The following is a 111,653-nucleotide window of genomic DNA, read 5'->3' as shown; positions in this document are numbered from 1 at the left end:
TCCGCAGCGTCGCCGCCGACCCGCTCGCGGCCGATCTGGACCAGGACCGGCACGCAGAAGGGGGAAGGGCGCGTCAGCGGCTGATGCCGGATCCGGCCCTCGATCCGCGCCAGCATCTGGCCCAGCCGCGCCACGTCCAGCAGACCGGAGGCGGCGTCGGCGCGGGCGGTCTTCAGCAGCAGATGATCGGGTTGATGGCGGCGCAGCACGTCGTAGATCAGGTCGGTGGAGAAGGTCACTTGCCGCCCGGTCTTCTCGGCGCCCGGTTGACGACGTTCGATCAAGCCAGAGATCAGGGCGCAGTTGCGGAAAGAGCGCTTCATCATGAAGCTTTCCTCGAGCCAGGCTTCCAGGTCGTCGCCCAGCATGTCGGACTGGAACAGGGCGTCCAGGTCGATCTGGTCCATCGGCTTGATCGACCAGATAGCCAGGGAATAGTCGGTGACGACAAAGCCCAGCGGCCCGACGCCCAGCCGGTCCAGCCGCCGGGTCAGCAGCATGCACAGGGTGGTGTGGGCCAGATTGCCCTCGAACGGATAGGCGACCAGGAAATGCCGGCTGCCGCGCGGGAAGGTCTCGACCAGCATGGATCCGGCGTCGGGAATGGCGGATCGTTCGGCCTGGAGCTCCAGCCATTCCTGAACATCAGGCGGCAGGACGCGCCAGTGATCGGGGTCCTGAACCATGGTGCGCACCCGGTCGGCCAGGGAGGTGGACAGGGGAAATTTGGACCCGCCCCAGGACGGGATCTTGGGCTCCTTGTCATTGGCGTGGCTGACCAGGGCGTCGGTCCCGACAATGCCTTGAAACGCCCAGACCTGGCCCGCGAACAGGAAGGTGTCGCCGGGCGTCAGCTGTTCGAAATACCATTCCTCGGCCTCGCCCACCTTGCGGCCCGCGACCAGCTGGCGCGAGGCCCCGCCGCGACGGCCGGCGACGCGCACGTTCAGGGTTCCCGCTGAGACGATAGCGCCGACATTCATCCGGTGCCGCTGGGCGATGTGCTGGTTGCGCACCTTCCAGCGGCCGTCCGGCGTGCGGACGATGCGGGCGAACCGGTCGTAGGTGCGAAGCGCATAGCCGCCGGTGGCGACGAAATCGACCACCTCCTCGAACTGCTCCCAGGTCAGGTCGCGATAGGGACCGCAGCCTGTGATTTCGTCATACAGGGCCTGCATGTCGAAGGCCTCGGAACAGGCGACGCCCATGATGTGCTGGGCCAGCGTGTCCAGCGTGCCGATATGGATCGGCTCCCAGTCGAAGGCGTTGTCGGCCACCGCCTCGCGCGCCGCCTGGCATTCCAGCATCTCGAACCGGCTGGCCGGCACCAGAAGGGCGCGCGAGGGCTCGTCCAGCCGGTGATTGGCGCGGCCGATCCGCTGGACCAGACGGCTTGAGCCCTTGGGCGCGGCCATCTGGATGACCAGGTCCACATCGCCCCAGTCGATGCCCAGGTCGAGGGTCGAGGTGCAGACTACGGCCCGCAGATCGCCGCGCGCCATGGCCGCCTCGACCTTGCGCCTCTGCTCCGCCGCGAGCGAGCCGTGGTGCAGGCCGATCGGCAGATTGTCGTCGTTGATCGCCCAGAGCTGCTGGAAGACGAACTCGGATTGCCAGCGGGTGTTGACGAAGATCAGGGCCAGACCCGCACGCTGGATGGTGGCGTAGACCTCGGGAATGGCGTGCTGTCCGGTGTGGCCGGCCCAGGGGACCTTGCCCTCGGAGATCAGGACATCGATCACGGCCGGCGCGCCGGGGTCGCCCTTGACGAGCACGACTCCTTCTCCCCTTGCGGGAGAAGGTGGGCCCGAAGGGCTCGGATGAGGGGTCGGTTCGGCCTCGACGGCGGGCGCCGGTACGTTCGGAAGCAACCCCACATCCGTCTCGCTGCGCGAGCTGCCTTCTCCCGCAAGGGGAGAAGGAAGTCTCGGCGCCAGCCACCCCCGGATCAGGTTCGGGTCTTCGATAGTCGCGCTAAGACCCACACGGCGCATCCCCGGCGAGAAGCTTTGCAGCCGCCCCAGCCCCAGCGACAGCAGGTCCCCACGCTTGCCGCTCCAGATCGCGTGGACCTCGTCCAGCACGACGCATTTCAGGTCGGCGAAATAGGACCGCGCCCCTTCCCAGGCGCAGAACAGAGCCAGTTGTTCGGGCGTGGTCAGCAGGATGTCCGGCGGGAAGTCACGCTGGCGCTGGCGCTTGGACTGTTTGGTGTCGCCCGTTCGGGTTTCGACATGGATGTTCAGCCCGATCTCGCGGATCGGGGTCATCAGATTGCGCTCGACGTCGGTGGTCAGGGCCTTCAGCGGCGACAGATAAAGGGTGTGGACGCCCGACCCCGGTCCCGTCTGCGGCTTGGGGCCGCGTTCCGCCAGGTCGATCAGACTGGGCAGAAACCCGGCCAGGGTCTTGCCCCCGCCGGTCGGCGCGACCAGCAGGGCGTGCGCGCCTGCTTGGCCGGCAGCGACCATCTCCAGCTGATGGCGCCGAGGCGACCAGCCGCGCTTAGCGAACCAGTCGGCGAACAGGGGAGGAAGCGTCGTCATCCGCTCCACGGCGACAGCAGGCGGCAGCCGCTGTGTTCGAAGTGGCGGGTGTTGCGGGTGACGAGGGTCAGATCGTGGACCAGGGCGGTCGCCGCGATCAGTTCGTCGATCACGCCGGGCGTCAGGCCCTGCCTCCGATGTGCGTCGCTGACGGCGCCCCATCGCCGCGCGACGTCGATATCGACGGGCAGGATCCGCTTTCGATAGACCGACAGGATCAGATCCCGCCGCTTCGAAAGCTCGGCGCGCTTTGGACTTTCAGGCAGGTTCAGAATGCCGCGATCCATCTCGCCCAGTAGAAGAACGCTTAGAAAAATTCCCTCTTGCCGGTCCGCAGTTTCCGCCTGCTGGTCGTGCCACGCCATGAAGCCGGGATCGGGGCGAGGCTTGCCCAGTTCGCTGATGGCGTTGGTGTCGAGCAGAAACCTCAAAAATCAGCCTCGCGCGCCGGCCGAGGGTCGCGGGTAAGATCGACGTCAGACCAGTCCATGCCACGGAGAATCTCCAGCATGGTCGGTTTGCGCTTCTGCATCTCCTGGAAACGATTCAGGGGGATCACGACCAAAGGATCGTGGCCTTCAACCTCCAGCCTTTGAGGGCCGTCAGTCTCGACACGAGCGGCGAGCGCTTCCAACCACGCATCGGGATCAATCGGCTTGTTCACGGCGATCTCCTCGTTCGGACGACATATAGAGCCACAAGACGCGCGAGACCAGATGTTCCCGTTCCGTTTCGCGGTCGTCGTCGCTATGTTGAGGCTGTGTCCGACGAATCCGTCATTGAAGAATCCCACGTGAACAGCGCCGAGCCCTGGCTCGACCTTCCGCCGGCGCTCGCCACCCCGCCGGGGGCGGGGGCGGTGTGCGATGAGGCGGGGGCGAGGAAGATTGGGCGGGGGGCGGCCGAAGGGTTGTTCACCGGCGGGCGGGTGCTGGTGGCCCATGCGTCGCTGACGGCGCGGCGGCTGGGACTGACGCCGCCGCCTCGGTCGGGCGAACTGATGGATGTGCTGGAGCTGTACGCCTTCGTGCGGCCGGCGCAGTTCTGTGCGCCTTCGCCGACAGGGCTGGCCCTGTCGCTGGGGCTGTCGGAGCCGAAGTCGCCCGAGGCGCAGGCGGCGGTATTGCGCGAGGCGGCGGCCGTGCTGCTGCGCGAACTGGCGGCGGCCGCCTATCCTGAACGCGAGGCCGCCTATGTGCTGGCCCTGACCCTGCAACGCGCCGGCTGGGCCTGGGGCGAGCGGGTGGTGCAGGCGCTGGAGGCGGGCGGGGTGCGGGCCCGTCAGCATCGCGGGTCCGGCCTGGACGTCTGGAGCCGACTGACGGAGTGGGAGGACGAAGCGCCGCGCGGCGAGGCGGGATCGGCGCCGGTCGACAGCGAGAGCGCGCGCATCCGGCTGGCCAAACTGTTGCAGGCTTCGGGGTTGGACGAGACACGGCCGACCCAGTCCGACTATGCCGCCGAGGCTGCCTTCGCCTTTTCGCCGCGTAACGAGGAGGGGCGGCCGCGGGTGCTGTTGGCTGAGGCGGGGACCGGCACGGGCAAGACCCTGGGCTATCTGGCGCCGGCCTCGCTGTGGGCTGAGCGGAACCAGGGGGCGGCCTGGATCTCGACCTATACGCGGGCTCTGCAACGCCAGATCGACCGCGAGAGCCAGTCGCTGTGGCCCGATCCGGAGGAGCGGCGCAAGAAGACCGTGATCCGCAAGGGGCGTGAGAACTATCTGTGCGTTCTCAATCTTCAGGACATGGTCCAGGCGGCCCAGTTGGGGAATGGCGACCTGATCGGCCTGGCCCTGGCGGGGCGCTGGGCCGTGCATACGCGCGACGGGGACATGACCGGCGGGGATTTTCCCGGCTGGCTGCCCGGCCTGTTCGCCATGCCGCCCGCCCATGCGGCGGGGGCGGCCAATCTGGTGGACCGGCGCGGCGAGTGCGTCCACGCCGCCTGTCCTCATTATCGCAGCTGTTTCGTCGAGAAGACCATCCGCGCCAGCCGCCGGGCGGACCTGGTCATCGCCAATCATGCCCTGGTGCTGACCCAGGCGGCGTTCGACGGCGCGCGCTCGGCCCGGGGCCAGAAGCAGGACGGCGAGACGGCGGCCTTGAAACGCATCGTCTTTGACGAGGGCCACCACCTGTTCGACGCCGCCGACAGCGCCTTTTCCGCCTGTCTGTCGGGGCAGGAGGCGGCTGAGTTGCGTCGCTGGATCCGCGGTCCGGAAGGGCGAGGCCGGCGCGGGCGCGGCCTGGAGCAGCGGCTGGGCGACATGGTCGGGGACAATGAGGCGGCGCTGAAGGCCTTGCAGGACGCCATACGCGCCTCGGCCGCGCTGCCGGGTGAGGGCGTGTCGGGCCGGGTCGCTCCGGCGTCGGGCGAGGTCAATCCGATCGGTCCTATCGAGGCCTTCCTGGCGGCCGCCCTGGATCAGTTGCGCGCGCGCACGGCCGAGAACAGTCCGTATGGCGGCGCGGAGTTCGGCATGGAGTGTTCACTCAAGCCGGTGACCGATCCGGTGGCGGAGACGGCGCGGGCGGCGGCCCAGGCTCTGGCCGCCATCGAGGCGCCCCTGCTGGCCCTGTCGCGGCATCTGGAGGATATTCTGGATGACGAGGCGGCCGAGCTGGACGGGTCGCAGCGGTCGCGGATCGAGGGCGCGTTGCGCGGGCTGGACCGGCGCGCACGGATGACTTTGCCGGGCTGGCGCTCGATGCTGGCGGCGCTGGAGGACGGCGGGGACGAGCCTGACCCGGATTTTGTCGACTGGCTGTCGGCAGAGACCGCTTTCGGCCGCATTCACGATGTGGCCCTGCGCCGCCACTGGATCGACCCGACCGTGCCGCTGGAGGCGGCGGTGATCGCGCCGTCGCACGGGGTGCTGGTCACCTCCGCCACCCTGTCCGACCCTTTGCAGGAGGACCCGTTCGATCTGGCGCGTTTGCGGACCGGCTCGGCCCGGCTGATCGAGCCGCCGCGCACCCTGAAGGTCGAGAGCCCGTTCGACTATGCGGCCAATAGCCGGGTCATCGTCGTCAACGATCTGGTCAAGGACGATCCGCGCCAGACGGCGGCGGCGATGCGCGAGCTGTTTCTGGCCGCCGGCGGCGGGGGGCTGGGCCTGTTCACCGCCATTCGCCGGTTGAAGGCGGTCTATGAGCGGCTGGGGCCGGATCTGGCCAGGGCGGGGGTGCCGCTGTACGCGCAACACGTCGATCCGCTGGAGGTCGGCGCTCTGGTCGACATGTTCCGGGTCGAAGAGAACGCCTGTCTGCTGGGCACGGACGCGGTGCGGGACGGGGTGGATGTGCCGGGGCGGTCGTTGCGCGTGCTGGCGTTTGACCGCGTGCCCTGGCCGCGGCCGGACCTGCTGCACAAGGCGCGGCGCGAACGGCTGGGCGGCCAGTTCTCCCAGGGCAAGGGATATGACGACGCCCTGGCCCGCGCCCGCATCGCCCAGGCCTTCGGGCGGCTGATCCGGCGCGGGGACGACAAGGGGGTGTTCCTGATGCTGGACGCCGCCACTCCGACACGGCTGTTCGCCAGCCTGCCGCCGGGGACCGAGGTCCAACGGATGGGCCTGGCCGATGCGGTGGCTCTGACCCGCAGTTTCTTGAACCCCGAGACTTGAGATGTCGAAGACTACGCCTGCGACCGTCGCCCTGACCAAGGCGGGTATCGCCTTCGAACTGTTCGCCTATGACTATGATCCCGACGCGCCGCGCGTGGGCTTGCAGGCGGCCCAGGCTTTGGGAATGGCCCCGGAACAGGTGTTCAAAACCCTGATGACCCTCGTGGACGGAGCGCCTGCCTGCGCCATCGCGCCGTCGGACTGCGAGGTCAGCATGAAGAAGTTGGCGGCCGCCGTCGGCGGCAAGTCGGCGCAGATGATGAAGCCTGCCGATGCGGAACGGCTGACGGGGTACAAGGTCGGCGGCGTCAGCCCCTTTGGACAACGCAAGACCGTGCCGACGGTGATGGACGAGACGGCCGTTCTGTTCGATCAGATATTGATCAACGGCGGTCAGCGCGGGCTGTTGCTGGGCATAGCGCCTGAAGCGGCGGCCCGGGCGGCGGGAGCCAGGCTGGTCGATATCACGGCCTGAACGCCTTGGGCGACCGTCGTACCTTGGGGTATAGTCGTCTCGACCCTGGAGTTTGAATGACTGAAGCACCGACCCAGCGACACAGCCGCGCGGGCCTCTACGCCCCCTTCATCATCGCGCTGATCGCCCTGGCCGGCTGGACAGGGTGGTGGTTCTATCTGACGCGCCAGATCGACAAGGGGCTGGAAGCCCAGGCGGTGACGATGCGCCAGGCGGGCTGGGACGTGCGCTACGCCGACAAGCGGATCGTCGGCTGGCCGTTCCGCGCCAATGTGAAACTGACCCAGGTGACGATCGCGGCTCCGTCCGGTCATGCCGTCGCAGCGCCTGAATTGAACGCCGAGGCCAACGCCTATCAGCCGACCAAATGGGTCGTCGTGGCCCCGGAAGGCCTGACCCTGACCCGCGCCGGCAAGGGCAAGGTGGCGGTCAGGGGCGACGCCATCCGCATGAGCGCCAGCGGCATCGATCAACGCTGGCCCAATCTGGCGCTGGAGCTGGTCAATCCGGTCTTCACCGCCCAGGCCGACGGCGAACCCTTCCCCATCGCTCGCGCGGCGCGGATCGAATTCTATTCCCGGCCCCATCTGGAAGGCTCCACGACCCCGAGCGACGACATCGACGTGATGTTCCGTCTGGTGGACGGTCAGGGACGGCGCGACGGTCCGGTCGAGGGGTTCGCCCAGGACGGCCAACTGACCACCCAACTGGAGGCCACCATCGGTCGGGCCGACTTGCTGAAGCTCGGGGATGCGGCCGGGGTCTTCTCACAATGGACCAAGGGCGGGGGGACGTTCCGCAAGGTGCGGGGCGATCTTCAGGCGGGCGACAGTCGCGCCACCCTGAGCAGCGAGGTGCTGCGCGCCGATGCGAACGGACGGCTGACCGGCGAGGTGGCCTTGCAGTCGCGCAAGCCCTTGCCGGCCTTGTCCGGGCTGCTGGAGACGCGCCAGGGGCCGGTGAACCGGGTCGGGGCCGCCGGCGCGGCTGCGGTCGCGGGGGCGGCCGACGCCGCCGGGCGCGAAGACATGGCTCTGACCATCATCTTCCGGGACGGCCGCACCTGGCTGGGGCCCTTCCCCCTGGCCCCGGCGCCCAAGCTGTTCTGATGGGGCTGCTGGAAGAACCTCAGGATGACGCCGTCCTGTCGGGGCTGGATCGGGCGGTGGTCGAGGCTGTCCGGGCCAGGGTCGCCGCCGGTCCGCGCGACCGGTTCGACGCTGGGGTTCTGGCTCTGCGCGAGCTGACGGCGGACGCCGGATCTGTCGAACGGGCGGCGTTGAAAGCCGTGTGGGGACGGATCGAGGCGGCGACGGGGCCGGCGCTGGTGACATGCGGTGGTCTGGCCCAGGCCCTGGCGACTGACCGCTATGGTCTCGGCGCCCGCCCCCTGTCCGCTGACGACGCCCTAAAGGCGGTTGAAGGCGGATCGCGCGCCTTGCTCGATCTGACTTTGGATCGGCCCTGGTGGGGACGGCTGCTGGCGCGTCCCGAAATGAAGATCGTCGCCGCCCTGCCCGACGACGGCCGGGCGCGGCCCCAGGCCTTTCTGGTGTCCAAGGAAACTTCGGGACCGACCGGCGACGACCGCACCTTCTGGGTCACAGACAGCGGCTGGTCTGACGCCAAGATCGTGGAAGCTCTGGGCGAGGCCGGGCTGATCGCCGATCCCCTTGCGGCGGCGGGCGGCTTGAAGCTGTTCGTGTTGACGGGCTATGTGCAGGCCGAGGACGGACGGCTGATCAACGCCCCCGGCCGATTGACCGGCGTCATCGGCGCCGCCCCCATCTTCTGAGTTCAAGGCTTTCCATGACCGACGCGCGCGCGCCCCAAGGCCCCCAGGCAAAGCCCGGCATTCTCGACATCGCCCCCTATGTCGGCGGCAAGTCGTCTATCGCCGGCGTCGCCGAGCCGATGAAACTATCCTCGAACGAGAACATGCTGGGCGCCGGCGAGAAGGCGCGCGCGGCCTATGAGGCGGCGATCAAGAACATCCACATCTACCCGGACGGTCGTGCGACCAAGCTTCGCGATGCGGTGGCGGAGAAGCATGGGCTGGAGTCCGAGCGGCTGATCTTCGGCAATGGTTCGGACGAGGTCTTCGCCCTGCTGAACCAGACCTATCTGACGGCGGGCGACAATATCGTCTGCGGCCAGTACGGCTTCCTGGCCTATCGGATCAGCGCCCTGGGCTGCGAGGCCCAGGTCAAGCTGGCTCCGGAGCCAAACTTCAAGGCCGAGGTCGACGCACTGCTGGCCCAGGTCGATGAGCGGACGAAGATCGTCTATGTCTCCAACCCGTCGAACCCGACCGGCAGCTACAACACCGGCGAGGAAATCCGCCGCCTGCACGCAGCCCTGCCGGCCGATGTCATTCTGGTGATCGATGAGGCCTATGCGGAATATGTGACCGAGGCCGACTGGGAGACCGCCTTCCCTCTGGCCAAGGGGGCCGAGAACATCGTCGTCACCCGCACCTTCTCCAAGATCCACGGTCTGGGCGGTTTGCGCATCGGCTTCGGCTATGCGCCGCTGAAGGTGGCCGAAGCCATCGACCGCATCCGCCTGCCGTTCAACGTCTCCGTGCCGGGGCTGGAGGCCGCGACCGCCGCCCTGTTCGACGAGGCGCACCAGACGGCGTCGCGCGAGTTGGTGTCGAACTGGAAGCCGCGCCTGACCCAGGCCCTGCGCGGCTTCGGCCTGGAAGTCCTACCCAGCGCCGGCAACTTTGTGCTGGTGGTGTTCGAAGGGGCTGAACGCGCCGCCGCCGCCAACGACCATCTAAACACTCGGGGCGTCATCGTGCGCCCGGTCGGCGGTTATGGCCTGCCTCAGGCGCTGCGCATCACCATCGGCACGGAAGATCAGAACCGGGCCGTGATCGACGCGCTCAGCGAGTTCGCGGCGACCTGATCGGTCGCCGCCTTTTCCTCAGCCGCCGAAGCGACGGGCGAAGAAGACGCCCGTGCGGATGGTGTCGTCTTCCTGGGACAGGGGGCTGTCGGCGATGTCGCCCAGGCGGCGTTCGTAGTTGACCAGGGCGCCGGCGCCCCATTTGTCGTTGATCGGGACCAGCAGGAACAGGCTGGCGCCCGCGCCTTGCAGGCCGCTGCCCGGCGAATAGGCGTCGATGCCGTTGCGGGCGGCCTCTTCGGCGCTGACGCCGTAATAGGCGTCGGCCAGCTTGGCGTCGCCGCCGCGGGCGTAGACCGAGACATTCATCAGCCCGACCGGCGTCCGGCGCTGGTGGCCGACGGAAGCGTAGTATTCCGTGCCCTCGCTGACGTCCGAAACGTCGCGGCTGACCCGACCGCCGACCACGATATTGCCCGGCAGGCGTTTGAAGGCATAGGCGGCCATGTCGGCCCCGAAGCCAGGACGATCCAGATCCAGCCCTTCGATATCATCAGGCGAGAAGCGCGGACGAAGTTGCAGGCCGGCGCGGAAATCGTCGGTCTTGATCGCGTTCCAGCCCAGACCATCGACGGCGTTTATAGAGATCACGTCGCGATAGTTGGCCGAGATCCAGGGCACGACCTGGGTCTCGGATCCCGTGTCCCCGCCGCTGTCCTTGCTGTAGAGGGCGCCGACGCCCAGATCGACGGTCCAGCCCTGGGGGGTGGGGCGGATCTGTTCATAGGGCTGGGACTGGGCCAGAGCCCCGCCCGCGAAGGCGGAGGTCGCCGCCGCCGTGAGGGCCAGGGTGCAAAGACGAAGGGCGCGCGAAGACGGGACGAAGGACATGGGGGCGAGTTCCTTGAACAATATCGGTCAGTCGATATGTTTGAACTTGGGCTCCAGCAAGGCCGCAGACGCCGTCTCTATGCGATGTTCCAGTAACGTCATCATCGCTCCGCGTTTCAATCCTGAAGGGATAGGCTCCAGGAATTCGAACACCACCTTGCCCGGATAGCGGCGGAAGCCGTGGGCGGGCCAATGGACGCCGGAGTTGGTGGCGACGGGCCAGCAGGGGCCTTCCAGATCGCGATAGATGGCGGCGACGCCGGGCTTGTAGTCGCCGGGCACGCCGGGGTCGTTGCGGGTGCCCTCCGGGAAGATGACGATCTGGCGGCCTTCGGACAGGCGGTCGCGGGCCTGTCGCGTCATGTCCTTCAGCGCCTTGGCGTGGCCGGCGCGATCGACGGCGATCATCTTGGCCTTCCAGGCGAACCAGCCGAAGAAGGGCAGGGGCATCAGCTCCTTCTTCATTACGAAACAGGCGTCGGGCAGGACCGCCAGCAGGGCGACGATGTCCAGCATCCCCTGGTGTTTCGATGCGATCAGGGCCGCGCCCGACGGCGCGTGCTCAAGCCCCCGCACCTCGACCTTGACCCCTGCGATCCAGCGCAGGCCGAACAGGACGATCTTCGCCCAGAGTTTGCAGACGCCCTGCGCATAACGGTGCGGCGCCAGGAGGATGGGCGACAGGCCGATGGCGACGATCGGCATCGACAGATAGAGCCAGGCGGTGAAGAGCAGGGAACGCAGGGTGTTCACTTAGGCGGGCGCCTTTTCGGGGGGAATGTCAGAGACAGAAGTGTCGGGTGCGGGGGCGTCGGATGCAGGGGCGTCGCGGCTGAGGCGACGCACCGCCTCCCGGCCTAGAGCCGTCAGGTATTTCATATATTCGAGCGTCATCCGACGCGCCGTCACCGTCGCACGCCACCAGTGCCTGTTGTCCAGCGACGGGGTCGAGACGGCGTAGGGGGTCAGTTTGACGCCCGGCAGCTGGCCCCGGATCTCCACCAGCGAGCGAGGCATATGATAGTCGGAGGTAACGACGATCAGGTCGTCATAACCCTTGGCCCGCGCCCAGGCCGCGATCTCCTGGGCGTTGCCGACGGTGTCCTCGGCTTCGAAGCCCAGGTCGACGCAGCAGTTGAACAGGCGGCTGGAGCCTGGCGTCAGCTCGCGCAGCTCGCGACGACGGACCTCGCGATTGACGCCCGAGATCAGGACACGCTGGCCCTTGCCCTGTTCCAGCAGGCGGATGGCGGCGTTGACGCGTTCGGCCGAGGGGCCGGTCAGGGCCACGATGGCGTCTGCCGTGGCGGGATCTTCGGCGGGGGTCAGTTCGCGCACCCGGTGCGCGAAGGCGAACAGGCCGACCAGCCAGATCAGGACGACGATGCCGACAACGACGAGCAGTCTCATGCCTTCCTCCTGCCTGAGCCCAGCACCTGCATGGCGGCGAATCTGGCCGCCACAAGCGCCACCGTAGCCGCCAGCAGCGGACATGGCGAGAGCAGCAGCAGGTCGCCCCAGGTCACCGGCAATGCCTGGGTCAGGCCGTCCGATCCGCCCAGGAACCGCAGAAACGCCAGCAGCAGGCCCGCAGAGCCTGCTCCAATGGCGCCGGCGCCGGCCGCGATAAGAGCGAAACGCCGCTGGAACAGCCAGGCGATGCGTCCGTCGGTGGCGCCGTTCAGGCTGAGGGTCTCGATCACGCCGCGCCCGGCCGCCAGGCCGGCGCGGGTGGCGTAGGCGATGGCGGCGGCGGCGGCGAAGGCGGTGGCCAGGAAGGCGGCGCCGGCCAGGGCGGTGATCAAGGCCGCCGAACGTTCGACCTCGCCGCGCCACAGGCTGTGATCATCGACGGTGGCGTCCAGCCCGGCCTCGGCCAGGGCGCGGCTCAGGGTCACGGGGCTGGCGGGGGCGTCGGGCTTCAGCCGCACCGTCACCAGATGGGGCAGGGGCAGATCCGGCAGGACCGCGTCGCCCAGCCAGGGCCGCAACAGATCCTCGGCCGCCTTGCGATCCAGGGCCGCCGCCTCTTCGACCCCTTCGACGCCGGACAGGGTTTCGGCCGCGCGCGCGGCGGCGGTGTCGCCGCTTTCGCCGACGCGAGGGCGGACCTGAACCGTGGCCTCCGACCCTAGTTGGCGCGCCCAGCCATGGGCGGCCCGGTCGGCGGCGGAGGCGGCGACGGCAGCCAGGCACGCCAGGAAACACAGAACGGCGATGACGGTCATCAGCCAGGGCTCGCCTGCGGCGGCGGGCGGCAGCAGGCCGGGGCGTCCCGTCGAAAGGCGGAAGTCGGACAGACGGATCATGCCGCAGCCCTTTGGGCCTTGCTGAGCCGCCCCTGGTCCAGCCTCAACACCTGAGCGCCCGACCGTTCGGCCAGGGCCTGGTCATGGCTGGCGATCAGGACGGTGGCGCCCAGACGGTTCAGCGACTGGAACAGGCGCAAAAGCTTGTCGGCCATGACGGCGTCCACGCTGCCGGTCGGTTCGTCGGCGACGATCAGGCCGGGCCGGGTGATGACGGCGCGGGCGATGGCCAGACGCTGCTTCTCTCCGCCGGACAGGGCCGGGGGACGGGCGTCCATCCGGCGGCCCAGGCCGACCCATTTCAGCATCTCTTCCACATCGGCGGCGTAGTCGGCCTCGCGTCCACCCGCCAGCCGCAAGGGCAGGGCGGCGTTGTCGAAGGCGGACAGATGGTCCAGCAGGCGGAAATCCTGGAACACCACCCCCATGCGGCGGCGAAAGGCCGGGATGTCGCGTCGGTCGATGTCTGAGACGTCTGCCCCGAACAGGTGAATGGTTCCCGTGGTCGGTCGGTCGGCCAGGGTCAGAAGACGCAACAACGAAGACTTTCCGGCTCCGGACGGCCCGGTAAGGAAGTGGAAAGAGCCTCGCGTCAGAATGAGGTTAACGTCTCGCAGCACGTCGGGCGCGTCCACATAGCCGAAACCCACGCCCGACAGGCGGACGGTCTCGGTCACGGGGGCGGAATCGGCGGCGCTGGTTGGCGAGGACGGCATTGAGTTTGTTTCAGGGACAGGGTGCGAAATCGCGCCTTACAGGAGGGGGCGACAGCCTCGCAGTCAGCCACATGATACTGACCTGCCCCGCCTGCGCCACCAGCTATTTCATTCCCGACGACGCCGTGGGCGCGAACGGGCGCAAGGTGCGCTGCAAATCGTGCGGCGAAGTCTGGCGCGCGACCAACGACGAACCGCTGGAACTGAGCGTCGCGCCCGAGCCGCGCGTCATTTCTACGCCCGATGGGGAACACGCTTCCGAACCCGCCAGTCTGGCCGAGACCCCGGCCCCTGAACTGCCCAAGGCCTTCCGCGCCCGCGCCGAACAGCAGCGTCGCCTGCGCCGCGCCGCGACCCATGGCGTGGTCTGGGCCGGCCTGGCCAGCGCCTTTGTCGGGGTGATCGTTTCGGCCTTCCTGTTCCGGATCGAGGTGGTCGAGGCCTTCCCGCGCGCTGCGGCCGCCTATGCCGCCGTCGGCGCGCCGGTGAATCCTGTCGGCCTGGACTTCGAGGCCATGACCGCCAAGGAGGTCGCCGTCCATCCGGGGATGGTTCTGGTCTCCGGCGCCCTGCGCAATGTCCGCGACGCCGAGATCGTGGCCCCGCCGGTCCGTGTCGCCCTGCTGGACGAGCACGGCGCAGAGGTCGGGTTCAAGATCGTGACCATTGACGCCGCCCCGGTCTTGCCGGGCAAGGTCCAGGGGTTTGCCGTCCTTATCCCCGATCCCGGCGGTCACGCGGCCGACATCGGCGTCAATTTCGTGACGGCGGAGGCGCCCCACGCCAAGCCGGCCAAGGATCACGGATCTGATGGCCATGCTGCGCCGGCCAAGGCGCATGGGGAAGGTCACGGCGAGGATCACGCTGCGCCGGCGCATCCCCCGGCAGACGCTCATGCGCCGGTCGATGCTCATCCCCCGGCTGACCATGCCCCGGCAGACGCCCATGCGGAGCTTGCGCCCGCCTCCAACGGCCTGCGTTCGGCCGTGGCGCCGGGGCTCGGCGGGCGTGGTGCGGGCGCGCCGATCGACGCTCGGCCCATTCCCGTGGTGGACAGAGGTCATGGCGAGGCGGTATCCGCCTCGCATGGCTGATCTCTCTCCCGAGCCGACCGTCCTCCTGGCCGAGGCCGACATCGCCCGCGTCGTCGCGGATCTCGCCGCGCGCATCGCGCCGGCCATCGACGACGAGACGGTCGCCGCCGTCCTGCTGACCGGCGGCCTGTGGTTCGCCGCCGACCTGACCCGCGCCCTGGCGCGCGTCGGCCGCAATGTCCGGTTCGACGCCCTGTGGCTGGCCTCCTACGGCGACGACAAGACCAGCCGCGGCAAGATCGACGTCTATGCGCCGTTCCAGCGTCCCATCGCTGGGCGAAAGGTGCTGATCCTTGACGACGTCTTCGACACCGGTCTGTCCCTGGCCGAGGCTGTGCGGATCGCCCGCGAGGCCGGAGCGTCCGAAGTCCTGACCTGCGTCTTTGCCCGCAAGCCCTGGCCCGCCCCCCGAGCGCCCGAGCCGGACTTCGTCGGCTGGGAGGCGCCGAACCGGTTTCTGGTGGGCTATGGGCTGGATAATGCGGGCGGCCTGCGCGGCCTCCCGGACATCTGCGCGCTGGATTAGTCGCTTCAGCGATAGAGAGAGGCGCGGTTCAGCGGCAACCCCGACTTACCCGCGCGTCGCTTCTGGGCCACGGTCTGGTAGACGAGGATGGAGCCGCGTTCGAAGCCCTTGGCGCACATGGCGAAGAATATGAGCCACAGGCGGGTGCGCTCCTCTCCAACCATGGCGATGGCCTCGTCTCTGCGGGCCATCAGGCGGCGGGACCATTCGGCGGTGGTGGCCTGAAAATGTTCACGCAGGTTCTCGACGTCCAGCACCTCGAAACCCAGGCGGCCGAGGTTGGTCACGGTCATGCCGATGGTGTCCAACTCTCCGCCCGGGAAGATGAAGCGGCCGATTGTGCGCGTTGCGGTCGTCTGGGGGGTGATGTTGCCGATATCGCGGCCGCCGCGGCGGACGGAGGCCTGGTGGAAATACAGGCCTCCCGGCTTCAGCAGGCGATGCATCTCCAGGAAATGACGGTCGTGATTGGCGAAGCCGACGTGTTCGAACATCTCCACCTGGCTGATGGCGTCGAACTGTCCGGTCATCTCCAGGTCGCGATAGTCCTTGAGTTCCAGGGTGATCCGGTCTTGCAGGCCTAGGCGAACGATCTTGGCGTTGGCGAAGGCGAGCTGTTCCTCCGACAGGGTCACGCCGTGGACCTTGACGCCATAGTGCCGCGCCGCCCAGCATGACAGACCGCCCCAGCCGCAGCCGATGTCGAGCAGGGTTTGACCGGGTTTGAGGCGGAGCTTCCTGCAGATGAGATCCAGCTTGCGGGTCTGGGCATCCTCCAGCGACTGGTCCGCGTCGGCGTAACAGGCGCTGGAGTAGACCATCTCTGGATCTAGGAAGAGGCCGTAGAAGTCGTTGCCTACATCATAGTGGAAGGCGATGAAGTCCTTGTCGGTGCGGGCGGACTTGTCCTTACGCTGGCCGGCCTCGCCGGTGGGATCATAGGCGGCGTCGCCGACGGGGCGGGCCTTGCCTGCTAACAGGAAGGGGATCAATGCGCGCGCGATCAGCCCCTTGTTGACCCGACGCGGCAGATGGACGGCGCGGCCATGGTCCCAGCGATCAGCCGCTTCCAGGGGCGAGCCGCCCTCGATGCGCACGTCGCCGGTGGCGTAGAGCTCGAACAGGGTCATCAGGCTGGGCTTCAGCACCAGCCGTCGTACGGCGGAGGGGTCGGACAGCACGATGCGGATGTCGTCCCTGGCGTCAGGACCCAGAGGAAGGATTTCGCCGGTCCAGAGCTGCAACGACAGATCAGCCTGTAGATGTCCCGCAATATGCGCAACGATCCGACGCGCGGCGGCCGTGCGCGAATCCTGGCCGCCTGTAGCGACGGTGGTCATGTGATCTTGTCCCCGAATTTCATGCAGGTCGTGACCTTACCGAATTGATCGAACGGCGCTAGATGATGGGGCGAAATGCTGCGGCGCCTGAATTTCCGCCGTGTGCGGCGTTGACTCCGAGACGCCCTTCCGTATATGTCGCCGCTCTTCGCCCCCGGGGGTCTCTCCGGAGGGCGTCTTCATTTTTGCGTTTGCGCTGAGGCTTCAACATGTACGCGGTGATCAAGACCGGCGGCAAGCAGTACCGGGTCCAACCGGGCGATACGATTGTCGTCGAAAAGCTCGATGGCGACGCCGGCTCGGAGCTGAAGTTCGACAGCGTCCTGATGCTGGGCGGCGACAAGGGCGTGACCCTGGGCGCTCCCCTGATCGACGGCGCCTTCGTCGGCGCGACCCTGGTCGAGACCCGCAAGGGTGAGAAGATCAAGATCTTCAAGAAGACCCGTCGTCAGGGCTATCGCCGCACCAACGGCCACCGCCAGATGGAATCGGTCCTGCGCATCACCGGCATCGAAGGCGCCGGCGAGACCGCCAAGTGGGACGGCAAGGTCGATCTGACGACCAAGGCCGAGATCAACCTGCGGGCCCGCAACCTGGCCACCCGCGGCGCGACTTCCGCTCTGGGTTCGACCGAGACGGTCGTGACCGACGTGGACGGCGCCGAGGTCAAGGGCGTCGTGGTCGAGAGCTCGGTTCCCGCCAAGAAGGCCCCGGCCAAGAAGAAGGCTGCGCCCAAGGCTGAAGCCGCCGGCGACGAAGCCTAAGACATTCACCGGCGCCTCACCGCGCCAGACCAGTTAAGAGAGACGTCCTCAAGTAGGCCGAAAGGCCGGTAGGACACTCAGGAAAGACGGAGCGGCAAGATGGCTCACAAGAAATCCGGTGGTTCGTCGCGTAACGGTCGCGACTCCGAGTCGAAGCGCCTGGGCGTGAAGAAGTATGGCGGCGAGCGCGTGCTGGCCGGCAACATCATCGTGCGCCAACGCGGCACCACCTTCCACCCGGGTGAGAACATCGGCATGGGCCGCGACCACACCCTGTTCGCCCTGACGCACGGCGCGGTGAAATTCACCAAAAAAGCGGGCGGCCGTTGTTACGTGTCGATCCTCGCGGCGAATGACGACGCCGCTCAGGCGCTCGCCGCCGAGTAACGCAGTCTGGAAAACTCCGGATCGCGTTGCTCCTCCAAGCAGCCGATCCGGACCAGGGAAGATATTCCGCGGGGAGTCTGGATCACCAGGCTCCCCGTTTGCGTTTCCCCGCCTCGAAGACCGTCCGAGCCCTCCAAGGAGGCGGTCAATGAGAGAGGCGACCGCCCATGTGCGTCATAGAAACCTCCCCCGTCGTCGAGACGCGGCGTCTGGTGCTGCGCGCGCCTGCGCCCCAGGACGCGCCCCGGATCGCGGCCCTGGCCAATGATCTGGACATCGCACGGATGACCAAGCGGATGCCGCATCCGTTCCGCGTTCAGGACGCCGACGACTTTGTGCTTCAGGTCGCGGCGCAGGATCCGGCGCGGGCCAACACCTTTGTCATCGAGCATGAGGCGGCGGGGCCGGTCGGGGTCATCGGCCTGTTCGAGGGCGAGGATCGCGTGCCCGAGGCCGGCTATTGGATTGGGCGCGACTATTGGGGGCGGGGCTTCGCCACTGAGGCCCTGGACGCCGCCCTGGTCTGGGCCAGCCGCAAGTGGAAGCGTCGGGCGCTGGTCGCCGGGCATTTCGCCGACAATCCGGCGTCGGGCCGGGTGCTGGAAAAGGCCGGCTTCCTCTACACCGGCGAGACGCGTCGGTCTTGGAGCCTGGCGCGGCGGGCCGAGGCGGATACGCGGATGATGGTCTGGCTGGCCTGATCTAGCCGGCGGCCAGGCCGGGGCCGAAGACGGCGGCGGCGCCCAGGACGCCGGCGACCAGCATGGCTGCCGCTCCAGCGACAAAGGCGGTGGCCGTGCGGGCCCGGCGACGGCGCATGCCGCCTGCGCGGTATTTGCGGATCAGGATCATGGGGCCTCGGGTAAAGGCCTCGGACCCGATGATGTTGTGCTGGGACAAGAAGGCGCTCCCCGACTGTCTCGTGAGCAGGGATCTGTCCGGGGTCGGAGTGGTCAGAAGATGGCGATCCGCGTTACCCCGGTCGCGTCTTCGTGAGCGGGGTCAGCCGCAGAAGACCAGCCGCCCATTGTAAGTCCGGTAGTAGCCGCTGGCGGGGTCATAGGAGCGGTAGGCGCTGCGGCACCAGTCGATGCGACGCGCATCACGGCCTCCATGGCCATAGGCCGAGCCGCCGCCGGGGTAGATCAGGTCCGGCCGACCATAGGCGCCGGGATAGACGCTGGGGCCGGACCCATAGCCGGAGACGCGGTAGCGGCGCGGATGGGCCGGGCGCTGGTCCCGCCAGGCGGCGCCGCAGTCGGTGCGGCCGGCGTCCCAATAGTCGTCGCAGCGGTAGTCGCCCGGTCGGTCGGCCTGACCGTTGAAGTCGTAGCGGGCGCCGTAGTTCGGGGAGCGATAGCTGTCCCGCCCCTGATAGGCCCCGTGGTCGTAGCGGGGCGGGGGCTCGTACCAGGTCTGGGCCACGGCCGGGACGGAGAACAGGGCCGTGGCGACGGCGGCGATCAGGGCGAGTCTCATGATGAATCCCCAGGACGGCCCTCGGGCCGGGGCGGATGGGAACGCTTACTGGAGACGCTTACGGGGCAGGGTTACGGACTACAGGGTGATATTGACGACGCGGCCGCCCCGGGTGTCAACGCGGCGCATCAGCACCAGGGGGGCTTCGTCGCCGGTGCGGACCGGAACGATCAGGAACCAGCCGCCGTCGGGCAGGCCGCTGAAGCGGAAACGGCCGTTCTCGCAGGTCTCGGAGCGGACGAAACCGCTGTAGTTGGCATTGGCGTCGGGCACGGTGCGGGCGCGGACCACGGCGGCGGGCACGGCGGCCCGGTCGGTCGAGCCGTACAGGGTGCGGAAGCGGGCGCGGGTATAGGGGGTGTCGGGCGTCAGGCCGGCCGAGGCGACGCAGGCGTAGGTCTTGCCGTCCTGAACATAGACGACGCGGCCCTCGATGGCGGCCTGGCCCGAACGTTCCGACCAGGCGAAGTCGGCCGGGTTGAAGGCGGCGGGGCCGCTGACGGGTGCGCCGCCGGGATAGGTGGTGGGGGCGCAGGCCGATACGGCGGCTGCGGCCAGGACGGCGGCGAGAACGGCGCGGGGGGCGAGGGGACGGATCGACATGGGCTTCCTCCGGAAATCCGGGCCGCCCTGGGGGAGGCGGGGCCGGAATGATCGTGGACCGGTCGCGGGGGTGCGACGGCCCTCTATCGCACGACCGACAACGCCTGTTCCACGGTCAAGGTTGCACCCTCTGGACCAGGAACCGACAAAGGGCGAAAGAGGCGGGAGATTTCGTCGGGCGCGCCGCCCGGCGTCCTGTTCTGGAGTGCGCCTATGACCGTCACCTTCGCCGATATCGAGGCGGCCAGGGGCCGAATCGCCGGTCAGGTGGACCGGACCCCCACCCGCTACTCGCGCAAGCTGTCGCAGCTGACGGGGGCGGAGGTCTGGGTCAAGTTCGACAATCTGCACTTCACCGGCAGCTTCAAGGAACGCGGCGCGCTGAACCGACTGCTGATGCTGACGCCGGAGGAGCGCAAGCGGGGGGTGGTCGCGGCCAGCGCCGGGAACCATGCCCAGGCCCTGGCCTATCACGGCGGGCGGCTGGGGGTGCCGGTCACCATCGTGATGCCTGAGGGGACGCCCTTCGCCAAGATCAACGGCACCCGGTCGCACGGGGCGACGGTGGTGATCCAGGGCCTGGACTTCACCGGCTCGACCGAGGAGGCCAAGCGGCTGGAGGCGGAGAAGGGCTTCGTCTTCGTCTCGGCGTTTGACGACGAAGGGATCGTGGCGGGCCAGGGGGTGTGCGCCATCGAGTTCCTGGAGGACGCGCCGGACCTGGAGGCCCTGCTGATCCCCATCGGCGGGGGCGGGCTGATCGCCGGCTGCGCCATCGCGGCCAAGGCGATGAAGCCGAACATCAAGGTGTTCGGGGTCGAGGCGGCCCGTTATCCGTCCTTCACGGCGCGCCGCGCCGGCAAGCCGCCGGTCTGCACCGGACAGACCATCGCCGAGGGCATCGCCATCAAGGCGGTGGGCGACATCCCCTTCGCCCTGGCCAACCCCTTGGTGGACGAGGTCTTCGTCTGCGAGGAGGCGGACTTCGAACGGGCCGTCGCCCACTATGTCACCTATGAGAAGACGGTGTCGGAGGGGGCGGGCGCCGGCGGTCTGGCGGCCCTGTTGGCCTATCCCGAGCGGTTCAAGGGGATGAAGGTCGGGCTGGAGCTGTGCGGCGGCAATATCGATGCGCGGATGCTGGCCGTGGTGCTGAACCGCGAGATGGTCCGTGAACGGAGATTGATCGTCTACCGCATCCTCGGCGACGACCGGCCGGGCATGTTGTCGGCCATGGCGGCGGTGATCGGGGGGCTGGGCGGCAACATCATCGACGTGGTCCACAATCGGTTGGCGCTGGACGTGCCGGCCAAGGGCGCCGAGTTCGACATCATGGTCGAAACGCGCGATAGCGCCCACGCCGATGAGATCGGCGAGGCCTTGAAGGAACGCGGCTATGAACTTCGGATGGGGTAGGGCGGCGCTGGTCGCGGCCTTCTTGATGGCGGGCTGCGGCCGGTCGGAACCGGTCGATCCGAACGCGGGCAAGGCGGAAGCCGCCGCCTTCATGGAGAAGAACGCCGGGGAAGAGGGCGTCCAGACCTTGCCCAGCGGGTTGCAGTACCGGGTGGTTCAGTCAGGACCGGCGGGCGGGGTCAGCCCGGATCGGAACGACCTGGTCAAGGTCGACTACGAGGGCAAGCTGAGCGACGACACGGTGTTCGACAGCTCGTTCGCGCGCGGGGCGCCGGCGGTGTTCACGCCGGAAACCGTGGTGCCCGGCTGGACCGAGGCCTTGCAGAAGATGCGCGTCGGCGACGAGTGGATCCTGTTCGTGCCGCCGGCCCTGGGTTACGGCGAGGTCGGCGGGGGCAGCGATATTCCGCCCAACGCCGTGCTGATCTTCCGGCTGAAGCTGCTGGACGTGGCGCCTGTGCCGGGTGGTGGTTCGGCTTCGCCGACGGCGATGGGCTGAGTTCTCATCCCTGTCGCGGAGCGGCGTGGCGGCTGCGTCCACGCTGCGCTTCTCCGAAGGTTCGCGCAGACCCGCAAGCTTCTTCCAACGTCGTCTTGAAAAATCGGGGGAATCGGCTGTCATAGTGTGTCGCTAATCGAGCGAAATACGTCGTGAGACGATAGGAGAGACAAATGTTTACATCGGTGACGATCATCGATCTGGAAGCGGTTTACGTTGACTACGTGCCGAGCCAACCGCACGGCGATTTTTCAAGCTCACAGAGCGCCGCAGCTTATGAGCAGGGCTTGCTCACACGCTCACAAGCTATGACTGCGAGTTGGCAGTCGGCCGTCCGGCCAAAACCTCCGTCGCCTGTCTGGAGGTAGGCGCTCGGCGTCTGTGCGGCGTCGGGCAGTCTCTCCACCACGCCCATTGGGAGCCGTCTCCTCCTCACGATGCGGGGAGGAGACGGCTCCACTCTTCGATAACCATGGGGTCTTGTTCCGTCGTTGCGTCGCGAAGGGCTGTGAACGCATCGCCAGGCATGAGTTGCGACAGGGCCCAGACGGCCGCGCCGCGCACCAGAGGGACGGGGTCGGCCAGCAGGGCCTGGGTCGGGGCGATCAGGCTCGGGTCGTCTGAATTGCCGACCGCATAGAGGACGTTCCTCAGAAATCGGTCGCGGCCGATCCGCTTGACTGGGCTCTTGGTGAACAGGGCGCGGAAGGCGGCGTCGTCGAGCGCCAGCAGATCGGCCAGGCGCGGGCTTTGGAAGGCGGGGCGGGGCGCCAGCCGGATCTCGCGGGCTTCCTGCGCGAACTTGTTCCACGGACAGACGGCCAGACAGTCGTCGCAACCATAGATGCGCGAGCCGGTCAGGGTGCGGAACTCCACCGGCCAGGGCCCGGCGAATTCGATGGTCAGGTAGGAAAGGCAGCGCCGGGCGTCGAGCTGGAACGGGGCGGGGAAAGCCTTGGTCGGGCAGGCGTCGAGACAGGCGGTGCAACGGCCGCAGTGTTCGGTCTCGGCCGCGTCCGGTTCGATCTCGGCGACGGTCAGGATCGTGCCCAGGAACAGCCAGTTGCCGTGGGTGCGGCTGAGCAGATTGGTGTGTTTGCCCTGCCAGCCCAGTCCGGCGCGCTGGGCCAGGGGTTTTTCCATCAGGGGGGCGGTGTCGACGAAGACCTTGATGTCGGCGCCGTTGCGGGCCGCGATCTGACCCGCCAGCTGTTTCAGCCGCCCCTTGATGACCTCGTGATAGTCGTCGCCGCGCGCATAGACCGAGATATAGGCGGCGGAACGGTCGGCCAGCTGATCCAGCGGGTTGTCGTCAGGGCCGTAGTTCATGCCTAATACGATGGCGGTTTTCGCCTCGTCCCACATGGCGGTGGGGTGCTGGCGGCGGTCCAGCGTGGTCTGCATCCACTCCATGTCGCCATGCCGGCCCTCGTCCACGAAATGGCGCAGCCGCTCGCCCGCCGGCCAGGCGTCGGCGGCCGAGGCGAAGCGGCAGACGTCAAAGCCGAGCTCGGCCGCGCGCTGGCGGATGAAGGTTTTCAGGCGGTCGGACACGGGCGGGGGATAGCATAGTTTTCGTCCCCCCTGCGCGGGGAGGCCGCGCTCTATGTCTCTTCCGGTCGTCATCCTAGGCCTTGTGCCTAGGATCCATACTTCCGGTCTTAAAGGGTGCGCACCGGCTTCTCCCGAGTTTATGGATCCTAGGCACAAGGCCTAGGATGACGGGTTTTAAGAGGTGCGCGCTAGGGCCATGCCCCCGAGGGATTTGGGGGCGGTCATTCGTCCGAGGCGGGCGCGCCGTCGAACAGTTCCAGGATCTGGGCGCGGATGTCTGTGGGCCAAGGCGTGATCAGGGCGGCGAGCCGGTCGCGGTCGCCGGCGAACAGGGCGCGGCTGGCCTCTTCGAAATGGGGGGCGTCGCCGGCCATCTCGACCATGAAGCCATAGGCGGCGTCGGTGCGGCGGCGCCGCGCGTCGTCGTCCGCGCCGGTCTTGCGGGCCTGGTCCACCAGACGGCGTAGCGCGGCCGAAGCGCCGCCCGGCTGGGTCGCCAGCCAGTCCCATTGACGGGGCAGCAGGGTGACCTCGCGCGCGGCGACGCCCAGGCGCGGGCGGCCACGCTTGGGAGCCGGAGCAGGTTCTGTCTCGCGGAGGTCCAGATCGACCGGCCGACCGGTCGCCAGATCGAACACGCGCAGCGCGGCTTGAGGTGAGGCCGCCAGGGCTTTGCGGAAGGCGGCCGCCATAGCGGCGTCCGAGCCTCTGGCTATGCGGCGGGGGCCGTCGAACAGAACCAGATCGCGATCTTCGTCGCTCATGTATTTACCCGGATGAAATTAGCTGCCATGTTTATACCCGGATAAATAAGAGAGCGCCATGACCCAGACAAGCCGCAAGAGCCTCATCGCCGAATACAAGGAGCGGCCGACCATCGCCGGGGTCTATGCCGTGATCTGCAGCGCGACGGGTCAGGCGTGGGTCGGCAAGAGCCGCCACATCGACACCGAACAGAACGGGTTGTGGTTCGCGCTGCGCCACGGCGGCAGCCCCTATCGGTCATTGCAGGCGGCTTGGAAGGCGCATGCGCCCGAGGATTTCCGGTTCGAGCAGTTGGACCGACTGCCGGAGGACATCTCGGACCTGCGGCGCAAGGATGAGCTGGTCAGTCGGGCGAAGCTGTGGATCGCGCGGTTGGGTGCGGAGGCGCTTTAGGGGGCTTTTGCCTTTCGTCATTCCGGGCGCAGCGCAGCGGAGACCCGGAACCCAGCGGCGCCGAAGGCGAAATCCATCCGACGCGCGATGCTGGACCAGCGAGTCCGCGACAGGTTCGCGCTCTCGCGCGCCGCTGGGTTCCGGGTCTGCGGGCCAAGCGGCCCTCCGCCCGGAATGACGAAAGGGGGTTTTAGAAATCCAAATCCGCGTACCAGGCGGACGGCGGCACGCCGACGAAGCGGTCGGCCAGCAGGGGGCGGAAGCAGGGGCGGGATTTGAGTTTGGAGTACCAGGTCTTGAGCGCGGGCCAGTTGGCCCACTGGATCTCGCCGAAATAGTCGAGGACCGACAGGTGGGCGGCGGCGATCAGGTCGGCCTGGCTGAGACGTCGGCCAGCCAGCCAGTCGCGGGCGGCGACAAGCTCTTCCAGCATGGCGAGGTGGGACTTGAGGGCGTCGCGGCCGTGGCGCAGGGCGCGGGCTTCGGGCGGGCCGAGCTTGAGCAGGGGTTTCTCCATCCGCTCGTGCAGCAGGACGGCGTCGACTTCATCAGTGAAGCGGCGCTCGAACCAGCCGGTCAGGCGGCGGGCCTCGGCCCGTTCGGCGGCGTCGGCGGGCAGCAGAAGGGGGGATTTCTGCTGATCCTCGATCCAGCCCAGGACGGCGGGCAGTTCGCACAGGGTCAGGGGACGGCCGCGGTCGGTGGTCTGGACGACCGGCGGCAGGCCCGAGGGGTTCAGGTTATTGACCGGGCAGTCGTCTTCCCACGGACGAACCGGGGTGTCGGTCCATTCTATCCGCGCCTCGCCCAGGGCCAGGCGCGCGGCGCGTGAGGCGGGCTGGAAGGCGAAGTGGAACAGGACGGTGGACTCGGACATCGCCGAAGGATGCGCAGACATCCGTTAATGTCCGTTTACCGGATCAGGACCAGGGGCCCTTCGGATGGGGTTGAAGCGGCGTCTGGGAGGCCTGATTAGCTGCGTCGGACGGGGGCGCGCTCCCGGTCGCCTCGGCCGGTTGGGGGCGGGCGCGGCCGCGCGGGTCGGCGTGGATCAGGATGTCGGCGCTGGGATAGTGGCTGAGGATGCGGTTCTCGGCCTCGACGACGATGGCGTGGGCGGCGTCCAGCGTCAGCTCGGGATCCAGATCGACGTGCATCTGGACCATCATCACCTGGCCGGCCATGCGGGTCCGCAGCTGATGGACGCCCGAGATGCGCGGATCGGCCAGGACGGCGTGGGTGACGGCGGCGCGGTCGGACTCGGGCGCGGCGCGGTCCAGCAGGTGGTCGGCGGCCGCTCTCAGCATGCCGGTCGCGCCCCAGAACAGCCAGACGGCGACCACCAGGCCGGCGGCGGCGTCCAGGCCCGGCGCGCCCAGGAAGGCGCCGGAGATCACCCCGATCAGCACCACCAGATTGGCGGCCAGGTCGGCGGCGTAGTGGGCGCGGTCGCCGGCGACGGCCAGGGAGCCGGTCTTCTTCATCGCCAGGGTCTGCATCCAGACCAGCCAGGCGGTGATGGCGATGGAGACGATGACTACGCCGGTCGCCCAGCCGCCGGAGGTGACGGGGCGCGGGTCGAAGATGCGCTGAAGCCCCTCCCAGCCGATGAATACGGCCGAGGCGAAGACCAGACCGGCCTGGACCAGGGCGGCGAGCGCCTCGCCCTTGCCCCGGCCGTAGCGGTGGTGCTCGTCCGGCGGGGCGGCGGCCCAGCGGACGGCGTAGAAGGTGGCGAGGGAGGCGACCAGATCCAGCACCGAGTCCGCCAGGGTGGCCAGGATGGAGACCGAGCCCGAGGCGCCCAGGGCGAAGGCCTTCAGCGTGATCAGCACCAGGGCGACCCCGACCGACAGCCGCGTGATGCGCCGGGTCGCCAGATGGGCGTCCTCGATCGGCTGTGGCGCGGGCGGAGAGGCGTGCGGCGTCGTCATCAGGCTCCCTTGTCGCGCAATCATGGCCGAAAGCCAACCTTGGCGCCCAAAACGAGCGCCCCAACTGGATCAGGCGGAGCGTTAGCGCTAAGGATAGGAAACGGCGCTATGTCGGTTTCCGTTCTCTACTTGTGGCATCGGTCGTGGAGACGACATGAGCGCTGACGAACGTTGGATCGCGAGAAGCGAGGCCCTGACCCGACTGGGGGTGAAGGCCCAAACCCTGTACGCCTATGTCAGCCGGGGCCGGATCGCGGCCCGACCTGATCCGACCGATCCCCGCCGCAGCCTGTACGCCGTGTCCGACGTCGCGCGGATGTGCGGCGAGGGCGGAGAAGTCGGTCAGGTCGGGGGAGCGGAACTGCGTGCGCCGGTCGTCGGCGCGGCGGCGCGGGGCGAGGCGGACATTCAGTCGTCGGTGTCCCTGATCGTGGACGGGCGGCTGTTCTATCGCGGCCTGGACGCGGTCCAGATGTCCGAGGCCGCCACGGTGGAAGCGACGGCGCGCACCCTGTGGGACGCGCGCGAGATCGACCCCTTCATCGACCTGAAGCCCCGGATCGACCCCATCGTCGGCGGCTCCACCCAGCGGCGGGTGCTGGCCGTGCTGGGCCGGCGCGCCATCGAGGACCGCTCGTTGCGGGCGCATGATGCGGCCAGCCTGAAACGCGAGGCGGCCTCGCTGCTGAACGAGGTGGTGGACAGCGTGTCCGGGCCGGGGCCGCGACTGTATCTGCACCAGCGGCTGGCGCGCGGGTTCAAGACGGCCGAGCGCGACAGCCATCTGATCCGCAGGACCATGGTGCTGGGCGCCGAACAGGGTCTGGACGCGGCTGTGCTGGCGGCGCGGGCGGCGGCCGGCGGCGGCGCGCCCCTGGCCGGCGCCGCACTGGCGGGCGTGACCACGCTTTCGGGCCGGGCCCTGGCCGAGTTGGACGAGGTGACCGCCTATGTCGGCGAGGCGCGGCGCGATCCGACCGGGGCCGCCCGGCGCTGGATCGGGCTGAGGGGCGGCGTGCCCGGCTTTGGTGCGGCGGCCGAGTTCGGCCGGGTCGATCCGCGCGTTGCGGCTCTGCTGGATCCGGCGGGCCTGCCGGCCGATCTGAAGGCGGTGTGGACCGAGGGCGAGGCGGCGGGCGGACAGCCGGCGAGCTTCGCCCTGGCCCTGGCCCTGACGGCGCGGCGGCTGGACCTGGGGCCGACCGGGGCGGGCGACCTGCTGGTGCTGGGGCGGCTGGTGGGTCTTCTGGCCCATGCGGTGGATCAGGCCATGGACGGCTCGCCTATCCGGGCCCGATTGCGCTATGTGGGGCCTGAGCCGGGCTCCCACTGACGCCGGCTCTGCGGGGATCACATGTCTGACTGGCTTGCGGCGATCATTCTCGGTCTGGTCGAAGGACTGACCGAGTTCATTCCGGTGTCCTCGACGGGGCACATGCTTCTGCTCGGCCATTTCATGGGGTTCGAGAGCTCGGGCAAGACGTTCGAGATCGTCATTCAGCTGGGCGCCCTGCTGGCCATCGTCAGCGTCTATTTCAAGCGGCTATGGACCCTGGCGACGCGCTGGCCCTTCGATCCCGAGGCGCGGCGGTTCCTGATCGGGCTGCTGGTCGCGTTCGCGCCGGCGGTGGTGATCGGCTTCCTGGCCTATGATTTCATCAAGACCGTGCTGTTCGAGACGCCCCAGGTGGTGTGCATCGCCCTGATCGTCGGCGGGATCATCCTGCTGCTGCTGGACCGGATGGACAAGCGGCCTCAGTGGTTGGACGCCAACCAGTATCCGATGCGGATCTATTTCCTGATCGGCCTGTTCCAGTGCCTGGCCATGATCCCCGGCGTGTCGCGCTCGGGCGCCACCATCGCCGGCGGCCTGCTGCTGAAGACTGACAAGCGGTCGGCGGCCGAGTTCAGCTTCTTCCTGGCCCTGCCCACCATGGGGGCGGCGGTGGCCTATGACCTGCTGAAGAACCACAAGACGCTGGATTTCAGCGACGTCGGCCTGATCATGGTGGGCTTCCTCGTGGCCTTCCTGACCGCGCTGGTGGTGGTGCGGTTCCTGCTGGACTTCGTGTCCAAGCACGGCTTCGGCCCCTTCGCCTGGTGGCGGATCGTGGTCGGGGTGGTCGGGCTGGCGCTGTTGCAGGCGGGGTTCTGATCTTCCCCATCCCCGTCACCCTCGGGCTGGTCCCGAGGGCCTACGGCGAGGGCGGATACGGGCTGGTGTAGTGATCGCCGGCTGTTGACCACGTTATAAAATCAGCTCCGCCCAACCGTGAGCCCTCGGGACAAGCCCGAGGGTGACGGGTCTTGGGGCGGGGTGGAGAGGCTGGCGATTCTCGTTCCCAGCCTCTAAGGGCGGGGCATGAGCACGCTTCTTTACGGCCGACCGCCGGTCGTCTTTGATCCGCCCAGCACTGGAGCTGGGGCGGCGATCCAGACCTCGCCCCTGATACCCGGCTCCACCGCGCTGGAGACCGTGCCCGAGGGTTCGGTCGAGGATGTCATGATCTACGCTCCGCCCGGGGTGCTGGAGCGTCGCTATGTGCTGGCCCTGGCGCTGAGGGCGCTGAAGGTCGGCGGGCGGCTGGACGTCATGGCGCTCAAGGACAAGGGTGGGTCGCGGCTGAAGAAGGAGCTGACCGGCTTCGGCGTTGAGGTGGGCGAGACGGCCAAGGCGCACCACCGGCGCTGTATCGTGATCAAGCCCGAGACGATGGCCGGGATCGATGAGGCCATAGCCGAGGGCGCGCCGCGGATCGTGCCGGGGCTGGAGGCCTGGTCGCAGCCGGGCATCTTCGCCTGGGACCGGATCGATGCGGGCTCGGCCCTGCTGGCGCAGCATATGCCGGCGCTGAAGGGGGCGGGCGTCGATCTGGGCTGCGGCTATGGGGCATTGGCGACGGTGGCCCTGAAGTCGGCGGCGGTGACGTCGCTGCGGCTGATCGACCTGGATCGCCGGGCCGTCGAGGCGGCGAAGAAGAATGTCGAAGACCCGCGCGCGAGCGTCGAATGGGCCGATGTGCGGACGATGGCGGCGGAGGGTGAACTGAACTTCGTCGTCAGCAATCCGCCCTTCCACGACGGCGGGGCCGAGGATCGCCGGCTGGGCCAGGCCTTTATCCGCAAGGCGGCGGAGTTGTTGAAGAAGGGCGGGGTCGCCTGGATCGTGGCGAACCGGCACCTGCCGTATGAGGCCGAACTGAATGCGGCGTTCAACCGGGTGCGGCTGGTCGCGGATGCGGGCGGGTACAAGCTGTTTGAGGCGGTGAAGTGAGCCGCTTTTCTCTGAGCCGTCATCCTCGCCCTTGTGGCGAGGATCCAGACGCCCGGTGTTCGACGGGAGTGCTGTCTGCCGACGCGCCGGGAGTCTGGATCCTAGGGACAAGCCCTAGGATGACGGGTGTTGGGGGCGCGGCGTGACCAAGATCCCCACCTCTCGCGTCGACCGCCTGCTGGGGGCGATGGGCTATGGGTCGCGGGCCGAGATGGCGCGGATGGCCAAGGCCGGGGGGATCGTGCTGGACGGCGCGGACCTGACGGATGTGTCCAAGCGTATTCCGGTGACGCGCGATCTGCCGACGCGGATGGAGATCGACGGCGAGCCGCTGGACCCGGTTCAGGGTCTGGTGATCCTGTTGAACAAGCCGCTGGGCATGACCTGTTCGCACAAGGAAGAGGGGGCGCTGGTCTATGACATTCTGCCGGGGCGCTGGCGGTCGCGCGATCCGGCCATCTCGACCATCGGGCGGCTGGACAAGCAGACGACGGGCCTGTTGCTGCTGACCGACGATGGTGACCTGCTGCACCGGGTGATCAGTCCCAAACGCCATGTGGCCAAGGTCTATCGCGCCGGGCTGGCGCGGCCGTTGACGGGGACGGAAGGGGCGCTGTTCGCCTCGGGCGAACTGGTGCTGGAGGGTGAGGACAAGCCGCTGGCGCCGGCCGTGCTGGAGGTGGTGTCCCCGACCGAGGCCCTGCTGACGGTGACGGAGGGCCGCTATCACCAGGTGCGGCGCATGTTCGCCGCCGCCGGCAATCACGTGGAGACCCTGCACCGCGAGCGGCTGGGCGGGCTGGTCCTGCCGGCCGATCTGACGCCGGGTCAGTGGCGGCTGCTGAGCCCCGAGGAGATCGCGTCGATCTTCGTCTGAGCCGGCCGGCGTTGACGATCCGTGCGGCGATGACATGTGGCGAATTCTGACGGCGTTATTTACCTCGGGTAGCAGGCCTTTGTGGTCGGGTCGTGAACGCGATATGATGGCGCCATGAGCCACTATTCGGTGACAGAAGCGCAGGCGGACTTGGCCCGCCTTATAGAAGCCGCCGAGCGGGGGGAATTGGTTGTCATTGACCGCCCTGATCCGGACGTCGAGGTGAATATCGTGGCGCGGCGTATCCGCCCCGATGGGCCGCACGATATCGAATGGCTGAGATCTGTGCGCGTCCAGCCGCGTCGTGGGCCGGTGAATACGGCTGCGGCCCTAGCGGAAATGAAGGAAGAACGCGGCCGGTGAGCGTCTATCTGGACGCCAGCGTCATCGTGCCCTTGTTCGTGCAGGAAAAGACCAGCGATGCCGTGCTGGCTTGGTTGTCTTCGGTCGAGAGAGCGATCGTGTCCGATTGGGCGATCGCCGAGGTGTCGTCAGCCATGTCGCATCACGTCCGCCGCAGAAGCCTGGATCCCGACGAACGCGATCTGGCCGAGACCAAGTTCAACATCTGGCTGGATCAGGCGGCGGCTGTGAGAGAGGTCGAGCCCGAGGATGTGATGGCCTGTCGCTTCCTGCTGCACCGGCATGCGCGATTGCGGACGCCGGACGCCCTGCACCTGGCCATAGTGCAGCGACTGGAATGCGATCTCGCCACCTATGATCGTGATCTGGCCGAGGCCGCTCTTCGGGATGGGGTAAAGGTGATCGCGCCATGAAGACAGCCATCAAGATCTGCGGCCTGACCACGGCCGACACCCTGGACGCCGCCCTGGACGGTGGGGCGGATTTCGTGGGGGCGGTGGTGTTTCCCAAGAGCCCGCGCCATCTGGCGCCCGAGGCGGCGGCGCGACTGTTCGAACGGGCGCGGGGGCGGGCGAAGATCGTGGCGGTGACGGTCGATCCGGACGATGCCTTGCTGGAAGAGATCGCACGGACGCTGAAGCCCGATTTCATCCAGTTGCACGGGGCGGAGACGCCGGCGCGGGCGGAAACCGTGCGCGCCTTGACGGGCGCGGGGGTGATCAAGGCCCTGCCGATCCGGCATGGCGACGACTTCTTCGCCGCCGACGAATGGGATTATCACGCCGACCATCTGATGTTCGACGCCAAGCCGCCCGAGGGCTCGGTCCTGCCGGGCGGGGTCGGGCATAGTTTCGACTGGACCCTGTTGGCGGACCGGGCGTTTCGCCATCCCTGGTTCCTGGCGGGCGGGCTGAATCCCGAGAATGTGGCCGAGGCGCTGCGGGTCACCGGGGCGCCGATGGTGGATGTGTCCTCTGGCGTCGAAAGCGCGCCGGGTGTTAAGGACGCCGACCGGATCGCGGCCTTCATCCAAAACGCGCGCCGGTCGTAATTACGACGCCTCTCCGCGTGAAAGTTGGACTCGTGAACGCTCAGACCCCCATTAAGGCCCCCATCCAGACCCCTGATCCCACTCAGCCGTTGTCCAACGCCTATGCCTGGCCGGACGCGCAGGGACGGTTCGGGCCCTATGGCGGGCAGTTTGTGGCCGAGACCCTGATGCCGCTGATCCACGAGCTGGCCGCGGCCTATAAGGCGGCCAAGGCGGACCCCAGCTTCCAGGCCGAGTTGGACGGCTTCCTGACCCATTATGTCGGGCGCGAGAGCCCGCTGTATTTCGCCGAACGCCTGACTGAACATTTCGGCGGGGCGCGGATCTGGCTGAAGCGCGAGGACCTGAACCATACGGGCGCGCACAAGATCAATAATTGCATGGGCCAGATCCTGCTGGCCCGCCGCATGGGCAAGACCCGGATCATCGCTGAGACCGGCGCCGGTCAGCACGGCGTGGCGTCAGCCACCGTGTCGGCGCGGTTCGGCCTGCCCTGCACCGTCTATATGGGGGCGGTGGACGTCGAGCGGCAGCAGCCGAACGTGTTCCGCATGCGCCTGCTGGGGACCGAAGTCTTTCCCGTCACCGCCGGCGCCGCGACCCTGAAAGACGCGATGAACGAGGCGATGCGCGATTGGGTCACCAACGTCTCGGACACCTATTACATCATCGGCACGGCGGCTGGGCCGCACCCCTATCCGGCCATGGTGCGCGATTTCCAGTCGGTGATCGGCAAGGAGATCAAGACCCAGTCGATGGCCCAGATGGGCAAGCTGCCCGAGGCCGTCGTGGCCTGTATCGGCGGCGGGTCGAACGCCATCGGCGCCTTCCACCCCTTCATCGACGATGCGGCCGTGCGCCTGATCGGGGTCGAGGCGGCGGGGCATGGGCTTGATACGCCGGACCACGCGGCCTCGCTGAAGGGCGGCCGGTCGGGCGTGCTGCACGGCAACCGGACCTATCTGCTGCAAGACGACGACGGAAACATCGTCGAGGGGCATTCGATCTCGGCCGGGCTGGACTATCCCGGCATTGGGCCGGAACACGCCTGGCTGCACGACATCGGCCGGGCTGAATATCGGTCGGCGACGGACAATGAGGCGCTGGAGGCGTTCCAGCTGTGCTCGAAGCTGGAAGGAATCATCCCGGCGCTGGAGCCGGCCCATGCCCTGGCGCGGACGGGCGAAGTGGCGCGCGAAGTCGGCAAGGGCGGCGATGTCGTCCTGCTGATGTCGGGACGGGGCGACAAGGACATCTTCCAGGTCGCCAAACATCTGGGAGTGGAACTGTGATCCGTAGCCTGCTGGCGGCGACCGCCGCGCTGAGCCTCGCCACAGCCGTTCAGGCCCAGACGGCGGCGACTGCACCGGCTCAGGTCCAGCCCGCCGATGTCGCCCTGCTGCCGGGCGCGCAGCTTTCGCCCGATTGCGGCGGTCTGAACAATCTGGCCGGCCGGGCCTGGTGCGTCACCGCGCCCCTGGGTCAGGTCGGCGCCCTGGCCGAGGCCTATATCGCCGATCTGGAGACCAAGGGCTGGCTGGCGGCGGGCGGCGACGAGAACCGCGTCGTCCTGATCAAGCGTCGCGAGGGCGGCGGTTGCGACGGTATGCAGATGGTCGCCTTCTACGACACCACCAAGACCGCCGTCGCCGAACTGCCCGGCTATCTGGGCTTCGCCGTCGTGCCCGGCGACGTGTGCGCCCAGGCTGCGGCTGAGAAGCCTGCTTCGGAAACCACGCCGCAATGACTACCGCCCGTATCGACGCCTGTTTCGCCGCGCTGAAGGCCGAGGGCCGCGCGGCCTTTATTCCCTATGTGATGGGAGGCGATCCGTCGCGTGAGGAGGCGCTGGCGATCCTGAAAGGGCTGCCCGCCGCCGGGGCCGACATCATCGAACTGGGCTTTCCGTTCAGCGACCCGATGGCTGAGGGGCCGCCGATCCAGCGGGCGGCGATCCGGGGGCTGAAGGCCGGGTTCGGGCTGCGCTCGACCATGGATCTGGCGCGGGAGTTCCGTAAGGGCGACGACGCCACGCCGATCATCCTGATGGGCTATCTGAACCCGATCGAGAGCCTGGGCTATGACGCCTTCGCCGCCTATGCGGCCGACTGCGGCATCGACGGGCTGATCGTGGTGGACTGCCCGCCGGAAGAGGCCGGGCCGCTGATCGAAGCGCTGGACAAGGTGTCGATCTCGCTGATCCGCCTGGCCACGCCGACCTCGGACGACGAACGGCTGAAGATCGTGGTCCAGGGCACGTCGGGCTTTGTCTATTATGTCGCCGTCGCGGGCGTGACCGGCGTCAAGGAGGCGAACGCAGACGTGGTGGCGCCGGCGGTGGAGCGGGTGCGCAAGGCCTCGGGCCTGCCGGTCGCGGTCGGCTTCGGTGTCAAGACGCCGGAGCGGGCGGCCGAGATCGCGCGGGTGGCCGATGCGGTGGTGGTCGGTTCGGCCCTGGTGGACGAGGTGGCGGCGGCGCTGGAGGCCGGAGAACCGGCTGCGCCGCGCGTGCTGGCCCGGGTCAAGGCGCTGGGCGACGCGGTTCGGTCGGTCGTAACTAGTGCTTCCGTGGCGGAAACCGTCTAAGAGCCCGCGCATGGTCGACAAGAACAAACCTCAGGAAAAACGCGGCGGCTGGCTGAGCCGTTTCGCGCCCGGCGTCCGCAAGATCGTTTCGCGCCGCGACACCCCCGACAATCTGTGGGTCAAGGACCCCGACACGGGCGAGATGCTGTATCGCTCGGATCTGGAGGCGTCGCTGTGGGTGACGCCGTCTGGCCGGCACATGCGGATCGACGCGCCGACACGGCTGAAGGCCACCTTCGACGGCGGCCAGTATGAGTCCATCGACACGCCGGACGTGCCGGAAGACCCGCTGAAATTCTCGGACGGCAAGCCGTACAAGGACCGTCTGAGCGCAGCGCGCAAGGCGGCGGGTCGCAAGGACACCATGGCTATCGGCTATGGCGTCGTCGGCGGCCAGGAGGCCGTGGTGATCGTTCAGGACTTCACCTTCATGGGCGGGTCGCTGGGCATGGCGGCCGGCGAGGCCTTCATCAAGGCCGCGCGCGAGGCCGTGGCCCGCAAGGTTCCGATGATCTGTTTCACCGCCGCCGGCGGCGCCCGGATGCAGGAAGGCGCCCTGTCGCTGATGCAGATGGCGCGCACCACCCTGGCCATCGAAGAACTGAAGAACGCCAAGCTGCCCTATGCCGTGGTCCTGACCGACCCGACGACAGGGGGCGTGACCGCCTCCTACGCCATGTTGGGCGACGTGCATTTAGCCGAGCCGGGCGCCCTGATCGGCTTCGCCGGTCCCCGGGTGATCGAGGCCACCATCCGCGAAAAACTGCCGCCGGGCTTCCAGCGCGCTGAATATCTGCAGGAAAAGGGCATGGTTGATCGGGTGGTTGTCCGCGCCGACCTGCCGCGCGTCCTGGGTCAGATCCTGTCCATGCTGATGGGCGGAAACCGCCAGGCGGCCTGACATTTATCTCGTCATCCTAGGCCTTGTGCCTAGGATCCATAAACACCGACGGCAGGGCCGGTGGCTCTGCTCTCGAAACCGGGCGTATGGATCCTAGGCACAAGGCCTAGGATAACGTTCGGAGTGGGACGAACAAGGCGTGGCGATGGACCCGATTTCCGAGCGGCTGCGCGCCCGACATCCGCAGCGGATCGACTTGTCGCTGGATCGGATGAAGGCCCTGTGCGCAGCGCTGGGCGATCCGCAGCACAGGCTGCCGCCGGTGGTTCATGTGGCGGGGACGAACGGCAAGGGGTCCACCGTGGCCATGATCCGGGCCATCGCCGAGGCGGCGGGTCTGAAGGTCCATGCCTATACCTCGCCCCATCTGGTGCGGTTCAACGAGCGGATCCGGCTGGCGGGGCGGTTGATTGAGGACGATCAGCTGAACGCCATCCTCGACCGGATCGAGGCGGTCGCCGGCGAGGCGACGGTGTTCGAGAGCACCACCGCCGCCGCCTTTCTGGCCATGGCCGAGACGCCGGCCGACCTGGCCATAATCGAGGTCGGCCTGGGCGGGGTGCTGGACGCCACCAATGTGATCGAACGGCCGCTGCTGAGCGTGATCATGCCGGTCGATTATGATCATGCGGAATTCCTGGGCACGGACCTGGCCGGAATCGCGGCCGAGAAGGCCGGGGTGCTGAAGGCGGGGGCGCCGGGCGTGATCGCGCGTCAGCAGGAGGTGGCCATGGCCGCCATCGAACGCGCCGCCCAGGCGGTCCATGCGCCCCTGACGGTGATGGGCGTCGATTTCGACGCCTGGGCCGAGCGCGGCGGCATGGTGTTCCAGAACCAGGAGCGGTTTCTGGACCTGCCCGCGCCGGGGCTGGCGGGCGCGCACCAGATCGACAATGCGGGGGTCGCCGTGGCGGCGGCGCTGGAGCTGGATCTGCCCGAGACCGCCATCGCCGAGGGGCTGAAGGCCGTGCGCTGGCCGGCGCGGCTGCAACGGATATCCGCCGGCCCTTACGGCGAGGCGGCCAAGGCGGCGGAGGCGGAGCTGTGGCTGGACGGGGGGCATAATCCCCACGCCGGGCGCGCCCTGGCGGCGTTTCTGGCCGAGCGACAGGCGCGGGCGCCGCGTCCGCTGGCCCTGGTCTGCGGCATGTTGGCGAATAAGGATGCGGGCGGGTTCTTCGCGGCGCTGAAGGACAGTCAGGCCACGGTCTTCACGGTCGGCTTCGACGGGGCGGCGGCGGAGCCGGCGGCCCTGGCGGCCGTGGCGCGCGGGCATGGGCTGGCGGCGACGCCGGCGGGGTCGGTCGGCGAGGCGGTGGATATGGCCTTGCGGTTCGGCGCGGGCCGGGTGGCGATCTGCGGGTCGCTGTATCTCGCGGGCGAGGTGCTGGGGGCCAGCCGGGACACCTGGCCGGAGTGATTATCCCTCCCCTTTATGGGGAGGGGCGGCGCAGCGGAGCGTAGCCGGGGTGGGGCAGTCAGGACCTCGCTCACGCCCGTTCGGGCCCCACCCTGATCGCTGCGCGATCGTCCCTCCCCATGAAGGGGAGGGAGAGTCTTTACTTGCTCATCCAGGGACGGGACTTGCCGGCGGCGATGCGGGCGTTCTGTTCGCGTTGGAAACGGCCGCCGCGCGGGGCCTGGGGCCGGGCGTCGAGCGCCGCCTTCTTCAGGCGCAGGGCGCGCTGGACGGGGGTTTCGTCGGCGGGGGCGGAGGGGTCCGGGGTTTGATCGTCGTGGCTCATGGGGCCTGACCTACCACACTGGAGCAGGCTTCGTCCCGAAGACGTGAAGCTGCGGCCAGATGACCGGGTTGCCGCGTCTCTTTGTTAGCGCTACCAAGCCGAAAACAACAGCGGATGGAAACCATGGATCGGATGAAGATGTCAGGCCGAGCGGGGCTTGCCCTGATCGCGGCGCTTGGGCTGTTGGCCGGGCCGGCGGCGGCGCAGGATCTGTCAGGCGCTCGTCCCATCGTGGTGGACGCCAAGGGGGCGACGACCGCGCGCGACCGCATGGCCGACTTCTCGGTCGGGGCCGACTATCCCGGCACGACCGGCCGCGAGGACGCCCTGGCCCAGCTGAAGACGGTGCAGGACGAACTGGGCTTCCGCTACATCCGCTTCCACGACATCTTCCACGACGACATGGGCGTGTACCGTGAGGTGGATGGCCGTCCGGTCTATGACTGGACCCGCGTCGATCAGCTTTACGACCGGCTGCTGGGCATGGGGCTGAAGCCCTTTATCGAACTGGGCTTCACGCCGGATGCGATGAAGACCTCGGACCAGACCATCTTCCACTGGAAGGGCAATACCTCCCATCCGCAGCCGGAGAAGTGGAGCGGGCTGATCGATGCCTTCGTGCGCCATCTGATCGGCCGCTATGGCGCCGAGGAGGTGCGGTCCTGGTATTTCGAGTTCTGGAACGAGCCCAACCTGGACGGCTTCTGGGAACGGGCCGATCAGGCCGCCTATTTCGACTACTACGGACGGACGGTCCGGGCCATTAAGGCGGTGGATCCGACGCTGCGGGTCGGCGGGCCGTCGACGGCGGGCTCGGCCTGGGTGCCCGAGTTCCTGGCCTATGCCGACCAGCATCAACTGCCGGTCGATTTCGTGACCACCCACACCTATGGGGTAGAGGGCGGCTTCCTGGACGAGAAGGGCGAGGGCGACAACAAGCTGTCGCGGGCGCCCGACGCCGTGGTCTCGGATGTGCGCAAGGTGAGGGGCGAGATCGAGGCCTCGACCCGGCCGGGCCTGCCGCTGTTCTTCACAGAATGGAGCACCAGCTATAATCCGCGTGATCCGATCCACGACGACTATTTCGGCGCCTCCTACATCCTGACCAAGCTGCACGAGAGCGAGGGCCTGGTTCAGGGCATGAGCTACTGGGCCTACAGCGACCTGTTCGAGGAGCCGGGCCCGCAGACCAAGCCGTTCGAAGGCGGGTTCGGCCTGATGAACCCGCAAGGGGTCCGCAAGCCGACCTTCTTCGCCTACAAATATCTGAACAGCCTGGGCGACCGGGAGCTGCCGACCGGCGACGCCCAGAGCATCGCGGCGCTGAAGGGCGAGACGGTGCAGGTGCTGGCCTGGCGCTATGAACTGCCGGATCAGCCGATCAGCAACCGGCCCTTCTTCCGTCAGGTGCGCGAGCCGTCGTCGGCGCCGCCGCTGGACATCGTCGTTCAGAACCTGACGCCCGGCGTCCACCGGGCGACGGTGCGGCGGGTCGGGTTCCAGTCCAACGACGCCTATACGGCCTATCTGGAAATGGGGGCGCCGGCTTCGCTGGACGCCGTCCAGTTGCAGCGGTTGAACGACCTGACGCGCGATACGCCCGAGGAGCGGTCCATCACTGTCGGGGCCGACGGCCGGGGGCGGCTGAGCGTGCCGATGAAGACCTATGACGTGGTGCTGGTGGAGATCGACCCGGCCCAGCCGTAAGGCAGATACGAAAACGCCCGCCGGTCTGAACCGGCGGGCGTTGAACTTCAGCAGGGCGAAAGGATCAGGCGTCGGCCTTGACGCCGGCTTCGGCCAGCCATTCGACGATCTTGCCCTTGGGCATGGCGCCGACCTTCATCGAGGTCATCTGGCCGTCCTTGAACAGCATCAGGGTCGGGATGCCCTTCACGCCCAATTTTGACGGGGTCATGGGGCTGTCGTCGATATTGATCTTGGCCACGGTGACCTGACCGCCCAGTTCGTCGGCGATCTGTTCCAGCGCCGGGCCGATCTGTTTGCAGGGGCCGCACCATTCGGCCCAGAAGTCCACCAGGACGGGGGTGGAGGATTTCAGAACGTCAGCGTCGAAGCTTTCGTCCGTGACTTTAACAGTCGCCATGAATGGCTCCCTGGGGCGCGGTCGCCGGGCCCGTAGGGGCGAGCGGCTTGAGCGCATGTTGATATTGTCCGGTCTGTCCGGGTTCGGTGGCAGATGTGGGAGCGAATCGCGGGCAATTCAACTGTCCGCCAACGCCGCGTCCAGCATGGCCTGCGGGATGGGCATCAGCTTGGGGCCGTCGGTCCAAACCAGGGCGGCCTCGACCGGGCGGTCGGGATAGAGGCGTTTCAGCACGGCGACATAGACGGCCGCCTGCAAGACATAGGCGGGATCGACCCGGTCCAGGGCGTCGGGGGCGGGGCGGTTGGTCTTGTAGTCGATGACCAGCACCCGGTCGGGCGTAACCACCAGCCGGTCGATGCGGCCGTTGATCGCCACGTTCGACGGGCCAGGCAGGGCGCCGGTCAGGGCGACCTCGGCGCGGGAGCCGGGGCCGAAGACGGGGGCGAAGCGGGCGTCGTCCAGCACCGAGAAGGCGGCGGCGATCATTTCGGCGCGTTGGGTCTGGTCCAGATCGGTCTCGCGCGCCAGCAGGCGCCGCGCGGCGTCGGGGCGGTCAGCGGGCGCGATCTCGGGCAGGCGCTCCAGCAGCCGGTGGATCAGGTCGCCGCGGCGGAACCGGCCCAGGGCTGCGCCGCCGGCCGCGCTGCGGGCCAGGGGCGAGGGGGCGGGGATGCGGATCGAGCCCTCCATCCGCGACGGCGAGGCGAAGCGGGCGGCGGCGTCGGCGGGGGGCGGCGTGACGGCCCAGGCGGGAAGGGCGTCGGCCGATTGAGCGACGGCTGCGGCGACGGGACGGCGTTCGGGATCGACGCCGAAGCGGCGGACGCCGTTCTCGACCTCGCGCACCTGATCATCCAGCCGGTCGAAGGTTTCTTCGATCACCGACCACCAGCTGCCGGGTTCGGCGCCCCGGCTGGAGGCGCGGCCCATGACGATGACCCGGTCGCGGGCGCGGGTCAGGGCGACATAGAGCAGGCGCAGGGTCTCGTCGTCGGTGCGGGCCTGGCGAGCTGCGCGGGCGTCGGCCGAGGCGGAGCAGTCGTCCTTGGCCGAGCCGGGGGCCATCAGCCAGGCTTCGCCTTCGCCCTCGCCATTTTCGCTTCTTGGGACGGCCGGCATCAGGGACGGCCCCTGGGCCTTCGCCTTCATCGTGGTGTCGGGCAGGATGACGATGGGCGCCTCCAGCCCCTTGGCGCCATGGACGGTCATGACGCGGACCTCGCCGCGCGCCCCTTCCAGTTCGCGTTTCACCTCGACGTCGGCGGCCTCGAGCTGGGCCAAACAGGTCTCCAGGTCGATGGCGCCGCGGTTCTCGGCGGCCAGCACCTGGTTCAGGGTTTCGTCGACGGCTTCCTCGGCCTCGCGGCCCAGCCGGGCCAGGATGCGGGCGCGGCCGGACCGGCCGGTGTCGTCCACGCGGTTCAGGGCCTGGGAGAAGAAGGCGAAGGGATCGCCGCCGCGCGCGGCGATGACGGCCTGGAGCATGTCGCGGGCGCGGGTCCATTCGGGGCGTTCGTGCGCCCGGTCGCGCAGGTCGCGCCACAGCTGGCCGCCTTTCCGGTTCTCGCGCCCGGCGAGGGCGTAGAGGCCGTCCTCGTCCACGTCGCACAGGGGGCTGCGCAGCACCTCGGCCAGGGACAGGTCGTCGTCGGGGAAGAGCGCAAATCGGGCCAGGGCGATCAGGTCGTCGAAGACGATATGGCTGGACAGCTTCAGCCGGTCGGCGCCTGCGACGGGGACGCCCTCGGTCTTCAGCGCGCGGATGATCTCCTCGAAGGTGGCGTCGCGACGGCGGACCAGAACGATATAGTCGCCGTAGCCGGCGGGACGCAGGTCGCGGGTGCGGCTGTCGAAGACGGCCAGGCCGCTTTCGACCTGGCGGCGGATCTCGCGGGCCAGGTCGCGGGCCAGGCGTTTCCTGGCGCTGCCGGCGCTCTCCTGATCGACCGGATCGTCCCAGGCGTCGGTTTCGGGCGCGGGTTCGTCGAGGAACAGGGGCCACAGGTCGATGGCGCCGTGCTGGCCGATCCGCGCCGGGATATGACGGGCAATGTCGCCTTGCGGGCCGGTCAGGGCGCGGGTGCGGTCGGGGTCGGCGAAGACGGCGTCGACAAAGGCCAGAACCTCTTCGGTCGAGCGGTAGGAGGTGTTCAGCTCGGGTCCGCGGTATTCCAGCCCCGCCCCTATCGCCAGCTGACTGTAGACATCTCGTTCCTGGCGCAGACGTTCGGGCCGGGCGCCCTGGAAGGAGTAGATCGACTGTTTCTCGTCGCCGACGGCGAAGACGGTGCGGCCTGACGTCTGGCCGGAATAGAACTCCCCGGTCAGGGCGCGGACGATGGCCCATTGCTCCGGCGCGGTGTCCTGGGCCTCGTCGATCAGGACGTGGTCGACCCCGCCGTCCAGCTTGTACAACACCCAGGCGGCGGCCCCGCTGCGGGTCAGAAGGGCGGCGGCGCGGGCGACCAGGTCGGGGAAGTCCAGGGCGCCGCGCTGGGCCTTTGCGGCCTCGTAAAAGGCGGCGTGGGCGCGGGCCAGGGTCAGGACCTTGATCGTGTCGTCGGCGATCCGCGCCTTGCGCAGGGCCTCGCGGGTGGCGAGGAATTTGGTCTGGAGGTCCAGCAGCCAGCCGACCGCGCCTTGCGGCGCCGACTTGGTGCCCATGCTCTTTCGCGGCTCGCCCGCCTGGGTGCAGAAGACGCCGGCTAAGGCCGCAAACCCGGCGTGGGGCGGGGCGGCGACGCTCATGGCGTCGGCGATCTTGCGGTCGTTGGTCGAGCCGGTCTCCATGGCCTCGGCCATGCGGTTCCATTCGGCGGGATCGATCCAGGCGACGAAGTCGTGTTCCAATTCTTCGGGACTGCGGCCCGCCTCGGCGCCGGTGAGAGCGTAGGGATCGGGCGCGGTTCCGGCCTCGGCCCGGTCGATATAGTCCAGCAGATCGGCGCGCTTGGCCTCGATCATCGACAGCAGGGCTTGGAATCTCTGCCAGTCCAGTTCGACGGCGAAATGGCTGTAGGCCGAGCCGATGGGGCCGTCGGGAGCAGCGACGGCGGCGCGGGCCAGGTCCTCGCGCGCAGCATGGCTGAGGGCGGTGGCGGCCTGGTCTTCCAGCACGGTGAAGCGGGGCGAGACCCCGGCCTCGAGCGGGAAGCGGCGCAGCAGTTTTTCGCAGAAGGCGTGGATGGTCTGGATCTTCAGCCCGCCCGGCGTCTCCAGCGCGCGGGCGAACAGTTTGCGGGCGCGGGAAAGCGCCGCGTGATCCATCGCCTGCGGATCGCCGTCGTCCAGACGGGCCAGTTCGCGCAACAGGGCGGCGTCGTCCAGCACGGCCCAGCCGCCCAGCTGGTCGAACAGCCGGGCCTGCATCTCGGCGGCGGCGGCCTTGGTGTAGGTGACGCACAGGATGGCGCCGGGGTCGACCTGATCCAGCAGCAGCCGCGCCACCCGGTTGACCAGGGTGGTGGTCTTGCCCGAGCCGGCGTTGGCGGTGACGAAGACGGTCAGGCGCGGATCGGCGGCGACGATCTGGGGGGAGTGGACGGTCATTCGCTGTCCTCGCCGTCGCCGATGACCGACCATTCCCAGACGCGGGCCAGATGGTCGTAGTTGCCGCCCTGGTTGCCCATGAACTGGGGCGCGGCCCAGGAGACATAGGGGGTGTTCGGGTCGTCGAAGCGGGCGATGCGGCGCTTCAGCCCATCCAGCGCCGCCTGGGCCAGGTCGGCGGCCTCGGCGCCCGAGGCGCGGGTGATGACCTCGCCCGCCGTCTTGCGCCCGACCACGCGGACATAGGTCAGTTCGTCGGGCGTGACCGGGCCGTTGGTGTCCTTGAACCCGCCGTCGGCCAGGATGGCGGCGGTCAGGGTCAGTTGCGGGGCGAAGCCGGACTTGACCTGTTTGGCGCTGGGGGCTGCGCCGGTTTTGAAGTCCATCACCGCCGCCCCGTCGGAGGCCAGCTCGATCCGGTCGGCGAAGGCCTTGACGGTGAAGGGGCCGGCGGGGGCGTCGAAGGTCATGGTCCCCTGTTGCTCGACCAGGATGTCGATGCCCCGCGCGCGGCGGCGGCGCTCGAAATCGGTCAGCCAGCGTGCGCAGTTGCGGGCCAGGGGCGCCTCGCGCGCCATGGCGGCGTCCTCGAAGCCGCGCGCGCCCAGTTCACGCAGCAGATGGTCGTGCAGGACGGCTTCGCAGTCGTCGGGCAGGTCGTCGGGCCAGTCCAGGGTCAGCCGTTCGACGGCGGCGTGGACGGCGTTGCCACGGGCGAGCGCTTCGGCAGAAGCGCCGGGGCGCTCCATCGCCTCAAGCCCCAGCACCCACAGGGCGTAGATGGCGTAGGGGTCGCGCACCCAGCGTTCGATGCGGGTGACATAGAGGCTGCGCGGACGGCGATGGACCGGCGGGCGCGGCTCGGGCCGTTTGGCGAAGCGCGGCGGGCCGGGCGGGGGGGCGTCCAGGGCGCGGGTCCAGTCCAGAACGGTGCGGGGGCGGGGCAGCTCGACCGGCGTCTCGACGGAATGGGCGCCGCGCGTCAGCATCTCCAGCCGCCACAGCCAGCGCGAACGCACGGCGGGTTGCCCGCCGCGTCGTTCGCTATGAACCAGGATCACCTCGTCGGCGCAGGCGGCCTGGACGAAGTCCTGGGCCGTCTGGCCCAGGCGGCGTTCTGGCGGGGGCAGGCCCAGGGCCTTGCGCATCGGACGCGACAGGAAGGGGTCGGTCGGGGCGGCCTGGGGCCAGACGCCTTCTTCTAAGCCCGCCAGGATCATCCGGTCGGCGCGCACCAGCCGCGCCTCGATGGCCCCGAGGATACGCAGCGACGGATGGGTAGCGCCGCCTGTGCGGACCACGGTCTCGCGCACCAGGGACGTGGTCAGCTCGGCCAGGTCGGCTCGGTCGATACGGCCCAGGGCGGCGCCGCCCTCGATCAGGCCGGACAGGAGGGCGGCGGCGGCCTCGCCGTCCGGGCCGGCCCAGGCGTCCTGGCCGGCCAGGGTCTCGATCAGGCGCGTCAGGGCGGAGGCGGCCGTGTTCAGCTCGGCCTCGGGGGCGAAGGCGGCGGTCGCGACCTCGACGGTGGTTTGCAGATGGTCGACCAGGCGGGTGGCGGCCGACAGGCGTTCCCGTTTCCACTCGGGCGGAGCCTTGCCGCGCCGGTCAGGCTGAACGGCTTCCAGCATACGGCGGCGCACGGCGGCGAAGTCGCGGGGGCGGGGGCCGCGCAGGGCGTGCTCCTCCAGCGCGGCGACGGCGGCGGCTTGAGGGGCGTCGCCCAGGTCGAACCGGGCCAACGGGTGTTTGACGATGGCCAGCAGCAGATGGGGCTGGACCGGATCGGCGATCCAGCGGGCGCACAGATCGACCAGGGCACCGGCGGGCAGGCGGGACAGGGGGCTGCCGGCCGAGGAGTCGGGGATGACGCCCCAGCGTTCCAGCCGGGCGGCGACGCGGCGGCCCAGGGCCTGATCCGGCGTCACCAGCGCGCAGGTCTTGCCCGGCGTCTCCAGCGTCTCGCGCATCATTAGGGCGATGGCGGCGGCGGCCTCTTCCTCGGCGCGGACGGTCAGCAGGGACAGGCCTTGCAGGCCTTCGGCGATGGGGTCGCGGGCCTCGCCGCGCGCGGCGGCGGTCGAGCGGAGGTCGCGGATGGCGCGGCGCCAGTCGTCGGTGGCCTCGGCGGGGCGCAGGGCCTCGTTGACCAGGCGTTGGCGGGCCTGGCCACGGGCGAGGGCGGCGGGGGGCTGGGACGGGGCGAACCAGGGTCGGACATCGGCGCGGGCGACCTCGACCCGGTCCAACAGTCGTTTCATCGCGCTTTGCGGGTGCTGTTCGTCCAGCCGGTCCCAGACCGCCGCGTCCAGATCGAGGTCGAGGCCGGGCAGGACGACGCAGCCCAGGGGCGCCCTGGCCACGGCCTTCAGCACGTCGCCGGCGGCGGGAACGGTGCCGGTCGAACCTGCGGCGATCACGGCCTGGGTCGGGGGCGTGTGGTCCCACAGTTCGGCGAGGCGGCGCAGCAGGGTCGCGCGGCGCCAGGCGGGATCGACCAGGCCCAGCTCGGCCAGGCGTTTCGGCCAGGCCTCGACCGCCAGGCCCAGGAACTCGGCTGACCGTTCCCAGTGCTCGGCCATTTCGCCGTCGACCAGGGTCGCAATCCGTTCGGGGTTCTGGATTTCTTCCAGCTGGCAGGAATCGAGGAAGCCGCCGAGCGCATCGGCCAGATCCAGGGCCCGCATCGGCGTCAGGCCGCTGTCGAACTGTTCGACGATCATCCGCGCCATTTCGAACCGGCGGGTCAGGGCGGGGATGGCGGGCGGCAGGTCTAGGCCGAGGGCGCCGGGGGTGAAGGGGGGCTCGTCCTCTTCCAGATCGCCCAACGGCCGGACCTGAGGCAGCAGGATGGGGCGGCCCTGGGACAGTTTCGACAGGGCGCCGGTGAAGGCGCGGGCGGCGCGGCGGTTGGGCAGGAGGATGGTGGCGTCCGACAGGGTCTCGGGCGGCAGATCGCCCAGCCAGTCGAGGACGCCGGCGGCCAGGTCTTCGAGGAAGGGCCGGTGGGCGGGGACGGCGTACCAGCGGGGGCTGGACGCGGCGAAGGGATCGAAGGGAGACGTGGCGGCCATGGTCATACCCCTCCCTCACAATCCGTCATCCTCGGGCTTGTCCCGAGGATCCATAGACTCGGTCGCGGCCGGTGCGCTCCCTTTGAAACCGGGCGTAGGGATCCTTGGGGCAAGCCCGAGGATGACGAGGAAAAAACAGGTGTCGTCACCCCAATCCCGCCAGTTTCGCCTCGGCCTGATCCCGCGCCACGGGATCGCCGACGTGCATCCAGTCGCCGTCCAGGACGCAGCCGAACAGGCGCCCTTCTGCGGCGGACTTGCGCCACAGGGGGCTGAGGGAGAAGGGGCCGTCGGGGCCGTGGTCGGCATAGCCGGGGCGGGTGATGTGGACGCCCATATAGGCGAAGGGGGCGGACGGGGCGTCGCCGCGGAAGGTCAGTCTCCCATCGTCGGCCAGGAAGAAATCGCCGTCGCCCTCGAAGCCGATGGAGCCCTCGCGGCGGGCCAGCAGCAGGGCGGCGTCCATCGTGTCCGGGTTCCACAGGCGGATCAGATCGGTCAGGGCGTCGCCACGGTCGATCCAGACGCTGTCGATATTGGCGACGAAGACGGGATCCTCGCCCAGCAGGGGATGGGCCTTCTTCAGCCCGCCGCCGGTTTCCAGCAGTTCGGCGCGTTCGTCAGAGATGACGATCCGGGGGCCGCGTCCACGCGCGGCCAGATGAGCCTCCAGCCGGTCGGCGAACCAGTGGACGTTGACCACGGCGGTCTCGACCCCTGCGCCCGCCAATCGGTCCAGCACATGGTCGATCAGGGCGCGGCCAGCCACTTCGACCAGGGCCTTGGGCCGGTCGTCGGTCAGGGGACGCATCCGGGTGCCCAGGCCGGCGGCGAGGACCATTGCGGTCTGGGGAGCAGTCATGCGCGCACCTCGGCCGAGACGTGTCGGTCGAACCAGCGGGCGACGGGCGCCAGGGCCGGCTGTTCCAGATTGGCGTTCAGATGCCGCCACATCCGCGGCAGGAACTGGCGGTAACGGGGCTTGCCGTCGCGGGCGATCAGCCGGGCGAAGATGCCGATGATCCGCGCTTCGTTCAGGGCGGCCAGCCCGGCGTAGTCGGCCATGAAGGCGGCGCGATCCACTTTGGGGCGCAGGGCGAAATAGCGGTCCAGGGCCTCGGCCTCCAGCGCCGGCGACACGTCGCGGCGGGCGTCCTGAAGCAGGGAGTGCAGGTCCCAGGAGGGGTGGGCGCGCACCGCGTCCTGGAAGTCGATCATGCCGACGCGGGCGGGGCCCTGGCGCTCGGGCAGCCAGATCAGGTTCTCGGCGTGATAGTCGCGGTGGGCCATGACCGAGGCCCCCGCTGCGCCCGAGGCGACCAGGGGCGCCCAGGCCTCGCGCCAGTCGGCGACGGCGGCGGCGTCGAAGGCGACGCGGTCGTCCAGACGGGGCAGCCATTCGACGAACAGGTCGGCCCCGCCCTGAAGCGCCGTCTCGTCATAGGTCAGCATGGGCCAGTCGCCGCCGGGGCCGTGCAGGGTCTGCGGCGGGTTTCCGGCGTCGTGCAGGGCGGCCAGGGCCTCGATGGCCGTCAGATAGAGAGGCGTCTCGTCGGCGCCGTCCTCGATCACCCGGGCGAACAGGGCGTCGCCGAAATCCTCCAGCACGGCCAGGCCGTTCGGGGCGTCCAGCGCCGGGATTTCGGGGGCGGACAGGCCCAGCGACTTCAGATGGGCGGCTACGGCGGCGAAGGCCTCGATCCGGCCGGCGGACAGGCGGGCGACGGCGTTCCAGCCGGCGGCCTGACGCTGTTGCGGCGTCCAGGATGGGTCGGCGGGCGGGCTTTCGGCGGCGGGCGCCTGGTCCATCAGCATCAGGCTGGCGCCGCCCGGCGTGGTCAGCCGCTCGTAGCGCCGCGTCGAGGCGTCGCCGGGCAGGGGCGCGCGCGCCGCCTCGGCCAGGCCGGCGCACTTCAGGAAGTCGAGGCGAAGCTGTTCGCGGTCAGAAACGGACATGGTCGATCAGGTCTTCCCACCGGCCTGCGCCGGAAACGGTCGCAACACGGCCGTCGCCGTGTTCGGAAATTTCGATGACCAGCCGGTCCGGGCCCAGGAACCGCTCGGGCGCCTCGCCCAGACGCTCGGGCCATTCGATGATGGCGCAGCCCTCGTCCAGCGCCTCGTCCAGACCAATCTCGAACGCCTCTTCCGGCCGGGTCAGGCGATAGAGGTCGAAATGGGCGACGGGCGGGTCGGACTCGTAGAACTGGACCAGGGTGAAGGTCGGGCTGGGCACGTCCTCGTCCGGCGTGGTCAGGGCGCGGATCAGGCCGCGCGCCAGGGTGGACTTGCCCATGCCCAGCGGCCCGTACAGCAGCAGGCTGTCGCCGGGCTCAAGCAGAGGGGCGATGGCGTGGCCCAGACGGGTGGTGGCCTCGGCGTCGGGGAGTTCGATCTTCATGGGAACACCGCGTCGGGATCAGCGGCCAGGGTCCGTTCGGTGAAATGTTTCAGGGCCACGGTGGCCTTGACGGCGTCCACGTCCAGGCGGTCGGGCGGGATCGGCTGACCGACCCCAACGCCGAACGGCTTGGCCGCCTTATTGAGCAGTTCGTGGAACAGGGTCACGTCGCGCAGCTCCTGCGAGACCTTGTCGAACAGGTGGAACAGCCGGCTGTAGGGGCCGGTCACGTGCATGGGAATGACCGGCGCGCCGTATTTGCGCGCCAGGGAGGCGGCGGTGGGCGCCCATTCGGGATCGGTCAGGACGCCGTCCTTCTCGCGGGCCAGACGGCCGGCGGGGAACATGACGACGCAGCGTTCGGCCTCGAAGGCGTCTCTCGCGGCGTTCAGGGTGGCGCGGGTCTTTTCGCGGGTGCGCTTGTCGTGGACCCATTCGACGGGGATCACCGTCTCGGCCAGTCGCGGCGAGACGCGCAGGGCGTCGGCGTTGGCGAAGAAGATGGCGTCGGGGCGGCGCTGGCGGACGGCGTCATAGACCGCCACCCCGTCGGCGATGCCGGTGGGATGATTGGCGACCACGACGCACCGGCCGGTCGCGGGCAGGCGATCCAGATGGGTGGTGGACACCTTCAGGTTCAACAGGTCCGAGACATAGTCCAGCGTCTCCGCCCCCGACAGATCCCGGATGGCGTCGGCCATCCGCACCGCCGCCCCGTAGTTCAGCACAGAATACAAGCCCGGCCTCACCACCGGCCACAGCGGCGAGGCGGTCAGACGCGGGGCGCGCTCGGCGATGAGGACATCGACGACATGGGGCGAGCGGCGAACGGGAAGGGCGGCGGAATTCATGGACGACCGCTTGTCGCCGGTTCGGGGAAAGGGAGCAAGCCTACCAGAGACGCGCCACGCCGAAGCTGTCGAACACCTGTTCATTGGAGACGAGCGTCAGGTTGTTGATCAGGCCCTGTGCGATCAGCAGCCGGTCGAACGGGTCGCGGTGCTCGCCCGCCATCCGACCGGCCAGGCTTGCTTCCTGCCAACTCACGGGCAGTTCAGCGAAGGCCTCGTTTTGCATGACTTGAACAAAGTGCTCGGCCAGAACTTGGCCGTTGGGGAGTTTGCCGATGCGGTATTTGATGGCGATCTCGATTGCCGAAACGCTGCTTACGAAGACGGTTTCAGCATTTCGGATCGCATGGCGTGCCGTCTGCGACAGCCGCTCGTTGTCCCAAACCCACCACATCAAGGCATGGGTATCGAGCAGGATGTTCAATCGCCACGCCCTTCCCAGAGGCGAAGTTCTTCTTCGGGGAGCGGGTCGAAGAAGCTGTCGTCAAATCCCCCGATGCCCTTCAGCCGACCCGGCTTGCGTTCAGGTTTCGCGGCCGGTTCGAAAGGCACAATCCGCACTGCGGGCTTGTCGCCGCGCGCAATGACGACCTCTTCGCCACGTTCGGCGGCGGCGATCAGTTTGGAGAGATGGGTCTTGGCGTGATGGACGGTGACAGTGGTCATGTCGCGCTCCTTGGTCCAAGCAACTTAGCTAACTTCTGAGCTGTCAGCAACTTCCGCCCGGCGAACGGTGGTGCTACGCCTCGCCGCTGCAAGTTTTGCGAGGAATGCTCCATGCGCCACCGTTCCCTCCTGTCCGCCGCTTGTGCAGCGGTCGCCCTGATGAGCGCCGCCCCGGCCCTGGCCCAGGTTCCGCCCGCCCCGGTTCCGGCTGCGCCCGCGACGCCCGACGCCTTCACCTATCGCGACATGATCACCGCCAACCGGCTGGGCGATCCGCAGGTGTCGCCGGACGGCCGCTATGTCGTCTATTCGGTGACGACGACGGATGTGGAGGCGAACCGCCGCGCCGGCAGTCTGTGGCTGCTGGACCTGGAGACGCCTGACGTGGCGCCCCGCCGCCTGGCCATCTCGGACCAGGGCGCCAACACCGCCCGCTGGGGCGGGGACGGCAATCTGTATTTCCTGTCGGGCAAGTCGGGCGCCAGCCAGGTCTGGCGCGTGGCCTCGCCGACGGCGACGCCGGTGCAGGTGACCAATCTGCCTTTGGATGTGAACGCCTATCGGATCAGCCCGAGCGGCGACAAGGTGGCCGTGTCCCTGGCCGTCTATCCGAACGCGGCCGACCTGAACGCCTCGGTTGAACTGGGCAAGGCGGCCGCCGAGCGGAAAACGACCGGCCAGGTCTATGACCGGATGTTCGTACGCCACTGGGATACGTGGAACGACCACACTCAAAACCATCTATTCGTCCAGTCGATCGGCCGCAACGGCCAGACGACCGGGAACCCGGTCTGGGTGACAAAGGGCTTCGACGGCGACACCCCGTCCAAGCCGTTCGGCGACGAGAGCGACTTCGTCTTTACCCCCGCAGGCGACTCCATCGTCTTCTCGGCGCGTCTGGCCGGAAAGAGTGAGCCCTGGAGCACCAATTTCGACCTGTGGAAGACCAACGGCCTGACCGGCGATGGGACCTTCTCGAACCTGACGCCCGACAATCCGGCGTGGGATGCGGGTCCGGTGTTTTCGCCGGATGGTCGGACCCTGGCCTATCGCGCCATGGCGCGTCCGGGCTTCGAGGCCGATCGCTATCAGATCGTGCTGATGGATGTTCAGTCGGGCCAGACGCGTGAGATCGCGTCGAACTGGGATCGTTCGGCCGACACCCTGCAATGGTCGCGCGACGGACAGACCCTGTACACGACCGCCGGCGACGTCGGCTCGACCAAGCTGTTCGCCGTGGACACGCGCAATGGCGTGGTGACCCCGGTCACCGGCCCCGGCCATGTCTCGGCCTTCCAGCAGACGCCGTCGGGCTTCGTCTTCGCCCAGGACAGTCTGAAGTCGCCCAGCGATCTGTATTTCAAGACCTATCTGGGTCGTGAAATGCCGCGCCGCCTGACCCAGGCCAATCCGGCCTTGGAGGCCAAGGCCTTCGGCGAATACGAGCAGTTCAGCTTCCCCGGCTGGAACAACGAAACCGTGCACGGCTATGTCATCAAGCCGGTGGGCTATGAGGAAGGCAAGAAATACCCCGTCGCCTTCCTGATCCACGGCGGACCGCAGGGTTCGTTCGGCGACGGCTGGTCCTATCGCTGGAACCCCGAGACCTACGCCGGCGCCGGCTATGCGGTGGTGATGATCGATTTCCACGGCTCGACCGGTTACGGCCAGGCTTTCACCGACGCCATCAGCCAGCACTGGGGCGACCGCCCGCTGGAAGACCTGCAAAAGGGCTGGGCCGCCGCCCAGCAGAAATACGCCTTCCTGGACGGATCCAACGCCTGCGCCCTGGGCGCGTCCTACGGCGGCTATATGATCAACTGGATCGCCGGCAACTGGTCCAATGAATTCAAGTGCCTGGTCAATCACGACGGCGTCTTCGACACCTTCGGCATGGGTTATTCGACCGAGGAGCTGTGGTTCACCGAGTGGGAGTACGGCGGCACGCCGTGGGACAAGCCGGAGGGCTATCAGAAGTTCAACCCCGCCAACCATGTCGAGAACTGGAAGACGCCGATGCTGGTGGTGCAGGGCGACCTGGACTTCCGCATCCCGACGGCCCAGGGCCTGTCCACCTATACGGCGCTGCAACGTCGGGGCATCGACAGCCGCTTGATCGTCTTCCCGAACGAGAACCACTGGGTGCTGAAGCCGGCCAACAGCCTGCAATGGCACAATGAGGTGTTCGGCTGGCTGAACAAATACCTGACCCCGGCCCAATAGGTCGGGTCATCTCCAGAACGAAAGAGGGGCGCAGCCGCAAGGCCGCGCCCCTTTTTTTAACTGCGTCGCCTCAGGTGTCAGAGCGAGGCGCGGGTCTGGGTCATGGAGATCAGACGGTCGTACTGCCGCTCGGTCATGCAGCGCGGGGCGGCCCAGCGTTGGCCGGCTTGGCGGGCGGCGACGGCCTCCTGTGCGGTGACGAAGACCGGTGCTGCGCCGAACTCGCGCTGATAGGCGCGCCGTGTCGCCGCGTCGGTGGCGCAGACCATGACGGACTGAAGCGTGGCGGTGCGGGCTGTATCGGCGCGCGACGCCTGGGCCAGGCTGGGGGTGGCGACCGCGGCCAGAGCGGCGGCGATCAGGATGGGCGTTACGAAACGGGTCATCGGGCATCCTCCTATGGCCTGAATTAAGATCAGGACTCTGACGAAATATGCGCCGATTTTTTGCGTTGTAAAGTTTTTACGACAACTGAGGTTTGTTCGGACGATAATATCTTCCAGCCTCAAGGGCCGTGTCGTTTGGTGGCGCCAAACCGGCCGTGGCGCGTTTGTCCAGATGACAGAGCCGGCGTCTGGGCCAAAATGCTGAAATCGAACGAATTCTGGTCGAAGCTGCGTCGTCAGGGCGTAGCGCCGGCGGTCGTGCGTGCGCGCGAATTGCGGGATTGGGTTCGGGCGAACGATCCCGTCTATGCCGCTGTTCGCCGACCCGGTCGGGCTGAGGCCTGGGCGGGCGGGATCGGCCTGATGTTGATCGGACTGGTGGTGCTGGTCCTGATTCTGTTCGACTGGAACATGTTGCGTGGCCCGATCGGACGGTGGGCGTCGGCCGAATATGATCGCGAGATCGCGCTGCGCGGCGATCTGGACGTCCACCTCTTCAGCTGGACTCCGTCCGTGGTGGTGCGCGGGCTGAAAATCGGCGGGCCAGAGTGGGCGCGGGACCGCGACACCGCCGACGTCGAGGAAATCCGCGCCTCAGTGCGGCTGCGCAAACTGTTCGCCGGTCAGATCGAGATGCCGCTGCTCAGTTTCACCCGGCCCGAAGTGGTGCTGATCGCGGCGGAGGACGGTCGCAAGAGCTGGGAACTGAACCCCGACAAGCCTGATACGGGCGAGGGCATGAAGCTGCCGGTCATCCAGCAGTTGGTCATCATCGACGGCCGTCTGGTCTTCGACGAACGTCGCCGGGATCTGAAGCTGGAAGCGGTCGTCGATGCGCGCGAAGGACAGGACGGGGCGGCGGGCTTTGTCCTGGAGGGCGAGGGCACGGTGAACAGCTCGCCGTTGAAGCTGCGGATCCAGGGCGGGCCCTTCATCAATATCCGCCGCGATCGGCCCTATCAGTTCGAGGCGAGCGTCAGCGGCGCGGGCTCCAGCCTGGAGGCGAAAGGCGCCGTCGTCCGGCCGTTCGACCTGGGCCGGTTCGACGCCACCCTGACCCTGGAGGGGCGGGATCTGTCTGACCTCTATCTGCTGACCGGCGTGACCCTGCCCAACACGCCGCCCTATCGTCTGGCCGGCGCGTTGAAGCGGGACGAGAACATCTGGACCTTCGATGATTTCAACGGCCGGGTCGGGGCCTCGGACCTGGCGGGGAATGTGCGGGTGGATGCGGCCGAGCGGCTGCGGGTCGATGCGCGGCTGACGTCGCGCCGGCTGGACATCGACGACCTGGCCGCCGTCCTGGGCGCGCGTACCCAGACAAATGCGGCCGGCACCAATACCGAGGCCCCGGTCGCGGTCGGCGGCAAGCTGCTGCCGGACGCGCCCCTACAGACCGAGCGCCTGCGGACCATGGACGGCAGCCTGACCTATCGCGCCGCCACGGTGAAGGCGAATGATCTGGACGTGCGGGCGGTGAACCTGGGGGCCGAGTTGAAGGATGGGATCCTCAATCTCGATCCGGTCAGCTTTAATTTCAATCGCGGTGAGCTGAACGGCACGGCGCGGATCAACGCCACGCGCGACGCCCCCTACAGCGTGGTCGACTTCCGCCTGGCCGGCTATCCGCTGGAATCGATCATCCCGGCGCGCGGCGGGGCCGCCCCCCTGACAGGCCGGGCGCTGGGGCGCGCCAAGCTGGAGGGACCGGGGGCCTCGATCCATGATTTCGCGGCGGCGTCGAAAGGCTCGCTCAGCCTGGTGGTGCCCAATGGTCAGATGCGGTCCGCCTTCGCCGAACTGCTGGGCATCAACGCCAGCGCCGGTCTGTTGAAACTGCTGCGGGGCGATCAATCGACGGCCCAGATCCGCTGCGCCGTGGCCGATTTCGACGTCCGTTCCGGCACGGCGACGGCCAAGACCCTGGTCATCGATACCGATGTCGTCCTGGCCCAGGGGACGGGCTCGATCAATCTGGGGGCCGAGACCCTGGATCTGCGCATAGACGGCGAGTCCAAGAAGCCGCGTCTGCTGCGGGTCTGGGCGCCGATCACGGTTCGCGGCGCGCTGACGGCGCCCAGCGTCGGCGTCGATGTCGGCGCCGTGGTCAGCCAGGGCGGCCTGGCCGGGCTGTTGAGCACGGTGGCGGCGCCGATCACCGCCCTGTTCGCCTTCGTCGATCCCGGCCTGGCCGAGGACGCCGACTGCGGCGGCTTGATCGCCGGCGCGCGATAATCTTCAAGGGAGCCGAAGCGGCGCCACGACGTATTGTAAGCCATGGATCGTATTGCATGACACGCCGGGGTCTGTTCGCACCCGCCCTGGGCCTTCTCGCCGGCGCCTGTTCGCCCCTGGGGTTGCTCAACAGCCTGGGGCCTCGCGACGCCGGCGCGCGTCGCGTCGCGCGTGACATCGCCTATGGCGACGACGCCCGGCAGCGGATGGATCTGTATGCTCCGACTGCCGGCGGACCCTATCCGACTCTGGTCTTCTTCTATGGCGGAGGATGGGATTCAGGGTCGCGCGAACTCTACGGCTGGGCGGCGCAGGCCCTGGCGGCGCAAGGGTTTGTCGTGGCCCTCCCCGATTATCGGCTGGCGCCCCAGGCCGTCTTCCCCGCCTTCATCGAAGACGCCGCCGCCGCCACGGCCAGGACGGCCGATATCGCCGCCGCTCATGGCGGAGATCCCGACAGACTGGGTGTCCTGGGTCATTCGGCGGGCGCGCATCTGGCCATGATGATTGCGCTGGACCGCCGCTATATGGAGGCCGTGGGTCGTCCTGGCCTGATCAAGGCGGCGGCGGGTTTGGCCGGTCCCTATGATTTCCTGCCGCTTGACGCGGGGGCGGCGCGGAACGCCTTCGGGCGGGCGCCGGACCCTACTTTGACACAGCCGGTCACCTTCGTTCGTCCCGACGCACCGCCGATCTGGTTGGGCCATGGCACAGAAGATGTCGTGGTTCACGCAGAGGACACGACCATTCTGGACCAGCGTATGAGGGCGGCCGGCGGACGATCCGAGGCGAAACTCTATCCCGGCCTGGATCATGCCGACATGGTCGCCACCTTCTCACCGCTCTTCCGCAAGAAGGCGACCGTGCTGGCCGACGTGACCCGATTCTTCCATCGGGAGCTGGCGCCGGGAGCTGGATTGAGTCGCGATCCCCAGTTTTTGTGAGTGAACCGCATTTTCGTTAGAGGGGCACCCTTTTCAAAAATGCGACTTAATGCCAATATGACTGCGGGTCGGATTTAAGTATTCGTACCGATCTTTTACGGCCCGTTCCGAACCTGACCTGGCTCCGGTGCGCGTATGCGCGCCGAACCTGCTGGCTCCGGGACGGGCCGTCTCCGTATGGAGACCGCCAGCGCGCGCAAACATCGAAATTTGGGAAGGTGGTGCGGGCGGCCGGGGTCGAACCGGCACTCCTCTCGGAACTGGATTTTGAATCCAGCGCGTCTACCAATTCCACCACGCCCGCAGCGGAAGGATCGCCTCATGCCACAGAGGCGACGGCGGCGTAAAGCGTGAACCTTAAGTCACGACCTCAACATGTGGATCAACGCCACCGGCCAGAACCCGCTTGGCGCGGATGTACATCTCGACGCGTTGCATGACGATCATGCCCATGGCGAGGACCAGGAAGGCGTCGGTGACGGCCATGGCGTTCAAATGCCATTCGGCGGCGTGGGTCTCAATCATGTCGCGCAGGCCGGCGCGGCCCGCGAACAGCACGACCAGCAGGATCAGGCCAAGGGGCGAGGCCTGGGCCATCAGGGAGCCGTCCGGCTCCTTTTCGATGGTGACGGTCTTGCCGCGATACCAGCCGGCGGCGCCGCCCAGAAGGGCGCCCAGGGCCAGGACGGCCCAGGCGTCGGGGCCGAAGGGAGCGTGGACGGCGCGCGGGCTGTAGCTCGAGCCCCAGATCCCAAGCCCGATCAGGGGTACGACGATAGCGGGCATGATCCACAGGAACTGCGGTTTCAGCACCCGCTTGCGCCGGTTCTTCAGCAGCACCAGGATCAGCACGGCTGGGAAGACCAGCAGCGGTATGAGCTTCTCGGGCGACATGGCGATCCTCCGGCGCCTCCCCCCGGAGACTGATCGCCGTCAGCCTAGCGCTGTTACGGGCGGCTTGGAAGCGGGGCGACCGTCTGTTCGATGGCGCCGAAGATCGAGTGATGGTGGTCGTCCAGCATCTCGATCCGGACCGTGTCGCCATGGGCCAGGAAGGGGGTCTCGGGCGCGCCGCGCAGGATCGTCTCGACCGTGCGGACCTCGGCGATGCAGGAATAGCCCAGGCCGCCTTCGGAGACCGGCTTGCCGGGGCCGCCGTCGGCGTCGCGGTTCGAGACGGTGCCCGAGCCGATGATGGTCCCGGCCGACAGGGACCGGGTCTTGGCCAGGTGGGCGATCAGGGTTCCGAAGTCGAAGGTCATGTCCACGCCGGCGTCGGCCTTGCCGAAGTCGGCGCCGTTCAGCTGGACGGTCAGTTCGCCGTGCAGCTTGCCGTCCTTCCAGCGGTCGCCCAGAGCCTCGGGCGTCACGAAGACGGGGGACAGGGCGCTGGCGGGCTTGGACTGGACGAAGCCGAACCCCTTGGCCAGTTCGGCCGGGATCAGGTTGCGCAGGGAGACGTCGTTGACCAGGCCGACCAGGCGGATGGCGGCCAGGGCCTGGTCCCGCGTCGCGCCCTGGGGCACGTCGCCGACGACGACCACGATCTCGGCCTCAAGGTCGCAGCCCCAGGCGGGGTCGGCGAGGGGGATTGGGTCACGAGGCGCCAGGAAGCCGTCGGAACCGCCCTGGTACATCAGGGGATCGGTCCAGAAGCTGGCGGGCATTTCGGCGCCGCGCGCGCGGCGCACCAGCTCGACATGGTTCACATAGGCCGAGCCGTCAGCCCACTGATAGGCGCGGGGCAGGGGCGAGGCGGCGTCGCGTTCGTGGAAGCGGCCGCGCGGCACGGCCTCATGCTCCAGGCTCTCGGCCAGGGCCAGAAGCCGGGGTCCGCAGCGCTCCCAGTCGTCCAGCGCGGCCTGGAGGGTGGGGGCGATCAGGAAGGCGTCGGTGAACCAGTGCAGGTCCTGCGAGACGACCACGAGGCGGCCGTCGCGGCCGTGCTTGAGCGAGGCGAGTTTCATGCCCAAGGCCTAGCCCGAATTCGCGGCGGGGGGAACAGAGGGGCAGTCAGTGGCGGGCGCCGCCGACGTGACCGGGGGCGCCTGGGCGAGGGGTCGAGAGCTGGCGGTGGGCGGCGCGCAGCTCGCGGATCCGCTCCTCGCGCCGGCACCAATGATCGTTGAACTGGGCCACGGCTTCGCGCAGGGCGGCGAGTTGCTCCGGCTTGGTCATGTCGCGCTCGACCTCCTTGTCCGTCGGCTTGTCGGGCGCCGGGGGCGGGGCGGGCTTGGGCGGATGGGGGGCGTAGGCGGGCTTCTCCAGCACCTCGACTCCGTGATCCTCGTGGGCTTCCGGGGCGCCGTGTTCGACGCGGTCGCCCTTGATGACCACATGGCTGTTGGACACCACGGTGACATTGGCGGGGACGGCGGCAGGCCGATGCGAGGTCTCGCCGTGACCGGGCTTGTGGACGTGATCAGGCGCGGGCTCTTCCTTAGGCTTTACGGCCTCCTTGATCCGGCCCTTCAGGGCGTGGTCGATGGCCTTCAGCGGCTTGGCGGGGCCGTCGGCCAGGACCACGACAGCGCCCAGGCAGTCGTCCAGGGTGGCGCGCAGGGTCTTGGCGGCGCCGGTCAGGGCGTCGCTGTTGGCGGTCATGGCCGCCTGACAGGCGCGGTCGATGGCACGCCAGATCGATTCGGCAGCGTCGGGTTGGGCGGTCGAGGCGCTCTTGCCCGCCCGCCAGGCCAGGACCATCAGTCCGAGGACCAGGGCCGCCAGCAGCAGGAGCAGCAGCGGGTGAACGCCGAGGAATAGCGTAGAATCAACGGGTTCGAACGCCGCCGGATCGGGCGTCTGGAAGTCCTGCGGATAGTTGGAGACGTTCGCCGACATGCCGCACCCTGTCTGACCCGTTGTTCGCCGACCCATGATGCCGCAGCCGCGAAGCTGGGCCAAGTGAAAGCTTAACGATGTTCGGTGAGCAGGGCCTTGGCCTCGGCGCCGGCGCGGGCGGCGGGGTCGCGCACCTCGACCTCGACCACCACCCCGCCCTCGGGTTCGACCGCCCACAGATAGCGGCGCTCGACCTCGACCTCGCGGCCGGACGGGGCGAATCCGACATAGGAGTCGCCCCAGGGGGTGATCTTCTTCAACTCGACGAAGGGCATGGCGCAGGCGGCGTCCAGCTCTTCTTCGGCCATCTTGGTCAGTTCGTCGTCGGTCGGGGTCATGGGGTCAGTCTTACAGGAGGAAACGGCTTTTTGCTTTCGTCATCCTCCGGGCCGCGAAGCGGAACCGGGGGACCCAGCGGCGCCGAAGGCGAAATTCATCCGCCGCAAGAACGCTAAGGGGCGAGTCCGCGACAGGTTCGCGCTCGCGCGCGCCGCTGGGTCCCCCGATCTGCGCCGCTGCGCGGCTTGTCGGAGGATGACGAAAGAGGAGGTCAGTCTTCGTCGGCATAGATGGCGACGTGGGGCGGCGTATTCGAGGCCACGGCGCCCCGATACATGCCCGAGGTGTTCATGGCGAAGGCCGGCGTTCCGTCCAGCCCCATGACGATGACGCCGCCGTCACCGCCGAGGGCGCCCACCTCTGCGATTTCCGCTTGGGCGGCGACGGCTCCCGTGTGAAGTTCATCTACGATCGTGATCGTATCGCCATCGCTTGATCGATTGGCGGCATCTGCGTTCTCTAACGCTGAGGACAGACTTCCATTGCGATTTTCACGCATGGTTCGAATCCGGGTGCAGATGTCGCGGGCCACGGTGGAGCGGATGAAATACTCGCCCGAGCCGGTGGCGGAGACCGCGCAGCCGTCGGCGTTGGAGGCGTAGGTGCCGGCGCCGATGATCGGCACGTCGCCGACTCGGCCCCAGCGTTTGGCGGTCATGCCGCCGGTCGAGGTGGCGGCGGCGAGACGGCCCTGGCTGTCCAGGGCGACGGCGCCGACGGTGCCGAACTTGCGTTCGTTCAGAGGCGGAGCGACGGCCGCTTGGGCTCCGGGCGCGGGCGCGCCGGCGGGACGGGCGGGCAGGGGCAGGCCGGTCTCGGTCAGGGCCTTGATCAGGCCCTGCCAGCGGCGTTCGGTGAAGAAGAAGGACGGATCGACCTGTTCGAGACCGGCCTGGGCGGCGAAGGCGTCGGCGCCCGGGCCGATCAGCATGACGTGCGGCGACTGTTCCATCACCGCGCGGGCGGCGGCGACCGGGTGGCGGGTGGTGGTCAGGCCGGCGACGGCGCCGGCGGTCAGGTCCGCACCGTTCATGACGGCGGCGTCCAGCTCGTTGCGGCCGGCGGCGGTGAAGACGGCGCCCCGCCCGGCGTTGAACAGGGGATCGTCCTCCATGACCTGGACGGCGGCCTGGACCGCGTCCAGCGCCGAGCCGTCGCGCGCCAGGACCGCCGATCCGGCGTCCAGCGCCCGTTGCAGGGCGGCGCGATAGGCGGCGTCCTGTTCCGGCGTCAGGCTGGATCGCTCGATCACGCCCGCGCCGCCGTGGATGGCCAGGGACCAGCGCGGGACGTCGGTCGGGGTCTGGGCGGAGGCGGGGGATGCGGCGAGAACGGTCAGGGCGGCGAGGGCGGTCGAAACGGTGCGCAGCTGCATGAATGCACGAATCCACCCGAATTTTTTTGAGTCTATTTTAGTGGATTCTTCGGCGGCGCCGGGGCGGGGCGACGCGTGGTGATGCGCCTGTGGTTCAGTCCGAGTCGTTCGTGTCATGGCCGGCTCCCCGCGTTGAGCCGCCATTCTAACCCGGCGTGGGGGCGTGTCAGGTCGATGGCGGTGAGAATCTGAAAAGCGGTGCGTTTTTCAGAAGCGAGACGGGCGAGATTGTGCGTGTGATCTCATTTGCCGTCACCCTCGGGCTTGTCCCGAGGGCCCACCTGTCCGCCGCACTAAACCCGGCCGCAGGTCGAAGCCGCGTCCGCCGTGGGCCCTCGGGACGAGCCCGAGGGTGACGGGGCTCATCCCCGATGGTGCAGTCGCTTCCAGACGCGGTAGCCGACGATGGGGGCGAAGCCGCAGATCAGGGCGGCGAGGAGGACCGTCCAGAATCCGCCGTCCAGCCAGAACTTGCCCGCCAGGGCGCCGGCGCCGGCCGCGAGGGCCGGGCCGAGCCAGGGCAGCCAGGTCGGCGGCCGCATCCGCATTCAGGCGTCGACCTTGATGACGCCGCGACGGATCTGGTCCAGTTCGATGGAGTCGAACAGGGCCTGGAAATTGCCGTTGCCGAAGCCCTCGTTGCCCTTGCGCTGGATGATCTCGAAGAAGATCGGGCCGAAGGTGTCCTGGGTGAAGATCTGCAGCAGCAGGCCCTCCTCGTCAGACCCGTCGATCAGGATGCGGTTTTTGCGCATCCGTTCCACGTCCTCGCCATGGTTGGGCAGGCGTTTGTCGATCAGCTCGAAATAGGTCTCGATCGTGTCCTGGAAATCGACGCCCCGGGCCCGCATGGCCTCGACCGTCTCGAAAATGTTCTCGGTGGTCAGGGCGATGTGCTGGATGCCTTCGCCGTTGTAGCGGCGCAGGAATTCCTCGATCTGGGAATTGTCGTCCTGGCTTTCGTTCAGCGGGATGCGGATGGCGCGGTCGGGCGCGATCATGGCCTGCGAGAACAGGCCGGTCGCCTTGCCCTTGATGTCGAAATACTTCTGCTCTTCGAAGTTGAAGACCGAGCCGTAGAAGCCCGACCAGGTGCGCATCTGGCCGCGACGGACGTTGTGGGTCAGGTGATCCAGGATCTCGAGACCCATCGAATTCTTGCGCTCGGCCTCTTCCCAGCCTTCGATCTCGTCCCAGGTGTCGTACAGCGAGCCGGCGTCGCCGTACTGGTCGATGACGTACAGCAGCGAACCGCCGATGCCCTGAAGGATGTAGGGATAGTCGCCCAGGGCGCCCCCGTTCGCATCGGTCGCCGCCACGGCGCCGCGTTCCAGCGCGCCCTCATAGGCAGCCTTGGCGTCGCTGGTGCGGAAGGCCATGCCGTTGGCCGAGGGGCCGTGGTCGGCGGCGAAGGCCTGGGCCTGGCCCTTGGGCGTGCGGTGGACCAGGAAGGAGATGTCGCCCTGTTTCAGGCGCACGACATCCGTCTTGGGGTTCACATGGGTCTGGGTGAAGCCCATCATTTCAAGGCGCGCGATCATCGCCTTCGGTTCCGGGCCGGTGAACTCGACGAATTCGAATCCATCGACGCCGAGGGGGTTTTCCAGGTTGATCTGTTCCGCAGTCGTCTGATCAGGGGTGGGGGTCATGTCGTTCATGGCGCGTCTCCCGCGTAGCTTTGGTGGCGGGCTTAACCGAAAGGGGCCGCCGATTGGCGCGGAACCTAGTCGCGGATGACGACAGAGCCAAGGCAGACCACGGGGTCGTGATGCCGGCCGCTCCAGCGGCCCCTGAAGATTCAGCGCAGGACGGCCTCGGTATCGGCCAGACGCACATCATGCATCTGGTCCAGATAGGCGTCGTAGTAGCCCTTGTGCGCCGCGCCGACGATGGTCAGCATCCGCGTGCCGGGATAGCGGCCCAGCACGTCGCGCATATTGGCGACCATGCGCAGGTTGCGGGTTTCCCAGAAGCCGACGTACTGGCGGCCAAAACCTTGGGACGACGGTTCCATCAGTGCGGCGCCGAAGTCCGACTGATAGACCAGAGCCGGCGCATCCGACGCATTATAGGTGCGGTACATCTGAAGAACACCGTCCGGTTCGGCCAAGGCGGCGCGCAGGCGGGTATCGGTCGCCCTGCGGGCATGGCTGGCGGGATTGTCCCACGCGCTCATGATCGCCGCGCCGTAGGCTTCCACTTCGGCGGGATCGGCGCCGTCCGACGAGTCGGCGGAATGGTCGTCGACGCTCCAGAGACGCTCCAGACCGAGTTGAGCCGCAAGAGGCGCCGCGATCAGATAGGTCTCGTTGTGCTCGGCTTTGATCCTGTTCAAGTTCGTGACCAGAGCCGCATTCAGGCCGTCTTGCGCGATACGGTCCTCCGGTTGGAGGCGAAGCCACTGCACGAGCGCGGATCCGTTTTCTCCCGCAGCCATGAAGACCGCCGCCAGACGGCGTCGCTGGGCGGGCGTGGGTTGAGCGGGCCAATCCGAGAGAAGACGCTCGGCCTCGGCATTGGCGGCCGGCACGTCCAGGTTCACGGCCGCGTTGGCGACGGTGGTATCGTCGCAATAGGTCTTGACCGTTTCGGCATAGCGCGACGGATAGCGACGCAGGCTGTCGCACTGCAGGCCGGATAGGTCTTCCGTTGCGATGGCGGTGGGCCGCCAGGCGGCGAGGCGATCCAGAAGCGGCGTCAGCAGGGCGGGCTGAAAGCTATCGTCCAGATTCGAAAGATGCGGCGTGCCGAGCACCAGCACCTCGTTCGGCGCACCGGCGGGAGGCCCTTTCAGTTCGGACGGATGGAAGGCGGGGTGATAGGCGGGCGGCGCGACCTGCTGGGCCAGGGCTGATGATCCAGCGGTCAGAGCCAGTAGGACGGACGACAGGGCCGGTGACAGGAATCGCAAAGAACGGATCATCGCGGGAGCCTCGAGGCTGAAAGAAGGACGCCGCCTCATGGCGACGCGAGACGCTTCATCCGACGAAACGATGATCGACGCCCGTTAAACTTTGGACATTCTGGGGCGTGGTTCAGCCCGCTGCGGGAATCGTGGTGTTGTGGATCAACGCATCGGTGGGAGCGGCGGGGGATGGCGATGACACAGTTGAAGAGCGGCGACGGTGTGGAGGACGGGCCTGTCCGGCTGTGGGTGCTGTGGCGGAGGCTAAAGGCGCTATTTCCAGTCTGGAGCCTCCTCCCCTCCAGCCTCTACACGCCCGGCGCCTGGGGCTATGCGGGGGTGGATTTCGTCAGCGGGTTCCGCCGCAACCCCTCGACGCTGAAGACCTTCGATCTATTGGACGGGGTGGATGAAGCTGGCTTCGAAGCCCTGTACGCTCTGGCGAATCTGAACGCGCGTCGGCAGGACCAGATTTTACGGTTCGTCATCGTCGGTTATCTGACGGTCCCGCTGTCGATCCTGGCCCTGCTGGCCGAGCTGGCGGGAGATAGTCTGTTGAGCTTCACGCGCTCCCATATGTGGGAGGTGATCAGTCTCCTCGTCGCCGTGGGCTTGGGGCCGATCACCTATATGATGAGCCAGTGGCGGTCGCGTCAGATCATCGGCGTGCTGGACCTGGTCCGCATCGAGCGGGGGCTGGCGTCGGATCGGTCGAACGACTAGCCGTCAACCCGGCAGCAGCCGCGTCGCCCATTCCGCGCCCAGCAACAGTCCTGCCGCCACCACGCCCAGGATCGTCAGCCAGCCCGTCGTCACCGCCGCCCCGGCGAGAACGAACAGGCCGTCGCGCTGGATCAGGCCGACCGACAGCAGGGCCAGGGCGACCGACGGGATGGTGTTGGTCATCGGCAGGACGATGGTCAGGGTGGCCAGGATCATGAAGGCCGCCGCCAGCTTCTCGCCCGGCCCGTCGGCGAAGCGACGCAGGCGGGGGCGCGACAGCCGGTCGATCCAGCCCAGTTTCGACTCGGCGAAATCGGCCATGGCCTTCAGCCATGACGCCTTGGCGCGCAGGTTCAGCAGCCAGCGCGGCAGCCAGGGCTCCTCGCGCCCGACCAGCATCTGCGCGGCCAGCAGAATGATCGCGACGCCGACGACCTGGGGCACGCCGTACAGGCCGGGGACCAGGCAGGGGATGGACAGCAGCAGGATCAGCAGGCCGTAGGCCCGCTCGTCCAGCCGGTCGCGGATCTCGTCCAGGGTCAGGCCGGCCTCGCCGCCTTCGTCGGAAAGTCGGCGCAGCAGGCGGGTGAGGTTTTGGCTGACGTCGTCGGCGAGGCCAGCGGGGCGGGGAGCGGTCATTGGACGCTCCTTAAATGGAGGCGACGGCGGTCGCGAGCGTTGCGGTGTCGCAGCGGGTGACGGGGAGGCCGGGTCTTGCTACGGCTTCAGGTCTCCCGGGGGACTATCCATGCTTCGCAAGCTCTATGACGGCGTCTTCAATCTGGCGCGCCATCGTCACGCCACGCCCGCGCTGGCGGTGGTGTCCTTCGCCGAGAGTTCGTTCTTTCCCATTCCGCCCGATGTGATGCTGGCGCCGATGATCCTGGCCAAGCCGGAGAAGGCCTATTTCTATGCAGGCGTCTGCACCCTGGCTTCGGTTCTGGGGGGGATCCTGGGCTACGCCATCGGCTATTTCCTGACCGACGTCGGCTTGGCGATCCTGAAGCTGCTGGGCCATGCGGACGGGCTGGATCATTTCCGCGAGTGGTTCGCCCAGTGGGGGCTGTGGGTCATATTGATCAAGGGCTTCACCCCCATTCCCTACAAGCTGGTGACCATCGCCTCGGGCCTGGCGGCCTTCAGCTTCCCGATCTTCATGGCGGCGTCAGTGGCGACGCGCGGCGGGCGGTTCTTTCTGGAGGCCTGGATCCTGAAGACCTGGGGACCGGCCATGCTGGCCCAGGTCGAGAAGCGGCTGGCTCTGTGGTCCGGGATCGGGTTGGCGGTGCTGATCGCCCTGATCGTCGTGCTGAAGCTTCTGTAAGTCGACGGCGAGACTGGACCGGAGTAAGACCGTTTCACGATGAGAAACCTCTATCGCCTGCTGACCCGTTGGTGGACCGCCTTCGCCCTGGCCGCGTCGCTGGCCATGCTGGGTGCGGCCCATGCGTTTGAGCGCTTCGCGGGCCTGGCGCCCTGCAACCTGTGTCTGAAGCAGCGCGAGGTCTATTGGGGCGCGGTGGCCGTAGCGGTGGTGGCGACGTCCTGGACCATTCTGAGCGGCAGCCGGCGGGGCACGCCCCGGATCGCCTCCTTCCTGCTGGCCGCCGTTTTCGCCACCGGCGCGATCACCGCGATCTTCCACGTGGGCGGCGAATACAAGTGGTGGAGCCTGCCGGCGACTTGCGTCGGCGGGGGCGCGGTGGATCTGGAAAGCCTGACCGCCCTGGCGCTGGGGACGGGGCCGAGCCAGCGGGTGGCCATGTGCGACGCCGTGGCCTGGAGCTGGCTGGGCGTGTCGATGGCCGGGTGGAACGCCCTGATATCCCTGGCGTTGGCGATATTCAGCCTGCTGGCGGCCAAACGCCCCAAGGACGCCCGCGCCCCCCGGTTCGAAAAGGCCTGACGCCATGACCGAAGCCGCCCCTCATATCCCGCTGCCTCGCCCCGGAATGGGCGCCAGCAAGGCGCGGATGGACGAGATCCTGCGGGTCGATCACGCCGGCGAATATGCGGCCGTGCTGATCTACCGCGCCCAGAAGGCTGTGTTCGAAGGGCGCAAGGCCCATGGCGACATGGTGCGCGACCTGGGCGAGATGCAGGACCAGGAGGCGGTGCATCTGGCGCGGTTCGAACGGCTGCTGAACGAGCGCCGGGTGCGACCCACGGCGATGACGCCGCTGTGGCGGATCGCGGCCTCGGCCCTGGGGGCAGGCACCGCCCTGATGGGCGAGAAGGCGGCGCACGCCTGCACCGAGGCGGTGGAGAGCGTGATCGAGAAACACTATGCCGACCAGATCGCCGAGATCGGCGACCGCGACCCGGCCCTGGCCGCCGAGCTGAAACAGTTCCGCGACGAGGAACTGGCCCACCACGACCACGCCATCGACCACGGCAGCCGCGAGGCGCCGGCCTATCGGCTGCTGAGCGGGGTGATCAAGGCGGGGTGCCGGGTGGCGATCAAGGTCAGCGAGAAGGTCTGAGGGCCACGCCCGCTCCCCGTCGTCGCAGCCGCCTATAATCGTCATCCTCGCCCTTGTGGCGAGGATCCATACTCCCGGTCTTTGAGGTCGGGCGGGGCTGCGGAGGCGCCGGGAGTATGGATCCTAGGGACAAGCCCTAGGATGACGGAGCCAGGGGGGTGCGGTTCCCCCTTCAGAAGATCTCGAACAACCCCGCGGCCCCCATTCCGCCGCCGATGCACATGGTGACGACGCCGTATTTGGCGCCGCGCCGCTTGCCCTCGATCAGGACGTGGCCGGTCATGCGGGCGCCCGACATGCCGTAGGGATGGCCGATGGAGATGGCGCCGCCCGAGACGTTCAAAAGCTCGTCCGGAATGCCCAGGGTGTCGCGGCAATAGAGAACCTGGACCGCAAAGGCCTCGTTCAGTTCCCAGATGCCGATGTCGTCCACCGTCAGGCCGTGGCGTTTCAGCAGTTTGGGCACGGCGTAGACCGGGCCGATGCCCATCTCGTCCGGTTCGACCCCCGCCACCGCCATGCCGCGATAGGCGCCCAGCGGCTGGAGGTTGCGCTTCACCGCCTCGCCGGCCTCCATGATCACGCAGGCCGAGGCGCCGTCGGAAAGCTGGGACGCGTTGCCTGCGGTGATGAATTCGCCCTGCTGAATCTCCTCGCCGCTGCCGAAGACCGGCTTCAACGCCTTCAGGCCCTCAAGCGTCGTGTCGGGCCGGTTGCCCTCGTCCTTCGACAGGGTCACGTCTTTCGAGGCGGTCTCGCCGGTCGCCTTGTCCGTGACCAGCATGGTGGTGGTCATGGGCACGATCTCGGCGTCCAGCCGACCTTCCGCCTGGGCCGCCGCCGTCCGCTGCTGGGACTGAAGGGCGTATTCGTCCTGGCGGTCGCGGCTGATGTTGTGGCGACGGGCCACGACCTCGGCCGTCTCCAGCATCGACATATACATATGGGGCGCCAGTTTCAGTAGGGCCTCGTCCTTGCCCCGGTACAGGTTCATGTGCTGGTTCTGGACCAGGGAGATGCTCTCCAGTCCGCCGCCGACCGCCATCTTCTGCTGGTCGAACACCACCTGTTTGGCCGCTGTGGCTATGCCCATCAGGCCGGAGGCGCACTGGCGGTCCAGGCTCATGCCCGGAACCGTCGAGGGCAGGCCGGCGGCCAGGGCGATCTGGCGGGCGACATTGGTTCCGGTCGATCCCTGCTGCAGGGCCGCGCCCATGATCACGTCCTCGATCTCGGCCGGATCGACGCCGGCGCGCTGGACCGCGTGTTTCACCGCATGGGCGCCGAGCTGCTGGGCCTGGGTGTCGTTGAACGCGCCGCGATAGGCGCGGCCGATCGGGGTGCGGGCGGTGGAGACGATAACGGCTTCGCGCATGGGACTTGCTCCTGGGGCTATGGCCCTCGGGGCTGCTGGAGCCCCGTTCCTGTCTGGTTGGACCACTTAAGACGTGGCTTGGGATGTTTCCTCGGTTCCGAAGTTAGGCGCCTCACGCGGCGTCAACGCAAGATGCGGGTCGCTTGGAACGGCGCCGCTTGCCCAATCCGCGTTCGCCCATTGTGTTGAAATGGCGCCACAGTCGCCACATTCATCGAAGCCGGGCGGAACTAGGGCGAAGGGGTGTCGTTTGGCTCGGGAATGTCGGGCAACAGCTCGGCTTCGGGCATTTTTACAGATTGAGGAAGCTATGAAGCTCAAACTTCTCGCCTCCGTCGCCGTAGCGGGGCTGTTCGCAGCTGGCGCGGCCTCGGCAGAACCCAACGGCTGGTATGGCGCGATCGACGCCGGCTATCACATGATGGACGACATCAACGCCGAGTCTTCGACGACCGGCGTGAACTGGAACTACGAGGTCAACGACGGCTGGGCGGCCTTCGCCCGTCTCGGTTACCGTTTCAACCCCAACTGGCGTGTTGAACTGGAAGGCGGCTATCGCTCGGGCGACATCGGCACCGTGCGCGCCGTGTCCGGCACTGGCGGCCTCTGCAACCTGACCCCGGCGACGGGCGGCTGCTTCTCGCCTGAAGGCGACATCGAGTCCGCCACCCTGATGGCCAACGTCATTTATGACTTCGGCTATGAAGCTTGGGGCATTCGTCCCTTCGTCGGTCTCGGCGCTGGTGTGAACCGCGTCACCACCGACACCATCGGCAACCTGCGTGACAATCGCGGCGCTGCTTTCGCAGCTGACGATGACTCGACCAAGTTCGCCGCTCAAGCGATCGCCGGTCTGGCCTGGGCCGTGGGCGACCGCACCAATATCGACCTGACCTATCGTTACCTGACGGGCGATGCGACCTTCGCTTCGACGACGAGCGCCGGCGGGACCGCCTTCGGTGAATGGGACGGCGACTACGATCAGTCGCACACCGTGACCCTGGGTCTGCGCTACAGCTTCGGTGCGGAAGAGGTGGCTCCTCCGCCGCCTGCCCCGCCTCCTCCGCCCCCGCCCCCGCCGCCTCCTCCGCCCCCGCCGCCCGCTCCGGTCGCTCAGGCTCCGGTTGACCGTCAGTTCGTGGTCTACTTCGACTGGGATCGCTCGGACCTGACGGCTGAAGCCCGCTCGGTCGTGGCTCAGGCCGCCAACTACGCCAAGTCGGGTCGTCCGACCCGCGTGGTGATCGTCGGCTACACCGACACCTCGGGCTCGGCCGCCTATAACCTCGGCCTGTCGAACCGTCGTTCGCGCACCGTTGCGGACGCCCTGGTCGCCCAAGGCGTCAACGGCGGCGCCATCTCTCTGGACGGCAAGGGCGAAACCGCCCTGGCCAAGGCCACGGCTGACGGCGTGCGTGAGCCGCTGAACCGTCGCGCCACCATCGACATCAACTTCTAAGCTTTTGTGATCGCCGGCCTGACATCCGTCGGGCCGGCGACTCAGGCATAGATTGTGCGCCGATGAGGGCGAGGGTCGTCGTTTCCTTCGGGAGGCGGCGGCCTTCGGCTGTGTGTCTTATGTTTCATGATCGGGGATATTCGTCCGATACGAGGCTCAAATTGGGTTGAACGCCTCCGTCGGAAAAGTCACAGTGGCCAGGATGATGGGGTCCTTCGCTAGCGATTTCGAAGACGCAGAGCGGCCGAGTGCGCCCCCGAGGAACGGCGTTTTGCAATCGAGAGATGTTTAATGGTGGACGCTCGCCACGTTTCTCGTTCCGTGTCGACCCGTCGGCAACGTCGTTACAGGCTTCGCGCCGAGGTTTCTTCCTATCTGCAGCCCCGCATGAGGCTGTCGCCGACATCGCCATCTGTTGACGAGTACAGCAGGGCGGCGCGCGATCTGCTTTCCCATATCAAGTCCCGTCCCGAACCGGCCGGTCTTCATGGCCGCCGGTTCCTGATCGTCTCGGCTCCGTTCGGTCGTTTCAGCCTGGCCCTGGCGGAGGTGCTCGAGGCCCGTGGCGCCACGGTGCGGCGGATGATCTTCAACGCCGGCGACGCGATGGAATGGCGTCGAGCCGGCGGCGTGGTGTTCAAGGGCGGAGACGAAGCCTGGGCGTCCCGTCTGGCGGAGATGACGGCCGGTTACACCGATGTCCTCCTGTTCGGCGAGGGCGGACCTTATAATCGCGCCGTACTGTCGTCGGCGGACAAGGGGCTGGCCGCCAAGGTCTGGGTGCTGGAGAACGGCTATTTCCGTCCGGACTGGATCACGGTGGAACGCAACGGGGTCAACGGGTCCAGCGGCTTGCCGCGCTTCAAACAAGCCTATGCGGCGCCCGCGCCGGAACTGCCTGAGCCCATTTCGGTGGGGCGTATCCTGCCGTATCATGTGGTCAACATCAGCGCCTATCATCTGGTCCAGGGGCTGGGCGGTCTGCTGTTCCCGCGCTTCGCCAACCACTACACGGTTTCGCCCCTGGCCCAGTGCTTGGGCCATATCAGACGGTACCTTGGGCTGGCTTTCCAGTCGCCCACGGCGAGCCATGTGGACGTTATCGCGGCGAGGGGGGATTTCTTCATCGCCTGTCTTCAGCGCGAGGGAGACGCGCAACTGCTGCGCTATTCGCGCTATCCCGACAATACGGCGTTTCTGGCCGGGTTGATGACCAGCTTCGCCGCCCATGCGCCCCGTCAGGCGCGGCTGGTGGTCAAGAATCATCCGCTGGATCCCGGCGTGATCGATCTGGCGGCGGTTACGCGGCGACTGGCGATAGAACATGGGCTGCAAGGCCGGGTCGATTTCATCGACGGCGGCAATCTGGCCCAGCTGTGCCGGGCGTCGCGCGGCATGGTCGTGAACAATTCAAGCGCGGCCCTGTCCGCCCTGGGCTTCCAGACCCCGGTCAAGGTGCTGGGTGACGCCTTCTTCGACTTCGACGGTCTGACGGACCAACAGTCGCTAAACAGCTTCTGGGCCGCGCCCCAGGCGCCGGATGCGGCGCTGTTTGCTCGTTTCCGCGCCCATGTGATCGCCCAAAGCCAGGTGAACGGCAATTTCCACGAACCGCGGGCGATCCAGCGGACGGCGCATGGCGTCGCGGATATGTTTGAGCGTATTTCTAACTGATCCGACATAGCGCGATATGAATGTTGCGATGGAGCCACAGAAGGGCCTTGTCGTATCACTGTCGTATAACTGTCGCCTGACATTGCAACACCAGACGTAGATGGGGCCAGATTTCGGCAGGCGACCCCGCCTGCCGCCTTTAGGGCCCGGTCCGGCCTTCATCTGGGGATAGATGCAATGATCAACCGCAAGCGCCTCTTCTGGGCGACCACCGCCATCGTCGGCGTCATGGCCGGCGCCGGCGCCGCCTCGGCGCAATCGACCGGTACGGAAGCCGCCGAACTGAACGAAATCGTCGTCACCGGTCAGCGCGGTCCGCGCACCATCGACGGCGCCATCGTCGCTGAAAACGTCGGCAAGAGCCGTTCGACCATCACGCAAGAGTTCATCGCGAGCCAGGCCTCGGGCCAGTCGATCAACGAGGTGCTGAACCTCGTTCCCGGCATGAACTTCACCAACAACGACCCTTATGGTTCGTCGGGCGGCAACATCCGCCTGCACGGCTTTGACGGCAACCGCATCGCCCAGACCTTCGACGGCATGCCGCTGAACGACTCGGGCAACTATGCCCTCTATACGAACCAGCAGCTTGACGGCGAACTGATCGACAAGGCGACCGTCAATACGGGCACGACCGACGCGGACAGCCCCTCGGCTTCGGCGACCGGCGGCACCATCAACATCTCGTCCATCACCCCGACCGAAGATTTCGGTGGCTGGGTCAAGGGCTCGATCGGGGACTTCAACTACAAGCGTGTCATGGCGCTGGTGAACACTGGCGAATTCGGGCCGTTCGGCACGCGCGCCTGGTTCGCCTATTCCGACCAGTCCTATGACAAGTTCAAGGGTATCGGCGACCTGGGCAAGATCCAGTACAATGCCAAGGTGTACCAGCCGATCGGCGATAACGGCGACTTCGTTTCGCTGGCTGCGCACTGGAACCGCAACCGCAATAACAACTACAACGGCCCGAACCTCTTCCGTAACACGGACGGCTCGCTGGGTTCGACGGCCGACACCAGCCCGTTCGGCTGGAACGTCGACTTCACCCCGACCTATACTGCTCCGACCTTCCGCAACGGCACGGCCGATATCGACAGCAACCTGACCAGCTACTGGGGTCTGCGGATCAACCCATCCGACACCGGCAACCTGCGCGGCCAGTCGCGCTTCACCCTGGCTGAAGGTCTGATCTTCACCTTCGACCCTTCGTTCCAGTACGTTCTGGCCAACGGCGGTTCGCAACAAACGACACTGACCGAGACCAACGCCCTGCTGCGCGGCACCCGCACGACGGGCGGCGTGGACCTGAACGGCGACGGCGACACCCTGGACACCGTCCGCGTCATGACGCCGTCCAACACCAACACCCAGCGCTACGGCATCAACTCGTCGCTGATCTGGAACCTGAACGACAACCACTCGATCCGCGCCGCCTACACCCTGGACTGGGCGCGTCACCGTCAGACCGGTCTGTACGGCGAGATCGACTTCTCCAACCCCTCCGCGCCGGTCTTCGCCGACATCTGGGGCGGTCTGAGGGAAGAGGACAACCGGATCGTGAACCTCGATGGCTACGCCCTGCGTTCGCGTGACCGCCTATCCTACGCCGAGTTGAACCAGGGCGCGCTGGAATACCGCGGCAAGTTCTTCGAAGACCACCTGCGCGTCAGCCTGGGCGTCCGCGTGCCCTACTTCAAGCGCGAGATGAACCAGAACTGCTACTCGGCCAAGGGCACCAGTTCGGTGCTCTGCACCACCCAGACGCCGCTTGTCTCCACGCTTTCGACCACCGCAAACGCTACCTACTATCGCTTTGGCAGCGCCACCTCGGGAACGGAGTACATCGCGCCCTACAGCCGCACCAAGGAGTTCGACGACGTCCTGCCGAACCTAAACGCCGTCTGGCGTTTCGACGGCGCCAGCAGCGTCTACTTCTCCTATGCGGAAAGCCTGACCCTGCCGCGCACCGACAACCTGTACACGGTTCTGTACAATACGGCCGGTGAGCTGATCAGCCCGATCCTGGATCCGGAAACCAGCAAGACCTACGACGCCGGCTATCGCTACCAGACCGGCGCCCTGATCGCCTCGGCCAACGTCTGGTACACTCAGTTCCAGAACCGCATCCTGTCGGCCTATGATCCGGAAACCAACATCTCGACCGACCGTAACGTCGGCGACGTGGACATGATGGGCTTCGACGCTCAGCTCGGCTTCTCGCCGATCGAGTCGCTGTCCTTCTACGCCTCGGCTTCGTACAACGACAGCGAGATCCAGGACGACTATCGCTCCAGCTCCACCACCACCATCCCGGTCGGTGGCAAGACCCTGGTGGAAACCCCGGACTGGACCTTCGTGCTCAGCGCCCGTTATGAAACGGGCCCGCTGGAAGCCGGGATCAAGGCCCGCTACGTCGGCGAACGCTGGCTGACCGACGTCAACGATCTGGCCGTTCCGTCCTATACGGTCGTCGATGCGGACGCCAAGTTCGACCTGAGCTACTTCGGCGTCGAAGGCACCTATGTGCAGATCAACGTCACCAACCTGCTGGACGAGCAATACTACGGCTCGCTGGGCACCGGTACGAACTCGAGCTCGTCGCTGTTCGCCAACCAAGGCCCGCCGCGCACGGTTCAGGCCTCGGTCCGCTACGCCTTCTAAGGCCAAGCCAAACTGAAACGACGAAGGGCGGTCCGTTCGCGGGCCGCCCTTTTTCTTTGCCCCGACATGATGATGCCGCCCGCCGTTGAAGTCGGGGGCGGGAGGGGCCATATGGCGCGGCTCGCGTTTCGTCCCGGACCCGCCGCCGGACCTAGACAGGATCAGTTCGCCGATGACCGCCTTCATCCCCGCCGAATGGGCTCCGCACCGCGCCATGTGGGTGGGTTGGCCCAGCCATGCGGAATACTGGTTCGAGGCGCTGGAACAGGCGCAGGACGAGGTCGAGGGGCTTGTGTGGGCGCTGGCCGGACCGGGGCGCGAACAGGTCAAGCTGATGGTCGGCAAGGCCGAGGTGCTGGCGGACGCCCAGGCGCGGTTTGCGGGCGTCGAGAATGTCGAGGTGGTGGCCGGGGAGTTCGGCGACATCTGGCTGCGCGACACCGGTCCGATCTTCGGTGCGGGGTCCAAGACGGCGGCGGCGTTCCGGTTCAACGGCTGGGGCGGGAAATATGACATGCCGGGCGACGAACTGGTCGCGGGCCAGATCGGCGAGCATTCGGGCGTGGCCCTGACGTGGAACGACTTCGTCATGGAAGGCGGGTCGCTGGATCACGACGGGGAGGGGACGGTGCTGACCACGCGCCAGTGCCTGCTGAACCCCAACCGCAACCCGGCCTGGAACCAGGACGAGGCGGTCGCGACCGCGGCGCTGGAGGCCGCAATCGGGGCAAAGGCCGTGCTTTGGCTGGGCGATGGATTGCTGAACGACCACACCGACGGTCACGTGGATAACCTGGCCCGTTTCGTCGCGCCGGGCGTGGTGGCTTGCCCGATTGCCTGGGGCCGCAACGATCCCAACGCCGAGGTCTATGACGCCACGGCGCGCGATCTGTCGTCCATGACCGACGCGGCGGGGCGTAAGCTCCGTGTGCTTAGGATCCCGTCGCCGGGTCTGGTTCTGGATGAGGACGAACGCCCGATTCCGGCCAGCCACATGAACTTCCTGATCGCCAACGGGGCGGTGATCGTGCCCACCTACGGCGACGACCGTGCAGCCGACATGGCGTGTAAGGCGTTGAAGGAAGCCTTCCCGGATCGCGAGATCATCCCCCTGCCGTCCAAGGCCATCCTGACCGGCGGCGGCTCGTTCCACTGTATTTCCCAGCAGGAGCCCGCATGACCCGCAACATCACCGTCGCCGGCATCCAGACCTCTTATGGCGAGGATATGCAGGCGAACATCGCCAAGACCATCGACTTCGTGCGCGAGGCGGCGGGCAAGGGCGCGCAGGTGATCCTGCCGTCAGAACTGTTCCAGGGGCCGTATTTCTGCGTCTCGCAGGAGGAGCACTGGTTTAGCCAGGCCTATGAATGGCGCGAGCATCCGTGCGTCACGGCCATGGCGCCGGTGGCCAAGGAATTGGGCGTGGCCATTCCCGTCTCGATCTTCGAGAAGGACGGACCCCAGTATTACAACTCGCTGGTCATGCTGGACGCGGACGGGGAGGCTCTGGGCGTTTATCGCAAGAGCCACATTCCCGACGGCCCCGGCTATCAGGAGAAATATTATTTCCGGCCGGGAGATACGGGCTTCAAGGTCTGGAAGACGCGCTTCGGCAAGGTTGGGGTCGGCATCTGCTGGGATCAGTGGTTCCCGGAGGCGGCGCGGGCGATGATGCTGATGGGCGCCGACGTCCTGATGTATCCGACCGCCATCGGCACCGAGCCGCATGACGCGAGCCTGCATACGGCTCAACCCTGGCGCCGGGCCATGCAGGGGCACGCCGTGTCCAACGCGGTTCCCGTCGTCGGCGCCAACCGGATCGGGCATGAGACGGTGACGGCGGTCGGCCAGACCTTCTACGGCCATTCCTTCATTGCTGATCAGCAGGGCGAACTGGTCGAGAGCCTGGGCGCCGAGGAGGAGGGGGTGCTGGTGCACCGCTTCGACCTGGATGAGCTGGACAAGTACCGAGCGGCCTGGGGCTTCTTCCGGGATCGGCGGACGGATCTGTATGGGGCGCTGACGGGTAAGGGCTGAAAAACTCTCCGCTCATCCCCGCGAAAGCGGGGACCCAGTTCTTTCGCGTCACCGTGCGTTGGCCATCGAGCACGCATTATTTGCGGCGCCTGAGCGCCCAAAGCGCTGGGTCCCCGCTTTCGCGGGGATGAGCGGAAACTTAGAGACGCATCCCCTCCACCGCAGCCACCAGTCGGTCGAGGTCCGCGGGTGTCGAAAGCCGGTGGTCTCCGCCTTCGATCAAGTCCAGGCGGACGTCGCCGCCCGTCAGCCGCTCGATCAGTTCGACCTGGTGACGCCAGGGAACCACGTCGTCGGCGCGGCCTTGCAGGATGTGGACCGGGGCGGCGATGTCGATGACGCCGTCCAGCAGCAGCCAGTCGCGGGCTTCCTCGAACATGCGGCGGGTCAGGACGTATTCGCCCAGGCCCTCCTCGACGATCAGGGTCTCGCCCTCGCGCAGGATGGCCTGGCGCTCGTGATCGGCCAGGCCCGGCCACATCAGCCGTTCGGTGAAGTCCTGGGCCGGATTGACCAGGATCAGGCCCTTGATCCGTTCCGGCCGCGCCAGGGCCGCCAGCAGCGAGACCCAGCCGCCCATCGAGGAGCCGACGGGGATGACCGGGCCCGACAGGCTGTCGATCAGGGCGACCGCGTCCTCGCGCCAGCGGCCGATCGTGGCCAGGCGCCAGTCGCCCGACGACTGGCCGTGGGCGAAATGGTCGTAGCGGATGAAGTGCCAGCCGCGTTCGCGCGCCGCCGCGTCCAGGGCCAGGGCCTTGGTCCCCTCCATGTCCGAGCGGAAGCCGCCGACCCAGATCACGGTCGGGCCGGCGCCCTCGATGCGTTTGAAGGCCAGGGTTTCGCCGTCGGGGCGGGACAGGTGCTGGATGTCAGTCATGGGCGGTCTTGTGCCTCGACTTTTCTCTTGCGTCATCCTCGGGCTCGACCCGGTTCGTCATCCTCGGGCTTGACCCGAGGATCGGGCGTGACGCACACGGGCGACAGAAGGCGGCCCCGGCCGCAACCCTGCGTCCCGCAGTTCTTGCGCGGCGCCGCCGATCCTCGGGTCAAGCCCGAGGATGACGGAGGAAGATTTGCCCGCACCCCAGGTCCTGTTCGTCACCTCCAACCGCATCGGCGACTGCGTCATCTCGTCGGGCGTGATCCGCGAGATCGCGCGTCAGGTTCCGGGGGCGCAGATCACCGTCGCCTGCGGCCGTCCGCCGGCGCCCTTCTTCCGTTCGGCGCCCGGCGTGGTGTGCACTATCGTGCTCGACAAGAAAAAGATGGCCGGTCACTGGGTCGATCTGTGGAAACAGGTGGTCGGCACGCGCTGGGACCTGGTGATCGACATCCGGGGTTCGGCGCTGAGCTATCTGGTCCCGGCCAAGCGGCGCATCGTCTATAATCGGTCCTGGGAGACGGGGCTGCGCAAGGTCGAGATGGTGTCGCGCCTGATGGGGTCGCAGACGCCGCTGGATCCCGAAATCTTCCTGGACGATCAGGCGCGGGCCGAGGCCGCCGCCGTCATCGATCCGCAGTTGGCCGGCGGCGCCGGTCCCGGTCGCATCATCGCCCTGGCCCCCATCGCCCACCAGCCGGGCAAGAGCTGGCCCGCCGACCGCTGGGGCGCCCTGGTCGAGAAGCTGAAGGCCGAGCCGCGCTTCGACGGTTGGCGGTTCATGCCCGTGGGTGGGCCGGGCGACCGGCCGCCGGCGACCCCGGCCCTGGAGGCTGCGGGACCGCGCGGCATCGACTTCGTCGGCAAGGGCGACATCCTGGCCTCGGCCGCCGCCATCGACCGGGCCGACCTGTTCGTCGGCAATGACTCAGGGCTGATGCACGTGTCGGCGGCCCTGGGGCGGCCGACACTGGGCCTGTTCGGCCCGACCGAGTGGTGGCTGTACGGTCCCTGGGGGCCGAAGACGCGCACGGCGGCCTCGAACGAGACGCGCGGCCAGTTCGCCCCCATCGAGGATCTGAGCGTCGATCATGTCTTCGACGCGGTGCTGGCGCTGCACGACGCCTATATCGCCGGAACGCCCGCCAACCCTTGAAAAACCGGGCTTCCCGGCGCATATTGCGGGCTTGAGGGGAACGTGGCGACAGCCGCGTGCATTCGCTCATCACGACACACGCCTTCTTTGACCACATAAGGAAACGACGCCCATTCGCCGTCCCATGCAAGCGCCACCCGTGAAAGACGGGCCGCGTATGAACCAGGATATCCGCGCCCCTCGCGTTCTGCTCATCGATCAGAATGGCGAGAAACAGGGCGTCATGCCCACCTCCGCCGCTCTGGAAGCCGCCGAGGAAGCCGGGATGGACCTGGTCGAGATCGTCTCCACCTCCGAACCGCCGGTGGCCAAGATCCTCGATTACGGCAAGCACCGTTTCCAGGAGCAGAAGAAGAAGGCCGAGCAGCGCAAGCGCCAGAAGGTCGTCGAGCTGAAGGAGATCAAGCTCCGTCCGAACATCGACACCCACGACTATGAGGTGAAGGCCAAGGCCATGCACCGCTTCTTCGACGAGGGTGACAAGGTGAAGGTCACCCTGCGCTTCCGCGGTCGTGAAATGGCGCACCCGGAACTGGGCATGAAGCTGCTGAACAAGGTCCAGGCCGACTTCGAGGAAGTCGCCAAGGTCGAGTTCTCGCCCAAGATGGAAGGCCGCCAGATGATCATGATCCTGGCCCCGCGCTGATCGACACGATCCACTTCTGACCTGACGAGCCCCGACCGGACCCGGTCGGGGCTTTTCTTTTCGCGCGTTGGGGCGGGCCTCTTGCAACTTGCGCGCGGGGCGGCTGAAAAGGGGCTCGACTCGGGGGAGGACGTGCGTGGTGTTGAGTTCAGGGGTGAAGGCGGTCGCCGTGGCGATCGCAATGTGTCTGTGTGCGGGAAGCGCAGCGGCGAAGGTCCAGACGGCAGCCGCGGCGGAGGTTCCGGGGCCGCCGCCGCTGGAGGCCTACAGCGCCACGCCGGCCATCGAATATATCGAGCTGTCGCCCAGCGGCGAACTGATCGCGCGGATCACCGTGGTGGGCGAGCTTCGGGCCATCGCCGTGACGCGGATGATCACGGGCGAACATCTGTTCGCAGCGAACATCGGCGACGCCAAGGTTCGCGACCTGCGCTGGATCGGCGAGGGGCATGTCCTGGTCGTCACCTCGCAGACGCAAGGGATCCCCTTGCTGGGAGTGCCCCGGTCCGAGCTTTACTTCGGCCAGATTCTGGATCTGGAGAAGAAGAAGCTGGTCCAGGTGCTGGACCGCACGCCGGACGTGCTGGCGGTGCTGTACGGCCCTGCCCTGACCCGCAGCACCGAGGAGGGTGACGCCCTGTTCGTCCGGGGGGTCAATATCAACAACAGCCAGATCGATCTGTACCGGATCAACCTGACCACCGGTCGGGGGCGGTCAGTGGAATCCATGGACCGGGAGACTGACGACTATGTGCTGGACGGCGAGGGGCAGGTGATCGCCAAGGCCCGCTATGTCGAGCGCGGTGGGCGCTGGTCGCTGCGGCTGCCGAAGGGGCCCGGCTTCAGCGAGACCTGGGCGGTCGACGCCCCGGTGGATACGCCCAGCCTGCTCGGCATGGGCCGCACGCCGCGCACAGTGGTCATCAGCGCGGACCGGCCGGATCTGGCGCCGGAGGACGAGGATTCGGAAACGTCGGACGTCCTGTTCGAGATCAATGTGGACACGGGCGTATGGAGCCGGCTGCCGTTCGAGCATCATCCCGATTTTCTGGTCCATCATCCGCGCACGCGCCTGCTGATCGGCGGCGGCCGCACGGAGGAGGACGGCACGCACTACGAATTCATCGATCCGACGGCGGCGCGGCGCTGGGGCGCCATCGAGCGGGCATTTGCGGGCAAGACACCGGTGCTGACGTCCTGGAACGACGCGCAGAATCGGGTGGTCGTGTTCGACGACATCGGGGATTCGGGCCTGTATCAGTTGGTCGATTTCTCGCGAGGGGCCGCGAACATCCTGGCCGAGGCCTATCCGACCATCCTGCCCGCTCAGGTCGGCGAGATGCGTCCGATTCACTATGCGGCGGCGGACGGGCTGGATATTCCCGGCTATCTGACCCTGCCGCCGGGCGTCGAGGCGCCGACGGGGCTGCCGCTAGTGGTGCTGGCGCACGGCGGGCCGGCGTCGCAGGACGTGGCCGGCTTCGACTGGTGGGCCCAGGCCCTGGCGTCGCGCGGCTATGCGGTGCTTCAGGCCAATTTCCGGGGCTCCACCGGCTATGGCCTGGCCTTTATGGAGGCGGGTTACGGCGAATGGGGCCGCAAGATGCAGACCGACCTGTCGGACGGGGTGCGCTGGCTGGCGGCCGAGGGGATCATTGATCCCGAGCGGGTCTGTATCGTCGGCGCCAGCTACGGCGGCTATGCGGCCATGGCGGGCCTGACCCTGGACGCTGGGGTCTATCGCTGCGGCGTCGCTGTCGCCGGGGTGTCGGACCTGCGCCGGATGGTCAACTGGGAGGCGCGACAGGAGGGCCGCAACGATAGCCAGACGGTGCGCTACTGGAACCGGTTCATGGGAGCGGCCCGGCTGAACGACCGGGCGCTGGACGCCCTGTCGCCGGCCCGGCTGGCCGAAACGGTCGACCGGCCTCTGCTGCTGATCCACGGCAAGGACGACACGGTGGTGCCTATCGAACAAAGCCGGGTCATGGCCGACGCCATGCGCCGGGCGGACAAGCCGGTGGAGTTCATCGAACTGCCGGGCGAAGACCATTGGCTGTCGCGCGCCGACACCCGACAGCAGATGCTGCGCGAGACGGTGCGGTTCCTGGAAGCGAACAATCCTGTGGGGCCGAACTGAGGGATTGAATGGAGGCGACGCGACGGCGCTTTTCGCGGGCCAAGCGTCGCGCTAAGCCTGGGGCATGACCCAGACGCCCCCGCCTCCCGCCGTCCGTGCGCCCGCCCTGGCGGTGCTGTTCTCGGTGGTGTTCATCAATCTGGTCGGGTTTGGGCTGGTGGTGCCGCTGCTGCCCTTCTTCGCCCAGAGCCTGAAGGCTGAGGCCTGGCAGATCACCCTAATGTTCTCGGCCTATTCGCTGGGCCAGTTTTTCGCCGAGCCCTTCTGGGGGCGGCTGTCGGATCGGATCGGACGCAAGCCCGTGCTGCTGGTCACGCTGGGGGCCAATGCGGTCGGCTATCTGATGCTGGCCTTCGTGCCTAATATCTGGCTGGCCATCGCGGTGCGGCTGTTCACCGGACTGGGTGCTGGCAATATCTCGACGGTCCAGGGTTATGTGGCCGACGTCACTCCGCCGGCGCAGAGGGCGGGGCGGATGGGGCTGATCGGCGCGGCCTTTGGCCTGGGCTTTATCGTCGGGCCGGGTCTGGGCGGACTGCTGACCCAGCCGCAGCTGGGACGGCTGGGATATCAGTTGCCGATCTTCCTGGCCGCGGCTCTGGCGGCTCTGGCGGCGGTGGGGGTGATGGTATTCCTGCGCGAGAGCCGGGCCAAGGCTGATCCCACGGCGGCGCGTCCGGCCTTCCTGGCGGGGCTGAAGGACGCCCGGACCAATCCGGTGGTGTCGCGGGTTCTGATCGTCACCCTGATCTATATGGCCGGCTTCTCGGCCATGGAGGCGGTGTTCGGTCTGTGGTCCGAGAGCCGTTACGCCTGGGGCGCGCGCGAGGTGGGGCTCAGCTTCATGATCGTGGGGGTGATCTCGACCCTGAACCAGGGCTTTCTGGCCGGGCGGCTGGCGCGCCGGTTTGGCGAGGCGCGGGTGCTGGCGACCGGGATGCTGCTGTTCGGCGCCTCGCTGGTGCTGCAAGTGCTGGCGCCGGTCGAGTGGTTTCCCGCGACCCGGCTGGAGCTGGGCGGCCTGTCCCTGCCGGTGGTGCGGGGGTGGGTCATTCCGATCGTCATGGCCGTCGGCGCCTGCGGCATGTCGCTGGCCATGCCCAATATCTCGGCCATGATCAGCCGGGCCTCGCCGCCGGACCGGCAGGGGGCGATGCTGGGGTTGAACATGGCTTCCAGCTCGGTGGCGCGCATCTTCGGGCCGATGGTGGCCGGGGCGCTGTTCTCGGGCCTGGGGCATGACTGGCCCTTCCTGATCGGCGCGCTTCTGACCATCCCGGCGGCGGTGATGGCGATCAACGCCGGCCGGGCGATCCGGAGAGGGCAGGGGGTGGCGGACGCGCCCGCCAAGTCCTTGTCCTGACTCATCTTGCGTCGGCGGGCGTCTTCGCTTACAAGCCGCGCCTTCGCGTACCGAACCGCCGGGCGAATAGGCATGCCTAGGCGGTTCATAACTCTGGAGAGACACCTCACCCGACGGGCTCAAGCAGTCCGAAGGACGGTAGCCCCTCCAACAAGGAGACTGAAATGCCGAAACTGAAGACGAAGTCGGGCGCCAAGAAGCGCTTCAAATTCACGGCCACTGGCAAGGTGAAGGCCGGGGTTGCGGGCAAGCGTCACCGCTTGATCAGCCACAACTCGAAATACATCCGCCAGAACCGCGGCACCTCGGTCATGGCCGACGCCGACGCCAAGAAGATCAAGTCCTACATGCCGTACGCCTGATCGGCGCGCGCTGTACGACGGATCTCAACCCAAAGAATTTGAAGGAATAGCGACATGGCTCGCGTTAAACGTGGCGTAACCTCGCACGCCAAGCACAAGAAGGTTCTGGAGCAGGCCAAGGGCTTCTCCGGCCGCCGCAAGAATACGATCCGCACGGCCAAGGCCGCCGTCGACCGCGCCGGGCAATACGCCTATCGCGACCGTCGCGCTAAGAAGCGCAACTTCCGCGCCCTGTGGATCCAGCGCATCAACGCCGCTGCGCGTATCGAAGGCTTCACCTACAGCCAGTTCATCAACGGCCTGAACAAGGCCGGCATCGAACTGGACCGCAAGGTTCTGGCGTCCATCGCCGCTGACTCGGTTGGCTTCAAGGCCGTCGCCGACAAGGTCCGCGCCGCTCTCGCCTAAGTCGAGGCCGTTGAGGCAAAGATCAACGCCCGCTCCGGTTCGCCGGGGCGGGCGTTCTTCGTTTTGGTGTCAGGCGGCGGCGGTCTGGGCCATGAGGTCGGCCGAGCGGTCGATCTCGGCGTCGGCCAGCACCAGTCGCATGGCGTTAAGCAGAACGTCGGGCTGGATCGGCTTTTGCGCCACCCCGTTCATGCCGGCGGCGATATAGTCCAACTCGTCGCGTTCGTCGGCATTGGCGGTCAGGGCCAGGATCGGCAGGCGGGCGACCGGGCCGGGCAGGGCGCGGATGGCGCGGGTGGCGGCGAGCCCGTCCATGACCGGCATCTTGATGTCCATCAGGACCAGGTCGAAGGGCCGGACCTGAACCGCCTCCAGGGCTTCCTGACCGTTCTCGGCCATCTCGGCGGTGCAGTCGAACATCTCCAGCAGCTTGGCGGCGACGAAGCGGTTGGTGGGATTGTCATCGACCACCAGCACATGAAGCGTGTCGTGCGGCGTCAGCTCGGCCATGGGCGTGGCCGCGCCCGTCTCGTCGGCCGGGCAGGCGCTCAGGGGCAGGACGACGTGGAATCGCGCCCCGCCCAGCGGCGACACGCCCAGGCCGATGGTCCCGTCCATCCGCTCGGCGATCTGGCGACAGATGGCCAGGCCCAGACCGGCGCCGGCGCCCTCGCGCCCCGCCTTGCCGATATTGAAAGGCTCGAAGATGGTGGCCGCCGCCGTCTCGGGCACGCCGGGGCCGCTGTCGTCCACGGTCAGTTCGATCCTGAGGCCGTCACGCGTCATCTGGCTGGCCAGTGTGACGACCACGCCGCCCGACTGGGTGAACTTCAGGGCGTTGCCGACCAGATTGTTCAGCAGTTGCTTGACTCGCATCCCGTCAGCCTGGACCCAGGGGCTGGATTCGAAGTCGGTGCGGACGGTCAGGCTCAGCGCCTTCTCTTCAGCGCGCGCCCGCCACAGGGCGTCGATGTCGAAGGCCACGGACGACAGGTTCAGCGGCTCTTCCTCCAGGGTCAGCATTCCGGCGGAGGCGCGCGACATGTCCAGGGCGTCGGTCAGCAGCCGCAGCAGGCTCTGGCCGGAATCGATGACCGTGCGGACATAGGGGCGCAGTTCTTCCTGCTCGAGCTTCTTCTCCATCAGGGCGGCGACGCCCAGGACGCCGTTCAGCGGGGTGCGGATCTCGTGGCTCATCACCGCCAGGAACTCGGACTTGGCGCGGCTGGAGGCGACGGCCTCGGCTTCGGCGAAAGCCAGGTCGCGGGCCAGGGCGCCCATTTCCTCGGCGCGCTGGCGGTGCAGGGCGGCCCCGGCCTGCACGACCTGCAAAGCCGTGCCGACGCCCAGATAGCGTCCGTCGGCCACGACGATGAAACCGCTCAACAGGGCGCCCAGCTGAGCTTCGCCATAGACCTCGAAGAAGGTCTCGGCGCTGGTTGCGGCATCGGCGATGGGGGCGTTGCGGTCCATCAGGCTTTCGGCCGGCTTCTTGGCGTACAGCGCACGCCCGAACTCGGCCGCCATCCGCAGGGTGAAGGCGTTGCGCTCGATGATGCCGACAGGGCGGCCGTCGTCCGCCACCACGGCCAGGGCCAGGGTGTTCGGCTCGGTCTGGAACCGGTCGAACACCTCGGCGCAAGGGGTGGTCGGAGCCACCGGCGCGATCAAGTCAACGAAATCGCCAATCAGCGGCATTCGGCCCCCCTCATGTCCACGAAGGCGGGCTTAACCGGTGATATTTAACAACGGCTTTGCCGTTCATGAACCTTTCGCGGCGCGTTTCGGACAAGTCGTCCGCAGGCGGATTAGATATAGACCGGTGTTCGTCGTCTGATGTTTCGGTTAGGCTGAAACCATGATGACACGTGCCCCGATCCTCGGTCTGATGTTGGCTCCGATGCTGGCCCTGGCCCTAAGTTTCCCGGCGGCCGCGCAGGAGCGCCGCGTCGCGGTGACGTTTGACGACCTGCCCTATCAGGCGGCGGATGCGGCCCTTTGCGATCCCGTTCAGTTGATGCGGCTGACCACCGATTTCGTCGCCATGCTCAAGCCGCTGGACACCCATGGAACGGCCTTTGTCAACGAGGGCAAGGTGTGCGAGCCGACACGTGTCTCGACCCTGCCGGCGGTGCTGGATGTCTGGCTGGACGGCGGGCTCGATCTGGGCAACCACAGCTTCAGCCACATCAATATCCACCGCACCACGGCCGAGGCCTATCTGGCCGATGTGGACGCCGGCGCCCCGATCACGCGGGCGGTGCTGGAGGCGCGGGGGCGGACCCTGCACTGGTTCCGCCACCCCTATCTGTTCACGGGGGAGACCCAGGAAAAGCATGACGTCATCGCCGCCGGCCTGGCCCAGCGCGGCTATACGATCGCGCCGGTCACTCTGGATAACAGCGACTGGATGTTCGCCGACGTCTATCGCAAGGCCGAGCAACTGGGCGACGAGACGCTGAAGCGCAGGATCGGCGAGGCCTATGTCGCGCACATGACGACGGTGCTGGACTTCTTCGAACCCTATAGCGCCGAGCTGGCCGGCGGGCGCGAGCCGGCGCAGGTCCTGCTGCTGCACGCCAACAGCCTGAACCAGGTCTATTATCCGCGGATCCATGCCCTGTATCTGGCGCGCGGCTATCGGTTCGTGACGCTGGAGGAGGCCCTGTCGGACCCGATCTACCAACATCGCGACACCTATGTTCGGGCCAACGGAATCTCATGGCTGCACCGCTGGACCAGCACCGAGGGCAAACCCATCCGCTGGGAGCCGGAACCGCCTGCCTGGATCGTGGCGGCCAACAAGGCGCCGGCAGACCAGCTTGCCGCCATCGCCTCCGCGCCCTGATCAGGCCCGCCGCACGCCTTCAAGGGTGACGAATGCGCCCCGGCCCGCTAATGCACGGGCCAAATGACCGATCTCGCCACACTCGAACTCGAACTGATCAACGCCATCGGCGGCGCGGAAACCGTCGCCGCCCTCGAAGAGGTGCGCGTCGCCGCCCTGGGCAAGTCCGGCTCCGTCTCCGGACTGCTGAAGGGGATGGGGGCGATGAGCCCCGACGAACGCCGCGAACAGGGGCCGATGATCAACGGCCTGCGCGACCGCGTCGCCGCCGCCATCACGGCCAAGAAGGCCGAGCTGGAGGCCGCCGAGCTGGACGCTCGGCTTCAGGCCGAGCGCGTCGACCTGACCCTGCCGGCCCGGCCGCGCAGGAAGGGCGGGGTCCACCCCACCATGCAGGTGATGGACGAGATGATCGCCCTGTTCGCCGAGATGGGCTTCGCCGTGGCGGAAGGCCCGGACATCGAGGACGACTTCCACAATTTCACCGCCCTGAACTTCCCGCCCAAACATCCGGCGCGGGAAATGCACGACACCTTCTTCCTGAAGCCGGACCCCGAGACGGGCGAGCGCAAGGTGCTGCGCACCCACACCTCGCCGGTGCAGGTCCGCACCATGATGAGCCAGACGCCGCCGATCCGCATCATCGCGCCGGGCCGCACCTTCCGTAAGGATTCGGACGCCACCCACACGCCGATGTTCCACCAGATCGAAGGCCTGGTGATCGACCGCGACATCCATATGGGCCACCTGAAGACCACGCTTCAGACCTTCATCGCCCGCTTCTTCGAGCTGGATGCGGTTCAGGCCCGGTTCCGTCCGCACCACTTCCCCTTCACCGAACCCTCGGCGGAGATGGACATCCGGTGCGACAGGTCGGGCGGGAAACTGGTGTTCAACACCGGCGATGACTGGCTGGAGATCCTGGGCTGCGGGATGGTGCATCCCAATGTGCTGCGGAACTGCGGCATCGACCCCGATGAGTATCAGGGCTTCGCCTTCGGCATGGGGGTGGATCGACTGGCCATGCTGAAATACGGCGTGCCCGACCTGCGCCCCATGTTCGACGCCGATACGCGCTGGCTGGCGCACTACGGCTTCTCGGCCTTCGCGGCCCCCAATTCAGCTTCCGGCCTTTCGTAATGAAGTTCACCCTTTCCTGGCTCAAGGATCACCTCGAGACCGAGGCCGACGTCCATCAGATCGCCGAGGCCATGACCATGGCCGGGCTGGAGGTCGAAGAGGTTCTCGACCCCGCCGCCAAACTGGCGCCCTTCACCGTGGCCAAGATCCTGTCGGCCGAGCGTCACCCGAACGCCGACCGACTTCAGGTCTGCCAGGTCGAGACCGTCGATGGCGTGAAAGAGATCGTCTGCGGCGCGCCGAACGCGCGGGCGGGCCTGACCACCATCTACGCCCCCATCGGCGCCTATGTGCCCGGCCTGGGCGTGACCCTGGTCGAGAAGCCGGTGCGCGGCGTGGTGTCCAACGGCATGTTGTGCTCGGCCTCCGAGCTGGAGCTGGCGGATGAGAGCGACGGCATTCAGGAACTGCCGCCCGAGATCCCGGTGGGGACGCCGGTGGCCGGTCTGTTCGGCGCGGAACCCGTCATCGATTTCGAAGTGACGCCGAACCGGCCCGACTGGCTGGGCGTCGCCGGTATCGCGCGGGATCTGGCCGCCGCCAGCGTCGGCAAGCTGAAGCATTTCGACATCGCCGTGGTGCGCGGCGGTTTCCCGTCGCCGATCACCGTGCGGCTGGACGCGCCCGAGATGTGCCCGGTCTTCGCCGGTCGCGTGATCCGGGGCGTGAAGAACGGGCCGTCGCCGGCCTGGCTGCAGAAACGCCTGACGGCCATCGGCCTGCGCTCGATCAACCGGCTGGTGGATGTGACCAATCTGATTGCCTACGACCGCGCCCGGCCGCTGCACGTCTATGACGTGGCCAAGCTGGTCGGGACCGAGATCGTGGTGCGCGCGGGCCAGGTGTCGGCCGAGACGGCTCACATCGAAGGCGGCGAGCACGAGCATCTGATCGCCCTGGACGGCAAGACCTATGCGGCCGCCGCGACCGACTGCGTCATCGCCGACGCCGGGGGCGAGCGCCCCATCGGCCTGGGCGGCGTCATGGGCGGCGAATCGACCGGCTGCGACGAGACCACGACCGACGTCTTCATCGAAAGCGCCTGGTTCGATCCGCTGGCGATCGCCCAGACCGGCCGCGCGCTCGGCATCCATTCCGACGCCCAGTACCGGTTCGCGCGCGGCGTCGATCCGGTCTCGGTCACGCCGGGGCTGGAGCTGGCCACGCGGCTGATCCTGGACCTGTGCGGCGGCGAGCCGTCCGAGATCGTCTTCGTCGGCGAGCCCCCAGCCAGCCCGGCGCCCTTCGCCTTCGATCCCGCCTATGTGAAGCGGCTCAGCGGCATGGACCTGGACGACGACCGGATCGGGACCATCCTGGGTCAGCTCGGCTTCCTGGTCACCGCCGGCCCCGCCGATCAGGCCGAGCCCTGGACCGTGACCCCGCCGTCGTGGCGGCGCGACGTCGAGGGCCGGGCCGATCTGGTGGAAGAGGTGGCGCGGATCGAGGGCTTCGACAGCCTGCCCGACACGCCCCTGCCCGAGGTCGCCCGCCCCGCCGGCGGCGTGCTGAGCCCCCGCCAGGCCCGTGTCCGCACGGCGCGTCGCGCCCTGGCCGCCCTGGGCTATGCCGAGGCCGTCACCTGGTCCTTCACCAAGCAATCGACGGCGGCCCTGTTCGGCGGCGGAGACGATCGGCTGGTGCTGGAGAACCCCATTGCGGCCGATCTGGACTGTATGCGCCCCTCGGCCCTGCCCAACCTGATCCAGGCGGCGGCGCGCAACGCCGCGCGCGGCTTCGATGACGCGGCCCTGTTCGAGATCGGCCCCATCTATCTGGGCGACGGTCCCAAGGATCAGCGCACGGTCATCGCCGCCCTGGTCGCCCCACACGCCGCCCGTCACTGGGCCGGCGCCGGCGAGGACGCGCTGTTCGCCCTGAAGGCCGATCTGACCACCCTGCTGGAAGAGATCGGCGCCCCGGTCGCCTCGCTGCAACTGGCCCAGGGTCAGAACCGCGACTGGTGGCACCCCGGCCGCTCGGCCCGGCTGCAACTGGGGCCCAAGAATGTGATGGTCGAGTTCGGCGAGCTTCACCCGCGCGTGCTCAAAGCGCTGGACGCCGACGGTCCGATGCTGGCTTTCGAGATCGTGCTGGACAATGTCCCGGAGCCGCGCGGCAAGTCGGGCAAGGCGCGGGGATCGGCCGACCTGTCGGCCTTCATGCCCCTGACCCGCGACTTCGCCTTCGTGGTCGAGGACGCCAAGCCGGTGGGCGACCTTGTTCGCGCCGCCGCCGGCGCCGACAAGGCCCTGATCGCCGATGTCCGGGTGTTCGACGTCTATCGCGGCAAGGGCGTGGACGAGGGCTTCAAGTCCGTCGCCCTGGAAGTGGTGATCCAGCCGCGCGAGGCGACGTTGGCCGAGGCCGAGATCGAGGCCCTGACCGCCAAGATCGTGGCGGCGGTGGAGAAGCAGGGCGGCAAGCTGCGGGCATGATCCTGTTCCCTCTCCCCTTGCGGGAGAGGGAGACCGCGCACGGCGGCGCAGCCGTCGTCCTGGCGCGGTCGGGAGAGGGGGGCACGGCGGCCGCAAAGTCCAACATCCACCGACCCCTCATCCGACCCTTCGGGCCACCTTCTCCCGCAAGGGGAGAAGGATGCGCGACAGCTACGCCGTAAGCCCCCGTTAACCTTGAAGCCGCAAGGCTGCCGCAAAGGTCGGGGACTCTGTCACAAAGCCCGGCGAACCTGCCGGCCGTCCTTTCGCCGCACCCGGAGCCCCCTCATGCATCGCCGCCAACTGATCCTTTCCGGCCTGGCCACCGCCGCCGGAGCCTCGTCGATGGGCGCCTGCGCCAGCGCCCCGGCCAACCCCAACTACCCGATCCAGTCGGACAACACCGCCCAGTCCTACAGCTTCGACGAACTGGTCGCGGCCGGTTCCAAGGAGCTGGGCATCGCGGCCGAGGCCGTGGGCGGCGCCATCGAACGCGTCTTCGCCGACCAGGGCGACCGCCCCACCGCCTATATCGCCGGCGAAGAGGGCTCGGGCGCTGTCGTCGTCGGCGCGCGTTATGGGCGCGGCGCCCTGCATATGAAGGACCTGTCGGCCTCTCAGGAGGTATTCTGGCAGGGGGCGTCGGTGGGCTGGGACTGGGGCGGCAACGCCAGCCGGGTCTTCACCCTGGTCTATGGCCTGTATCACCCCGACATGATCTACCGCCGCTATCCGGGGGTCGAGGGCACGGCGTATCTGGTCGCCGGTCTGGGCGTGAACTACCAGCAGGCGGACGGGATCGTCCTGGCCCCCATCCGCACCGGCGTCGGCCTGCGTCTGGGCGCCAATGTCGGCACCATGAGCTACAGCCGCCAGCGCAACCTGCTGCCCTTTTGATTTAAGAGATCCGTCCGGGCCTTTCGGCCCGGACGTTGATCGTCAGGCGGCGCAGGCCTCGAACCCGGCCCGCAGCGCAGCCTCGTCCAGTTCGCGGCCGATGAAGACCGCTCGGCTCCAGCGGCGTTCGCTCTCGCCCCATTCGCGTTGCAGGTCGCCCTCCAGGATCATGTGGACGGCCTGGAAGACCAGGCGGCGGTTCTCGCCCTGAACGTCGATAATGCCCTTGGCGCGCAGGATGTTCTGCCCCTGCTCGCCCAGCAGCCGATCCAGCCAGGCGGTGAATTTCGCCCCGTCTAGCGGCCGGTCCAGCGACAGGGAAATCCCCTTGATGTCGTCCTGGTGGGCGTGGCCGCGCGCGCCATGGGAGTGCGCGCCGTGGGCGTGGTCGTGATGATCATGATCATGCCCGTGGTCATGGTCATGATGATGGTGGTCGTGGCCGCAATGCTCGTCGTGGACATGGCCGTCGGCGCCGTGGGGCGGGTTCACGAAGTCCGGCTTGACCTCCAGAATCCGATCCAGGTCGAAGGCGTGCAGGCCCAGCACCTGGTCCAGCGGCACATTGGACCGCTCAGCCCGCACGATGGGCGCCAGCGGGTTCAGCGCCCGCAGACGGGCCTCGACTGCGTCCAGCTCCGCCGGCGTGGCCAGATCGACCTTGTTCAGGATGATGCGGTCGGCGAAGGCCACCTGTTCGCGGGCCTCTTTTGAATCGTCCAGACGCGCCATCACATGTTTGGCGTCGACCAGGGTGGTGACGCTGTCCAGCTGGGTCTTGGCCTTGACGTCCTCGTCGACGAAGAAGGTCTGGGCCACCGGGCCGGGGTCGGCCAGGCCCGTGGTCTCGACGATGATGGCGGCGAAGGCCGGCTTGCCGGGACGCTGGCGCTTCATCAGGCCGGCGACCACGCGGATCAGGTCGCCACGCACCGTGCAGCAGACGCAGCCGTTGTTCATCTCGAACACGTCCTCGTCGGCGCCGACCACCAGGTCGTTGTCGATGCCGATCTCGCCGAACTCGTTGACGATGACGGCGTAGCGTTTGCCGTGATCCTCGGTCAGGATCCGGTTCAGCAGGGTGGTCTTGCCCGCGCCGAGATAGCCGGTCAGGACGGTGACGGGGATCTTGCCGCCAGAACCTTGGGCAGGGGCAGCGGTCGAAACGGGAGCGGCGAGGGTGTCGGTCATAGGCCGCTAGATGGCGGCTGACGCCTCACTTGGGAAGAGGGGCTTTAAGCCTTCTTCACGAACTCGACGCGCAGGACCAGGCCGCGCACCTTCTCGACATTGGCCTCGATCTCGTCGGTGTCGCCGGTCAGACGGATGTTCTTGACCAGGGTGCCGCGCTTCAGCGTCACGCCGCCCGAGCCCTTGACCTTCAGATCCTTGATCAGGGTCACGCTGTCGCCGTCGGCCAGGATGTTGCCGTTCGAGTCTTTGGTCACGTCTTCGGTCATGGCGAAGCTTCTAGCGAGGGGATCGCCGAATATCCACACTCGAGATGCGGGATTTTTGCGTGGTCTCTATGTGTGTTGACGGCTGCTCCCACATCGCGACAGCGACCGGGGAGGTCACGCCTGTTTTCCTTTCGTCATTCCGGGCGAAGGGCCGCTTGGCCCGTAGACCCGGAACCCAGCGGCGCGCGGGAGCGCGAACCTGTCGCGGATTCGATCTTTCAGCATCCTGCGGCGGACCCATTTCGCCTTCGGCGCCGCTGGGTTCCGGGTCTCCGCTGCGCTACGCCCGGAATGACGAAAGCGGGAGGCCAATGGAGAACGGACGGGGTTGCTCCCGCAAAGCGGGGAGGAGACGGTCAATCCGGCACGTTGGCGTCCAGTTCGTCCAGCCAGACCCGCGCATTGCCGTCCGACGGCGCGCGCCAGTCGCCGCGTGGGGACAGGGAGCCGCCGGTGACGACCTTGGGGCCGTTCGGCAGGGCCGAGCGTTTGAACTGGGCGGTCTGGAAGAAGCGGATCAGGAATTTCCGCAGCCAGGCCTTGATGGTCGCCAGGTCGTATTCGACCTTTTCGTCCTCGGGCGTATTCGCGGGCCAATGCCCGGCGCCGGCGTCGCTCCAGGCCTGGTGCGCCAGGAAGGCGACCTTGGACGGTTTCAGGCCGAAGCGGCTGATGTAGAACAGGAAGAAGTCGGTCAGCGCATAGGGGCCGACCGTGCCTTCCGTGGACTGGATCACCCCTTCCTTGGCCGGGACCAGTTCGGGCGAAATCTCGGTGTCCAGGATGGCGTGCAGGGTCGGGGTCGCCTCGGCGCCGACCAGTTCGCGCGCGGCCACCCAGCGGATCAGGTGGCGGATCAGGGTCTTCGCCACCCCGCCGTTGACGTTGTAGTGGCTCATATGGTCGCCGACGCCATAGGTGGCCCAGCCCAGGGCCAGTTCCGACAGGTCGCCTGTGCCCAGGACGAAGGCCCGGTTCTGGTTGGCCAACCGGAACAGATAGTCGGTCCGCAGCCCCGCCTGCACATTCTCGAAGGTGATGTCGTGGACCGGTTCGCCCGCCGCATAGGGGTGGCCGATGTCCTTGAACATCTGTTCGGCGGCGGGGCGGATGTCGATCTCGGCCCCGGTGACGCCCAAGGCCTTCATCAGGGCCCAGGCGTTCGACTTGGTCCCGTCCGAGGTCGCGAAGCCCGGCATCGTATAGGCCAGGATCTGGGTCCGGGGCAGGTTCAACCGGTCGAAGGCGCGGCAGGCGACCAGCAGGGCCTGGGTCGAATCCAGCCCGCCCGACACCCCGATCACCAGCCGTTCGGCCTGGGTCGCCGTCATCCGCCGCATCAGGCCCTGGACCTGGATGTTGAAGGCCTCATAGCAGTCCTGGTCCAGCCGCCCGGCGTCGTCCGGCACGAAGGGGAAGCGGTCCAGCGGGCGGATCAGCTCGCTCTCGACCGCGTCTTCGCGCGCCATGAAGGGCACGACGGTCGCCGGTTCGCCCTCGACGCGGGCGCATTCGGCGAAGGTGCCGTTTCTAAGGCGATCCAGGCCGATCCGGTCCACATCGACGTCGGCGAGGGTCAGATGGTTCTCCAGGGCGAAGCGTTCGCCCTCGGCCAGTTTCGACCCCAGTTCGTGGATGGTCGCCTGACCGTCCCAGGCCAGGTCGGTGGTGCTCTCGCCCCAGCCCGAGGCGGTGAAGACATAGGCCGACAGGGTGCGGGCCGAATGGCTGGCGCTGAGCATCGCCCGCTCGTCGGCCTTGCCGATGACGATGTTAGAGGCCGACAGGTTCAGCAGGATCCGTGCGCCCGCCAGGGCCGCCCGGGTCGAGGGGGGCAGGGGCGCCCAGTAGTCCTCGCAGATCTCGACGGCGAAGACGAAGCCGGGCCGGTTGACCGCCTCGAACACCAGGCCTGGGGCGAAGTCCACCGTCTCGCCGTTTAGTCGGACCACGTCCTCGGCGCGGGCCGTCGCCGGGGCGAACCAGCGTTTCTCGTAATATTCCCGGTAGTTGGGCAGATAGGTCTTGGGCACGACGCCCAGAACCTCGCCCGCGCCCATCACCACGGCGCAGTTGTAGAGGGCGTCGCCGTTGCGGATCGGCGCGCCGACCACTGCGACCAGATCATGCTCGCCCGTCGCCTGGGCGATCACAGCCACCTGGCGTTCAACCTCGTCCAGAAGCGCGGCCTGCATATGCAGGTCGTCGATGGCGTAGGCCGACAGCGACAGCTCGGGGAACACCATCAGGTCCACGCCCTGATCGGCGGCCTGGCGAATCAGGGCGACGTGCTCTTCGGCGTTGGCCCTGGGGTCGCCCACATGGCTGATCGGGGTCGCCGCCGCCACGCGCACGAAGCCGTGGGTCTTCGGAGAGTGGAACGGGGGAGAGTGGAACAGGGTGGTGTCGGCCATCGGATCGTCCGCTATTCCGGCGTGCGCCGGTCATCGATCCTCATATAGGCCCGAAAGATGAAGGGAGAGAATCCTCTCCCCTCTTCTGCGTCAGCCGCCCATGGCCACGAAGGGACCATTGAGGAATTTCGGCTTGCCATAGGTCAGACGCTGGCCGTCGTCGGCGAGGACGCGACCGCCGGCCGCCTCCAGCACCGCTTGACCGGCCGCCGTATCCCACTCGGACGTCGGGCCCGAGCGCGGATAGGCGTCGAAACGCCCCTCGGCGATCAGGCAGAATTTCAGTGAGGAATCCGTGCCCTGCCAGCGGGTGCAGCCGTGGCGGGCGGCCAGGCGCGCGGCCTCTTCATCGGAGACGCTATGGCTCAGCAGGGCCATGCCCTCCTGCGGGCGGTCGCGCACCTTGATCGGCCGCCATTCGGCGCCGGAATGGGCCTCGCCCTGCTGCTGCTCGCCGAACTGGCGGCGGAAGGCGCCTGCGCCGGGGGTGTCGGTGCGCCAGGTGGTGCCCGTCGCCGGCGCCGTGACCACGCCCGCGACCGGATAGCCGGCGTGCATCAGGGCGATGTTGACGGTGAAGGCCTCGCCGCCGCGCACGAATCCCTTGGTGCCGTCCAGCGGGTCGATCAGCCAGAACCAGTCGTCGGCCGAGGCCGGGGCGCCGTTCGCGGCCACGGCTTCCTCGGCCACCGTCTGGACGCCGGGATAGAGGGCGGCCAGCCGTTCGAGGATCAGGGCCTCGGCGGCGCGGTCAGCCTGGGTGACGGGGCTGTCGTCCGACTTGGTTTCGACAGCAGTGTCGTTGCGCCAGAAGGGCAGGATGACGCGCGCGGCGTCTTCGGCGATCTCGGCGATGGCCAGGGCCAGGGCGCCGGATTCGAGGTCTTGGGAAAGGGTGTTCGTGGGGGAGGTCGTCATTAGGCGCTCGATAGACCATCACGGCGGTTCCATGAACCGGCAAATCACGTCAGCCTCGCGCGCGATACGAACTGTGACCAGAACGCCGACGAGAGTATGCTCGACTCCATGATTTCGACCGCCGCCGCCAAAGCCCCGCTGGACCTGCCCGTCGACGGAACCGAGCTGGCCACCTATGTCGCCGCCAAGCTGTGCCACGACTTCATCAGCCCCTCGGGGGCGATCGTCTCGGGCCTGGATCTGATGCGCGATCCCTCGGCCCAGGACATGCGCGAGGACGCCCTGTCCCTGATTGAACAGAGCGCCCGCAAGATGGTCTCCCTGGTGCATTTCGCCCGGGTGGCGTTCGGCGCGGCGACGACCAGCGAACGGTTCAACGCCCGCGAGCTTCAGTCCCTGGTCGCCGCCATGACCGAGGGCGGCCGCGCGTCGCTGGACTGGCGGATCGTCGAGGGCGAGTTCTCCAAGCCCCAGGCGCGGGCCCTGACCAATCTGGCCTATCTGACCGTCGGCGCCCTGCCGATGGGGGGCAATGCGGTGATCCAGTCGCATGTCGAGGGCGACGCCCTGATCTTCGAGGGTTTTGCCGAGGGCGCGCGCGCGCGGCTGAAGCCTGAAGCGGTCGCGGGCCTGGCCGGAGAGCGGTTGACGGAAGGTCTGGCGGGGCAGTGGATTCAGCCCTATTGGCTGTGGCTGACCGTCATTCAGGCGGGCGGCGATCTGCAGACGACGGTCGAAGAAGGGCGAGTTTCGCTGATCGCGAGAATGCCCCTTTGAGGCGTTTCCAAACGACTCGTTAACTGGAATCGGTCGATGGTGCGGGACGCGTGACTTCTGTCGGAAGCCCGGCGCCCTGGGGAGCCTCGCCTTGGATTTCAAAACCTGCCTGATCGTCGACGACAGCCGGATCATCCGCAAGGTGGCCCGCCGCATCGTCGAGGCCCTGGACTATGAGGTCGACGAGGCGGCTGACGGCGCTGAGGCCCTGGCCTATTGCACCGGGGTCATGCCCGACATGCTGCTGATCGACTGGAACATGCCGGTGATGGACGGCCTGACCTTCCTGCGCCGCCTGCGCGCCATGCCGGGGGGCGACAAGCCTAAGGTCCTGTTCTGCACCATCGAAACGCGCCCCGAACGGATCGCCGAAGCCCTGGCCGCCGGGGCCGACGACTATGTGATGAAGCCGTTCGACGGCGAAATCCTGCAATCCAAACTGATGGAGGTTGGCGCGATCGCGGCATGACCCCCGAGGACTTCGACAGACTCCAGGGACTTTTGGCCACCCGCGCCGGCTATCGGCTGGCGCGGGATCGCATCCACCTGGCCGAACACCGGCTGGGACCGATCGCGCGCCGTGAAGGCTATGCCAATGTCGAGGCGCTGCTGAGCAATCTGTGGGCCAATCCGGTCGCCTCTCTGGGCTGGGCGGTGATCGAGGCCCTGTTGAACGTCGAGACCTGGTTCCGCCGTGACCGCGCGCCTTTCGCGGTGCTGGAGAACGAGCTGCTGCCGGCCCTGAGCCGCGCGCGGCCCGGCGGTCGGGTCAGCGTCTGGTCCGCCGGCTGTTCGACGGGCCAGGAGGCCTGGTCCATCGTCATGGCCGGCCTGGACGCCGGCGTGACCATCGACATGGTCGCCACCGACCTGTCGCAGCGTGCGATCGAGAAGGCGCGATCCGGCCTCTATACGGGTTTCGAGATCCAGCGCGGCCTGACCGCCCACGCCATGCTGCGCTGGTTCGAACCGGCCGAGGACAACTGGCGGGTCCGCGACGAACTGGCGGACCGAGTTCGTTTCGCCCGCGCCAATCTGCTGGACGAGCCGGCGGACGAGGCTCGTTTCGACGTCATCTTCTGCCGCAATGTGCTTCGGGACATGGAGCCGGCGCGTCGGGCCCGCGTGCTGGACGGGCTGGAGCGGCGGCTGGTCGATGACGGCTGCCTGTTCCTCGGCCTGGACGAACAGCTGGAGGGCGAGACCATCGCTTTCCGGCCCGTCAGCGGCCGCCAGGGCCTGTACGTCAAATCGCCCTCCGCCCTGCGCCGCGCCGCCTGAGCGGCCGGCGGAGACGGGCGCCTCAGCCCGCGTGCAGTTCCTGCTTCACCCGTTCCGCCAGGGTCTTGATGTCCAGCGGCTTGGGCAGGAAGGAGACGCCGACCTCGTCCTGTAGCAGGTCCGAGAAGTCGCTTTCCGCATAGCCCGAGATGAACATGACCGGGGCGTCGCCCAGGTATTTGCGCGCCTTCTTCAGCAGCGACGGGCCGTCCAGGCCGGGCATGATCACGTCGGAGATCATCATGTCGATCTGGCCCGCATGTTCTTCGGCCAAAATCAGGGCCTCCTCGCCGTCGGCGGCCTCGATCACCTCGTAGCCGCGTTGGCGCAGCAGGCGGGCGGCGATGCCGCGCACGGCGTCCTCGTCCTCGACGAACAGAATGCGGCCGGCGCCGGACAGGTCGCGCGGCGCCTTGGCCTTGATCTCGACCGGCTGGACCTCGGCCAGTTCCGCCTCGCCCGCCGCCGGCAGGAAGATGCGGAAGGCGGCGCCCATGCTCATCCCGTGCGGGCCTTCGATATTGCTGACCGAGATATGGCCGCCGGCCTGCTGGGCGATGCCGTAGACGGTGGCCAGGCCCATGCCGGTGCCCTCGTTCACCGCCTTGGTGGTGAAGAAGGGCTCGAAGATCTTGTCCGCCAGTTCGGGCGGCACGCCGGGGCCAGTGTCCGACACCTCGATCAGGGCGACCTCGTCGGTGGGGGCGTCGGGCCATCCCAGTTGGCGGGCCTCGTTCCCGGTCAGGCGGCGCGTGGTGATGGTGACCACGGCGTCGCCCGGCTCGACCACGCCGCGCATGGCGTCGCGGGCGTTGACGGCCAGGTTCATGACCGCCGTCTCCAACTGGCTCTTGTCAGCCAGCACCACCGGCAGGTCGCGGCCGTAGTCGGTCTCCAGCCGCACGTCCTCGCGCAGCAGGCGGCGCAGCAGGACGGCGAACTCGCCGACCAGTTCGCCCAGGTCCAGACGTTCGCGCCGGACGGTGGACTTGCGCGAGAAGGCCAGCAGTTTGCGCACCAGGTCGGCGGCGCGGATGGCGGTCTGGCGGATTTCGTTCAGCCCGTCGTACGAAGGATCGCCGACCGGGTGCCGCTCCAGCAGGCCGGACAGCTGAAGCTGGATGGCCGTCAGCAGGTTGTTGAAATCGTGCGCCACGCCCCCGGCCAGTTGGCCCACGGCCTGCATCTTCTGGGCCTGGGACAGCTGCAGCTCCATCGACTTCTGCGCCGAGACATCGAACAGCCAGATGCGTTTGCGCTCGCCCTCTGGCGCCACATAGAGGTGCAGCATCTTGTCCGGATAGGCGCGGGCGACCAGTTCGATGGGGCCGGATGAGCCCGCCGTCAGCTTCACCCGAGCCTCGGCGACGCCCGTCGGATCGAACAGATGGCCGAAGGCGGCGTCGCGGGCTGCGCCTGGACCGGTCAGAACGGCCAGGGCGGCGTTGGCCTCTTGCGCGCGGCCGGAAAACAGGTCGGCGCCGTCGATGACGGCCGAGCCGAACGGGGCGCCGGCGGCCATGGCGCGGGACTCGCCCGCTGCCGCGCCGTTTGCGGGCGCTGTCGCCGCGACCGGCACGGGCAGGACCGCCTCGGGCGCGACGCGCAGCAGGAAACGGTTGTCGCCGGCCTTGCCGATCACGACCTCGACCTCGCGCTCGCCGATCTGGACGATGGCGTGGCCGGGCTCGCCCCGGCGGGCCTGGGCGAAGGCCATGTACAGGGCCTGGGCGGACTTGCCGCGCGGCAGGGCGGTGGTGGTGCCGTTGGCCTGGGCCCAGGCGCCGTTGAAGGCCAGCACCTGGCCGGTCTCCCACACCAGGGCCGCCGGTTCGGCCATGGCGTCCAGCATGTCCACGGCGACGTCGCTGGACGGCTTGACGGTTTCGGCGCGGCGGAAGCCGAACAGACCGATCAGGGCGATCAAGCCCGCTGTCACCAGCAGGATCATGCCCGGCGCCGACATCGGATTGGCCTTGAAGGCCGGATAGGCCAGGGCGGCGATGGCCACGACAACGCCGAACGCCGTCGCGACGGCGAGCAGATCGAACGGAAGGCGACGGGTGGACTTCATGCGGCCTCGCGAATCAGTGGCCTGAATCATACCCCCAAATGGGGCGTGGGGCCTTACGGGGTCTTACCGGCGTTTGCGGGACTGGAAGACGAAGCCGATGATCTTGGCGGCGGCTTCGAAATGTTCCTTGGGAATGACGGCGTCGATCTCGACCGAGGCGTAGAGGGCGCGCGCCAGGGGCACGTTCTCGACGATCGGCACATTATGTTCCTTGGCCACCTCCCGAATACGCATGGCCAGGGCGTCGACGCCCTTGGCCACGCAGACCGGGGCCCCGTCGCCCTCGCTGGGCTCATAGCGCAGAGCGACCGAATAGTGGGTCGGGTTGGTGACGATGACGGTGGCCTTGGGCACATTGGACATCATCCGCTGGCGGCTGCGTTGCATGCGGATCTGCTTCAGCTTGGCCTTCACATGCGGGTCGCCTTCGGTCTGCTTGTAGTCCTCCTTCATCTCTTCCTTGGTCATCCGCATCCGCTTGGCGAAACGGATCTTCTGCCAGATGAAGTCGGCGCCCGCCGTGGCGCCCAGCAGGATGATGGCCGCGATGAACAGGGCCATGGCCATGTCCCGCGCCAACGGCAGCAGGGCGGCGGGGCTCAGCGTCACCATGTTCTCGAACTCGCGGACATGGGGCTTCAGCACCATCCAGCAGACGACGCAGACGGCGATCAGCTTCAGGAAGGTTTTGACGAACTGCATCAGGCCGTCGGGTCCGAAGATCCGTTTGAACCCCGACATCGGGTTCACCGCAGACCATTGCGGCTTCAGTTTTTCGGTCGTGAAGATCAGGCCTGACTGGGCCAGGTGGCCGCCCGCTCCGCCCAGGATGGTGGCCAGCATGACCGCCCCCAGAAAGGGGGCGATGGCCCAAAGGGTCTTGGCCAGAATCTGATTGCCCGCGCCGGAGTCGAGCATCCCCAACATCTGGTGCGGCTGGGCGATGAAGGGCAGCAGCTGCTGGGCTATGGATCCGCAGAACCAGCCTCCGCCCCCCAGGATCACCGCCGCCGCCCCGGCCAGGGCCAGGACCTGACCGACGTCCTGGGACTTGGCGACGTCGCCCTTTTTTCGCGCTTCCTCAAGTTTTCGAGAGGTGGCCTCTTCTGTTTTCGACTCGGGGTCGGTGTCGTCAGCCACCCGCCCCTCCCCCGAAGGCGCCGGCCGCGAACACCTCGGCGAGGCGGCGGTAGCGGTCGATGAAGACAGTGCCCAGCGCGCCCAGGCTGAGCGCGAAGATGGACAGGCCCAGGATGACGCTCAAAGGTGCGGCGGCGAAATAGACCTGGAACGACGGCATGACCCGCGCGATCAGGCCCGAGGCCAGGTTGAAGATCAGGGCGAACACCAGAACCGGCGCCGACAGTTGCACCCCCAGCAGGAAGCTCTCGCCCAGGGTCCGCACCGCCATCTCGGTGAAGTCGCTCATGATCAGGGGCTTGGCCGGGGCGATCAGTTCGTACGAGCCGACCATGCCGGCGATGAACAGGTGATCGGTGTTGGTGGCGAAGATCAGCGTCACCCCGAACAGCATCAGGAAGGAGGAGATGGTCGATCCCGGCGCGGCCTGAAGCGGGTTGGCGGTCTGGGCGAAGCTGAGGGTGGTCTGAAGCGACACGATCTCGCCCGCCGTCGTCAGGGCGGTCAGGAACATCCGCAGCAGCATGCCGATCATCAGGCCGACGACCACTTCGCGGATGACCCATCCGGCCATGCCGCCCACGGTTTCGGGCAGGCCCGGCAGAACCCCGCGCACCACCGGCCACAGGGCCAGGCTGATGACCAGGGCCAGGGACAGGCGCACGCGCGGCGGCACATAGGTCTCGCCGAAGCCGGGGATGACCATCAGCATCGCCCCGATCCGGGCGAAGATCAGCCCGCCGGCCCAGACCTGATCGGCGGTGGCGTAGGCCTCCACCCGTCTACATGCCCGCGATGCGGGCCGCGATCTGGCGCATGAACCCGCCCAGCAGGGCGCCCATCAGCGGCAGGAACACCAGCAGGGACGCGAAGATGGCGATGATCTTGGGCGCATAGATCAAGGTCTGTTCCTGGATCTGCGTCAGGGCCTGGAACAGGCCGATCACGACGCCGACGATCAGACCGACCAGCAGGATCGGCAGGCACAGCTGGATCGTCAGCCAGATGGCGTCGCGCCCCACATCCAGAACTTCCGCGCCGTTCATCGCCACAGGCTCCCGCAAATCACTGGGCAGAAAATGCCGGGAGGATGGTTAACGGGAAGATAACCAAGTTGAAGGAAACGGCGCTTGCGCCCTGAAGCCCTCGATCCGCCTGTGGTCAGTCCAGCGGCTGCGGCCGCGTCACGACGGGGGCGTTCGGGTCTGTCTGAGCCGGGCGAGCGGCGGTCGGCGCGGGCGCGACGACGACCCGGGGCGGCGGCTCAACAGACGTCGGCGCGGGCTGGGACGGCGCGGCGACGGTCGCAGCGGGCGGTGTCGCCGCTGGCGTCTGCGCTCTGTTTAGAGTGCTGGTCGGGTTGGAAGCGGGCGTCGTCGGCCGAGGCGTGGCGGCGGATGCTGGCGCGGTTTCGACCGTGGTGTCTACCGGCGCCGCCTCGACGACCGGGGCGGGAATCGGCGCCTCGGCGACCGGTGTCTGCGTGATGGGGGCGGGGGCCGCAGCCGCCGCCGGCGCGACGGCCAGCGGCGCCGCAGGCTCAGACGTCGAACGCAGGGCGAACCAGAGGCCGCCGCCTGCGACCAGCGCAGCCGCCGCGCCGAGACCGATATAGGCGGGCAGGCGGGAGGCGCGTCGAGTCGATGCGCGGGCGGGGCTGGATGAAGCCGGGGGCGCAGCGGGTTCGGTCGCCTCAATAATCGGGGCGACTGCGGGTACAGGCGGCGCGGGTTCCGGCTCTACCTGAGGCGCAGGCAGAGGCGCTGGCGTTAGCTCTGGCGTCGCGCCGGGCAGGGGACGCACTGACAGATCGACATCCGCCGCCGCTTGACCGGCGGGCTTCGGCGGGACGGGGGCCGGGGTCGGCAAGGCGCCTGAGGCGGGACGGGCCTGGGGGATCAGCGAGCCGCTCAATATGCCGGCGCCGGGGCGGGGCGCCGCGCGACGGGGTTGAGCTTGCTGCGGCTGGCTCAGCGGGGTCTGGCCCAACGGCGTCTTCAGCGGCGGGCGATTGGGGATGCGGTCCAGCGGATTGGGCGCGACCGGCACAGGACCGACGTGGAAGGTGGTCGTGGGCATCCGGCCCCAGGTCACCTGCTTGCGCTGGAACGGCTCCGGCGTCGGCTCCACGGGAGCGGTCGGGGTAGGCGGGCTCTTGGCGTCGTCGGACATTCTACTTTACTCGCAGGCGATATGGCCGGTTTCGTGACGGCTCAGGTCCCGTGTCTCGGGCCCGTTTCTTAGGCTTTGAGCCGATAGCCCGTCTTGAACATCCACATGACCACGGCCAGGCACAGGGCGAAGAAGCCCAGGGTGGCCGCCACGCTGATGCCGATGGGAACGTCGCCCTGGCCATAGAAGGTCCAGCGGAAGCCCGAGATCAGATAGACCACCGGATTGAAATGGGCCACCGCCCGCCAGACGTCGGGCAGCATGTTGATCGAATAGAAGGAGCCGCCCAGGAAGGTCAGGGGCGTCACGACCAGCATGGGAATGAAGTTCAGCTGTTCGAAACTGCCGGCCCAGATGCCGATGATGAAGCCGAACAGGCTGAAGGTCACCGAGATCAGCACCAGCATGGCCAGCATGGCCACGGGGTGCAGCACCTGTAGGGGCACGAACAGGGTCGAGGTGGCCAGTATGATCAGGCCCAAAACCGCCGACTTGGTCGCCGCCGCCCCGACATAGGCGATCACCACCTCCAGCGACGACACGGGCGCCGACAGGATCTCGTAGATGGTGCCGGTGAATTTGGGGAAATAGATGCCGAAGGAGGCGTTGAAGATCGACTGGGTGAACAGGCTCAGCATGATCAGGCCCGGCACGATGAAGGCGCCATAGGCGACACCGTCGATCGCCTCCATCCGGCTGCCGATGGCGCTGCCGAAGACGATGAAATACAGGGCGGTGGTGATCACCGGCGTGACCACGCTTTGCCAGATGGTGCGCAGGGCGCGGGCCATCTCGAAGCGATAGATGGCCCAAATCCCGAAAAGATTGGCGCCATGTCCGTTGGAGTTCATCAGGCGGCCTCCCCGTCGCGGTGGACCAGGCTGACGAAGATGTCTTCCAGCGAGCTCTGGCGGGTGTTCAGGTCTTTGAACCCGATATTCAGCCGTTCAAGCCGGCGGATCAGGGCGGGCACGCCCGTGTCGTCGGCATTGGCGTCGAAACTGTATTCCAGCTCTCCTCCGTCGGCCTTCAGCGCCAGATCCCATTCCGACAGGTCCGCCGGCAGGGCGGCCAGGGGCTCGATCAGATTCAGGGTCAGGGTCTTCCTGCCCAGCTTCTTCATCAGGGCGGTCTTCTCCTCGACCAGGATCAGTTCGCCCTTCAGGATCACCCCGACCCGATCGGCCATCTCCTCGGCCTCCTCGATATAGTGGGTGGTCAGGATGATGGTGACGCCGCGCTCACGCAGTTTGCGCACCATGGCCCACATGTCGCGGCGCAGTTCGACGTCGACCCCGGCGGTGGGTTCGTCGAGGAACAGGATGTCCGGCTCGTGGCTCAGGGCCTTGGCGATCATCACCCGGCGCTTCATCCCGCCCGACAGGGTCATGATCTTGGAGTCGCGCTTGTCCCACAGCGACAGGTCTTTCAGGATTTGTTCGATCAGGGCCGGGTTCCCCGGCTTGCCGAACAGGCCCCGGCTGAAGGTGACGGTGGCCAGGACGGTCTCGAAGGCGTCTGTGGTCAGCTCCTGCGGCACCAGGCCGATCTTGGTGCGGGCGGGGCGGAAGTCCTTGCGGATGTCGTGACCGTCGGCGACCACAGTCCCCGTCGTGGCGTTGACGATGCCGCAGACGATGGAGATCAGGGTGGTCTTACCCGCCCCGTTCGGACCCAGCAGGGCGAAGATCTCGCCTTTCTCGATGGTCAGATCGACGCGTTTCAGCGCCTGAAGCCCCGACTTGTAGGTCTTGGTCAGGCCTTGGATCTCGATAACCGGCATCGGCGCTCCGTAATCCGAGACTCTCGCGCCCGGCGTCGTGGCGCGAATATGGCGTGCCGCCGTCCCGTCTCAAGGGGCGTCGGGCGAGAAGCCGTTGTTAACCGAAACCATGCACGGTGTCGTCTTCGCCGGCCCTTCGACGGGAGCGCCCATTGTCCTCGCTGTCCGCCGCCCATCGCGCCGCCCTTCAGGCGGTGGTCCAGGCCGCGCCGGACGCCGCCCTGGCGCAATTGGGCGCGGCTGTGCCTGCCCTGGGCGGCGACAAGGCGGCGGAACTGGCGGTCATGATCGTGCAGGAGGCGCGCGACCGCGCCCGTCGCGACACGGCCTTTGCGCCCCTGCTGCCCCTGTTCCAGCCGCGCGCAGACGCCACCCCGGCCCTGATCTTCCCGTCCTTCCTTCTGGCCCGGATATGGCGTGAGGCGAAAAAGGTCGAGGAGTCCTTCCTCAGCCTGTTGGACGGCGCCGGCCCCTCTCAAGGGGAATGGACCCTGGTCGCCGACCGGCTGTGCGCCCATGCGGCGGCGCTGCTGCGAGATCGACCCGGCGAGGTCTGGCCGGATTATCGCAAGCCCGATGCCGGCGCGCCGCCCGCGACGCCGGCTGAACTGGCGGGCTGTTTCGACCTGGTCCCCCTGGCGCGCAGCGCCCTGCCGCGCCTGCCCGCCTGGCTGGAGCGACCCGACGCCAATCAGCTGGCGGGGCTGAGGCTGCTGATCCAGGACGCCATGGCGGTGTCCCCGGATGGCGGGCGGCGGATGATCGACATCCTGTTCGCCCATGTCGCCGACGCCGAGCGGATGATGCGGGTCGTCACCCAGACCAGCCGCCTGGCCGACAGCGAGATCATCCTGAGCCATTCCGACATGGGGGTCTTCGTCGAACGCCTGCTGGCCTCGGTCCAGACGCGCGGCCAGCGCATCGCCGCCGCCCGACCGTTGCAGGACGAGACGGTCATGGCCGAGGTGGTGGCCGATGTGACCTGGTGCGCGGGGGTTCTGGCTGAAATGGACCTGACCCTTCAGGTACGGCCCGACTCCCCCTGGGGGCGGGCGGCGCGGATGGCGCGGGTTCAGGTCGCCGGTCAGCTTTCGGGCCTGATGAAGTCCACCTCTGTCGCCGTCCACGCCGCCCTGCCGATGAAGCGACAGGTCATAACCGGTCGCATGACCCGGCTGTGCCCCTGGCTGGAAGCCCCGGCCAAGGGCGAGCCCATCGAGGCGGCGGCGGCCCTGTTGTCGGCGGTCTCGGGTCTGCGCGGCGCCGCCAACACCTTCGGCTGCGAGGCGGATCGAATGGCCTTGCGGACCGAGCTGACCGACTATCTCTCGACCTGGGCCAATGAGGCGCTGGACAGCGTGGCGGACGGGGATGTGGACGATCCGGACAAGGCCCTTCGGCTCATCGGCGTGGCCGCGCGCTTCCTGACCTTGATCGAGGCGCTGGAGGCGGCGCGGGCGGTGCGACGACGCGCCGCCGCCGCCGAGGCCGCCAGGGCGACCACTGGGGCCTCGCCCGGCGTCGTCTGATGCGATAGACGGCGGGTATGATCGTCTTCTGGATAATGACCGGTCTGGCGGCGGCGATGGCCGGCCTGCTGGTGTTGACCGGGGCGCGACGCGGGGCCGATACGGCTGCGGCCGGCGAGGCCGAGATCGGCGGGCGGGAACTGGACGAACTGGATCGGCTGAAGGCGCGGGGCCTGCTGGACGAGGCGGCCCATGCTGCGGCTCGCGCCGAGGCGGGGCGGCGGCTGCTGGCGGGCCAGGCTGTGACGGCGCCGGTCGGGGGACGGCGTGACCGGTTCTGGGTGCTGGGCGGGATTGCGGCCACGACGGCGGGGGGGCTGGCCCTCTACGTCCTGACGGGATCGCCCGGCCTGCCGGACCAGGCCTATGAGCGGCGGGTCGATCAATGGTCCACCCAGCTTGAAACCCTGGAGCCGGCGCAACTGGCCGCAGTGACGGCCCGCGTCGCGCGGGATAATCCGCAGGATCGTCAGGCCCTGGCCATGCTGGGCGCGGCCCGGTTTGCGGCCGAGGATCCGCTGGGCGCCGCCTCGGCCTTTCGTCGGCTGATCGAACTGGAGCCGACGGACGCCCAGGCCTGGGCGCGGCTGGGCGAAAGCCTAGTGCGGGCCAATGACGGCCGGATCGGCGGCGACGCCGAGGCCGCCTTCCGCGAGGCGGTGCGGCTGGATCCGGACCAGCTGGGCGCGCGCTTCTTCCTGGGCCAGGCGGCGTTCGAGCGGGGCGATGCGGCGGCCACCCGCGCCCAGTGGACGCCTCTGATCGCGGCGCTCGATCCGGCCGATCCGCGCCGCCAGGATCTGGAACGCCGCCTGCCGAGGGCGGAATGACCCGTTGGCGCGGGGCGCCGGCCTCTGTAGACGGAAGGAAAATTCCGTCGGGGAGCGGGACCGCGAAACCATGAGCTGGCTGCCGAAATCGCCGAAGGCGCGTCGTCGCCTGTGGGTCGTCGCGGCCGTGGCCCCGATCCTGGCCCTGGCGGTCGGCCTGTCGCTGTGGGCCATGCAGGACAGCGTGACCTTCTTCTACTCCCCGTCCGAGGCCACCGCCGACAAGGCGCCGGAGGGCCGCGACATCCGTCTGGGCGGCTTGGTCGAGACGGGCAGCGTGCAGAAATCCGGCGACGGCCTGGTCGTCTTCACCGTCACGGACAATATCGCCACGACCCAGGTCCAGTATCACGGCGACCTGCCCGACCTGTTCCGTGAAGGGCAGGGGATCGTGGCCCAGGGGTCGTTCGGCGCCGACCGCGTCTTCCACGCCAGTCAGGTCCTGGCCAAGCACGACGAAAACTATATGCCGCGCGAGGTCGCCGACCGGATCAAGGCCAAGGGCGAGTGGCGGCCGGAGGCCTCGACCAAGACCGCCCCCCTATGATCGCCGAACTCGGGGCTTTCGCCCTATCCCTGGCCCTGGCCCTGTCGATCCTGCAGACGGCCTTGTCGTCGGCGGGCCGCTGGCGGCGTAGTCCGGTCCTGGCGGGCGCGGCGCAAGGGGCGGCCTTGGCGGCGGCTGCGGCTGTCGCCCTCAGTTTCGCGGCCCTGATCTACGCCTTTGTCGTATCCGACTTCTCGGTGTCGAACGTCGCGGCCAACAGCCACACCGACAAACCGATGTTGTACAAGGTCGCAGGCGCCTGGGGCAGTCACGAGGGGTCGCTGCTGCTGTGGTGCCTGGTCCTGACCGTCTTCGGCGGAGCCTTGGCTCGAGCCCGCGGCCTTCCGTTCGGGCTGAAGGCCTCGGCCGTGGCGACGCAGGGGGCGCTCGGCTCGCTGTTCCTGGCCTTCGCCGTCTTCACCTCCAGCCCCTTCACCCGCCTGGACCCAGCGCCCTTGCAGGGGGCGTCGCTGAACCCGCTGTTGCAGGATCCGGCCCTGGCCGTGCATCCGCCGCTGCTCTACGCCGGCTATGTCGGTTTCTCCGTCTGCTTCTCCCTGGCCGTCGCCGCCCTGATCGAGGGCCGGGCGCAGACGGCCTTCTGGCCCGCCTGGGGCCGGTGGGTGCGGCCCTGGGCCCTGGCCAGCTGGGCCTTGCTGACCGTCGGCATCACCCTGGGGTCTTTCTGGGCCTATTACGAGCTGGGCTGGGGCGGCTGGTGGTTCTGGGATCCGGTCGAGAACGCCTCCTTCATGCCCTGGCTGGCGGGCGCGGCCCTTCTGCACAGCGCGGTGGTGACCGAGCGGCGCGGGTCGCTCGCGGGCTGGACCGTCTTCCTGGCCCTGCTGGCCTTCAGCTTCTCCATGCTGGGCGCCTTCCTGGTGCGCTCCGGCGTCCTGACCTCCGTCCACGCCTTCGCCGTCGATCCCCAGCGGGGCCTGATGCTGCTGGCCATCCTGGGGCTTACGGCCGGCGCCGCCTTCGCCCTGTTCGCCTGGCGCGCGCCCCAGCTGAAGGGCGGCGGCCTGTTCGCCCCGGTCAGCCGCGAGGGCGCCCTGGTGCTGAACAACCTGTTCCTGACGGCCGCCGCCGCGACCGTGTTGCTGGGCACCCTCTATCCCCTGATCCTGGAGGCCGCGTCCGGCGCCACCATCTCGGTCGGCCCGCCCTATTTCGCCGCCACCTTCGTTCCGCTGATGACCGTCGCCTTCATCATCCTGCCAGCCGGGCCGCTCCTGGCGTGGAAGCGGGGCGACCTGACCGGGGCGATTCAGAGGCTGGCCGTCGCGGCGGGCCTGGCCCTGGTTTCGGCCCTGGCCGCCTACGCCCTGTGGGAACCTAGAAAGGCCTTCGCCGCCGCCGGGATCGGCCTGGGCGCTTGGTTGATCCTGGGTTCGCTGGCCGAAGTCGCCGAACGGGCGCGCCTGTTCCGCGCCTCGGGCGCCGAGACCCTGCGTCGCCTGAAGGGCCTGCCGCTGGGCGCCTGGGGCATGAGCCTCGCCCACCTGGGCCTGGGCGTCTTCATCCTGGGCGCGGTGGTCGAGACCGGCTTCAAGGCCGAGGCCGCGCGCGCCCTGTCCCTGGGCTCGAGCGTCTCCGCCGGGCCCTGGACCGTGACCCTGGATCAGGTCCGTGTGGTCGAAGGCCCGAACTATCTGGCCGAGCAGGGCCGGCTGACCGTGCGGCCGTCGAACGACCGGGGCCGGGCGAAGACGGTGACGGCCGAGCGCCGCTTCTTCCCCGCCGGTGGCCAGACGACGACCGAGGTCGGTCTGGATTTTCGGGGTCTGGACGACGTCTATGTGGTGATGGGCGAACGGGCGGGGACGCCGGACGCCCCGGCCTGGGTCGTGCGCCTGTACTGGAACCCCTGGGCGCGACTGATCTTCCTGGGGCCGATGATCATGGCGTTCGGGGGGCTTCTGTCGCTGCTGGACCGTCGCCTGCGGCTGGGCGTTGGCGCGCGGCGGAGGAAGACGGCGTGAGGCGGCTCTCGATCCTGCTGGCCGCGCCGGTCCTGGCGCTGATGCTGACGGCGGCCGAACCCCCGGCTGCGCTCGACCGACCGCTGAACGACCCGGCCCAGGAGGCCCGCGCCCAGGCCCTGTTCAAGGACGTCCGCTGCGTCGTCTGCCAGCACGAGGCCATCGCCGACAGTCCGGCGGGCGTCGCCGGCGACATGCGCCGCCTGATCCGCGAGGAAATCGCGTCCGGCGCCTCCGACCAGGCCGTGCGCGACGACCTGGTGCGCCGGTTCGGCGACTATGTGCTGTTCACCCCGCCGGTGCGGGCCGGAACCTGGCTGTTGTGGTTCGGCCCCTTCGTGCTGGCGGCCCTGGCGCTGTTGCTTCTGTTGGTTCGCGCCCGAGGCCGTCCCGCCGAGGTGGAACCCCTTTCCCCGGACGAGGAACGTCAGCTGCAAGACATTCTCCAAAATGAGAAGCTTCGCCGCGATCTGGACGCAACCTCGCCTCACGACGGGCGCTAGTCGGGATCAACCATCGAACGTTGGAATTGGCGTAACGCCCATTCGGCCTATATCAAACGCGAATGCGGGGCCCGCTCGGCCCCGACAGAGGATCGCAAGGACAAGATGCTGAAGCGCAAAGAGTTCATTCTCGGGGCCGCGGCCGGCCTGACCCTGGCGGCGGCGGCGACCGCGGGCGGGGTCATCTCCTGGCCCGGCGCCCATGCCGATCCCCAGGCGGTGAACCGGATCACCCCCGTCCCGGCCAACGGCGACAGCTTCTCGCCCCCGCCCGGCGCGCCCAACAGCTTCGCTAACATCTTCGAACAGGTCGCCCCCGCCGTCGTTCAGATCGATGTGACGGTCAAGGTCGAACAGCCCCAGGGCGGCGCCTTCCAGATCCCCGGCCTGCCGTTCCAATTCGTCCCGCCGCAAGGACAAGGCGAAGGCGAAGAGGCCGAGCCCCAGACGACCCAGGGCGCCGGTTCGGGCTTCTTCATCTCGCAGGACGGTTTCATCGTCACCAACAACCACGTCGTCGCCGACGCCACCGAGATCAAGGTCAAGATGTCGGACGGCCGCGAGCTTCCGGCCCGCCTGGTGGGCCGCGACGAGGCCACCGACTTGGCGGTGATCAAGGTCGATGGCGACAACTTCAAATACGTCAGCTTTGAAGAGACGGCTGATCCGCGCGTCGGCGACTGGGTCATCGCCATCGGCAACCCGTTCGGCCTGGGCGGCACGGCGACCGCCGGCATTGTTTCGGCCAAGGCGCGCGACATCGGCGGACGCGAAAGCCCCTATACCGACTTCCTTCAGATCGACGCCGCCATCAACCGGGGCAATTCGGGCGGCCCGACCTTCGACATCCACGGCCGGGTCATAGGCGTGAACTCCGCGATCCTTTCTCCCACGGGCTCATCGGTCGGCATTGGCTTCGCTATCCCCGCCGAAACGGCAAAGCGGATCACCACGCAATTGATGCGCGGCGAGGCGATCGAACGAGGCTATCTGGGAATCAAGATTAGTACGCCGACGCCTGAAGAACTTGCCGCTCTCGGGCTGCAACCGAATCAGAAGGGGGCGCTGGTTGCCGAGGTTACGCCGGGCGGTCCGGCTGAGCGGGCTGGTTTGCGATTCACGGACTTGATCGTTTCCCTCAACGGCGAGGCCATCGAGTCCTCAACCAAGTTGACCCGCTTGGTCGGCTCGGCCAAGCCGGGCGACACCCTGCGAATGGAAGTGCTGCGTGACGGTCGCCGTCAGACCATTACGGCTCGTTCGACCAAGCGCCCGTCCGAGACTGAACTGAACAGCCAGGATGGAGGCAGCAGCGGCGGCGACGCGCCGAACGCGACGCCGGGCGCTTCGGCCACGGTCGAAGGCCTCACCGTCGCGCCGCTGACACCAGCGCTGCGTCAGCGTCTTGGCGCGCCCGCCTCCGTAGAGGGGTTGGCGGTCACAGGCGTCGCCAACGGTGTTGATCCGCGGCTGTCGCAGGGCGTGGTGATCCAGCAGGTTCAGAACACCCCGGTCCGCACGGTCGAGGAGTTCCGGAACGCCGTCAACGCGGTCAGGGCGTCGGGCCGGCCGGGCGCCTATCTGCTGATTTGGGCGCGAGGCGCGGGGAATGTGCCTTATGTCCTCGAGCTTAAGAAAGCTGACTAAGCCGTAACTCACTGAATCGCCGCCGATGCGCTACCATCGGCGGCGATTTTGATTCCGGGAGGGGTTCCATGCGGATTTTGGTGGTCGAAGACGACGCAGAGGCGGCGACGGCCATGGTGCGGGGCCTGTCCGAAGCGGGGCATGATGTGACCCATGCCGTGGACGGGGCGTTCGGCCTGCTGGAGACCCAGAAGGGCGGCTACGACGTCTATGTGGTCGACCGGATGATGCCGCGCCTCGACGGCGTCGGCATGGTCGAGACCGTCCGCAAAGGCGGCGACCAGACCCCGGTCCTGTTCCTGTCGGCCCTGGGCGAGGTCGAGGACCGGGTGACGGGGCTGAAGGCCGGCGCCGACGACTATCTGGTCAAGCCCTACGCCTTCGCCGAGCTGATCGCCCGCGTCGAGGCCCTGTCGCGCCGTCGCGAGACCGGCGGGGTCCAGACGGTGCTGAAGGTCGGCGACCTGGAGATGAACCTGATCGCCCGCACCGTCCATCGCGGAACCACCGAGATCGATCTCCAGCCGCGCGAGTTCCAGTTGCTGGAGTTCCTGATGCGCCACGCCGGCCAGTCGGTGACCCGCACCATGCTGCTGGAGAAGGTCTGGGAATATCATTTCGACCCCCAGACCAACGTCATCGACGTCCACATCAGCCGCCTGCGCTCCAAGATCGACAAGGGCTTCGACAAGGCCATGCTCCAGACCGTGCGCGGCGCGGGCTATCGGTTGGAGGCGTAGACGCATCTATTCTCCCTCCCCCTCGGGGGAGGGGGGACGCGTAGCGTCCGGGTGGGGAGGGCAGGGCGACATGGCGAAAATTGCTCGGGCGCGCGCCATGCGGAAAACGCTCACTCCAGCGGAAGCCCGTCTATGGGTGGCCCTGCGCGCTCTCCGATCTGACGGTTTGCATTTCCGAAGACAGGCGCCGCTGCGCGGCTACTACCTTGATTTCTTTTGTTGGGCCCGAGGGGTGATCGTGGAAGTGGACGGCGGGTCCCACTTAGATGAAGACCGTGCAAGGCAG

General features: G+C 67.9%; 109 protein-coding genes and 1 tRNA gene (2 of these 110 only partly in view). 59 read left to right on the top strand and 51 right to left on the bottom strand.

The window, feature by feature from the left end:
- The 3 genes in view from ACW177_RS15405 to ACW177_RS15395 are tightly spaced (each overlapping or abutting the next) and all read right to left on the bottom strand, a layout consistent with a single transcriptional unit that may run on beyond the window.
- Positions 1-2,546, bottom strand: partial view of a ligase-associated DNA damage response DEXH box helicase gene (locus tag ACW177_RS15405; protein ID WP_492026547.1) — the 5' portion only. It extends 64 nt beyond the left edge of the window; 2,546 of the gene's 2,610 nt are visible here — the first part of the coding sequence; it begins with the start codon at positions 2,544-2,546; its stop codon lies off the left edge, out of view.
- Positions 2,543-2,977, bottom strand: coding sequence for a type II toxin-antitoxin system VapC family toxin (locus ACW177_RS15400; RefSeq protein WP_492026546.1), 435 nt, complete (start codon positions 2,975-2,977; stop codon positions 2,543-2,545). Before ACW177_RS15400 ends, ACW177_RS15405 begins: the two co-directional genes overlap by 4 nt.
- On the bottom strand, positions 2,974-3,210 hold the full coding sequence (locus ACW177_RS15395) for a hypothetical protein (RefSeq protein ID WP_492026545.1): 237 nt from the start codon (positions 3,208-3,210) through the stop codon (positions 2,974-2,976). The genes ACW177_RS15400 and ACW177_RS15395 overlap by 4 nt, the downstream gene beginning before the upstream one ends.
- 129 nt (positions 3,211-3,339) lie before the next feature.
- Here ACW177_RS15395 and ACW177_RS15390 point away from each other — a divergent pair, with 129 nt between their 5' ends.
- Genes ACW177_RS15390 through hisC form a run of 5 tightly spaced genes read left to right on the top strand, consistent with a single transcriptional unit; the run spans position 3,340 to position 9,562 of the window.
- Positions 3,340-6,174 (top strand): ATP-dependent DNA helicase, encoded by a 2,835-nt coding sequence (locus tag ACW177_RS15390; RefSeq protein ID WP_492026544.1) that lies wholly within the window; start codon positions 3,340-3,342, stop codon positions 6,172-6,174.
- 1 nt (position 6,175) lies between these two features.
- A complete protein-coding gene (gene ybaK / locus ACW177_RS15385; protein WP_492026543.1) occupies positions 6,176-6,649 on the top strand; it encodes a Cys-tRNA(Pro) deacylase in 474 nt (157 codons plus the stop codon).
- A 56-nt stretch (positions 6,650-6,705) separates the two neighbouring features.
- Positions 6,706-7,758 carry a DUF2125 domain-containing protein gene (locus ACW177_RS15380; RefSeq protein WP_492026542.1) on the top strand — a complete coding sequence of 351 codons (1,053 nt, stop codon included), beginning with the start codon at positions 6,706-6,708 and terminating at the stop codon, positions 7,756-7,758.
- Positions 7,758-8,444: a hypothetical protein gene (locus tag ACW177_RS15375; protein ID WP_492026541.1), complete on the top strand. Its 687-nt coding sequence runs from the start codon at positions 7,758-7,760 to the stop codon at positions 8,442-8,444. The genes ACW177_RS15380 and ACW177_RS15375 overlap by 1 nt, the downstream gene beginning before the upstream one ends.
- Before the next feature lie 14 nt (positions 8,445-8,458).
- A complete protein-coding gene (gene hisC / locus ACW177_RS15370; RefSeq protein ID WP_492026540.1) occupies positions 8,459-9,562 on the top strand; it encodes a histidinol-phosphate transaminase in 1,104 nt (367 codons plus the stop codon).
- Positions 9,563-9,580: 18 nt separating this feature from the next.
- On the opposite strand, the gene ACW177_RS15365 is transcribed toward hisC, so the two are convergent.
- Genes ACW177_RS15365 through ACW177_RS15345 form a run of 5 tightly spaced genes read right to left on the bottom strand, consistent with a single transcriptional unit; the run spans position 9,581 to position 13,418 of the window.
- Entirely contained in the window at positions 9,581-10,393 is an 813-nt protein-coding gene (locus ACW177_RS15365; RefSeq protein WP_492026539.1) for a MipA/OmpV family protein, read from the bottom strand.
- Positions 10,394-10,420: 27 nt separating this feature from the next.
- Positions 10,421-11,146, bottom strand: coding sequence for a lysophospholipid acyltransferase family protein (locus tag ACW177_RS15360; RefSeq protein WP_492026538.1), 726 nt, complete (start codon positions 11,144-11,146; stop codon positions 10,421-10,423).
- Positions 11,147-11,803: a YdcF family protein gene (locus ACW177_RS15355; protein ID WP_492026537.1), complete on the bottom strand. Its 657-nt coding sequence runs from the start codon at positions 11,801-11,803 to the stop codon at positions 11,147-11,149.
- Positions 11,800-12,702 carry a cell division protein FtsX gene (locus ACW177_RS15350; protein ID WP_492026536.1) on the bottom strand — a complete coding sequence of 301 codons (903 nt, stop codon included), beginning with the start codon at positions 12,700-12,702 and terminating at the stop codon, positions 11,800-11,802. Before ACW177_RS15350 ends, ACW177_RS15355 begins: the two co-directional genes overlap by 4 nt.
- Positions 12,699-13,418, bottom strand: coding sequence for a cell division ATP-binding protein FtsE (locus ACW177_RS15345; protein ID WP_492026535.1), 720 nt, complete (start codon positions 13,416-13,418; stop codon positions 12,699-12,701). Before ACW177_RS15345 ends, ACW177_RS15350 begins: the two co-directional genes overlap by 4 nt.
- A 71-nt stretch (positions 13,419-13,489) precedes the next feature.
- Between ACW177_RS15345 and ACW177_RS15340 the strand changes: the two genes are divergently transcribed.
- Together ACW177_RS15340 and ACW177_RS15335 are read left to right on the top strand one after the other, a co-directional pair.
- A complete protein-coding gene (locus tag ACW177_RS15340; RefSeq protein ID WP_492026534.1) occupies positions 13,490-14,512 on the top strand; it encodes an MJ0042-type zinc finger domain-containing protein in 1,023 nt (340 codons plus the stop codon).
- Complete coding sequence (locus ACW177_RS15335) at positions 14,505-15,038, top strand: phosphoribosyltransferase (protein ID WP_492026533.1); 534 nt, start codon at positions 14,505-14,507, stop codon at positions 15,036-15,038. Before ACW177_RS15340 ends, ACW177_RS15335 begins: the two co-directional genes overlap by 8 nt.
- A 5-nt stretch (positions 15,039-15,043) precedes the next feature.
- On the opposite strand, the gene ACW177_RS15330 is transcribed toward ACW177_RS15335, so the two are convergent.
- Complete coding sequence (locus ACW177_RS15330) at positions 15,044-16,378, bottom strand: class I SAM-dependent methyltransferase (protein WP_492026532.1); 1,335 nt, start codon at positions 16,376-16,378, stop codon at positions 15,044-15,046.
- A gap of 209 nt (positions 16,379-16,587) precedes the next feature.
- On the opposite strand from ACW177_RS15330, the gene rplU reads away from it, so the two are divergent.
- The 3 genes from rplU to ACW177_RS15315 all read left to right on the top strand — a co-directional run bounded on the left by rplU (position 16,588) and on the right by ACW177_RS15315 (position 18,230).
- Positions 16,588-17,142 carry a 50S ribosomal protein L21 gene (rplU, locus tag ACW177_RS15325; protein WP_492026531.1) on the top strand — a complete coding sequence of 185 codons (555 nt, stop codon included), beginning with the start codon at positions 16,588-16,590 and terminating at the stop codon, positions 17,140-17,142.
- A gap of 99 nt (positions 17,143-17,241) precedes the next feature.
- The gene (gene rpmA / locus ACW177_RS15320) at positions 17,242-17,529 is read left to right on the top strand and encodes a 50S ribosomal protein L27 (protein WP_267515499.1); all 288 of its coding nucleotides are present in this window, start codon (positions 17,242-17,244) and stop codon (positions 17,527-17,529) included.
- Positions 17,530-17,696: 167 nt separating this feature from the next.
- Positions 17,697-18,230, top strand: coding sequence for a GNAT family N-acetyltransferase (locus ACW177_RS15315; protein ID WP_492026530.1), 534 nt, complete (start codon positions 17,697-17,699; stop codon positions 18,228-18,230).
- Between the two features lies 1 nt (position 18,231).
- Here the strand turns inward: ACW177_RS15315 and ACW177_RS15310 are convergent, their stop codons facing one another.
- From ACW177_RS15310 to ACW177_RS15300, 3 genes are all read right to left on the bottom strand, one after another.
- Entirely contained in the window at positions 18,232-18,429 is a 198-nt protein-coding gene (locus ACW177_RS15310; protein WP_492026529.1) for a hypothetical protein, read from the bottom strand.
- A 102-nt stretch (positions 18,430-18,531) separates the two neighbouring features.
- Positions 18,532-19,008, bottom strand: a complete 477-nt coding sequence (locus tag ACW177_RS15305; protein ID WP_492026528.1) for a BA14K family protein — start codon at positions 19,006-19,008, stop codon at positions 18,532-18,534.
- A gap of 78 nt (positions 19,009-19,086) precedes the next feature.
- Positions 19,087-19,611: a hypothetical protein gene (locus ACW177_RS15300; RefSeq protein WP_492026527.1), complete on the bottom strand. Its 525-nt coding sequence runs from the start codon at positions 19,609-19,611 to the stop codon at positions 19,087-19,089.
- Positions 19,612-19,824: 213 nt separating this feature from the next.
- Here ACW177_RS15300 and ACW177_RS15295 point away from each other — a divergent pair, with 213 nt between their 5' ends.
- Positions 19,825-21,027 (top strand): threonine ammonia-lyase, encoded by a 1,203-nt coding sequence (locus ACW177_RS15295; RefSeq protein ID WP_492026526.1) that lies wholly within the window; start codon positions 19,825-19,827, stop codon positions 21,025-21,027.
- Positions 21,008-21,526, top strand: coding sequence for an FKBP-type peptidyl-prolyl cis-trans isomerase (locus ACW177_RS15290; protein WP_492026525.1), 519 nt, complete (start codon positions 21,008-21,010; stop codon positions 21,524-21,526). Before ACW177_RS15295 ends, ACW177_RS15290 begins: the two co-directional genes overlap by 20 nt.
- A 432-nt stretch (positions 21,527-21,958) precedes the next feature.
- Here ACW177_RS15290 and queG read toward each other — a convergent pair whose 3' ends face one another.
- Both queG and ACW177_RS15280 read right to left on the bottom strand, forming a co-directional pair.
- Positions 21,959-23,080 (bottom strand): tRNA epoxyqueuosine(34) reductase QueG, encoded by a 1,122-nt coding sequence (gene queG / locus ACW177_RS15285; RefSeq protein ID WP_492026524.1) that lies wholly within the window; start codon positions 23,078-23,080, stop codon positions 21,959-21,961.
- A gap of 221 nt (positions 23,081-23,301) precedes the next feature.
- Positions 23,302-23,844, bottom strand: a complete 543-nt coding sequence (locus ACW177_RS15280; protein ID WP_492026523.1) for a DUF2239 family protein — start codon at positions 23,842-23,844, stop codon at positions 23,302-23,304.
- 58 nt (positions 23,845-23,902) lie between these two features.
- Here ACW177_RS15280 and ACW177_RS15275 point away from each other — a divergent pair, with 58 nt between their 5' ends.
- Complete coding sequence (locus ACW177_RS15275) at positions 23,903-24,238, top strand: GIY-YIG nuclease family protein (protein ID WP_492026522.1); 336 nt, start codon at positions 23,903-23,905, stop codon at positions 24,236-24,238.
- A 190-nt stretch (positions 24,239-24,428) separates the two neighbouring features.
- Here the strand turns inward: ACW177_RS15275 and fzlA are convergent, their stop codons facing one another.
- Together fzlA and ACW177_RS15265 are read right to left on the bottom strand one after the other, a co-directional pair.
- Positions 24,429-25,115 (bottom strand): FtsZ-binding protein FzlA, encoded by a 687-nt coding sequence (gene fzlA, locus ACW177_RS15270; RefSeq protein ID WP_492028128.1) that lies wholly within the window; start codon positions 25,113-25,115, stop codon positions 24,429-24,431.
- Between the two features lie 43 nt (positions 25,116-25,158).
- On the bottom strand, positions 25,159-26,172 hold the full coding sequence (locus tag ACW177_RS15265; RefSeq protein WP_492026521.1) for a cation diffusion facilitator family transporter: 1,014 nt from the start codon (positions 26,170-26,172) through the stop codon (positions 25,159-25,161).
- 154 nt (positions 26,173-26,326) lie between these two features.
- Between ACW177_RS15265 and ACW177_RS15260 the strand changes: the two genes are divergently transcribed.
- The 12 genes from ACW177_RS15260 (at position 26,327) to ACW177_RS15205 (ending at position 36,644) form a co-directional block, all read left to right on the top strand.
- The gene (locus ACW177_RS15260) at positions 26,327-27,505 is read left to right on the top strand and encodes a citrate/2-methylcitrate synthase (RefSeq protein WP_492026520.1); all 1,179 of its coding nucleotides are present in this window, start codon (positions 26,327-26,329) and stop codon (positions 27,503-27,505) included.
- Positions 27,506-27,526: 21 nt separating this feature from the next.
- Entirely contained in the window at positions 27,527-28,327 is an 801-nt protein-coding gene (locus ACW177_RS15255; RefSeq protein ID WP_492026519.1) for an undecaprenyl-diphosphate phosphatase, read from the top strand.
- 207 nt (positions 28,328-28,534) lie between these two features.
- Positions 28,535-29,446: a class I SAM-dependent methyltransferase gene (locus ACW177_RS15250; RefSeq protein ID WP_492026518.1), complete on the top strand. Its 912-nt coding sequence runs from the start codon at positions 28,535-28,537 to the stop codon at positions 29,444-29,446.
- Positions 29,447-29,588: 142 nt separating this feature from the next.
- Positions 29,589-30,323: a pseudouridine synthase gene (locus ACW177_RS15245; RefSeq protein ID WP_492026517.1), complete on the top strand. Its 735-nt coding sequence runs from the start codon at positions 29,589-29,591 to the stop codon at positions 30,321-30,323.
- 114 nt (positions 30,324-30,437) lie between these two features.
- The gene (locus ACW177_RS15240) at positions 30,438-30,686 is read left to right on the top strand and encodes a hypothetical protein (RefSeq protein ID WP_492026516.1); all 249 of its coding nucleotides are present in this window, start codon (positions 30,438-30,440) and stop codon (positions 30,684-30,686) included.
- Positions 30,683-31,099, top strand: coding sequence for a type II toxin-antitoxin system VapC family toxin (locus ACW177_RS15235; RefSeq protein WP_492026515.1), 417 nt, complete (start codon positions 30,683-30,685; stop codon positions 31,097-31,099). Before ACW177_RS15240 ends, ACW177_RS15235 begins: the two co-directional genes overlap by 4 nt.
- A complete protein-coding gene (locus tag ACW177_RS15230; RefSeq protein WP_492026514.1) occupies positions 31,096-31,737 on the top strand; it encodes a phosphoribosylanthranilate isomerase in 642 nt (213 codons plus the stop codon). Before ACW177_RS15235 ends, ACW177_RS15230 begins: the two co-directional genes overlap by 4 nt.
- 89 nt (positions 31,738-31,826) lie before the next feature.
- Positions 31,827-33,029, top strand: a complete 1,203-nt coding sequence (trpB, locus tag ACW177_RS15225) for a tryptophan synthase subunit beta (protein WP_492028127.1) — start codon at positions 31,827-31,829, stop codon at positions 33,027-33,029.
- Positions 33,026-33,484: a hypothetical protein gene (locus ACW177_RS15220; RefSeq protein WP_492026513.1), complete on the top strand. Its 459-nt coding sequence runs from the start codon at positions 33,026-33,028 to the stop codon at positions 33,482-33,484. The genes trpB and ACW177_RS15220 overlap by 4 nt, the downstream gene beginning before the upstream one ends.
- Positions 33,481-34,323, top strand: a complete 843-nt coding sequence (gene trpA / locus ACW177_RS15215; RefSeq protein WP_492026512.1) for a tryptophan synthase subunit alpha — start codon at positions 33,481-33,483, stop codon at positions 34,321-34,323. Before ACW177_RS15220 ends, trpA begins: the two co-directional genes overlap by 4 nt.
- 10 nt (positions 34,324-34,333) lie before the next feature.
- On the top strand, positions 34,334-35,224 hold the full coding sequence (locus ACW177_RS15210; protein WP_492026511.1) for an acetyl-CoA carboxylase carboxyltransferase subunit beta: 891 nt from the start codon (positions 34,334-34,336) through the stop codon (positions 35,222-35,224).
- A 145-nt stretch (positions 35,225-35,369) separates the two neighbouring features.
- Positions 35,370-36,644, top strand: a complete 1,275-nt coding sequence (locus tag ACW177_RS15205) for a bifunctional folylpolyglutamate synthase/dihydrofolate synthase (RefSeq protein ID WP_492026510.1) — start codon at positions 35,370-35,372, stop codon at positions 36,642-36,644.
- A gap of 139 nt (positions 36,645-36,783) precedes the next feature.
- On the opposite strand, the gene ACW177_RS15200 is transcribed toward ACW177_RS15205, so the two are convergent.
- Complete coding sequence (locus ACW177_RS15200; RefSeq protein WP_492026509.1) at positions 36,784-36,969, bottom strand: hypothetical protein; 186 nt, start codon at positions 36,967-36,969, stop codon at positions 36,784-36,786.
- Between the two features lie 132 nt (positions 36,970-37,101).
- On the opposite strand from ACW177_RS15200, the gene ACW177_RS15195 reads away from it, so the two are divergent.
- On the top strand, positions 37,102-38,676 hold the full coding sequence (locus tag ACW177_RS15195) for a GH39 family glycosyl hydrolase (protein ID WP_492026508.1): 1,575 nt from the start codon (positions 37,102-37,104) through the stop codon (positions 38,674-38,676).
- A 64-nt stretch (positions 38,677-38,740) separates the two neighbouring features.
- On the opposite strand, the gene trxA is transcribed toward ACW177_RS15195, so the two are convergent.
- The 9 genes from trxA to ACW177_RS15150 form a co-directional block, all read right to left on the bottom strand.
- A complete protein-coding gene (trxA, locus tag ACW177_RS15190) occupies positions 38,741-39,076 on the bottom strand; it encodes a thioredoxin (RefSeq protein ID WP_008259544.1) in 336 nt (111 codons plus the stop codon).
- A gap of 117 nt (positions 39,077-39,193) precedes the next feature.
- The gene (gene addA, locus ACW177_RS15185) at positions 39,194-42,628 is read right to left on the bottom strand and encodes a double-strand break repair helicase AddA (RefSeq protein ID WP_492026507.1); all 3,435 of its coding nucleotides are present in this window, start codon (positions 42,626-42,628) and stop codon (positions 39,194-39,196) included.
- Positions 42,625-45,702, bottom strand: a complete 3,078-nt coding sequence (gene addB / locus ACW177_RS15180; protein WP_492026506.1) for a double-strand break repair protein AddB — start codon at positions 45,700-45,702, stop codon at positions 42,625-42,627. The genes addA and addB overlap by 4 nt, the downstream gene beginning before the upstream one ends.
- Positions 45,703-45,847: 145 nt before the next feature.
- Positions 45,848-46,564 carry an N-acetylmuramate alpha-1-phosphate uridylyltransferase MurU gene (murU, locus tag ACW177_RS15175; protein WP_492026505.1) on the bottom strand — a complete coding sequence of 239 codons (717 nt, stop codon included), beginning with the start codon at positions 46,562-46,564 and terminating at the stop codon, positions 45,848-45,850.
- Positions 46,561-47,658, bottom strand: a complete 1,098-nt coding sequence (gene amgK / locus ACW177_RS15170) for an N-acetylmuramate/N-acetylglucosamine kinase AmgK (protein ID WP_492026504.1) — start codon at positions 47,656-47,658, stop codon at positions 46,561-46,563. Before amgK ends, murU begins: the two co-directional genes overlap by 4 nt.
- Positions 47,645-48,103: a tRNA (adenosine(37)-N6)-threonylcarbamoyltransferase complex ATPase subunit type 1 TsaE gene (tsaE, locus tag ACW177_RS15165; RefSeq protein WP_492026503.1), complete on the bottom strand. Its 459-nt coding sequence runs from the start codon at positions 48,101-48,103 to the stop codon at positions 47,645-47,647. Before tsaE ends, amgK begins: the two co-directional genes overlap by 14 nt.
- The gene (locus ACW177_RS15160; protein ID WP_492026502.1) at positions 48,100-48,954 is read right to left on the bottom strand and encodes a GNAT family N-acetyltransferase; all 855 of its coding nucleotides are present in this window, start codon (positions 48,952-48,954) and stop codon (positions 48,100-48,102) included. The genes tsaE and ACW177_RS15160 overlap by 4 nt, the downstream gene beginning before the upstream one ends.
- A 40-nt stretch (positions 48,955-48,994) precedes the next feature.
- On the bottom strand, positions 48,995-49,378 hold the full coding sequence (locus tag ACW177_RS15155) for a type II toxin-antitoxin system VapC family toxin (protein ID WP_492026501.1): 384 nt from the start codon (positions 49,376-49,378) through the stop codon (positions 48,995-48,997).
- A complete protein-coding gene (locus tag ACW177_RS15150; protein WP_492026500.1) occupies positions 49,375-49,620 on the bottom strand; it encodes a type II toxin-antitoxin system Phd/YefM family antitoxin in 246 nt (81 codons plus the stop codon). Before ACW177_RS15150 ends, ACW177_RS15155 begins: the two co-directional genes overlap by 4 nt.
- A gap of 111 nt (positions 49,621-49,731) precedes the next feature.
- Between ACW177_RS15150 and ACW177_RS15145 the strand changes: the two genes are divergently transcribed.
- Complete coding sequence (locus ACW177_RS15145) at positions 49,732-51,843, top strand: S9 family peptidase (RefSeq protein ID WP_492026499.1); 2,112 nt, start codon at positions 49,732-49,734, stop codon at positions 51,841-51,843.
- Positions 51,844-51,920: 77 nt separating this feature from the next.
- On the opposite strand, the gene ACW177_RS15140 is transcribed toward ACW177_RS15145, so the two are convergent.
- The gene (locus tag ACW177_RS15140) at positions 51,921-52,229 is read right to left on the bottom strand and encodes a hypothetical protein (protein WP_492026498.1); all 309 of its coding nucleotides are present in this window, start codon (positions 52,227-52,229) and stop codon (positions 51,921-51,923) included.
- Positions 52,230-52,427: 198 nt separating this feature from the next.
- Between ACW177_RS15140 and ACW177_RS15135 the strand changes: the two genes are divergently transcribed.
- On the top strand, positions 52,428-54,464 hold the full coding sequence (locus ACW177_RS15135; protein WP_492026497.1) for an AsmA family protein: 2,037 nt from the start codon (positions 52,428-52,430) through the stop codon (positions 54,462-54,464).
- 56 nt (positions 54,465-54,520) lie between these two features.
- A complete protein-coding gene (locus ACW177_RS15130; protein ID WP_492026496.1) occupies positions 54,521-55,408 on the top strand; it encodes an alpha/beta hydrolase in 888 nt (295 codons plus the stop codon).
- A 219-nt stretch (positions 55,409-55,627) separates the two neighbouring features.
- On the opposite strand, the gene ACW177_RS15125 is transcribed toward ACW177_RS15130, so the two are convergent.
- The 9 genes from ACW177_RS15125 to ACW177_RS15085 all read right to left on the bottom strand — a co-directional run bounded on the left by ACW177_RS15125 (position 55,628) and on the right by ACW177_RS15085 (position 62,886).
- Positions 55,628-55,712 (bottom strand) — tRNA-Leu (locus ACW177_RS15125).
- A 53-nt stretch (positions 55,713-55,765) separates the two neighbouring features.
- Positions 55,766-56,302 carry a CcdC protein domain-containing protein gene (locus ACW177_RS15120; RefSeq protein ID WP_492026495.1) on the bottom strand — a complete coding sequence of 179 codons (537 nt, stop codon included), beginning with the start codon at positions 56,300-56,302 and terminating at the stop codon, positions 55,766-55,768.
- Positions 56,303-56,355: 53 nt separating this feature from the next.
- Positions 56,356-57,375, bottom strand: coding sequence for a fumarylacetoacetate hydrolase family protein (locus tag ACW177_RS15115; protein WP_492026494.1), 1,020 nt, complete (start codon positions 57,373-57,375; stop codon positions 56,356-56,358).
- 46 nt (positions 57,376-57,421) lie between these two features.
- Entirely contained in the window at positions 57,422-58,249 is an 828-nt protein-coding gene (locus ACW177_RS15110) for a hypothetical protein (RefSeq protein ID WP_492026493.1), read from the bottom strand.
- Between the two features lie 71 nt (positions 58,250-58,320).
- Positions 58,321-58,587, bottom strand: a complete 267-nt coding sequence (locus ACW177_RS15105) for a hypothetical protein (RefSeq protein WP_492026492.1) — start codon at positions 58,585-58,587, stop codon at positions 58,321-58,323.
- Positions 58,588-58,799: 212 nt separating this feature from the next.
- A complete protein-coding gene (locus tag ACW177_RS15100; protein ID WP_492026491.1) occupies positions 58,800-59,963 on the bottom strand; it encodes an isoaspartyl peptidase/L-asparaginase family protein in 1,164 nt (387 codons plus the stop codon).
- Positions 59,964-60,325: 362 nt separating this feature from the next.
- Positions 60,326-60,505: a hypothetical protein gene (locus tag ACW177_RS15095; RefSeq protein WP_492026490.1), complete on the bottom strand. Its 180-nt coding sequence runs from the start codon at positions 60,503-60,505 to the stop codon at positions 60,326-60,328.
- A 6-nt stretch (positions 60,506-60,511) separates the two neighbouring features.
- Positions 60,512-61,621 carry a 4-hydroxyphenylpyruvate dioxygenase gene (gene hppD / locus ACW177_RS15090; protein WP_492026489.1) on the bottom strand — a complete coding sequence of 370 codons (1,110 nt, stop codon included), beginning with the start codon at positions 61,619-61,621 and terminating at the stop codon, positions 60,512-60,514.
- A gap of 140 nt (positions 61,622-61,761) precedes the next feature.
- The gene (locus ACW177_RS15085; protein WP_492026488.1) at positions 61,762-62,886 is read right to left on the bottom strand and encodes a DUF5694 domain-containing protein; all 1,125 of its coding nucleotides are present in this window, start codon (positions 62,884-62,886) and stop codon (positions 61,762-61,764) included.
- 177 nt (positions 62,887-63,063) lie between these two features.
- Here ACW177_RS15085 and ACW177_RS15080 point away from each other — a divergent pair, with 177 nt between their 5' ends.
- Positions 63,064-63,591 carry a hypothetical protein gene (locus ACW177_RS15080; RefSeq protein ID WP_492026487.1) on the top strand — a complete coding sequence of 176 codons (528 nt, stop codon included), beginning with the start codon at positions 63,064-63,066 and terminating at the stop codon, positions 63,589-63,591.
- A 3-nt stretch (positions 63,592-63,594) separates the two neighbouring features.
- Here ACW177_RS15080 and ACW177_RS15075 read toward each other — a convergent pair whose 3' ends face one another.
- On the bottom strand, positions 63,595-64,230 hold the full coding sequence (locus tag ACW177_RS15075; RefSeq protein ID WP_492026486.1) for an exopolysaccharide biosynthesis protein: 636 nt from the start codon (positions 64,228-64,230) through the stop codon (positions 63,595-63,597).
- A 109-nt stretch (positions 64,231-64,339) separates the two neighbouring features.
- Between ACW177_RS15075 and ACW177_RS15070 the strand changes: the two genes are divergently transcribed.
- From ACW177_RS15070 to ACW177_RS15060, 3 genes are read left to right on the top strand one after another with little or no spacing between them, the layout of a single operon-like run.
- Positions 64,340-64,915 carry a YqaA family protein gene (locus tag ACW177_RS15070; RefSeq protein ID WP_492026485.1) on the top strand — a complete coding sequence of 192 codons (576 nt, stop codon included), beginning with the start codon at positions 64,340-64,342 and terminating at the stop codon, positions 64,913-64,915.
- A 39-nt stretch (positions 64,916-64,954) separates the two neighbouring features.
- Positions 64,955-65,497, top strand: coding sequence for a disulfide bond formation protein B (locus tag ACW177_RS15065; RefSeq protein ID WP_492026484.1), 543 nt, complete (start codon positions 64,955-64,957; stop codon positions 65,495-65,497).
- A 4-nt stretch (positions 65,498-65,501) separates the two neighbouring features.
- Entirely contained in the window at positions 65,502-66,074 is a 573-nt protein-coding gene (locus tag ACW177_RS15060) for a demethoxyubiquinone hydroxylase family protein (RefSeq protein WP_492026483.1), read from the top strand.
- A 172-nt stretch (positions 66,075-66,246) separates the two neighbouring features.
- Here the strand turns inward: ACW177_RS15060 and ACW177_RS15055 are convergent, their stop codons facing one another.
- Positions 66,247-67,449, bottom strand: coding sequence for an acetyl-CoA C-acyltransferase (locus tag ACW177_RS15055; RefSeq protein WP_492026482.1), 1,203 nt, complete (start codon positions 67,447-67,449; stop codon positions 66,247-66,249).
- Positions 67,450-67,759: 310 nt separating this feature from the next.
- Here ACW177_RS15055 and ACW177_RS15050 point away from each other — a divergent pair, with 310 nt between their 5' ends.
- From ACW177_RS15050 to aguB, 5 genes are all read left to right on the top strand, one after another.
- A complete protein-coding gene (locus tag ACW177_RS15050) occupies positions 67,760-68,908 on the top strand; it encodes an OmpA family protein (protein ID WP_492026481.1) in 1,149 nt (382 codons plus the stop codon).
- A gap of 387 nt (positions 68,909-69,295) precedes the next feature.
- Entirely contained in the window at positions 69,296-70,582 is a 1,287-nt protein-coding gene (locus ACW177_RS15045) for a capsular polysaccharide export protein, LipB/KpsS family (RefSeq protein ID WP_492026480.1), read from the top strand.
- Between the two features lie 177 nt (positions 70,583-70,759).
- Positions 70,760-73,246 carry a TonB-dependent receptor gene (locus ACW177_RS15040; protein WP_492026479.1) on the top strand — a complete coding sequence of 829 codons (2,487 nt, stop codon included), beginning with the start codon at positions 70,760-70,762 and terminating at the stop codon, positions 73,244-73,246.
- Positions 73,247-73,418: 172 nt separating this feature from the next.
- Positions 73,419-74,426 (top strand): agmatine deiminase family protein, encoded by a 1,008-nt coding sequence (locus ACW177_RS15035; protein ID WP_492026478.1) that lies wholly within the window; start codon positions 73,419-73,421, stop codon positions 74,424-74,426.
- The gene (aguB, locus tag ACW177_RS15030) at positions 74,423-75,286 is read left to right on the top strand and encodes an N-carbamoylputrescine amidase (RefSeq protein ID WP_492026477.1); all 864 of its coding nucleotides are present in this window, start codon (positions 74,423-74,425) and stop codon (positions 75,284-75,286) included. Before ACW177_RS15035 ends, aguB begins: the two co-directional genes overlap by 4 nt.
- Positions 75,287-75,425: 139 nt before the next feature.
- Here aguB and ACW177_RS15025 read toward each other — a convergent pair whose 3' ends face one another.
- Positions 75,426-76,166 carry an alpha/beta fold hydrolase gene (locus tag ACW177_RS15025; RefSeq protein ID WP_492026476.1) on the bottom strand — a complete coding sequence of 247 codons (741 nt, stop codon included), beginning with the start codon at positions 76,164-76,166 and terminating at the stop codon, positions 75,426-75,428.
- 196 nt (positions 76,167-76,362) lie between these two features.
- On the opposite strand from ACW177_RS15025, the gene ACW177_RS15020 reads away from it, so the two are divergent.
- The 6 genes from ACW177_RS15020 (at position 76,363) to rplT (ending at position 82,244) form a co-directional block, all read left to right on the top strand.
- Positions 76,363-77,325, top strand: coding sequence for a glycosyltransferase family 9 protein (locus ACW177_RS15020; RefSeq protein WP_492026475.1), 963 nt, complete (start codon positions 76,363-76,365; stop codon positions 77,323-77,325).
- Positions 77,326-77,449: 124 nt separating this feature from the next.
- On the top strand, positions 77,450-77,971 hold the full coding sequence (gene infC, locus ACW177_RS15015) for a translation initiation factor IF-3 (protein ID WP_271163804.1): 522 nt from the start codon (positions 77,450-77,452) through the stop codon (positions 77,969-77,971).
- Between the two features lie 169 nt (positions 77,972-78,140).
- Entirely contained in the window at positions 78,141-80,111 is a 1,971-nt protein-coding gene (locus ACW177_RS15010) for an alpha/beta hydrolase family protein (RefSeq protein ID WP_492026474.1), read from the top strand.
- A gap of 64 nt (positions 80,112-80,175) precedes the next feature.
- A complete protein-coding gene (locus ACW177_RS15005) occupies positions 80,176-81,474 on the top strand; it encodes an MFS transporter (RefSeq protein ID WP_492026473.1) in 1,299 nt (432 codons plus the stop codon).
- Positions 81,475-81,638: 164 nt separating this feature from the next.
- Positions 81,639-81,836 carry a 50S ribosomal protein L35 gene (gene rpmI / locus ACW177_RS15000; protein ID WP_003166435.1) on the top strand — a complete coding sequence of 66 codons (198 nt, stop codon included), beginning with the start codon at positions 81,639-81,641 and terminating at the stop codon, positions 81,834-81,836.
- Positions 81,837-81,890: 54 nt separating this feature from the next.
- Positions 81,891-82,244 carry a 50S ribosomal protein L20 gene (gene rplT, locus ACW177_RS14995; RefSeq protein WP_395945729.1) on the top strand — a complete coding sequence of 118 codons (354 nt, stop codon included), beginning with the start codon at positions 81,891-81,893 and terminating at the stop codon, positions 82,242-82,244.
- A gap of 69 nt (positions 82,245-82,313) precedes the next feature.
- Here the strand turns inward: rplT and ACW177_RS14990 are convergent, their stop codons facing one another.
- The gene (locus ACW177_RS14990) at positions 82,314-83,942 is read right to left on the bottom strand and encodes a response regulator (protein ID WP_492026472.1); all 1,629 of its coding nucleotides are present in this window, start codon (positions 83,940-83,942) and stop codon (positions 82,314-82,316) included.
- Between the two features lie 160 nt (positions 83,943-84,102).
- Here ACW177_RS14990 and ACW177_RS14985 point away from each other — a divergent pair, with 160 nt between their 5' ends.
- The 4 genes from ACW177_RS14985 (at position 84,103) to ACW177_RS14970 (ending at position 89,567) form a co-directional block, all read left to right on the top strand.
- Complete coding sequence (locus ACW177_RS14985) at positions 84,103-85,092, top strand: polysaccharide deacetylase family protein (RefSeq protein ID WP_492026471.1); 990 nt, start codon at positions 84,103-84,105, stop codon at positions 85,090-85,092.
- A gap of 63 nt (positions 85,093-85,155) precedes the next feature.
- Positions 85,156-86,232, top strand: a complete 1,077-nt coding sequence (gene pheS / locus ACW177_RS14980) for a phenylalanine--tRNA ligase subunit alpha (RefSeq protein ID WP_492026470.1) — start codon at positions 85,156-85,158, stop codon at positions 86,230-86,232.
- Positions 86,232-88,670, top strand: coding sequence for a phenylalanine--tRNA ligase subunit beta (gene pheT / locus ACW177_RS14975; RefSeq protein ID WP_492026469.1), 2,439 nt, complete (start codon positions 86,232-86,234; stop codon positions 88,668-88,670). Before pheS ends, pheT begins: the two co-directional genes overlap by 1 nt.
- Before the next feature lie 288 nt (positions 88,671-88,958).
- The gene (locus ACW177_RS14970; RefSeq protein WP_492026468.1) at positions 88,959-89,567 is read left to right on the top strand and encodes a DUF1134 domain-containing protein; all 609 of its coding nucleotides are present in this window, start codon (positions 88,959-88,961) and stop codon (positions 89,565-89,567) included.
- A 42-nt stretch (positions 89,568-89,609) separates the two neighbouring features.
- Here the strand turns inward: ACW177_RS14970 and ACW177_RS14965 are convergent, their stop codons facing one another.
- The 4 genes from ACW177_RS14965 to cysQ form a co-directional block, all read right to left on the bottom strand.
- Positions 89,610-90,758, bottom strand: a complete 1,149-nt coding sequence (locus ACW177_RS14965; RefSeq protein ID WP_492026467.1) for a CobW family GTP-binding protein — start codon at positions 90,756-90,758, stop codon at positions 89,610-89,612.
- A gap of 44 nt (positions 90,759-90,802) precedes the next feature.
- A complete protein-coding gene (locus ACW177_RS14960) occupies positions 90,803-91,027 on the bottom strand; it encodes an alkylphosphonate utilization protein (protein ID WP_492026466.1) in 225 nt (74 codons plus the stop codon).
- A 356-nt stretch (positions 91,028-91,383) separates the two neighbouring features.
- Positions 91,384-93,441, bottom strand: a complete 2,058-nt coding sequence (locus tag ACW177_RS14955; protein WP_492026465.1) for an NAD(+) synthase — start codon at positions 93,439-93,441, stop codon at positions 91,384-91,386.
- Between the two features lie 90 nt (positions 93,442-93,531).
- Positions 93,532-94,359, bottom strand: a complete 828-nt coding sequence (gene cysQ, locus ACW177_RS14950) for a 3'(2'),5'-bisphosphate nucleotidase CysQ (protein ID WP_492026464.1) — start codon at positions 94,357-94,359, stop codon at positions 93,532-93,534.
- 96 nt (positions 94,360-94,455) lie between these two features.
- Between cysQ and chpT the strand changes: the two genes are divergently transcribed.
- From chpT to ACW177_RS14935, 3 genes are all read left to right on the top strand, one after another.
- Entirely contained in the window at positions 94,456-95,136 is a 681-nt protein-coding gene (chpT, locus tag ACW177_RS14945; protein ID WP_492026463.1) for a histidine phosphotransferase ChpT, read from the top strand.
- Between the two features lie 91 nt (positions 95,137-95,227).
- Complete coding sequence (locus tag ACW177_RS14940) at positions 95,228-95,605, top strand: response regulator (protein WP_492026462.1); 378 nt, start codon at positions 95,228-95,230, stop codon at positions 95,603-95,605.
- Positions 95,602-96,417 (top strand): CheR family methyltransferase, encoded by an 816-nt coding sequence (locus ACW177_RS14935; protein WP_492026461.1) that lies wholly within the window; start codon positions 95,602-95,604, stop codon positions 96,415-96,417. The genes ACW177_RS14940 and ACW177_RS14935 overlap by 4 nt, the downstream gene beginning before the upstream one ends.
- A 22-nt stretch (positions 96,418-96,439) precedes the next feature.
- On the opposite strand, the gene cckA is transcribed toward ACW177_RS14935, so the two are convergent.
- From cckA to ACW177_RS14900, 7 genes are all read right to left on the bottom strand, one after another.
- A complete protein-coding gene (gene cckA, locus ACW177_RS14930; RefSeq protein ID WP_492026460.1) occupies positions 96,440-98,491 on the bottom strand; it encodes a cell cycle histidine kinase CckA in 2,052 nt (683 codons plus the stop codon).
- 63 nt (positions 98,492-98,554) lie between these two features.
- On the bottom strand, positions 98,555-99,631 hold the full coding sequence (flhB, locus tag ACW177_RS14925; protein WP_492026459.1) for a flagellar biosynthesis protein FlhB: 1,077 nt from the start codon (positions 99,629-99,631) through the stop codon (positions 98,555-98,557).
- On the bottom strand, positions 99,624-100,409 hold the full coding sequence (fliR, locus tag ACW177_RS14920; RefSeq protein ID WP_492026458.1) for a flagellar biosynthetic protein FliR: 786 nt from the start codon (positions 100,407-100,409) through the stop codon (positions 99,624-99,626). Before fliR ends, flhB begins: the two co-directional genes overlap by 8 nt.
- A gap of 4 nt (positions 100,410-100,413) precedes the next feature.
- Positions 100,414-100,677 carry a flagellar biosynthesis protein FliQ gene (gene fliQ / locus ACW177_RS14915; RefSeq protein ID WP_492026457.1) on the bottom strand — a complete coding sequence of 88 codons (264 nt, stop codon included), beginning with the start codon at positions 100,675-100,677 and terminating at the stop codon, positions 100,414-100,416.
- A 115-nt stretch (positions 100,678-100,792) separates the two neighbouring features.
- Positions 100,793-101,803 (bottom strand): hypothetical protein, encoded by a 1,011-nt coding sequence (locus ACW177_RS14910; RefSeq protein ID WP_492026456.1) that lies wholly within the window; start codon positions 101,801-101,803, stop codon positions 100,793-100,795.
- Between the two features lie 68 nt (positions 101,804-101,871).
- Positions 101,872-102,654 (bottom strand): ABC transporter permease, encoded by a 783-nt coding sequence (locus ACW177_RS14905; protein ID WP_492026455.1) that lies wholly within the window; start codon positions 102,652-102,654, stop codon positions 101,872-101,874.
- A complete protein-coding gene (locus ACW177_RS14900; protein ID WP_492026454.1) occupies positions 102,654-103,586 on the bottom strand; it encodes an ABC transporter ATP-binding protein in 933 nt (310 codons plus the stop codon). The genes ACW177_RS14905 and ACW177_RS14900 overlap by 1 nt, the downstream gene beginning before the upstream one ends.
- Before the next feature lie 152 nt (positions 103,587-103,738).
- On the opposite strand from ACW177_RS14900, the gene ACW177_RS14895 reads away from it, so the two are divergent.
- From ACW177_RS14895 to ACW177_RS14860, 8 genes are all read left to right on the top strand, one after another.
- The gene (locus ACW177_RS14895) at positions 103,739-105,115 is read left to right on the top strand and encodes a hypothetical protein (protein ID WP_492026453.1); all 1,377 of its coding nucleotides are present in this window, start codon (positions 103,739-103,741) and stop codon (positions 105,113-105,115) included.
- A 17-nt stretch (positions 105,116-105,132) separates the two neighbouring features.
- Entirely contained in the window at positions 105,133-105,945 is an 813-nt protein-coding gene (gene ccmI, locus ACW177_RS14890; protein ID WP_492026452.1) for a c-type cytochrome biogenesis protein CcmI, read from the top strand.
- 70 nt (positions 105,946-106,015) lie between these two features.
- Positions 106,016-106,492, top strand: coding sequence for a cytochrome c maturation protein CcmE (ccmE, locus tag ACW177_RS14885; protein WP_492026451.1), 477 nt, complete (start codon positions 106,016-106,018; stop codon positions 106,490-106,492).
- Positions 106,489-108,477 carry a heme lyase CcmF/NrfE family subunit gene (locus ACW177_RS14880; protein ID WP_492026450.1) on the top strand — a complete coding sequence of 663 codons (1,989 nt, stop codon included), beginning with the start codon at positions 106,489-106,491 and terminating at the stop codon, positions 108,475-108,477. The genes ccmE and ACW177_RS14880 overlap by 4 nt, the downstream gene beginning before the upstream one ends.
- A complete protein-coding gene (locus ACW177_RS14875) occupies positions 108,474-108,980 on the top strand; it encodes a cytochrome c-type biogenesis protein (protein WP_492026449.1) in 507 nt (168 codons plus the stop codon). The genes ACW177_RS14880 and ACW177_RS14875 overlap by 4 nt, the downstream gene beginning before the upstream one ends.
- A gap of 105 nt (positions 108,981-109,085) precedes the next feature.
- Entirely contained in the window at positions 109,086-110,627 is a 1,542-nt protein-coding gene (locus tag ACW177_RS14870; RefSeq protein ID WP_492026448.1) for a Do family serine endopeptidase, read from the top strand.
- Between the two features lie 68 nt (positions 110,628-110,695).
- On the top strand, positions 110,696-111,367 hold the full coding sequence (locus tag ACW177_RS14865) for a response regulator transcription factor (protein WP_492026447.1): 672 nt from the start codon (positions 110,696-110,698) through the stop codon (positions 111,365-111,367).
- A gap of 70 nt (positions 111,368-111,437) precedes the next feature.
- Positions 111,438-111,653, top strand: the 5' portion of a protein-coding gene (locus ACW177_RS14860) for an endonuclease domain-containing protein (protein ID WP_492026446.1). 189 nt of this gene lie beyond the right edge of the window; 216 of the gene's 405 nt are visible here — the first part of the coding sequence; its start codon is at positions 111,438-111,440; the stop codon falls past the right edge of the window.

It is taken from the genome of Brevundimonas sp. AVps23W, assembly GCF_058681395.1.
This window is presented reverse-complemented; position numbering and strand designations above follow the sequence as displayed.

Coding starts and splice junctions, on each gene's coding strand:
- trxA (WP_008259544.1), bottom strand. CDS start 39,076: ATGGCGACTGTTAAAGTCACGGACGAAAGCTTCGACGCTGACGTTCTG.
- ACW177_RS14965 (WP_492026467.1), bottom strand. CDS start 90,758: ATGACCGACACCCTCGCCGCTCCCGTTTCGACCGCTGCCCCTGCCCAA.
- rpmI (WP_003166435.1), top strand. CDS start 81,639: ATGCCGAAACTGAAGACGAAGTCGGGCGCCAAGAAGCGCTTCAAATTC.
- ACW177_RS15305 (WP_492026528.1), bottom strand. CDS start 19,008: ATGAGACTCGCCCTGATCGCCGCCGTCGCCACGGCCCTGTTCTCCGTC.
- ACW177_RS15255 (WP_492026519.1), top strand. CDS start 27,527: ATGTCTGACTGGCTTGCGGCGATCATTCTCGGTCTGGTCGAAGGACTG.
- ACW177_RS15050 (WP_492026481.1), top strand. CDS start 67,760: ATGAAGCTCAAACTTCTCGCCTCCGTCGCCGTAGCGGGGCTGTTCGCA.
- ACW177_RS15095 (WP_492026490.1), bottom strand. CDS start 60,505: ATGCGGCCGCCGACCTGGCTGCCCTGGCTCGGCCCGGCCCTCGCGGCC.
- hisC (WP_492026540.1), top strand. CDS start 8,459: ATGACCGACGCGCGCGCGCCCCAAGGCCCCCAGGCAAAGCCCGGCATT.
- ACW177_RS14935 (WP_492026461.1), top strand. CDS start 95,602: ATGACCCCCGAGGACTTCGACAGACTCCAGGGACTTTTGGCCACCCGC.
- ACW177_RS15300 (WP_492026527.1), bottom strand. CDS start 19,611: ATGTCGATCCGTCCCCTCGCCCCCCGCGCCGTTCTCGCCGCCGTCCTG.
- ACW177_RS15045 (WP_492026480.1), top strand. CDS start 69,296: ATGAGGCTGTCGCCGACATCGCCATCTGTTGACGAGTACAGCAGGGCG.
- ACW177_RS15290 (WP_492026525.1), top strand. CDS start 21,008: ATGAACTTCGGATGGGGTAGGGCGGCGCTGGTCGCGGCCTTCTTGATG.
- ACW177_RS15025 (WP_492026476.1), bottom strand. CDS start 76,166: ATGACTGACATCCAGCACCTGTCCCGCCCCGACGGCGAAACCCTGGCC.
- ACW177_RS15230 (WP_492026514.1), top strand. CDS start 31,096: ATGAAGACAGCCATCAAGATCTGCGGCCTGACCACGGCCGACACCCTG.
- ACW177_RS15105 (WP_492026492.1), bottom strand. CDS start 58,587: ATGACCCCGACCGACGACGAACTGACCAAGATGGCCGAAGAAGAGCTG.
- ACW177_RS15275 (WP_492026522.1), top strand. CDS start 23,903: ATGACCCAGACAAGCCGCAAGAGCCTCATCGCCGAATACAAGGAGCGG.
- ACW177_RS15055 (WP_492026482.1), bottom strand. CDS start 67,449: ATGCGCGAAGCCGTTATCGTCTCCACCGCCCGCACCCCGATCGGCCGC.
- chpT (WP_492026463.1), top strand. CDS start 94,456: ATGCTCGACTCCATGATTTCGACCGCCGCCGCCAAAGCCCCGCTGGAC.
- ACW177_RS14960 (WP_492026466.1), bottom strand. CDS start 91,027: ATGACCGAAGACGTGACCAAAGACTCGAACGGCAACATCCTGGCCGAC.
- ccmE (WP_492026451.1), top strand. CDS start 106,016: ATGAGCTGGCTGCCGAAATCGCCGAAGGCGCGTCGTCGCCTGTGGGTC.
- ACW177_RS15085 (WP_492026488.1), bottom strand. CDS start 62,886: ATGATCCGTTCTTTGCGATTCCTGTCACCGGCCCTGTCGTCCGTCCTA.
- ACW177_RS15080 (WP_492026487.1), top strand. CDS start 63,064: ATGACACAGTTGAAGAGCGGCGACGGTGTGGAGGACGGGCCTGTCCGG.
- infC (WP_271163804.1), top strand. CDS start 77,450: ATGCAAGCGCCACCCGTGAAAGACGGGCCGCGTATGAACCAGGATATC.
- ACW177_RS15100 (WP_492026491.1), bottom strand. CDS start 59,963: ATGCAGCTGCGCACCGTTTCGACCGCCCTCGCCGCCCTGACCGTTCTC.
- addA (WP_492026507.1), bottom strand. CDS start 42,628: ATGACCGTCCACTCCCCCCAGATCGTCGCCGCCGATCCGCGCCTGACC.
- ACW177_RS15135 (WP_492026497.1), top strand. CDS start 52,428: ATGCTGAAATCGAACGAATTCTGGTCGAAGCTGCGTCGTCAGGGCGTA.
- ACW177_RS15265 (WP_492026521.1), bottom strand. CDS start 26,172: ATGACGACGCCGCACGCCTCTCCGCCCGCGCCACAGCCGATCGAGGAC.
- ccmI (WP_492026452.1), top strand. CDS start 105,133: ATGATCGTCTTCTGGATAATGACCGGTCTGGCGGCGGCGATGGCCGGC.
- ACW177_RS14970 (WP_492026468.1), top strand. CDS start 88,959: ATGCATCGCCGCCAACTGATCCTTTCCGGCCTGGCCACCGCCGCCGGA.
- ACW177_RS15160 (WP_492026502.1), bottom strand. CDS start 48,954: ATGAATTCCGCCGCCCTTCCCGTTCGCCGCTCGCCCCATGTCGTCGAT.
- trpA (WP_492026512.1), top strand. CDS start 33,481: ATGACTACCGCCCGTATCGACGCCTGTTTCGCCGCGCTGAAGGCCGAG.
- aguB (WP_492026477.1), top strand. CDS start 74,423: ATGACCCGCAACATCACCGTCGCCGGCATCCAGACCTCTTATGGCGAG.
- ACW177_RS15070 (WP_492026485.1), top strand. CDS start 64,340: ATGCTTCGCAAGCTCTATGACGGCGTCTTCAATCTGGCGCGCCATCGT.
- pheS (WP_492026470.1), top strand. CDS start 85,156: ATGACCGATCTCGCCACACTCGAACTCGAACTGATCAACGCCATCGGC.
- ACW177_RS15205 (WP_492026510.1), top strand. CDS start 35,370: ATGGACCCGATTTCCGAGCGGCTGCGCGCCCGACATCCGCAGCGGATC.
- ACW177_RS15150 (WP_492026500.1), bottom strand. CDS start 49,620: ATGACCACTGTCACCGTCCATCACGCCAAGACCCATCTCTCCAAACTG.
- ybaK (WP_492026543.1), top strand. CDS start 6,176: ATGTCGAAGACTACGCCTGCGACCGTCGCCCTGACCAAGGCGGGTATC.
- ACW177_RS15280 (WP_492026523.1), bottom strand. CDS start 23,844: ATGAGCGACGAAGATCGCGATCTGGTTCTGTTCGACGGCCCCCGCCGC.
- ACW177_RS15065 (WP_492026484.1), top strand. CDS start 64,955: ATGAGAAACCTCTATCGCCTGCTGACCCGTTGGTGGACCGCCTTCGCC.
- ACW177_RS14880 (WP_492026450.1), top strand. CDS start 106,489: ATGATCGCCGAACTCGGGGCTTTCGCCCTATCCCTGGCCCTGGCCCTG.
- ACW177_RS15005 (WP_492026473.1), top strand. CDS start 80,176: ATGACCCAGACGCCCCCGCCTCCCGCCGTCCGTGCGCCCGCCCTGGCG.
- pheT (WP_492026469.1), top strand. CDS start 86,232: ATGAAGTTCACCCTTTCCTGGCTCAAGGATCACCTCGAGACCGAGGCC.
- ACW177_RS15380 (WP_492026542.1), top strand. CDS start 6,706: ATGACTGAAGCACCGACCCAGCGACACAGCCGCGCGGGCCTCTACGCC.
- murU (WP_492026505.1), bottom strand. CDS start 46,564: ATGACTGCTCCCCAGACCGCAATGGTCCTCGCCGCCGGCCTGGGCACC.
- ACW177_RS15040 (WP_492026479.1), top strand. CDS start 70,760: ATGATCAACCGCAAGCGCCTCTTCTGGGCGACCACCGCCATCGTCGGC.
- ACW177_RS15340 (WP_492026534.1), top strand. CDS start 13,490: ATGATACTGACCTGCCCCGCCTGCGCCACCAGCTATTTCATTCCCGAC.
- rpmA (WP_267515499.1), top strand. CDS start 17,242: ATGGCTCACAAGAAATCCGGTGGTTCGTCGCGTAACGGTCGCGACTCC.
- ACW177_RS15240 (WP_492026516.1), top strand. CDS start 30,438: ATGAGCCACTATTCGGTGACAGAAGCGCAGGCGGACTTGGCCCGCCTT.
- cysQ (WP_492026464.1), bottom strand. CDS start 94,359: ATGACGACCTCCCCCACGAACACCCTTTCCCAAGACCTCGAATCCGGC.
- ACW177_RS15260 (WP_492026520.1), top strand. CDS start 26,327: ATGAGCGCTGACGAACGTTGGATCGCGAGAAGCGAGGCCCTGACCCGA.
- ACW177_RS15120 (WP_492026495.1), bottom strand. CDS start 56,302: ATGTCGCCCGAGAAGCTCATACCGCTGCTGGTCTTCCCAGCCGTGCTG.
- addB (WP_492026506.1), bottom strand. CDS start 45,702: ATGGCCGCCACGTCTCCCTTCGATCCCTTCGCCGCGTCCAGCCCCCGC.
- ACW177_RS15375 (WP_492026541.1), top strand. CDS start 7,758: ATGGGGCTGCTGGAAGAACCTCAGGATGACGCCGTCCTGTCGGGGCTG.
- ACW177_RS15315 (WP_492026530.1), top strand. CDS start 17,697: ATGTGCGTCATAGAAACCTCCCCCGTCGTCGAGACGCGGCGTCTGGTG.
- ACW177_RS15210 (WP_492026511.1), top strand. CDS start 34,334: ATGGTCGACAAGAACAAACCTCAGGAAAAACGCGGCGGCTGGCTGAGC.
- cckA (WP_492026460.1), bottom strand. CDS start 98,491: ATGAAGTCCACCCGTCGCCTTCCGTTCGATCTGCTCGCCGTCGCGACG.
- ACW177_RS15060 (WP_492026483.1), top strand. CDS start 65,502: ATGACCGAAGCCGCCCCTCATATCCCGCTGCCTCGCCCCGGAATGGGC.
- ACW177_RS15335 (WP_492026533.1), top strand. CDS start 14,505: ATGGCTGATCTCTCTCCCGAGCCGACCGTCCTCCTGGCCGAGGCCGAC.
- ACW177_RS14900 (WP_492026454.1), bottom strand. CDS start 103,586: ATGCCGGTTATCGAGATCCAAGGCCTGACCAAGACCTACAAGTCGGGG.
- ACW177_RS15330 (WP_492026532.1), bottom strand. CDS start 16,378: ATGACCACCGTCGCTACAGGCGGCCAGGATTCGCGCACGGCCGCCGCG.
- ACW177_RS15365 (WP_492026539.1), bottom strand. CDS start 10,393: ATGTCCTTCGTCCCGTCTTCGCGCGCCCTTCGTCTTTGCACCCTGGCC.
- ACW177_RS15350 (WP_492026536.1), bottom strand. CDS start 12,702: ATGATCCGTCTGTCCGACTTCCGCCTTTCGACGGGACGCCCCGGCCTG.
- ACW177_RS15140 (WP_492026498.1), bottom strand. CDS start 52,229: ATGACCCGTTTCGTAACGCCCATCCTGATCGCCGCCGCTCTGGCCGCG.
- ACW177_RS14990 (WP_492026472.1), bottom strand. CDS start 83,942: ATGCCGCTGATTGGCGATTTCGTTGACTTGATCGCGCCGGTGGCTCCG.
- ACW177_RS15345 (WP_492026535.1), bottom strand. CDS start 13,418: ATGCCGTCCTCGCCAACCAGCGCCGCCGATTCCGCCCCCGTGACCGAG.
- ACW177_RS15250 (WP_492026518.1), top strand. CDS start 28,535: ATGAGCACGCTTCTTTACGGCCGACCGCCGGTCGTCTTTGATCCGCCC.
- fliQ (WP_492026457.1), bottom strand. CDS start 100,677: ATGAACGGCGCGGAAGTTCTGGATGTGGGGCGCGACGCCATCTGGCTG.
- amgK (WP_492026504.1), bottom strand. CDS start 47,658: ATGTCCGTTTCTGACCGCGAACAGCTTCGCCTCGACTTCCTGAAGTGC.
- ACW177_RS14910 (WP_492026456.1), bottom strand. CDS start 101,803: ATGTCCGACGACGCCAAGAGCCCGCCTACCCCGACCGCTCCCGTGGAG.
- ACW177_RS15035 (WP_492026478.1), top strand. CDS start 73,419: ATGACCGCCTTCATCCCCGCCGAATGGGCTCCGCACCGCGCCATGTGG.
- fzlA (WP_492028128.1), bottom strand. CDS start 25,115: ATGTCCGAGTCCACCGTCCTGTTCCACTTCGCCTTCCAGCCCGCCTCA.
- hppD (WP_492026489.1), bottom strand. CDS start 61,621: ATGAACGACATGACCCCCACCCCTGATCAGACGACTGCGGAACAGATC.
- ACW177_RS14985 (WP_492026471.1), top strand. CDS start 84,103: ATGATGACACGTGCCCCGATCCTCGGTCTGATGTTGGCTCCGATGCTG.
- tsaE (WP_492026503.1), bottom strand. CDS start 48,103: ATGAAGATCGAACTCCCCGACGCCGAGGCCACCACCCGTCTGGGCCAC.
- ACW177_RS15200 (WP_492026509.1), bottom strand. CDS start 36,969: ATGAGCCACGACGATCAAACCCCGGACCCCTCCGCCCCCGCCGACGAA.
- ACW177_RS15115 (WP_492026494.1), bottom strand. CDS start 57,375: ATGAAACTCGCCTCGCTCAAGCACGGCCGCGACGGCCGCCTCGTGGTC.
- ACW177_RS15110 (WP_492026493.1), bottom strand. CDS start 58,249: ATGTCGGCGAACGTCTCCAACTATCCGCAGGACTTCCAGACGCCCGAT.
- rplU (WP_492026531.1), top strand. CDS start 16,588: ATGTACGCGGTGATCAAGACCGGCGGCAAGCAGTACCGGGTCCAACCG.
- ACW177_RS15295 (WP_492026526.1), top strand. CDS start 19,825: ATGACCGTCACCTTCGCCGATATCGAGGCGGCCAGGGGCCGAATCGCC.
- ACW177_RS14905 (WP_492026455.1), bottom strand. CDS start 102,654: ATGAACTCCAACGGACATGGCGCCAATCTTTTCGGGATTTGGGCCATC.
- rplT (WP_395945729.1), top strand. CDS start 81,891: ATGGCTCGCGTTAAACGTGGCGTAACCTCGCACGCCAAGCACAAGAAG.
- ACW177_RS15145 (WP_492026499.1), top strand. CDS start 49,732: ATGCGCCACCGTTCCCTCCTGTCCGCCGCTTGTGCAGCGGTCGCCCTG.
- ACW177_RS15355 (WP_492026537.1), bottom strand. CDS start 11,803: ATGAGACTGCTCGTCGTTGTCGGCATCGTCGTCCTGATCTGGCTGGTC.
- ACW177_RS15075 (WP_492026486.1), bottom strand. CDS start 64,230: ATGACCGCTCCCCGCCCCGCTGGCCTCGCCGACGACGTCAGCCAAAAC.
- ACW177_RS15195 (WP_492026508.1), top strand. CDS start 37,102: ATGAAGATGTCAGGCCGAGCGGGGCTTGCCCTGATCGCGGCGCTTGGG.
- ACW177_RS14865 (WP_492026447.1), top strand. CDS start 110,696: ATGCGGATTTTGGTGGTCGAAGACGACGCAGAGGCGGCGACGGCCATG.
- ACW177_RS15130 (WP_492026496.1), top strand. CDS start 54,521: ATGACACGCCGGGGTCTGTTCGCACCCGCCCTGGGCCTTCTCGCCGGC.
- ACW177_RS14870 (WP_492026448.1), top strand. CDS start 109,086: ATGCTGAAGCGCAAAGAGTTCATTCTCGGGGCCGCGGCCGGCCTGACC.
- ACW177_RS14955 (WP_492026465.1), bottom strand. CDS start 93,441: ATGGCCGACACCACCCTGTTCCACTCTCCCCCGTTCCACTCTCCGAAG.